Here is a 110470-nt window from a genome sequence, read left to right as displayed (position 1 = left end):
GTAAAACGAAGGATGGGGTGTGGCTCAACCATCACTTACACGTCTTGCTGCGCGCCGCCGAGCACGGCTGGCATGCTTGTCGTTGATCCGCGAAGCCACAGTCTCGTCCTCACCACTCGTTCCGTAATTGCTACGAATTGCCCAAATCCCATAGATAAGACCGAACCCAACGCCAATTCCGCCAGCAAGTAACGGAACAAAGAACAGCATCACAATTAATGCCGCTCCAATTATTCCGACAAGGAGACGAGCCCAGGCTGGCATCGCTACCACCATTTCCCCGGCTTGTGATTAAAGGCCGCGGCATCTTCCAGAGCCGCGCCGACCGAAAACATCGTCTCTTCATCCAGCGCCGGCGTAATCACCTGCAGCCCCAGCGGCAGGCCGGACGCATCGAGCCCCGCCGGAACCGACAGGGCCGGAACACCGGCGATATTGGCCGTCACCGTGAAAATGTCATTGAGATACATGGAAATCGGATCACCCGATTTTGATCCCAGTTCGAACGCGCCGGACGGGGTCGACGGTGTCAGCAGCGCATCGCAGCTTTCAAAGACCTTGTCGAAGTCTTCCAGAATGCGGCGGCGGACTTTCAGGGCCTTGAGATAGTAAGCGTCATAATAGCCCGCTGACAGCACATAAGTGCCCATCAGGATACGGCGCTGGACTTCATGCCCGAACCCTTCGCCGCGCGTTTTCTCGTAAGTCTCGGTCAGGTCCTGCCCTTCCACCCGCAAGCCATAGCGCATGCCGTCATAGCGGGCGAGGTTGGACGAGGCTTCCGCCGGATTGATAATGTAATAGGTCGGCAGCGCATATTTCGTGTGCGGCAGGGAGACATCGACGATGTCGCAACCGGCCGCCTTCAGCCAGTCCACGCCCTGCTGCCACAGCGTCTCGATCTCTGCCGGCATACCGTCCATGCGGTATTCCTTCGGCACACCGATGCGCTTGCCTTTGACCGACGCGGACGCGGCGGCGATGAAGTCTGGGACATCCAGCGGCAGAGAGGTCGATTCCTTCGGGTCATGCCCGGACATGACCTGCATCAGAATGGCCGCATCCTTGACAGTTTTCGCAAAGGGGCCCGGATGGTCCAGCGATGAGGCAAAGGCCACCGCGCCCCAGCGCGAAGCCCGACCATAGGTCGCTTTTACCCCCACCGTGCCCGTAAAAGCAGCCGGTTGGCGGATGGAGCCACCGGTATCCGTACCGGTTGCGCCAAAGCAGAGGTCGGCAGCTACCGCCGCGGCGGAACCACCGGAGGAGCCGCCCGGCGTCAGTTTCGCGTCAGACCCCTTGGCGCGCCATGGATTGATGACATTGCCATAATAGGAGGTCTCGTTCGACGACCCCATGGCAAACTCGTCCATATTCGTCTTGCCGAGAAAGACACCGCCCGCTTCCCACAGCTTGGTCGTGACCGTGGATTCATAAGGCGGCTTGAACCCGTCCAGAATGTGCGAGCAGGCCGTCGTCGACACGCCTTCCACCGCGAACAGGTCCTTAACCGCTATAGGCGCACCTTCGATCAATCCGCCCTCGCCCTTTGCCAGGCGCTCATCAGAGGCTTTGGCCATGGCCAGCGTCTTGTCGCGGTCAAATGCCGTGAAGGCATTCAGCGCGCCTTGCGAGGCTTCAGCCGCATCCAGCGAAGCAGTCGCGACGTCGGTTGCAGACAATTCGCGGGCTTTCAGTTTTGCGGTGATATCCGCAAGCGAAAGGGTGAGGAAATCTGTCATTTTTTGATCTCGTTTGGATCGGCTCGGAGTACTACGTGCGACTCAGAATAGGTGCGTTGTATAGGCGGCCTTCGGTCAGTTTTGATCGCTGCTTCCAAAGCGCGGTAAGCCTTTTCAGGGAAAGGCAAATCCCATTTAATTTCGTAGAGCTCGTCGGGCTGTTTTGCATAAGGCGCAACTGCCCGATAGACCGCTCTTGGGAAAGAATCCACCATTAGCGTTGCGTCAAATCGCAATTCGCGTGGTTCGCTTGCAGTCTCGAACCCAGGGCTTGAACGAAGTTCGTCCACAGTTAGCCGCAGATATCGAGTGCTTGTCGGGTGGTGATATTCTGGCTTCAACGTCATTTGAAACTGCCCGGGTTCCAATTCGAACTGAACGATTTGTGGCCGCCACGCGCCGCTCTCAATATTTATCGCTGCACAGATCAGGTCATGGACGCTGTCCCAACAATACGAGCCATCAAGCTCGAAACGGCGGCCTCCTGACTTGAGATCAAGGAACACATCTCCGAAGCCCTCGAAGCGGATATCAATCTCGAGCTCTTCCAATGTGGGGAGTGGCGCCGCTTTGGTCATAACCCTGCGGCCTCTTCAACTCGGAGTGTGTATTCGAAATAAATGTTCTGGTCGCTTTCCGGCGGATATTCGCCAAAGGCGGGGCAACGCACATATCCGGCAGATTCATACAGCGCGATAGCGGCATGCTGCAGCGATCCGGTTTCAAGCCGCACACGGTCATAGCCCTTGGCGCGAGCGCACGCGTGCGCGGTCTCCAGCAATTGCCGGGCAATGCCCTGCCCGCGCGCTGACGGCGTCACGAACATGCGCTTGATCTCGGCATAATCCGGATAGCGGCGCAGCGCGATCGTGCCGACCTTTTCCCCGGAACCGGTTTCGGCCATGAAGAAATCAATGTCATCACTGACAAGTTCTTCCGGCAGCAGCGGGAAATTATTCTCCGCATCATAATGGCCCGACAAGCCGGAATCGAGCGCAGCGATAAGCGCGCGCGCTTCGGTGCTGAGCGGATCAGCCGGCTTGACGGTAATGGCCACTATTCCACGCTCTTGGGGACGACGAAGAAACCTTCTTCGGAGCTCGGCGCGTTCGCCAATACCTTGTCGCGAATACCGCCGTCAGAGACGACGTCCTCGCGCTGGGGCAGCGGAAACTTGACCGGTGTCGTCATTGGCTCGACGCCCTCGACATCAACCTCGTTGAGTTGCTCGATCCAGTCGAGAATCCCGTTCAGCTCGCCGGTCAGGGTCGCAAGACGGTCGCTGGGTTCGGCAATGCGGGCCAGCCGCGCAATGCGGCGGACATCGTCTTCTGTGACGGACATGAAAATCGCCCTCTTTCGTGGAGTTCATCCAGACAGGTTTCTGACTAGCAACGCCTATGCTGCAGCGCAAGAAAGCTTGACTGAAAACCGCCACAAGCGCACCCAAGAAAAATGACTGACACGCCCGAATTGCCGTCAACCGGCCCCCTGCTCGCCCTTGACCCGGGCGAGAAGACCATCGGCGTGGCCGTCTGCAATGGCGACCGCACGGTCATAACACCGGTCGAAACCATTCGCCGGACAAAATTTACTGCCGATGCCACGCGCGTCTTCGAGCTTTATGACGAATTCTCCTGTGTCGGTCTGGTCATCGGCCTGCCGATCAATATGGATGGCTCCATCGGTCCGCGTGCCCAGTCCGCGCGCGCGCTCGGCAACAATTTCAAACGTCTTCGTGATTTGCCGATCCGCTTTCAGGATGAACGATTATCCTCCGACAAGGCCGAGGACCGCTTGCGCGCAGCCGGCAAACGCCGCGAGGAGATAGACAGAGTGATCGACGCCCACGCCGCTGCCGTGATTCTCGAGGACGCCATCGAGGCGCTGTCCGCATGACCGCAATTCTGGGCGCCCTTTTGCCGATCTTCGCTGTGATCGGCGTAGGCTGGGGTCTGCGCCGGTCCAATCTGATGCCCGCGGAAATGTGGCCAGCTGTTTCGCGTCTCGCCTATGTCGGTCTCTCACCCGCCCTGCTCTTCTCGGTGATTTCCCGCGCCGACTTCCAGAATATCACCGTCGCACCGGCCGTTCTGGCGGCGGCGCTCGGCTTCCTGTCCATGGGCGCGCTCGTGATCGCCCTGAAGCCGCTGATCAGGACCGATGGCCCGGCCTTTACCAGCGTCTTCCAGGGATCGGTGCGCTGGAACGGTCTGGTGATTCTGGCGCTGGCCACCCTGTCCTATGGCCTCGATGGCGAAGTTCTCGTCTCGCTCATCATGGTCGCCACCATCCCCATCGTGAACGTCATGGCCGTTTCAGTGCTGACGATCTGGGGGGCGCATGACAAGACGCCCGACATCAAGGCCGTCCTCTGGCGGATTGTTTCCAACCCGCTGATCCTCGGCTGCATCGCGGGCGGCATCGTCAATCTGCTGGGCCTGTTTCAGTCAGGCCCGATCGCCGATGTGCTCGCACTCATGGGGCGGGCCGCTCTGCCGCTCATTCTGCTGGCGGTCGGCGCAGCGCTGGACTTCACCGCGCTCAATGGCCGCCGCGGCCTTCTCGCGCTGACCGCCTTCAACAAGCTGATCATCGCCCCACTGGTCTTTGGCGGGATTGCGTGGGCATTGGGCGTGCGCGGGGAGGCATTGGCGATTGTTGTGCTCGTCGGGGCCTCGCCGGGTGCCGCTTCGGCCTATGTGCTGGCCCAGCAGCTGGGCGGAGATCGCCGCCTCTCCGCCGGAGATGTCACCGCGACAACGCTCTTATCCTTCGTGACGCTACCGATTGCCGTCTGGATTGCCACGCAGATCGGTTAGGAACGACGAACATACTCCATTCTCACCGACGGTTCCCAGGCTTGATCATCTACTGATCCGTCAATGACACTTGAACCATCCAGAGACCACCATTCCAGGACAAAACTATTTTCGTCGATATCCCTGATTCTGATCAACGCCTTCTGAGGCCCGCCATCTCGTCCCATAAGGATGTTGGTACCCGTACGAAGATTACTCACCGATCCGCCATCTTCAGTGAAATCGCCTTCATAAATATCGGCGAGTCCCCAAAGATTATCAATGACGACAACGCGATGGGTCTGTTGGACCAAATCGTACGAAAAGTGCGTGTCATACGACCAGAACTCAAAACCTTCCACGCCGACGGATGATGGGCCAAGTGGAAATCCCTGATTTTGCTCAAAAAGCGCAACGCCACCCATTCGCGACGAGATAACCGCATGAGATTCGGCCCATTCTTGCCACGCCCAACCAGCATCAACCGTATCGTCGCGCGCCGGATAGTAGAGCTGAATGTCCCACTCGCCTACCAGATGCTCCAGTGGAGCCATCTCCTCTTGAGGGCCAGCATCAAACCCTGGCGTATAATCTGTTTGGGCAAAACTTACGCCACCAGGCACCAGCAAACCACACACCACCACGCCCGCACGCATGAAATCCATTAATTTACTCATATCTGCCCACTTGTTTAATTTACGTTTCGCTATTTATCCATATTTTGATATTTTATATTTTCAATTCACATAATAGTGATATATATTGCCTTATAATAGAATTGGTGATTAGCGGCTCATACAAGATAGTAAAATTGATTGACGGTAGCCCTATAAGCAAACCCGCTCGCCCTCTTCCGCAATGCGAAAACCACGTTCCCGGACTTCTTGGGCCTGCTCGCTTTCGGGATAACGGATCGGGTTGGTGTGATTGTAGTGGATAAAGCGAACGCGCTGGCGAATTTCCGCCGGATAATCCTGAAACATATCCATCGTTTCGCTGACGCGAGGGTGCGGGATGGCGCTCATATCCCGGCCAGGCAGTTCGTTGTCATCAAAAAAGGTCGCATCGACATAGACGATGTCATTTTCCATGACGATGTCTTCAATGGGCGTGCCCCACTCCGCCCATTCCTCCCAGCTGTCGATATCGGGAATGAAGACCACGGATAATTCAGGCCCCTGAATTCGATAACCTACTGTGGCCGCAAACTCCCTTCGATGGGGCACCAGGAATGCTTCAATTCTGAGGCCTTCTGAACTGAACCCGGTATACCAGCCGCCCCAAGGACTCGGATTACCATTTTCATCCGGCACAATCTGATGACTGAGAAGTTCGGTCAGCTGAATATTCCCGTAGTCCACCAATTGGCTCCACGGACCTGATTCAGTCAGGAAGGCCTCCATCATCGGCGGCACTGAGACCGGCACATTTTCCGCGCTCATCGACTCGAATCCCAGGAACATCAGGCCGGTATAATGACCAATGTGGGCGTGCGTTATGAAGATTCTGTCCGGCGCGCCTTCAGTCCCCGCGATCTCATTCAGATCATGCAATTGTTCGCGAAAGTCCGGCGTTGCCTCGAACATGTAGCGCGTGCCCGCTTCGTGATCGACGATACCCAGCGACACCACGCGCCGCCGCAGGCTTTCATCCTCCCAGGCCGGGTCGTCTTGAACATTGACCTGCGGAATGCCGCCATCCTGCGCCACGCCCAGCACGATCAGTTCAACCGGGCATTGAGCAGGCGAAGCGGCCTGTATCGCTGCAGCCAGTATTGTCAGCATCAATCCACTCCCACCGTCTGGCTGCGATATTCCATCAGCGCCACATCGCGCCACTGTCCGGCCATCGGGCCAAACGTCATCTTGCCCAGCGCCTTGCGCGTTCCGACCATGCGATAGCCGCACGCCTCGTGCAAACGAATGGAGGCCGTGTTCTCGACAAATATACCCGCATTCAGCGTCCAGATGCCTGTCGCCTCGGCTGCTTCTATGAACGCCAACAGCAAGGCCTTGCCGACACCCTGACCGCGTGCCGAAGCGCTGACATAGACCGTGCCTTCGGCAACCCCGCCATAGACGCAACGGTCCGATACGCTTGACGCCGCTGCCCAGCCCACAATGCTGCCGTCGATTTCCGACACGAGCCGGGGCGACTTGAGCCGCTTGGCATCAAATCCGGCCCAATCGGGTGGTTCTGTTTCAAACGTCGCATGTCCGGTCGCGATTCCTTCGCGGTAAATCGTCAGAACCGAGTCCGCATCGCCCGCCCGCATCTCCTGAATATTCATGACCTTCTCCACACCCGCCTGAGGCTCGCGACTTGCTGTAAAGCGAGTCTCACCCTATACCGCCCGAAATCAGCTGGGAATTCACATGGGTCGCGCTGACTTTACTTATGATTTTCCTCACGACCGTCTGATCACGGTCGATGATCTCAATCCTCTGGATATCCAGATCCTGTTTGACCGGGCCGAACACTGGCTCGCCATCAATCAATCCGCCGATAAAAAGCATGATGCGCTCAAGGGTCTGACCCAGATCAATCTCTTTTTCGAGCCGTCAACGCGCACACTGGGCTCCTTTGAACTCGCTGGAAAACGGCTGGGTGCGGATGTCGTCAATTTTTCGGCCGCCAATTCCTCTACCAAAAAAGGCGAAACGCTCGCCGACACGGCCCGCACACTGGCCGCCATGCACCCGGATCTGATCGTGGTACGCCATAATGCATCAGGCGCAGCCGATTTCATCCACCGCGAAACCGGCATCGCCACGATCAATGCCGGCGACGGCATGCATTCCCACCCGACGCAGGGCCTTTTGGATATCTTCGCCCTGTCACAGCGCATTGGCGATATCGGCGGCAAGCGGGTTCTGATTGTCGGCGATATCCTGCACAGCCGCGTCGCGCGGTCAGATGTCGGTATGCTGAACCTCCTCGGCGCGGAGATACGTCTGTGCGCTCCGCCGACGCTTCTGCCGACAGATGTCGATCGATGGGGGGCCGAGATTTTCCATGATCTCGATGATGCACTCGATGGCTGCGATGCCGTCATCACGCTGCGTCTGCAAAAGGAGCGCATGTCCGGCGCCCTGATCCCGTCATCGCGCGAATACTTCCATTTCTGGGGAGTCACCGGTCGGCGTCTGGAATTTGCCAATCCCGACTGCGTCGTCATGCACCCCGGTCCGATGAACCGGAATGTCGAGATCGAGAGCACGCTGGCCGACGACACAGATCGCAGCCTGATCCTCGATCAGGTCGAGGCCGGTGTCGCCATTCGCATGGCCGTACTCGAACAACTGGGACAGCGCGCCCGCAAGAATGCGAGGCCCGGACAATGACCGCGATCACCATCCGCAATGCCCGCATCGTGGATCCCGCAACCGGTCGTGACGAGTTGGCCAGCCTGCGCGTTGAAAACGGCCTGATCGCAGATATCGGCGACGGCATCGCAAAGGACGACGATCACATCATTGACGCCAACGGGGCTATTCTCTCCCCGGCGCTGATTGATCTGCGGGCCGCCATCGAACCGGCCTTCACGCCGGGCGGCGAAACGCTCGACAGCCTCGCGCGGGCTGCCATCGCCAGCGGCGTTGGCACGTTGGTGATTTCGCCGACACAGCAAATGCCGATCGATCACCCGGAAACCGTCATGGGCCTCCGCTCTGCAGCCCTTCCCCTTCCGGTGCGCACGCTGATCTGTGCCGGCGCGACGCTGGGCCTGCTGGGCGATCAGCTGTCGGAAATCGGCCTCATGGCGTCCAGCGGCGCGGCCATGGTGTCCCAGGGCGACCTGCCCGTTTCCGACACAGCGACTTTGCGGAATGTCCTGAGCTACGCGTCCGGTTTCGAACTCTGGGTGGCGAGCCCGCCGCGCGACGCAGGTCTGTCCCGGCAAACGGTCGCGACAGAAAGCGAAGCCGCAGCCCGCTTTGGTCTGAATGTCGAACCCACCGTTTCCGAACGCATGGCGATAGATCGCGACGCTTCACTGGCAGAGCTGACCGGTGCCCGCCTGATGATTGATCGTGTCTCCACCCGCGATGGCGTCGAAGCCATCTCCCGCGCCCGCAAGCGCGGTATTGAAATCTCCGCGACGGTCGCGATTGCCAATCTCACGCTCAACGCCGTGGATGCTGACGGGCTCGATCCGGCTTACCGCCTGACACCGCCACTTCGCGGCGAAGACGACCGCCGGGCGCTGGTCGCGGCGATTGAAGCTGGCCTCATCGATGCTGTGGTCTCCGATCATCGCCCTATGGATCTCGACCAGAAGGCCCAGCCTTTTGCCGACGCAGCGCCCGGCTCCATTTCGATCGAAACGCTGCTCGCGGCCATGCTCGGACTGGTTCATGAGGAAGAGCTGGATCTTGTGTCCGCCTTACGGCCCCTGACCAGCGGTCCGGCAGAATTGCTTGGCCTGCCGCAGGGCCGCCTCGAAGAAGGCGCGCCGGCAGACCTTGTCCTGATCGATGGCGATGCGCCCTGGGTCTTCGGCACGAAAAACAATGTGTCCGCGCGGCGCAATTCAGCCTGGCAGAACAGGCGCTTTCAGGGCCGGGTCTTGATGACCATGGTCGATGGGGGCATTGTATACAACCTGAAGGGGTGATGCGAGATGTCAGGCTGGGAAATCATTTCAACACTGATGGCCGCCACTGGCGGTTATCTTCTGGGCTCCATCCCCTTTGGTCTGGTGCTGACCCGCCTCGCCGGGCTCGGAGATATCCGCGAGATCGGCTCGAAAAATATCGGCGCCACCAATGTCTTGCGCACTGGCAGGAAGGATCTGGCCGCCGCCACACTGGTTCTGGATGCGGGCAAGGCCGGTATGGCCGCCCTCCTCTTCACCTTCCTGTTTGGCACGACAGCGGGCCTCGTCGCCGGTGGTGCCGCCTTTCTGGGCCATTGCTATCCGGTCTGGCTTCGTTTCAAGGGCGGCAAGGGTGTCGCCACATTCCTCGGCATTCTGATCGCCTTCGCGTGGCCGGTCGGCATTCTCGCCGCGCTGACATGGATCGGAATGGCCCTGATGCTGCGCATCTCCTCGCTCAGCGCTCTTGTCGCCGCTGCGGCTGCCCCGCTCATCGCCTATGCCTTTGGCCGGCCCGGCGTTGCGGTGCTCTGTCTCTTTCTCGCCGCGCTGATCTACTGGCGGCACCGCGCCAATATTTCCAGATTGCTGGCCGGTGAAGAGCCGATGATCGGCGCAAAGAAGGCGTGAACCGGCAGGAATTGACCCACGCCGAGCGCGTCGACTGGCTGCGGCTGGCGCGCACGCCGCAGGTCGGACCCGTCACATTTGCAAGATTGATCGCCCGCTACGGCAATGCCGCCGACGCGCTCGAAGCCCTTCCGGACCTTGCCGCAAAAGGCGGCCGCATCAACGCCCTGAAAATCGTCAGCCGCGAACATGCCGAAGCCGAGCTGGCGGCGACTGATGACTTTGGCGCACGCATCCTGATGGCGTGTGAGCCGGATTACCCGGACTTGTTGGCGGTTCTGGATCCGCCGCCTCCCGTGATCAGTGTGCAAGGCAGGCTCGATCCGGATGCGGCCCCGTGCTGCGCCATTGTCGGCTCCCGCAATTCCTCAGCGATCGGCATCCGCTTTGCGCGCGATGTGGCAAGAGAGCTCGGACAGGCCGGAATCACCATCGTTTCCGGTCTCGCCCGCGGTATTGACGGGGCCGCCCACACCGGTTCGCTGGACACGGGCACAATCGCCGTCCTCGCCAGCGGGCTGGATCACATCTATCCGCCCGAACACGCCGACCATCATCAAGCCATTGCGCGGCAGGGCCTGCTGGTAACCGAATCTCCGCTGGGCGCGGTTCCGACCGCGCGCGACTTTCCACGCCGGAACCGGCTGATATCCGGCCTGTCGCTTGGAACGGTCGTGATCGAGGCGGCGATGCGCTCCGGATCATTGATTACGGCGCGGCTGGCCGCCGAACAGGGCCGAGAAGTCATGGCGACGCCGGGCTCCCCGCTCGATCCGCGGGCCAAGGGCACCAACAAGATGATCCGCGATGGCGCGGCGTTGATCGAAAGCGCAGACGATGTGCTCGACATCCTGCGGCAAGCCAAACGGCCCGTTGCCGCGGAATCGGAAACACCGGACTATCTGGCGGACGTCAGTGAGGAGGCCGATGGCGCGGTCCGGGCTCGCATCGCGGAACTCCTCTCGCCGTCACCGGTCTCGATAGACGAACTTGTCCGTCAGTCGGGGGCCAGCGCCGGCGAAGTCCACAGCGTCCTGATCGAGCTGGAACTTGCCGGCCGGGCCAGCGTGCTGCCCGGTGGTCTCGTCCAGATGGCGTATCAGGATGACCCGGATTGATGCCGTTCGGATTCCAGGGCCAGCAGAGGTATGGCGGACTTTATGAGGTCGCTTGATCGCTCAAGGCCCGCCTGCCGGGACAGCGCCGCCAGCTCTGCCAGCATTTCGGCAACAAAGTCAGCGGCCTGTTGCGGCGGCACGGCCTCGGCCTTTCCCGATGTCTGAATATCCATGAACTCCCCCAACTCGCGCATAAGGCGAGCACTTTACGTAAACGACTTATAATTGCAAGCAGGAGTGGTGTGTTGACACGCCTGTTAGGCTACATCAGTTTCCGCCGCCATTTACCGGGCTTTTTTCCCGGCCAGAATTATCCGGAAGTCATTGAATGAACGTCGTTGTCGTCGAATCGCCTGCCAAAGCCAAAACCATCGAAAAGTATCTGGGAAAGGACTTTCAGGTCTTTGCCAGCTTCGGCCATGTGCGCGATTTGCCGCCCAAGGATGGATCGGTAAAACCCGACGCCGACTTCGAGATGACCTGGGAAGTCGACGCCCAGTCACAAAAGCGCGTCAAGGCGATCGCCGATGCGGTCAAAGGCGCGGACCGTCTTGTTCTCGCCACTGACCCGGATCGCGAAGGCGAAGCCATTTCCTGGCACTTGCTGGAAGCGCTGACCAAGCGCCGCGTCCTGAAAGACGTCGAGGTCCAGCGCGTGGCATTCAACGCCATTACCAAGACCGCCATTGTAGAGGCCATGAAGCATCCGCGCGCAGTGGATATGGAATTGGTCGAAGCCTATCTCGCACGGCGGGCGCTGGACTATCTGGTGGGTTTCACGCTGTCGCCCGTCCTCTGGCGCAAACTGCCCGGCGCGCGCTCTGCTGGCCGCGTTCAGTCGGTTGCCCTGCGCATAGTCTGTGATCGCGAGCTGGAAATCGAGAAATTCCGCTCGGAAGAATACTGGACCGTGGACGCCGATATCGTCTCCGGCGGCAGCCAGCCTTTCCGTGCAAAGATGGTGCAGTTCGACGGCAAGAAACTGTCGAAACTCTCGATCAAGGATCGGGCCATGGCAACGGCGGCAGCCGAAGCCATCAAGGCCGCCGATCTGACCATCGGAGCGGTGGAAGCCAAGCCGGCCAAACGCAATCCCGGACCGCCCTTCACGACATCGACCCTGCAGCAGGAAGCCTCGCGCAAGCTCGGCTTCAATGCCCAGCGCACCATGCGAACGGCGCAGAAACTCTATGAAGGCGTCAATATTGGCGGCGAGACAGTCGGTCTCATCACCTATATGCGGACGGATGGCGTCGATATGGCACCGGAAGCCATTTCGCAGGTCCGCGATGTAATCAGCAGCCGCTATGGAAAGCTGTATTCGCCGTCCTCGCCGCGCATCTACAAATCCAAGCAGCGCAATGCGCAGGAAGCGCACGAGGCGATCCGCCCGACGAGTTTCTCGCGGGCACCGGAGGATCTGCATCTCGATGACGATCAGCGCCGGCTGTATGAGCTGATCTGGAAGCGCGCGGTCGCCAGTCAGATGGAAAGCGCCCGTTTCGAGCGCACGACCATTGATATTCAGGACGCCGACAAGACATTGGCCTTGAGAGCGACCGGCTCGGTTCTGCTGTTTGATGGCTTCCTGACCCTGTATCAGGAAGGCCGCGATGATGAAGACGAGGAAGGCGAAACCCGGCTTCCCAAAGTCTCCAGCGGTGCCGCTGCGGAAGCGAAAAAGACCCACGCGGACCAGCACTTCACCCAGCCGCCACCGCGCTATACCGAAGCGTCTCTGGTCAAACGGCTGGAAGAGCTCGGCATTGGCCGCCCGTCGACCTATGCCTCCACCCTGTCTGTTCTGCGCGAGCGCGAATATGTCCGCATGGACAAGAACCGCTTCATTCCGGAAGACAAGGGCCGCGTGGTCACCGCCTTCCTCGAAAAATTCTTCGAGCGCTATGTCGAATATGATTTCACGGCCGGTCTCGAAGATCAGCTCGACCGCGTGTCGCGCGGCGATCTCGACTGGAAGGCTTTGCTCCGCGATTTCTGGACGAGCTTTTCCGGCGATGTCGAGAAAATCGGCGATCTGCGCATCGGTGAGGTGCTGGAAGCCCTCAACGAAGCTCTGGCTCCCCACATCTTCCCGGAAAAGGAAGACGGATCCGACCCGCGCCTTTGCCCGTCCTGCAACAAGGGCCGGCTGTCGATCCGCCTCGGCAAGTTCGGCGCCTTCCTGGGCTGCGACAACTATCCGGATTGCAAGTTCACACGCCCGCTCGGCGCGACCGAAGACAATGGCATGGCCGAAGGTGATGGCGCGCTTGGCGAGGATCCGGACAGTGGCGAAACCGTCTATCTGAAGGATGGCCGCTTTGGCCCCTATGTCGAGATTGCTGTGCCGGGCGAGGAAAAACCCAAGCGCTCCTCCATCCCCAAAGGCTGGTCCAAGGACGAGTTGAACCTCGAGAACGCGCTGAAACTGTTGTCACTGCCGCGCACTGTGGGTGCCCACCCGGAAGATGGTGAAATCATCGAGGCCGGACTGGGGCGTTATGGCCCGTTTGTGAAGCATGGACGCCTCTATGCGAACCTGCCCAATATCGAGGAAGTCTTCGAAATCGGCCTCAATCGCGCGGTGACGGTGCTGGCCGAGAAGAAGGCGACACGCGGCGCACCGCAAGCCCTGAAAGAACTGGGCGAGCACGAAGGCGAACCGGTGCGCGTGATGAGTGGCCGTTATGGTCCCTACATCAAATACAAGAAAATCAACGCCACCCTGCCCAAGGATGCCGATCCGGAGACCATTGATTTGGAAACGGCGATGAAACTGGTGGCGGAAAAAGAAGCCAAGGGCGGCAAGAAGCCCGCCCGCAAGAAGGCCCCGGCCAAGAAAAAGCCAGCGGCTAAGAAGAAGGCTCCGGCAAAGAAAAAGGCGGCACCGAAGAAAGCGTGAGTGGCAAAAACAAATCCGACCCATCCGGATTCACGCGCGAAGCGCTGATTGAGGCCATTCGGCTGGGCCGCGGCGAGTTCGGCAAACGCGAAATAGCCCGGGCCCTGCGCCTGAAGGGCGACGACAAGATCGCCCTCAAATTTGCGCTCCGGGAGATGCTGGATGAAGGCCTGATCCGGAAGGAAGGCCGCAGCGGCTTTGCCCTGACCGAAGCCCTGCCCAGCGTCATGGTTGTCGTCATCCACGACCGCGACACCGATGGTGAACTTCTGGCGCGTCCGGAAAAATCAAACGGCGAACCGCCTCTTATCCGCCTCGCACCGGGGGAAGGCGCCGGTGGGGCCGGCAGCAGCGCCCTTGGGGTCGGTGACCGGGCGCTGGTTCGCCTCGAACCTGAGGAAGACGGCAGCTATGAAGCGCGCCTGATCCGCAAACTCGGCCAGAGCGCGCACAAGATTCTGTGCGTTTTATCCAAGGGCAAGGGCGCGCCGCGCCTCAAGCCGGTCGATCGCCGCAGCCGCCATGAACTGGTTCCGGCCAAGGGTGAAGCCGCCAAGGCAAAGGATGGCGATCTCGTCATTTGCCGGATTGGCCGCGACCGCAGTCATGGCCTGAAAAGCGGCATTATTGAAGAGGTGGTCGGCGATGTGAATTCGCCCGGCGCCGGCAGTCTGATTGCCCTGCATTCGCACGGCATCGAGACCGGCTTCAAGGATGAAGAGCTCGCCGAAGTCGAAAAGCTGAAACCTGTGACGATGGGTGATCGCACCGACCTTCGCGATACGCCCCTGATTACCATTGATCCGGAAGATGCCCGCGACCATGACGATGCGGTCTGGGCGGCGCCCGACACCGACCCGAAGAATGACGGCGGCTGGATTGTTCTGGTCGCGATTGCGGATGTATCCGCCTATGTCACCTCCGGATCCGCGCTGGACAAGGGCGCGCTACGCCGCGGTAATTCCACCTATTTGCCGGACCGTGTTGTTCCCATGTTGCCCGAACGCCTGTCGAATGATCTGTGTTCGCTGCGGGAGCACGAAGATCGCCCCTGCCTCGCGGTGCGGATGATCTTCGACAAGGACGGGAACAAGCGCCGACACACATTCATTCGCGGTTGGATGCGCTCTGCTGCCAAGCTGGCCTATGGCGAGGCACAGGACGCCATTGACGGTCGCAGCAGCCCGAAGGCCGAGCCCCTGCTCGAGGAGATCCTGAAGCCGCTCTGGGGCGCGTACAGAGCCCTCGCAGCGGCGCGCAAACGCCGGGGGGCGCTGGAAATCGATGCGCCCGAACGCCGCGTCCGGGTCGGCGAAGACGGCAAGGTCAAGGAGATCGAGACGCGCGAGCGCTTTGATGCCCACAAGCTGATCGAAGAATGCATGATCCAGGCGAATGTCTGCGCCGCCGAAACACTGGAACAAAAAGGCCGCCCCCTGATCTACCGGGCGCACGAACCACCCAGCCTCGAGAAGATGGATGCACTCGCCGACTTCCTGCAAACCATTGATATGAAATGGTCCCGCGGCGAGCCCCCTCGCCCGGACCGTTTCAACCGTCTGCTGGAACAGGCCAAAGGTGGCGACCACTATGAGACCGTCAATGAGGTCGTGCTGCGCTCGCAATCGCAAGCCGTCTATTCCACGGAAAATCCGGGACATTACGGCCTGAATCTCCGGAAATACGCGCACTTCACCTCGCCCATCCGGCGCTATGCCGACCTGACGGTGCACCGCGCGCTGATCCGGGCCTGCAAGCTCGGCAAGGACGGCCAGACAGATGCCGAGGCCAGTCAGCTGGACGCCATCGCCGAAGACATTACCGCACTCGAGCGCCGGTCCATGGCCGCAGAGCGCGATGCGACGGATCGCTATATCGCGCTTTATCTGGCCGAACGCGTCGGTAGCGAATTTGAGGGCCGGATCACCGGCGTCACCCGCTTTGGCCTGTTCGTGCGCCTGCATGAAACCGGCGCGGACGGGCTCGTCCCGATCAGCCGCCTGGGTGATGAACGCTTCCATCATGATGAAGCTCTTCATGCTCTGATCGGGCAGTATTCCCGCGACATGTACCGGCTGGGCCGCTCTGTCACAGTGCGGCTGGACGAAGCCACGCCGGTCACAGGCGGACTATTGTTCGACATGCTGACACCGCCGGAAAAGGGCCCGCGCCATTCGCCGCGCGGCCGTGGCAAGCCTCAAGGGGGACGGCCGCAATCCTCCTTCAAACGCCAGCCCCGAAAAAAGGGTCGCCGCAGATGACGGCGCCAAAAGGCAAAGCCCTGCGGCCAAAACTGGCAGGCACCCTGATCCTGACCCGGCAGTCCGCGCGCGGTCAGGAAATTCTGATGGGCAAGCGCTCGACCCGCCATGTTTTCATGCCGGAACAATATGTCTTCCCGGGCGGGCGCGTGGATCGTGCTGACAGCTATGCGCCGCTGGCCGGCATGTTTGAAGGCGAGGATCTGGACTGCATGTGCCGGGTCCTGACCGAACGGCGCGCGCGGGCAGCGGCCGCTGCCGCCATCAGAGAAACGGCTGAGGAAGTCGGCTATCTCGTCGGAAGCGAGGGCAAGGTCGCATCGCGGCACCGCAACTGGGCGCCTTTTAGAAAGTCCAACATCCAGCCGGACGCCTCTTCGCTGCGCGTGATTGCCCGCGCGATCACACCGCCGGGCCGGGTGCGCCGGTTCGATGCCTGGTTCTTCCAGGCCGATGCCGAGAGCGCCGTCGCAGGCAGGGTCAAGCGTGAGACCGATGAGCTGATCGATATCCGCTGGGTCACGCGCGAAGAAGCCGAAACCCTGCCACTGCCCCATGTCACACGCTTTGTGCTGGGCGAACTGGACCGCCGCCAGGCCGACCCTGCAAAACGCCCGCGCCACATCAGAGAATTGGCAAGACGGATGCAGATCGATCCGCTATAGCGCGCCCATGCTTGCCCGCCTTTTCCATGTTCACGACGCCGGACGTCAACGATCCCTGATCGCGGCCATTTTGTGCGCGACCCTGTGCGGATGCGGGTTTTCCCTTCTGATGCCGGTCATGTCGCTCAATCTGGAAGCCATGACGGGGTCTGGAAAGCTGATTGGCCTGTTCGGTGCCGCTGCCGCCCTGTCGACTGTTCTTGCCAGCCCGTTCGCCCCCCGGCTGATGTCGATGATATCCGGCCGCAAGCTGATCATTATCGCCCTGCTGCTGACCGCCATTTCGCACCCCATCTTCCCGCTCGTGCCCGATGTCGGCGTCTGGTTCGCCGTCCGCTTCCTGTCGGGGATGGCAATCACGATCGTCTTCGTGGCATCGGAGACCTGGATCAACCAGATTGCGCCGCCCGAACGACGGGCGACCATCCTCGGCCTTTATGCCACGGCGCTGGCCGCCGGATTCGGAACCGGCGGGCTCTTGCTGGCCGCTGTAGGCTCCGAAGGCTGGTCCCCCTGGGTGGCGGGCAGCCTGCTTTTTGCCATTGGCGCTCTGCCAATTGCCTTTCTGCAGGGTCCGGATATCGCGCCGCCGGATATGGAGCATACCACCGCCCGATCGATGTTGCGGGCCGCATGGATGGCACCGGCCGCCATTGGCGCGGGCCTTCTGTTCGGCGCAACCGAGCAGAGCTTCTTTGCAGTATTTCCGGTTTACGCTGAACGCGTCGGACTGATGGATGCCCAAATCGGCTTCATGATGGCCGCCGGTGCCATGGGCGGCATTGCCCTGCAAGCCTTGCTGGGACGTATTGCCGATCGCGTCGGCCGGCTGCGTGTGGCCTTTTTCGCCACCATGGTGTGCCTGACCGGCCCGCTCTTCATCTATTTTGCCGGCGACTTTGCCTTGGCGCTTTATGCCGTGATGTTCTTCTATGTCGGGGTCGCAACCGGCCTCTATACGCTGGGTCTGGCATTGATCGGCGAACGGTTTGACGGCGGCTCACTGGCCGCTGCCAACGCCACCTTTATCATGGCATATGGCCTCGGTTCACTGGCGGGACCGGCACTGGGCGGAGCGGCCATGGACATCATTGATCCGCATGGCCTGTTGATCGTGACCAGTGGATTTGCGCTCGTCTATCTGGTGTTTCTGGCCTACCGCCATTTCACGCGCACAACCAGTTGACAGCGGCGTTCCTGTGCGTATGTTCCGCGCCTCTTGCGACCGGAATAATCCGGCGTGATCGTCATGTGCATCAGGGAATTTCGTCATGGCTAAGCCGACAACCATCAAAATCCGTCTGAACTCCACGGCGGGGACCGGCTATTTCTACGTGACCAAGAAAAACGCCCGTACCATGACCGAGAAAATGGTCGTCCGGAAATATGACCCGGTCGTCAAAAAGCACGTCGAATTCAAAGAAGGCAAAATCAAGTAGTCTGACGACTCTTGGGCTTTCAGGCCGCCCGGCTGGCCTTTTGATCTGACATCACACAATTCCGGCCTGCCGCCTTGGCGCGGTAGAGTGCTTCATCTGCGCGCCGCATAACCGTGTCCATATCGTCGCCCGGGCGGATTTCCGCGACGCCGATCGAAACCGTCACGTCCAGCATACCTGCCTCCCCCGGAAGGCGGAAAGGCGCTTCGGCAACACCGGAACGCAGGCGCTCTGCACCGGCCTGCGCTTCTGACAAGGGCGCATCCGGCATCAGAACCACAAATTCCTCGCCGCCATAGCGGGCCGCAAGATCTACGGCGCGCAAGCGTGACCTCAACCGGGCCGCAAATTCGGTCAGAACCGCATCGCCCGCCTCGTGACCGTAAGTGTCGTTCACGCGCTTGAAATGGTCGAGATCGGCAATCACGACAGATGCCGACGTCTCGCCAGATGCCACCATTTCGGCGACCTGCTGCAGACGCGACGAGATATAGCGCCGGTTATGAAGCTGGGTCAGCGGATCGGTAATCGCCATTTCCAGACTGTCTTCCAGACGCTCCCGGAGCGTGTCGGCATAACGCTTCCGCCGCAGCTGCGTCCAGATCCGCGCATTCAGCTCGCCGCGATCGACCGGACGATGCACGATATCATTCACGCCCAGATCAAGGGCGCGAACAGACCGGCTGACCTCGTCCGGGTCAACAATCGCCAGAATCGGCATCTGCCGCGTTTCCGAATTGGCCCGGATGCGCGCACAAACGCGCAAGGCATCATATGCTTTTGTCGTAAGATCGATCAGCGCCAGGTCATAGCCATTGGCCGATCGGATAATGGCCTCTGCCGGATCGATTTCGGTATCGACAAACGCCTGCGTCGGCAGTTTGCTGCTCAGATGTGTGGCGATGCGCTCTTCGCCGGCGATCAGCAGGATGCGGGCATCCTGCAAGGCGTCCGGCTCGCTATCGACCGGCGAGAGGCCGCGTTCCTCGACCTTCTCTTCCCGCAGACGCAATTCATCCAGCAGCACCTTCAATCGCAGAAGCGAGCGGATGCGCGCAAAGAGCGGCAGATTATCAACCGGCTTGGTCAGAAAGTCGTCCGCCCCCGCCTCGAGACCGCGAACGCGATCCTCGGGCTGATCCAGCGCCGTCACCATCACAACCGGAATATGGCGTGTCCGGCGATCGGCTTTAAGGCGGCGGCAGGCTTCAAAGCCATCCATGCCCGGCATCATGACATCCAGCAGGATAACATCCGGCTGTTCCGCGATGGCGCCGTCAATGGCAGCCTGACCGCTGGTCGCCGTCACGACGTCGAAATACTCGGCTCTCAGTTTGGCTTCAAGTAGTCGAACATTGGCTTCCTGGTCGTCAACAACAAGGACGCGCGCACTCATGCCGCCTCCTCACCGAGAAAGCCCCGGATCGTCTCGATGAAGACCGAAATACTGATGGGCTTGGACATATAGGCTTCGCATCCACCTTCGCGGATGCGTTCTTCATCGCCCTTCATGGCGAAGGCGGTAACGGCAATCACCGGAATGGACGACAGATCGTCATCATCCTTCAGCCACTTCGTGACTTCCAGACCGGAGACTTCCGGCAATTGAATGTCCATGAGAATGAGATCGGGAGCATGTTCGCGCGCCAGATCCAGCGCGTTCAGACCGTTATTCGTACCGACAGTCTCGTAGCCATGAGCTTCGAGCAAGTCGGAAAAGAGCTTCATATTGAGCTCGTTGTCCTCGACTATGAGAACCTTTTTGGGCATGACCTGAAGCATGACACCGCCGCATTCCCGTTGCTTGGGCACGTCATTGCGCACCCCGTTTCACCCCGTCAGCAGTAAAGCAGACGATCCTTAATCAAGGATGAGTCGGTGTCGAACTTTTCTCCTTTCCCGGAACAAGATAAGAACGGCAATATTAATCATAACCCGGGCAAGGGCGAAAGCATGATTCGAATCGGTGTGGATCTGGGCGGCACGAAAACCGAAGTCGCCGCAATCGATTCGGACGGCCACACACGCTATTCGGTACGCGACGCGACGCCGGAACAATATGAATCCAAAATCCGTCTGATCGCGGCCCTGGTGCAGCGGACTGAAGAAACCCTGCAAAGTGATTCGCTTCCGGTCGGCATCGGCCATCCCGGCTCCCTCAGTCCGGTGACCGGTCTGATCCGGAATTCCAACTCTGCGTCGCTCAATGGCCGCGCGCTCGACAAAGACCTGGCCGCGGCTCTGAACCGTCCGGTCCGATGTGCCAATGATGCCAATTGCTTTGCCCTGTCAGAAGCCATCGACGGAGCCGGACAAGGCGCGACCTCCGTCTTCGGCGCGATACTCGGCACCGGCGTCGGCGGCGGTCTGGTTTTGAACAACAGCCTGCACGAAGGCCATGGCCTTCTGGGCGGGGAATGGGGGCACACCTCCCTGCCCTGGCCAACGGCCGAAGAAGTGCCGGGACCGCTTTGCAAATGCGGCCTGACGAGCTGTATCGAAAGCTGGATATCCGGCCCCGCCCTGAGTGCCGATCATCAACGGCACAGCGGCGAATCTCTCACCGGCGCAGACATCCATGAAAGAGCCCGCGAAGGTGATGCCGTTGCGGCAGCCTCGCTTGATCGCTTTCAGGACCGGCTCGCACGCGGCCTCGCCACCATTATCAACATCGTCGATCCCGAGGTGTTCGTTCTGGGCGGCGGCTTGTCCAACATGCCGAATCTCGCCGAGGAGACACGCCAGCGCCTGCCGCAATATGTCTTCAGCGATCAGGTCACGACGCGCATTCTCCGGAACACTCACGGAGACAGTTCTGGCGTCCGGGGCGCAGCCTGGCTCTGGCCCCTGACATGAGCCGCGCACCCGGATATTGCCGTGCCTGCCTGGCGCCGCTGGGCGAAAGCGACACCTGCGCATCATGCGGCCGGCAGAAAGCCCTGCGCCACCCCGAACTGAATGAATTGTCCATCGCGCACATTGATTGCGATGCCTTCTATGCCGCGATCGAAAAGCGGGATGACCCGTCGCTGGAGGACAAGCCGGTGATCATTGGCGGCGGCAAGCGGGGCGTCGTCTCGACGGCGTGCTATGTCGCGCGGCTTTATGGCGTGAAATCCGCCATGCCCATGTTCAAGGCGCTCAAAGCCTGTCCGGACGCGGTCGTCATCCGCCCCCGAATGGACGTCTATGCCGAGGAAGGCCGCCGTATCCGCAAGATGATGCAGGACGTGACACCCATCGTGGAACCGCTCTCGATTGACGAGGCGTTTCTGGATCTGACGGGCACACAGCGCCTGCACCACGCCCCGCCAGCCCTCACCCTCCTGCGCCTTCAAAAACAGATCCATGAAGAGGTCGGCATTTCGGTTTCGGTGGGCCTCGCTTACAATAAATTCCTCGCCAAGACGGCCTCCGATTTGGACAAGCCAAACGGCTTTTTTGTCCTCGGCCGGGCCGATGCGCCAGACTTCCTGAAAGCGCAGTCCACGCGCGCCGTTTATGGCGTCGGCCCGGTTTTCGCCGCCCGGCTGGAACGCGACGGAATCCGGACGCTGGCGGATGTCATCCGTGTTGGGGAGAAGACGATGGCGGCGCGTTATGGCGATGGCGGTTATCGCCTGGCCAAACTGGCCACAGGTGAAGATTACCGCACGGTCGCACCCGACCGCGAACGCAAGAGCGTGTCCTCTGAAACCACCTTCTTCGACGATATCGGCGAACTTCCGGAGCTAGAAACGAAGCTCTGGAAGCAATGCGTGCGGGTCGCCGACATGGCCAAGGCAAAGAATGTATCCGGTTATGTGGTGACGTTGAAACTGCGCACGCAGGACTTCAAGATCATCACGCGCCGGCGCACCCTGTCTGACGCCACACAGCTGGCCGACACCCTGTTCCGGGTCGGGCAGGAACTCCTGAAGCCGGAGGCCGATGGCCGGAAATTCCGCCTGATCGGAATCGGGATTTCAAATCTCGTGGACGGCAGTATGGATGCAATGGACCTTCTGGACCCCGGTGCCACCCGCCGCGCCGCCGCAGAACGCGCCATGGACAAGGCCCGCGCGAAATTCGGCGAGTCGGCCGTCATGAAAGGCCGCGGTTTCAAACCGGGATGACGTCCCGCTTGCGGGGCCGCGCGCGGCGCGCTAGGCGATGATACAGAACAGGAGACCGACATGTCCGATGCCGAGAAACGCTTGTCCGATCTGGGGCTGACCCTCCCGGAAGCCGCTGCACCCGTGGCCAATTACGTGCCCTTCGTTCGCACCGGAAATCACCTTTACGTCTCCGGCCAGATATCCTTCGGGCCCGACGGCCTGGTGAAGGGCCGGCTGGGCGAAACCATGAATGTCGAACAGGGCCAGTCGGCCGCCCGGCTCTGCGCCCTCAATCTGATGGCTCAGCTGAAAGCCGCGCTCGATGGCGACCTGTCACGCCTCGTCCGGGTCGTGAAACTCGGCGGCTTTGTGTGTGCCACGCCGGAATTTGAAGCCATCCCGAAAGTCATCAATGGCGCCTCTGACCTGATGGTCGAGGCCTTTGGAGACGCCGGCCGGCATGCCCGCTCCGCCGTCTCCTGCCCGGTATTGCCGCTCGGCGCCGCGGTGGAAATCGATGCCGTTTTCGAGATTGCCTAGCGCATCAGGCGGACCTGCAGCTTTCCAATGCCGACAAATACCGCGCTGGTGATCACGAATGTAACGATCAGCCCGACCAGCTGTATGGCCACCCCGCTGTATCCGAGTTCATTCACGTCGAGGAAGGGGTAGGGATAAAACCCCGTAATCGCGCCCTTGATCAGCGTGTAGGCGGTATAAACCACCGGGTAGACCTGCCAGGAGATGATGTGCCCGAAACGGGCCGTGCGCGTCCCTGACAGGAAGAGCCATTCGAGAAAGACCGCCAGCGGCACGATTGTGTGCAGGAGGTGATTGGCAAACCATTCAATCCCTTGCGGATCATGGATCGACGCCAGAAGCGCATGATAGATCACGCCGACCAGAACGATATAACCCGTCACGGCGGTACGGATCGTATCCCTCAGGAAGAACTGCCCCAGCTTTGTCTGCGAAGCAAAGGCCGCCGCGCCCCAACCCACTGCCACAAGACAATTCGTGGTGATGGTAAAATAGCTGAAATAACGCAGTGTCGCGATCGCGAAGCCGTCATTGGTGCCGGTTATGAAGGTTGAATACTGGACCAGGACGGCGGCCAGCGCCGTCAGGGCGATGCCGCCGCGAACCAGCCGACTCATGCTGTCATCCCGCCACAGACCTTCAGCGTCGTGCCATTGATGTAGGACGCCTCATCGCTGGCAAGGAAAGCCACCGCATTCGCCACTTCCTCAGCCTCGCCATAGCGGCCCAGCGGCACCATCATTTTCTGAAGCTCGGCCGTCTGGCCATCGGCCGGATTCATATCCGTATCAATCGGCCCCGGCTGGATGACATTGGCACGAATCCCCTTGCGGCCGAATTCGCGGCCGGCGGCGCGGGTAATCAGTTCGGCGGCCGCCTTGGAGGATGAATAGACGCCAACCCCGGCCATTTGCGCCGAATCTCCGGCCACTGAGCCGATTGTCACGATGGACGAGCCCGGCTTCATCACCTTGTACGCCGCGCGCAGGCCCTCGAATACGGCGGTCACATTGATCGCCAGCATGTCGTCCCACACCTCGTCAGAACATTTGGAAAGCGAGGTCAAAGGATATACGCCGGAATTGTTGACCAGCACGTCCAGCCTGCCATGACGTTCCGCTACATCCGCGATCAGCTTGGCGGTCTCGCCGCGCTTGGACGCATCGCAATGCACGGCCTCCGCCTTGCGGTCCATACCGCGGATCTCTTCGGCCACCGCCTCGGCCTTGTCCTTCGAGCCGCCATAGGTCAGTACGATGTCCGCGCCTTCCGATGCCAGGCGCTTCGCGATCGCTGCACCAATGCCGCGTGATCCGCCGGTAATCAGCGCGATCTTTCCTTCAAAACGTGATGTCATGTCTGTTGTCCTCCCGATTTTGAACAGACATAGCGCGGGCTGCGCCTTTCCCCAATGGCAAAACGCGCCTATCTCATGACCCGATGACCGGTATCCGATTTCGCACGCTGTCCAGCCTGTCCGATGTGGAGACATCTGCCTGGGATGCAGTCGCAAATCCGCCCGGCGCGGAATACGACCCCTTCCTGTCCTGGAACTTCCTGCAGGCGCTGGAAGAAAGCGGCAGCGCCACGACGCAGACGGGCTGGCAGAGTGTCCACCTGATCGCCAAGGATGAGGCTGGCGCACTTGTCGGAGCCCTGCCCGCCTATGCCAAATCCCATTCCTATGGCGAATATGTCTTCGACCATGCCTGGGCCGATGCCTTTGAGCGCGCCGGCGGGCGGTATTATCCCAAACTGCTCAGCGCCATACCCTTTACCCCCGCCACGGGCCAGCGACTGTTATCCCCGGATGCCGACATCCGCGAGGGGCTGGCCAAGGCCGCCATGTCGATCGCGGAGCAAAACGGGCTTTCGGTCTGGTCGATGAATTTCCCGGCCAAACAGGACCGCGTCATTACGGACAGGCTAGGCCTTCTGCAACGCGTGGATCGTCAATACATCTGGGAAAATGATGGCTATCAGACCTATGAAGACTTCCTCGGTGACCTGTCTTCCAGAAAGCGCAAGGCGCTGAAGAAAGAACGCGCCGCCGCCAATGCCGATATCGAAATCGTGGGTCTGACCGGCGGGGATCTCCGGCCCGAGCACTGGGACGTGTTCTTTGCCTGCTATCAGGACACGGGCGCCCGCAAATGGGGCACGCCGTATCTCAACCGCGCATTCTTCGATCTGATCCATCAGCGCATGGCCGACAAGGTCTGGATGGTGATGGCCAAGCAGGACGGCCGCTATATCGCCTCGGCGCTCAACTTCATCGGCTCGGACGCGCTTTATGGCCGATATTGGGGGTGTCTGGCGAACGCGCCCTTCCTGCATTTCGAGCTCTGCTATCACCGCGCGATCGATTTTGCGATTGAACGCGGTTTGGCCCGCGTGGAGGCGGGCGCGCAAGGCGAGCACAAGCTGGCGCGCGGCTATCTGCGTTTTTGAGTTCCTTTTTCATAGCGGGCGCGGCAGGCGGCGCGGTTTTTGCGGCACTCGCGCAAAGATCGACGCGGTTGCATTGTCCGGCCTGCGATAAAGCCTTCCGTGTAAATCCGCCTGCACCGTTCACGGAATCGGAGCTCGGCTATGATCCACAGGGCCCAGCTCTTGGTGAGTGGCTGCGAAACGGCTATCAAAAGCTGATATCTCTCAGAAAAGTTTAGACGTCAGGGAATTCAATCATGAGCCTTTCCGGCACATACGACGACGAAAACATTTTTGCGAAAATCATCGCAGGCGACGCCCCGGCGATAAAGATTTTCGAGGATGACGTCGCCGTGGCCTTCATGGACATCTTCCCGCAATCGCCGGGGCATTGCCTGGTCGTGCCCAAAGAGAAGGCGCGCAACCTGCTCGACCTGTCAGACGATATGGCAGCGGCCGCCATCCGGCGCGTGAAGGCGCTGGCCAAGGCGGTCGAAACCGCCCTTGAGCCGGATGGCATTGTGGTGACGCAATTCAATGGCGCGCCCGCCGGCCAGACCGTCTTCCACATTCATTTCCATATCATTCCGCGCTGGGAAGGCGAGCCGCTTGGCCGCCATGGCGGCGGACAAGCGGATATGGACGAGTTGAAAGCCCAGGCCGAGAAGATCAAGGCCGCCCTCGCCTGAGATCAGACATGCGGGCTCCACATCACCGACCAGGCGCCGAACACGCCGAGCGCTGTCGCTGCGGTTGCCGCGAGCATCACGCCGGACATGGCCAGCTTGACGCCACCTGACCGGCTGTCGCTGGCGAGGAAATAGAGCTCAAGCACGGCCAGAGGCAAAAGATAACTGGCAAAAGCGATAAACATATCAAACGGCCCGTCGAGAGAGCGACTCATGCCCAGCCCGCCGGTTGCAATCGCCCACGACATATACCCCAGCCGCGTGAACCACACGCCGCTGAGCAATATGAAGGTCCGCATCGCCCAACGGCGGTGCTGTTCGATCTTGCGCCGCTTGGCGAAGTAGAAAGCCACAGCAATCGTCACCAGGGCCATAAGCCCGTTGATCGTCGTGCCCCATCCGCCGAGATCCGTCAGGCGCGACCCGCGGCCCCAGATCATCCAGATGCCGCCAATGGCCATAAAGGCGCCGACGGTCAGATAGGTGCGGCCGGTCCATCGGTGCAGGGCCGGGAAACGCTTCCGCACCGGTGGCATCAATTGCATTGTCCCGCCAATGCAGATGACCGCCGTCAGCAAGGTGTGCGAGATAAAGGCAAGATTGCCGATCAGATCATCGACGGTGAAACCCTGTATCAGCCCGGTTTCATCCCAACGCTCCCAGGCACCCGACAGCGTTTCGGGCGCATAGGCGGCGATGACATAATAGGCAAACAGCCATTGCCCGATAACGGCCGCGAGAAACCAGAGCAACCCGGTAGTTTTGAGAATGGTATGCGCATTCAGTGCGCGGCGCGCAGGCGGCGCGAGTGTATCGACCATGACACATATTCCTTCTTGTCTTGCCAGCCTTGGTTGGCGGGTCATGCAGAAGGAATGAACGAAGACGCTGCTCCCGGCTCGCCGATTTGGAAATCGGCGAAAGAAAACTCGCAAACTTGCATATCGACCGCTATCCGGCGCATCATGGCAGGCAAATGGAGGATGCCGTGATTGCACTGGGCGCGGGATTGAAACTGTTGGCGATATCTGCTGCCGCGGTCTGGCTCGGATGGATCGCTATTCAGCGTGCCTTTTCGCAACTTCACCTGATCTGGGCCGGCTTTTGCGTCGGGTTGATCGCCATCATGCTGATCGAGGTCTTGGGTCGCGAAACCATCGGCGCCGCCTACCCCGTCATGGCGATTGCCAGTTGCGCCTCCTGTTCCTTTTTCTGGCTTACATCCCGTGCCCTGTTTCGTCACGACGCCGCGATTGGCTGGCCCGAAATGGCCATAGTTGCGGGGATTTTCCTTCCCACCATATTTGACCAGCTGGCACTCGGCCTGAATTTTGGTGCCTGGATGGGCGAAGCCAATCTGGCGCAATGGATGGAGCGGCTGGATGGCATGCAGGTCTTTTTCAGCTCTGCCGCGCTGCTTCTGGCCTTTGGCGAAGGCCTGAATGGCTGGTCGGGCATTTCCGATAGCGAAAAACGTCTTCGCTACCTTTTCCTGTCCAGCTTCGGGGCCGGCGTCGTTATCTGTGTCATGCTGTTTGATCATGGACGACTGACATTTGTGTCCCCCGGATTGACCGTCCTCATTCAGGGCCTTTGTGCCGTAATGATCGTTTCCACCGTCAGCCTCGCCATCCTCTTTCGCCAGAAGAACCCCCTGCCCTCAGGCGCGGCGCGAAAAACACCGCCCGCGACCGAGGACGAAAGGGTATTGGCCCGGCGCATCCAGGCACTCGTGGCCGAAGGCGCCTATCTGGATCCGGAGCTCAAAGTGTCAACGCTCGCCCACCGGCTGCACGAGAAGGACTACAAGGTCTCGCGCGCCATCGTCGCGGCCCTTGGGCATCGCAATTTCAACCGTTTCATCAATGGATACCGGCTTCGCCATGCCGAAGATTTATTGTCCGACACATCCTCGAACGCCAGCATTCTCGATATCGCTCTGGATAGCGGCTTTGCCTCGCTGGGTCCGTTCAACCGGGCCTTCAAGGAAGCCAACGGCCTGACGCCGCGTGAATATCGCCGCGAAAAGGAAAAGGCCGCCACCGGTAGAGGTGACGGCCTTTCAGCATCTGAAGTTTTCGCCGAGTAGTCGCTTTAGCGAACCGGCTCTTTGGCTTTTTTCTTGCCGCTGCCCTTGGGCTTTTTCGGCTTCAGGCGGTCACCCGGCGTGATGTCGAAATCGAGACGGTCCTTGTCCGCCGCATCGACATCCACCTTCACCAGACCACCGGATTTCAGCTGTCCAAACAGGATTTCATCCGCCAGCGGCTTCTTGATGTGCTCCTGGATGACGCGGGACAAGGGCCGCGCACCGAACTTTTCATCATAGCCGCGCTTTGACAGCCATTCCGTCGCCGCATCGCTCAATTCAAACGTAATCCCGCGATCCGCAAGCTGGGCTTCAAGCTGCAACACGAATTTTTCCACGACCCGGCTGACAATCGGCTGCGAAAGGCCGGCGAATGGAATGATCGCATCCAGACGATTGCGGAACTCCGGCGTGAACAGTTTTTCAATCGCCGCCACATCATCGCCTTCTCGCTTGTCGCGGCCAAAGCCTATGGCTTCTTTCGCGGCATCCGACGCCCCGGCATTCGTGGTCATGATCAGAACCACATTGCGGAAATCGACCTTCTTGCCATTGGCATCCGTCAGGCTGCCATGATCCATGACCTGCAGAAGAATATTGAACAGGTCCGGGTGGGCCTTCTCGATTTCATCGAGCAGCAGAACGGCATGTCGATGCTGATCAACCGCATCGGTCAGAAGACCGCCCTGATCGTGACCGACATAGCCCGGCGGCGCACCGATCAGGCGCGACACCGTATGGCGCTCCATGTATTCGGACATGTCGAAGCGCAGGAGCTCGACACCGAGGATGGACGCCAGCTGCTTGGCCACTTCGGTCTTGCCGACACCGGTCGGACCGGAGAACAGGTAATTGCCGATCGGCTTTTCCGGCTCGCGCAGTCCGGCGCGGGACAGTTTTATCGCCGAAGACAGCTTGTCGATCGCTTCGTCCTGACCAAACACCACATGGCGCAGATCAGACGGCAGGGATTTCAGCGCCACCTCGTCATCCTTGGAGACAGATTTTTCCGGGATGCGGGCAATCTTGGCGACAACGGATTCGACCTCTTTCACGCCAATCGTTTTCTTGCGCTTTGAGGGCGGCAGAAGCCGCATGCGGGCCCCGGCCTCGTCGATCACATCGATAGCCTTGTCCGGCAGTTTCCGGTCCGTGATATAGCGGGAGGCCAGATCGACGGCTGTCTTCACCGCTTCATTCGTGAAGCGCACATCGTGGAAGTCCTCGAAATAGGGCTTCAGCCCCTGAAGGATTTTCACCGTATCGTCCCGGCTTGGCTCGGTCACATCGATCTTCTGGAATCGCCGGGCCAGCGCACGATCCTTTTCAAAGTGCTGGCGGAATTCCTTGTAGGTCGTCGACCCCATGCAACGCAAACCGCCGGACTGAAGCGCCGGCTTGAGGAGGTTGGAGGCATCCATCGCCCCGCCAGACGTCGCACCGGCACCAATGACGGTGTGAATTTCGTCAATGAAGAGAATGGCGCCATCGCGCGCTTCCAATTCCTTGACCACCTGCTTGAGGCGCTCTTCAAAGTCACCGCGATAGCGCGTTCCCGCCAGCAGCGTGCCCATATCAAGGGAATAGATCGTCGCATCCTGAAGCACTTCAGGAACGTCTTTCTCGACAATCATGCGGGCCAGACCTTCGGCGATGGCCGTTTTGCCGACGCCGGATTCACCGACCAGCAACGGGTTGTTCTTGCGGCGGCGGCACAGCACCTGCACGCAGCGTTCGACCTCGGATTCGCGGCCGATCAGCGGATCCACGCCGCCTTCGCGCGCCTTGGCGTTCAGGTCGACGCAATAGGCCGACAGCGCATCGCCGTCCTTTTCGTCATCCTCATCCAGCTCGTCTTCCATGGCGCCACGAACCGGCCGGGCTTCGCTTTCGCCCGGTCGCTTGGCAATGCCATGGGAAATGTAATTCACCGCGTCATAGCGCGTCATATCGCGCTCGGCGAGGAAGTGTGCGGCATGGCTTTCGCGCTCGGCAAAGATCGCCACCAACACATTGGCGCCCGTCACCTCTTCGCGACCGGAATTCTGGACGTGGATGACCGCGCGCTGGATGACGCGCTGGAAGCCGGCGGTGGGCTTGGCATCTTCATTATCATCGACGGCCAGATCCCCCAGTTCGGCGTCTACAAAGGCCGTCAGCGTCGATTTCAACTCCCCCAGATCGACATCGCACGCCTTCATGACACCGGCGGCATCCTCGTCATCAACGAGGGCCAGCAGCAGGTGTTCCAGCGTGGCGTATTCATGACCACGTTCATTCGCAAACCCGAGGGCGCGGTGAAGCGTGTCTTCGAGAGAGGTTGAAAATGAGGGCAACGTCTATTCCTTTTCCATCGTGCATTGCAGCGGATGCTGCGCTCGCCGGGCCAGATCCATCACTTGCGCCACCTTCGTTTCGGCGATTTCGAAGGTGAACACGCCGCATACGCCGACGCCATTCTGATGGACATGAAGCATGATCTGCGTCGCTTCTTCCGGCGACTTGTTGAAGATCCGCATCAGGACCTCGATGACGAATTCCATCGGCGTGAAATCGTCATTCAGCATGACCACCCGGTACAAAGACGGCTTTTTCGTCTTTGGGCGGGTGCGTGTGGCAACGCCCGTCTGGCGGTCGGGGTTACCGGGTTTATCGCGGCGCTCAGTCATCGATTCGGCTCGTCGCTGTCTGCCTATTAGATAAGCAAGCTTTGCGCCCTGGGAAGGCCTGAAGCGCGATCGTCAACAGCTTCTGTTCAATCTGGAGCCAAATTGTGACACCGGATCGTTCAAAATCTGGCACGATTCACATTACCAAAGGGCAAAAGAAAAAGGCCCGGCGGAAAAGACCGCCGGGCCAGTTAGGGAGAATGTGTCGGGCAGTTCGGGGGAGAACGACCTGCCCGAAATCAGCTCTAGCGAGCCGACTGAACCATTTCGACCGATGCCGCGACGCGGTCATTGATCGGCTTGGTTACTTCCTTGACCGCACCGGCATACAGCTCGGAGGTCTTGGTCATTTCGGCCATGAACATGTCCATGGAGGATTTCACGAAATCGGTTTGAACTTCGATCATGTCCTGAACGGATTTGGCTGTGGTCAGCGCCTTGGTGGCGGCAACAGCGGATTCCATCGACGTCTTGGCATAGGCCACGGCGTTGGTGTTCAGAACTTCGGCATTCTTGCCAGCTGCGGTGGCAGACGCGATCACAGCTTCAACATTTTCCTTCTGGAAAGCGTTCAGCTCGTTGACCGACTTCAGCGACTTTTCAAAACCTTCCTTGAAGGCCTGATTGCCGGCAGTGGTCATTTGTTCGATCGTCTCGTTGGCAGCAGTTTGAGCGTTTTTCATAACTTTGGTGTCCTTTTTCGGGGAGGATTTGGTTTTTGCCTTGGCGGGCTTGCGAGCTACGGTCTTTTTTGCCGTCGCTTTCTTGGCCGATGCCTTCGGGGCAGCTTTCCTGGCGACGCGCTCGGTCCGGGCCTTTTTGGCAGCCGGTGCTTTCACCGTCTCCGTCTTGGCTTCGGTTTGCGCCGTCTCGGCAGCAGGTTGTGCGGTCGTGTCTGTCATTTTCAATCTCTTCAGCGACTCATTTGTTCGCGGTTGCAGCATTTGTATGCCAAACCTTCGCAGGCGCGTCAACAAAATTGTTGCGCTGCACAATAAATAATTTGTGTTGGCTTTAACGACCCGGAAACGGGTGTGAGGTTGGATATCGCCCTATGTATGTATGGCGCTGCCTCTTCCTCTCACTAATTCTCCTCCTGTCGTTCGGACTGGCACCCGAAGGTCAGGCCGACACACGCCGCTATGCGGCTTTTGTTGCGGATGCGAATACGGGCGATGTGCTGCACAGCCGCCTGGCGGACGCCCAACGCTATCCCGCCTCGCTGACCAAGATGATGACGCTTTACCTGCTGTTCGAGGCCATCGAGGCCGGTGAGCTCTCCCTGTCCGACACCCTCACCGTCTCCCGCATTGCGGCCAGCCAGCAACCATCCAATCTCAATCTCTCCCAGGGCGATACGATTACCGTCGAAACGGCCATCCGGGCTCTGGTGATCAAGAGCGCCAATGATGTCGCGGTCGTTGTGGCCGAACAACTGGCCACGACCGAACGCGCCTTCGCCGTTGAGATGACGGCTCGGGCCCGCGAGCTGGGCCTGTCCAACACGACATTCCGGAATGCGTCCGGCCTTCCCAATTCGCGGCAGGTTACCACCGCACGGGACATGGCGCGGCTGACCGTTGCCCTGCGCCGCGACTTTCCGCAATACATGCCGTATTTTTCAGAGCGCAGCTTCACCTATAACGGCCGCACCTATCGCTCCCACAATAATCTGATTGGCCGCGTTGAAGGCGTGGACGGCATGAAGACCGGTTATATCCGGGCGTCGGGCTTCAATATCGCGACCACGGCCGAGCGCGATGGCCGCCGTCTGGTAGCCGTTGTGATGGGCGGCCCGACCGCCGCCTATCGGGATGCCCATGCCGAGCAATTGATCAATGCCGCGTATCGCTCGCTGGAAAACCGCGAAGCCCTGATCGTCGCCGCACGGGATCTCACGCCCCGTTTGAATCCCATTCGCGAGCAGGACATCATCGCTACCCAGATTGCCGCCCTTGACCTGTCACCGCCGGTTGCGCAGGGCGATGGCGACAGCCTGCCGCCCCTGCGTATCGAGATGACCGATGATATGGGCGCAGCGCCGACAAGTGCTCATGCTTCAACGGACGTCGAGCCTACGCTCATAGCCCTATCGGATGATCCGGCAACGCGCCCATCCGGCTGGGCCATTCAGGTTGGGGCTTATGCCGATGAGGCCGCCGCCCGGGCGCGTCTCGAAACGGTGCAAAGCCTGGCGGACGAATTGGGCACTGCCGAAATGTACACGCCGCGCTTTGAAGCCAATGGCCGCACCCTCTTCCGTGCACGGTTCACAGGCATAAACGCTACGACCGCCCGCGCGGCCTGCGCCCGGCTCGCCGCCCGCGACGAGCCCTGCTTCGCCGTCGCCCCCGGTAGCTAGTCTTTCAAGAGAAGATCGCGCGCCTCGGTCAGACGCCGCGACAGACCATCTGTTCCACCGGAATCGGGATGCACGCGCTTCATCAGGGTGCGGTACGCTGTCCGGATTTCCTCATCGGATGGCTGGCCCTCCAGCCCCAGTATATCGAGCGCGTCTTCGCGGCTGATCGTCGGCGCGGTGGGCGTTGTGGATTGCTGACCATTCCGGCCGGGCTTGGGGCGAAACCCCGCTCCAACAGCCATCATGCCAATGCCGAACGTCGCCAGCGGCGCGCCCAGAATGGCCAGACCCCGAAGCGTAAGAAGGCCACCGAAAATGGCCGCCGCCAGGCCGAGCGTGATCCGTGACCAGCGCGCGGCCTCTGCCGTCTCCATACGGGCAAAGGCGCGGGAGACCAGCACCAGAATGACAAGGGCCGCAAAGCCCAGAAGCAGAAATGGCATCAGAAGGGAATCTTTGTGTCCGCCAGTTCGGGCAACTTAAGGACCGTCAGCAGATCGCGCAATTCCTGACGCGCGGCGACATGGCTCATCGAGAAGGCGACCGCCGATCCGTCTTCGGTCAGGTCCAGCAAGGTCAGGCCCAGTGGAAACAATTCGCGATAGATCACCCGTTCGGCAAAGCCCGGCGCCATGCGGAAACCGATCCGCTCCGACAATTTCTTCAAGCCATCCCCGACGCGCCGCTTGTTGCGCGCATCAAGCTGGGACATGCGATTGCGCATCACCACCCAGTCAATCGAGGTCTTGTCGCGCCCCGCGCGCTTCTTGCGGCAGTCCCAGACCATTTCCGAATAGACGCTCGGCCGGCCGACTTCAAAAGTCTGCGCATCAATTTCCGCCAAAAGGTCGAAATCGATGAAGCTGTCATTCACCGGCGTTATGATGGTATCCGCCACCGCATGCGCCAACCGGGAGTAATACGTGTCCGACCCCGGTGCATCGACGAGGATAAAGTCGTGCTCGGCCTTCAGCTCGCTGAAAACCGCCTGAAAGCGGGCATCTTCTTCGGCTTCGGCTTCATCCAGATTCCGCAGCGCACTGGCCTCAAGGCGGACTTCCTTGGGAATAGGCAGTTCAACGCCATAGCGCTCGGCCCAGTCGCGCCGGTTTTGAAGATAGCGGCCAAACGTGCGCTGTCTCAAATCGAGATCGATGACGCCAACCGATTTTCCCATCCGCATCAGGGCGATCGACAAATGCATGGCGACGGTCGATTTGCCGGCCCCGCCCTTTTCGTTGCCCACAATGATGACATGCGCGCCCTTATTCCGTCGGATCAGACGAAAGCGGCCCGGACGGTCTGTTTGCGTCGAAAAATTCATGGAAACACCGGATGTAAGGACGAACTCTTACCCCTTATAGAGCAAGTCCGGTGCCATGCCTAACAACTGATTCGATTTGTGAGAATTATTACCGGCCCAGAGCCCGGCCCGTAAAATCAGTCACGGCGCACCATCCACCCGCCGCTTCAACCTCGCGGCATGCCGCACGGGCCTCGGCATCGGTATCATACGGACCGGCCTTGAGGCGCAGGAAGATGCCGCGCGAACCCAGATCGGCCTCCTCCACCCGCGCGGTCCGAGTCCCCAGAAGGTCCGGGAAAAGCACTTGCAGCGATTGCCAGCCTGCGACCGCATTTTCCTCAACGCGGTAGGACGCCAGATGAATGGCATGAAACAGGCTCTGACCGCCTTCGGGGTCAGGTGCAACGGGGTCGGGCTCGGGCAAGGGTTCCGGCGGAGCCGCCAGCCGCAAGGCCAATGTCCGCATCTCGTCCTCGACCGCATCCAGCGCTGCGGGATCGTATCGCGCGCGGCGGTCGAGATCGGCAGCAAGCCGCGCCGCCATCTGCGCGCTGGGTGTTTGCGCAACCGGCGTGGCCGACGGCAAAGGCGCGCTGTCCCGCGTTGTCATGCAGGCGCTGAGCGAAAATCCCAACAGAAGGATGAGGCCATGTCGGTTCATGTTTCGTGTGTAGCGCGAGTCGCATGGCTTGCGTCCAGAGCCAAGCCGCATTATCCGCCCATTATGAGTGATTTATCCGCCCTGCCCCTGCCCGCGACCGCTGAACTCGGCGTTTTGCGTCAAACCGTTGCCGATTGGCGGCGGCAGGAATTGAAAATCGGCTTTGTGCCGACCATGGGCGCGCTCCATGAAGGCCATTTGTCCCTGATCCGGCAGGCCCGCGAAAACGCTGACCGGGTCGTGGCCAGCATTTTCGTCAATCCGACGCAATTTGCGCCCGGCGAGGACTTTGACGCCTACCCCCGCACACTGGAAACCGACGCCGCGAAGCTGGCGCATGCGGGATGTGATCTGCTCTATGCCCCCGTAGCGTCCGACATGTATCCGGAGGGGTTTTCTGCGAGCCTCACCATCGGCGGCCCCTCGCAGGGTCTGGAAACAGATTTTCGCCCGCACTTCTTCCAGGGCGTCGCCATCGTGGTGGCCAAGCTCTTCAATCGGGTCCAGCCCGACATCGCTGTCTTTGGCGAGAAGGATTATCAGCAATTGCTGGTGATCCGGCACATGGTCCGGGATCTGGACCTGCCGATCGAGATCATTCCGGGCGCAACGCTGCGCGAACGCGATGGCCTCGCCCTCTCCTCGCGTAATGCCTATCTGTCGACTGACGAGCGGCGCGTGGCCGCCAGCCTCAGCGAAATCCTCGCCGCCTTCGCGCATGATCTCTCGACCGGATTTGACTGGGAAACTGCGCAGGGCAAGGCGCTCGCCAAAGCCGCCAATGCCTTTGAGCGGGTCGATTATATTGAAGCGCGTTGCGCCGAAACGCTCGCCCCGCTGCCGCCCGGCCCGGCGCATCAGCCCGCGCGCGTCCTCGCGGCGGTCTGGCTCGGCAAAACACGGCTCATCGACAATATGCCGGCGGTCTAGCCTACCAGGCGCCGATCTCGATCAGCTTGCGGCGTAAATCGGGCGGCAGGCTTTCACCCCCCGCCGCCGGATCGCTGATATCCATGGGCGCTTCCTCGGCCTTGAGATAACGCCAGCCCTGGAAGGGCCGCCGCGCGGCTGGCGCCGTCCGGATGATTTCCGGGTCCATGACAATCGCGCAGCGGCGGATACCATCCTCGCCCATCACCTCATCCAGCGACACAATGCGCTGGCGGCACTGGATGACCCGTTTGATCACCCAGTAAAGCGACCCGCCATTCAGCAATTTCTCAGCCTGTTTGGGAAACATTCGCGTGACATGCACCGAGTGCAGGGGCTCGCCCCGCGCCGCCTGCTCTTTCGAGCGGCGGGCGCGGTACGCCTCGAGGTCCTCGACACTGTCGACACCCACGCAGAGTTTGAGGAGATGCAAGGTCATGACGTCAGAGCTAGGACGTTTCTCCTAGCCCGCCAAGTCACGGCTCGACATATTCCACATCGGAAAAATCGAAACGCACACTTTGCTGCTGCCGCTGGAACAGGGCACTGACATCCACCACCGTTGACATCGAGGTCATGACGGGGGCCGGAAGCCCTTCAAAGCGTTGAAAGTCCATGACCATTTCAAACTCATGGACGCGCGCGGCCGGATTGGGCTTGAAACTGGACGGAGCGAAAATCCGGATACGATCGACATGGCCCGCACTCGCCAGCGACAATTCGCCCGACAAATGCTCTGCCATGGCATCAGCCTCGTCTGATTCCGGATCCAGATCAGGACTGAAAGTATAACCGCCGCCGGATGTCCGCTCGACATTCCCGGCAATCATGCGCGCGGTTTCGGAGGTGAAAAACAGGCCCCCGCCACTGCCAACCGAAATCGACCGGCCTTCATCGCCGTCATCGTCATCATCCGGCGTATTCATATCGACCCACATATCGGCCAGCTCTCCGGAAAGGGAATCCGGGCTGGCAGGCGAGATCAGCGTCCATTCCTCACCATCGGCCTGCGCGCCATCGAACCGCAATTCCATGGCGTCGTCATTCATCGACACGCGCATGGTAAACCGCCAGACGGCATCATCTGGGGCGTCATACCCCAGTGTCAGCGCGTCGGCCAAAGGCTGTGGATAGGTGGAAGTGTCGGAATATGAAGCGGCTGAAACGATCAGCGCAGCCGCAGCGGCAGCAATAATTCTCATGCAAAAATCCCTTTGCCCGTCAGATGCCCCGCCGCGCAAAGGGATAGCCTTGCCAGATTTATTTCGCCAGAGCTTTATGCCGCGCGGTCGCGGAAGCCGGTGGGCGAATCCGCATCAATATCGAATGTGGTTTCACTCTTCGGCATCGGCTTGGTGTGCCGCCACAGCTTCTTGGCCATCTTGGAGAAGACCAGCTTCATATAGGCGCCGGGACCGGCTGCTTCGGTCGATTTCGGGTCCATGCCGAACCGGCGGCGCAATACGCCATTGGCATGAAGCACACCGTTCTTCAGCATGGATTCCGGGGTCACGATCTCCATCGTCACCGAGACATTCATGCCCGAAAGATTCTGAACCCGGTGCGGCCCGTGCAGCGGCCAGGAGGTGAACATGCCCGGCTCCAGATCGACCGCTTCGCACTCATCATCCCAGCTGGGTTCGAACGGAAGGTCTTCCGTTTGCTCCAGATGCAGGATCGCTTCCATGCGCTCATCGGTCAGGAAGGGCGCCGTCGCCGGATAGATGCGAATGCGCTTCTTGCCGCGTACATGCCAGAGAATGGTTTCCGAAACATCGGAATGGATAAACACCTGAGCGGTGGGCGATGAAATCAGGATTCCGCTTTCCGCATTCAGCGCGCGATAGCCGGGATTAAGGCGTTTCATATCGGCCATCATCTGGTCGAAGAGCGGCCGGTAGACCGGGTCAACGCACATCGCTTCGCGCAGATTGATCCACAGCTTGCCGGCGCGAACCGCTTCCAGCATCTCCATGCCGGACAGATCGCCCGGATCGCCCGCACGCCAGCTATCGGCGCCCTCGTCCAGATCGCCCATCGTGCAGAAATCGGTCAGATCGCGCGGATGCCGTTCGATCAGCGCCGCCAGCGCTTCATCGGAAAACTCCGGGCGCTGATGCAAATCGTGCTGCCCGACCACCACCTTTTTGCGGAAGCCGGATTGGGCGTCACTGCCCCAATCCGTGACAACACGTTGTGTATTCTGGGTTTCGCCTGTCCCGTTCATGGCCATCTCCATCATTCCCCTCTCAGGAGAGCAAGGATCGGGCCAATTCCGGCTATACTATACGCCGTCACCCTCCGACTTGCCTGCCCTCGCGAAAGCGGGGGATCGGAGGGCCTCTTTGACATCGAGGTCGTCCGGTCAAGCCGGACGATGACGCAATTTATTGAAATCAGGCCGCCGCCTCGTCCTCATCGGCCAGGGTGACAAGCGCATCGCCCTCCCCTACCTGATCCCCGGCAGCAATCGAGACCGAGGCAATCACGCCATCGCGCGGGGCGGCCAGGGCGTGCTCCATCTTCATGGCTTCCAGCACGAGCAGTTTCTGACCCTTGGTGACGGTATCGCCTTCGGCAACATTCAGCGACAACACCTTGCCGGGCATGGGCGCTTTCACGAGGCCACCGGCCTCAGCACCGTCGGCGGCGGCATCGGGGCGCGGCAGGTTGAACCGGCTCGCGCGGCCATCGGAGAAAACGATGACGCTTTCCGCCTCCGAAACGATCCGGCCGGACGTGGCCATCCCGTCCAGAATGAAGGTGTCGTCACCGACGCTCGCGCTGATGGTTTTCCCTTTGACCGGGGCCGCATTCAAGGCGACATCAAGGGCATCGCCTTCATATTCCAGACGTAGCCGGATCTTTGCGTCTGCATTGGCGCGAAATCCGTCTTTCAAAGCCCAGGGATCATTGGAATTTGCCACCTGATCGCGCTCCAGAAAGGCGCGCGCCGCAAGCGCAGCGTCACGTTTCGGCGCGCCGGTCGGAATCAGCGTATCGGCTTTCTCTGCGATCAGGCCGGTTGAGAGCCGCGCGGCCTGAAAATCATCATCGCGCAGGCAATTTCCCAGAAATCCGCCATTGGTCTTGACCGGATACACCCGCGTATTGGCCAATGCGGACAGAGAGCGCTCGATGGCGGCATCCCTGTTGGCACCAAAAGCGATGATCTTCGAGATCATCGGATCATAGTGCATCGAGACTTCGCCGCCCCGCTCCACCCCGCTGTCCACCCGCACACCGTCTATGCCGCGCGGAAAGTCGAGTATGTCCAGCCGCCCGATACTCGGCAGAAACCCGTTCGCCGGGTCCTCGGCATAAAGCCGCGCTTCAATGGCATGGCCCTTCAGGCGGATTTCATCCTGCTCTGGCACGGAGCCGCCAGCAGCAACCCGCAGCTGGAGCTCGACCAGGTCCAGCCCGGTCACCATCTCGGTCACCGGGTGTTCCACCTGAAGGCGGGTGTTCATTTCCATGAAGAAGAAGCCGTCCTCGCGCAGTGCGCCCGAGCCATCGACGATGAATTCGACCGTGCCCGCGCCTTCATAATTCACGGCCTTGGCGGCCTGAACCGCGGCTGAACACATGGCCGCACGCACATTCGGCGTCATGCCCGGCGCGGGGGCCTCTTCGATGACTTTCTGATGGCGACGCTGCAGCGAGCAATCACGCTCAAACAAATGGATCACGCGGCCCCGGCTATCCCCGAAGACCTGCACCTCGATATGGCGCGGATTCTCGATGAATTTCTCGATCAGCACTTCGTCATTGGAAAACGAGGACTTGGCTTCGCGCTTGCAGCTATCCAGCGCATCAAGGAAATCGCCGGACGCCTCGACCTTGCGCATGCCCTTGCCGCCACCGCCCGCGACCGCCTTGATCAGCACGGGATAGCCGATGGCATCGGCGGCATTCTTCAGATGATCAGGATCCTGATTGTCGCCGTGATAGCCGGGCGTCACCGGCACGCCGGCGTCTTCCATCAGCTTCTTGGCGCGATCCTTCAGCCCCATCGCCTCGATTGATTCCGGTGACGGGCCGACAAATTTGATACCCGCTTCCGCGCAGGCGCGCGCAAATCCGGCATTCTCCGACAGGAAGCCATAGCCGGGATGAATGGCGTCTGCCCCGGTCTGCTTGGCCGCCTCAAGGATCTTGTCCGCCCGCAGATAGCTTTCCGAGCTGGGGGCCGGCCCCAGCAGAACCCCCTCGTCGGCTTCCTTGACGTGCGGCGCCTCGGCATCGGCTTCCGAATAGACAGCCACCGTGCGGATACCCATCCGCTTGGCCGTGCGCATCACCCGGCGGGCAATCTCACCACGATTGGCGATCAGGAGGGTTTTGAACATGTCAGGCCTTTCCCGCTTTTGGCGGTCCCGCGCGGTGCACTGCCGCGACGAGCACAAAACTGATGATCATCAGGAGATACCACGATCCGAGCTTTTGAATAGACACCGGGCTCCAGTTGACGCCGTCCTGATGCGGATAGGACCAGGCGCGTGCATAGGTCCCGATATTCTCGGCAAACCAGATAAAGAGCGCGACCAGCAGCAGGCCAACGACCATCGGCATGAAGCGGTGCTTTTCATCCGGCCGGAACCAGATGACGCACGGGCCATAAATCGCCAGCGTCGCCGCATAGAGCGTCAACCGGATATCGATGGTGAAATGATGGGTGAAGAAATTGATGTAGATGGCCAGCGCCAGAAGACCCTGCAGCCAGAGCGGTGGAAACCGGTCGAAGCGGAATTCGAAAATCCGCCAGACCCGCGCGATATAGCTACCGACAGACGCATACATGAAGCCGGAAAACAGCGGCACGCCCAGAATCCGCAAGTAAGCCTCCTCCGGATAGATCCAGGACCCGGCCGACGTCTTGAAGATTTCCATCACGGTGCCAACGATGTGAAAGACGAGGATCACCCGCGCCTCCTCCCATGTTTCCAGTTTGGTGATCAGGAAACCGGCCTGAATGGCGATGGCGGACAGGGTCAGGAAATCATAGCGCGGCAGAAGGGCTCCATCCGGATAGAACAGGAAGGTGCCGAGCAGGAGCGCCACCATCGCCCCGCCAAACAGGCAGGCCCATGCCTGCTTGATGCCGAAGGAAATGAATTCAAACAGGAATTGCGTGACCGGTCCGCGCACATAGGCCGTCCGCCACGCCTCCCGGCGCGCATGCAGCCATGAACGGGGATTTCGGAAAACCTCCAGCGCGGATTACTCCATCCAGCTCGGCTTGCGCTTTTCAAGGAAAGCGGTGAGGCCCTCCTGCCCCTCTTCGCTGGCCCGACGGTGCGCAATCCGCTTGGCGAGATCATGCATCAGGCCGTGATCAATCTTGTGACCGGCAACATCATCAACCAGCGTCTTGGCATCCGCGATGGCACCGGGTGCCGCACCAAAGCCGAGCTTGGCGACATATTCGCCCATATCATCGAGCTCATCGGCGGTATCGACGACATATTGAACCAGTCCGATCATATGGGCGAATTGCGCATCAAAGCCTTCTGCCGTGGCAAACAGCGCCTTTGCCCATTTCGGGCCGATGGCGCGCACAACAAAGGGCGAGATTGTGGCCGGCGTCAGGCCCAGCTTCACTTCCGAAAAGCGGAATTTCGTATCCTTGACCGCAATGGCGACGTCACACGCAGCCACAAGGCCGGAGCCGCCGCCCATCGCCGCCCCCTTGACCAGAGCGATGGTGAGTTGCGGCAGATGGAACAGCTTGTAGAGCATGCCGGCCAGCGCTTCGGCATCCTCGATATTCTGCTCGCGCGTATAGGTCGCGGCATCCTTCATCCAGTTGAGGTCACCACCGGCACAGAACGTATCGCCCGCCCCTCGCAACATGACGACGCGCACTTCATCCGTATTCCTGGCCAGAAGATCGAATGTCTCGCTCAGCGCGTTGATCGTTTCGCGATCAAAGGCGTTCTTCTTGTCCGGGCGATTGATCGTGATGACCGCCAGCTCACCGGGGGTGACATCAAGAAGGACGGGTTGTGGGTCGGACATGGGCAAACTCCTGTTCAGATTTGTCTCTCGTCTAACGCGTCTCGCGATAAAAGAAAAACGGCGTATTGTCTGGATCATAGAAGCCGAATTCATAATTGCCCCACGGTTTTTCCGCGAGCGGCGAAGTGATGAACCCCATATCCTTCCATTCGGCATAGAGTGTCTCGACCGCATCGGTCTCCAGCCGCAAGGCCATGGTCTGGGTGTAGCCGCGCTGTTCTTCGGTGAAGGTCTGCAGATGCAGCGTCTGGTCACCGCGTGACACACCCGCATAACTGGCGGATTCCGGCGGAGCCTCATCAGCGAAGGCGATCTGAAAACCCAGGCTTTGCCAGAAAGCCAGCGAGCGTTTCATGTCCGTGACCGGTAAAACCGGGTGAACCGAAAACCGTTCTGTCATGGGACCTCCGCAAAGAAAAAGCCGCCGACCCGAGGGCCAGCGGCTTTCTAGTCAGATTGTCCGCGATGTCAGTCGCCGCGGAAAATCATGCCCTTGATCCCACCCAGGATCAGGATGCCGAAGAAATAGGCAATCGCGAGCGCGCCCGCATACAGCCAGTAATTCATCTCGGTTGCGTTGGAGGCCACGACACCGAAGTCAAAACCGTCCATGCCGCCACCGCGCACCATCGGCATGACAATGTCCACAATCAGGTGGATGATGGTGGCAACGATGGTGAAAATCAGAATTGCACCGGCGGACCGGAGCAGAATCGCCATGACAAGGGCAATAACGCCGAACTGGATCGCCAGCGGCATCCAGTTCACCACTTCACCATTGCCGGCATAGGTCAGAAGGCCAGGCTCGAAAAACGCGTAACCCTGGTCAAACCAGCCGCGTGCAGTATCCAAAAATTCCATGGCGTTATTCCCCTCGGTTTCGCCCACGCGCCCTCATACTACCCCAGAAAGGGCGCTTTGTTAAAACATTCTTAGGAAAAGACACCGCTGGCAAGCCCACTCGCGTCTCAGGGGAAGGAAATTTTTCCAACCACTTGTCCGCCCATGCCGCCTTTATTGCGAGACAATCGGAATCTGGACCTCGTGCCGGCGAAGCGGAAGCGGCGTCCAGGGCGGGCTGTAGGAGGCATAGACGGGCGCGCCCGCCGCTTCATAGCCATTGGCGGCCATCCATGATGTCAGTTCGGCCTCGTGCTGGCCAATTGTCTCGCTGGTGCGGCGCCCGCGGAACTTGATCACCGCCATTTGATGAGCCGCCACTTCGCGGATATTCACCGCCGGATTGTTGGGGCGCGGCAAGGTCTCCATCGTCCAGTCTTCCGGCATGATGAATGCCACCGTCCAGCGATCATCGCCGGAGGGGGTGGAGGTGACAGGTGCGGTCATATCAATCGACTGGCCCCTGCTGGTCGTCACCGGAGCGGTCATTTCGATGGACTGCCGGGGCGCATTATTGCCGAAGATATAGTCGGCCAGCGGCCTGAAACCGCGGCTTCCGGCCTCTTCGCGCGACCCGCTGACCTCGACTTCAGCAACAATCATCGGCGCATATTCGCGGACCTCGATATCGCCCTCACTACGCAGGACGGTGTGGCTCGGCTCATCAGCGGCCATGGCCTGGCCTCCCGAGAGGGAAAATATGGCAGACAAGAAAGCAAGAATGCGCATGGCGGCCTCGTATCGTTTTCATACAAGGTCATACGCTCGCGCACGCGAATTGGATGACTACATCCTGAAAACGCCGAACCTGGTGTCCGGGAAGGGCGCATTCATCGCGGCGGAAAGCGATAGCGCCAGAACGCGCCGCGTATCCGCCGGAGCAATGATGCCATCATCCCAGAGCCGCGCCGTCGAGAAATAGGGAGAGCCTTCCTTTTCATAGAGATCGCGGATCGGCTGTTTGAAGCTGTCCTCCTCTTCGGAAGACCAGTCTTCTCCCCTCGCCTCCATGCCGTCGCGCTTGACGGTGGCGAGCACGCTGGCGGCCTGTTCGCCGCCCATCACCGAGATGCGGGCATTGGGCCACATGAACAGGAAGCGCGGAGAATACGCCCGGCCACACATGCCGTAATTGCCCGCGCCATAGGACCCGCCAATGATGATCGTCACTTTCGGCCCGGCAAAACAGGACACCGCCGTCACCAGTTTGGCACCGTCTTTGGCAATGCCGCCCGCTTCGTATTTCGAGCCGACCATGAAACCGGTGATATTCTGCAAGAACAGCAGCGGGATTTTCCGTTGCGCGCACAATTCGATGAAATGCGCGCCTTTCTGGGCGCTTTCGGAAAACAGGATGCCATTATTGGCAATGATGCCAACGGGCATGCCGTGCAGGCGCGCAAAACCGCAGACCAGCGTCTCGCCATAAAGTTTCTTGAACTCGTCGAACTCCGACCCATCGACGATGCGGGCGATGACTTCGCGCACATCATAGGGGGTTCTGAGATCCATCGGCACCACGCCGTTCAACTCGTCCGGATCATAGGCCGGCTCGACCGGCTCGGACACATCCTGAGTCGAGGTCTTGGTCGTATTCAGCGTGCCGACAATTCGCCGCGCCAGAAAGAGCGCATGCTCGTCATCCATGGCGTAATGATCGGCGACGCCGGACTGGCGCGCATGCACATCCGCACCGCCGAGATCCTCGGCCGAGATCACCTCGCCCGTGGCCGCTTTCACCAGAGGCGGTCCGCCGAGAAAGATCGTGCCCTGCTTGCGCACAATTATGGTCTCGTCCGACATGGCCGGCACATAGGCACCGCCCGCCGTGCACGACCCCATCACCGAAGCGATCTGCGGAATACCCGCCGCCGACATCTGCGCCTGATTAAAGAAAATCCGGCCAAAATGCTCGCGATCGGGAAATACTTCTGACTGGTGCGGCAGGTTCGCACCGCCGCTATCGACCAGATAGACACAAGGCAGACGGTTCTGCATGGCGATTTCTTGCGCCCGCAAATGCTTCTTCACCGTCATCGGATAATAGGCACCGCCCTTGATAGTCGGATCATTGCAGACAATCATCACTTCGCGGCCAGAGACGCGGCCGATGCCGGCAATCATCCCCGCGCCATGGACATTGCCTTCATACATGCCATTGGCCGCCAACGCGCCAACTTCCAGAAACGGTGAGCCCGGATCCAGCAGACGCTCCACGCGGTCACGCGGAAGCAGCTTGCCACGCGACAAATGCTTTTCGCGGGAACGCTCGGATCCACCTTCCGCAGCCTCGGCGGTTTTCCCGCGCAATTGATCGACAAGGCCGAGCATGGCCTCCCGATTGGCCTTGAAAGCTTCGGAATTCGGATCGGCTGCAGATGTCAGTCGGCTCATGAAAACGCCCCGCATTGATTGGAGCCAATTAAGCCGGGTGCGGCCTCCGGCGCAATGCCATGCGTGCATCCAGTTCAAGGGCGGCATGCATCACACGATCGAACCAAACGGGAGAATGATGATGAAACGCCTTCTTGCCGCTGTCCTGCTGGCCGCTGCTACACCGCTCACCGCCTTTGCGCAGGATGAGCGCCCGCAAGTCATGGTACTGGGTACGTTCCACTTCACCGGTGGGGGCAGTGACTATGTCCAGGGCCAGGTGGATGACTATCTTGCGCCCGCGCGCCAGGCCGAAATCGAAGCGCTTGTGGAAAGCCTCGCCACTTTCGAACCAACGCGCATTGTCGTCGAACTGGTTCCGGAAGCGGAAGATCGCTTCAACGCCGCCTATCAGCGATATCTGGCGGGCGAACACGAACTGACCGTGAATGAGCGTCAGCAGATCGGCATGCGGCTGGCCGCTCGGCTCGGCCATGACCGGCTATATGCCGCTGACTATCAGAATGGAATGGATTTTCAGGCCATGATGGGCGCTGCGGAAGAAAACGGTCAGACCGGACTTCTAGGCCGCCTGCCGCGCTTGCGCACGGATATCGAAGCGCTGGAAGCGGAACTCAATCGCCCGGACGTGCTCATTGCCCAGCGCTTGCGCGTGTACAACACGCCGGAATTTCTGGCGGAGCATAACGTCTATCTGACGCTTGCGCAGATGGGATCGGTCGAAAACCCGGCTGGCGCCGATGAAATGGCGGGCTGGTGGGGCCGCAACCTCCACATCTTCGCGCAGATCGCGCAGATATCGGAGCCGGGCGACCGGATTCTGGTCATCTACGGTTCCGGCCACAAATTCCTGCTGGATCAGTTCTTCCAGGACGCCGCCGAATTCGAATGGGTCGACACGCTGGATTACCTGCCGACGGAATAAGTCGCACTCCGGGCTTGCGCCCGGCGCCGCTTGAAGGAAGGCTCTCCGGGACATACCGGGGAGCCTTTTTCATGACCTATTCCAGTTTTGCCGTCACACAGGACGGGCCGATTGCACGGATCACGCTGAACCGTCCGGACAAGCGCAATTCCATGACACCGGAATTCTGGGCAGAATTGCCCGATGCGGTGGGCAAACTCTCCGATGAGGGTCAGACCCGCGTTCTGATCCTTGAGGCCGAGGGACCGGTCTTTACCGCCGGTATGGACATTTCGGTCTTCACCAACCCGAACGCGCTGGCGACGGACACATCCTCGCATCGCGAAGCCTTCATGACGGCGGCGCTGGCCCTGCAGGACAGCTTCACCGCCTTCGAGACCGCGCGCTTTCCGGTCATCGCCAGCATCCAGGGGCCCTGCGTGGGTGGCGGCGTCGACATGATCTGCGCTTGCGACCTGCGCTTTGGCACGCAGGATGCCTGGCTCAGGATCGAGGAAACCAATATCGGCATGTTCGCCGATGTCGGCACCTTGCAGCGTCTGCCCAAGCTGATCCCCGACGGCGTCGCGCGCGAACTGGCATATACCGGCGAAAATCTGACGCCCGAGCGCGCCGAAAAACTTGGCCTTTACAATGCGGTGCTGGACGATGCGGACTCGCTTCGCGAATATGTGGACCGCATCGCTTCAACAATCGCATCAAAAGCGCCGCTCACCATTTCCGGCACAAAGAGATCCTTCCTCTATGCCCGCGATCATTCCGTTGCGGACAGCCTGCAACATGCCATGACGCTGCAAGCTGCCTTGTGGACCACGGAAGACATTGGCGAAGCCATGACGGCCCGGGCCGAAAAGCGCGCCGGCCATTTCACGCCCCTGACGCCGGTCAAACGCATGGGCCGTTCGTGAGTGTTCGCGGCAGTTGCCATTGCGGGAATATCGGATGGGAAACGGCGGCCCTGCCCGAATGGCTGACAAAATGCAATTGCAGCTATTGCCGGAAGAGCGCGGCACTTTGGGGGCGCACCAACCTGGAAACAACACAGATTGACTACCAGACAGACAAGGTGATCCGCTATGTCCATGGCGACAGGACCCAAGCCTTTGTCTCCTGCGGAGTTTGCGGCTGCACCACGCATTGGGAAAGCCTGGATCACATCACGCCACGGCAGATGAAGCTGAATTTCGCAACAACAAATGACCCGATCCCTGAATCAATTCCGGTGCGCCTGTTCGACGGTGCCGATAGCTGGACCTATCTGGACGCATAGTCACATGACCCGAAAACGGGGGCGACTATGCAACGCAGATGCGAACCCCGTTGGCCGGTGGCATACAACATGCTAGGGGCCCGCTCTCAGCGAAATTTGTTCGGGAAGCTTCATGATGAGAACATTCTGCGCCCTGTTGGTCACCGGTCTGCTCGCAACCACCGCCCACGCCCAGCTCTTCACCTCCATCGCGCCAGAAGCTCGTACGAGCGTTACCAATGGTCCGGCCGTCACCTATTTCGCCTCCGCGATCAATTCGGGCAGCGAAACGCTGACCAATTGCCGGCCCATTCCGGGTAATTTCCCGGCTGCAAATTTTGGCTATCAGACCGTCGATGCCAACAACCAGCTGACGGGCAGTCCGAATACACCGGTCAATATCCAGCCGGGCGCCACGCAAGGCTTCCTCTTGAGCTATACACCCGGGTTCGATCCCTATGCCGGTCTGGTCGACGGGCGCATCAGCTGTGATGAGCGCGAGTCTCAATACACACCCTATCTGAGTGGCACTCTGGCCATCGAAAGCGGTGTTCAAATCCCTGATATCGTCGCCATCAGCGCGACGCCATCCGGCGACGGCGTCATTCGTCTCAACCGTATGGGCGGCGCTGGCGTCATGGCTGTGGCCGCCGTCAATATCGGTGTTGCCGGGCAGGTTTTGATCACGCCCCAATCACTGGGAACATTCCCAGGCTTGGCCACATTCGAAGTCTGCGAAACAGATGCGTCCGCTCAATGTATCGGCGCGCGCGCCAGTTCGCTGACAGTCAACTTCGGTGCCAATCAGGTCCGAACATTTGCGGTATTCGCACGGGGCAATAGCCGGACCAATATCCCCTTCTATCCCGACATTATCCGCGTCCGCCTTGTGCTTTCCGCGACGTCAACGGGCCGGCCGGTCGGATTGACGAGCGCCGCACTTACCAGCCCTGCGCCAGAAAATCCCACTCAGGCCGCCGGGATTTACGGGACCTTCTATCAGGAGCCTCAGGGCGTTCGCGGTGGAGCCGAGGAGCGGCTGGACTCAGGTATTGCCGCCATCTTTCCGGACGGCCGCACTTTCCTCTGGGGCAGAGGCGGTATTTTTGGTGGCGGGCACACCGAATGGCTCTCAGGCACCCGGAACACGCCCATCGAGAACAACCGGATCGTCAGCGATGCGTCGCTCCTCCATTTGAGCGTTGGATCCAGCGTCAGAACCGTTGACTGGACCCTCAATCTCAATCCCGAACTCGGAATGACCGGCCGGTATAATGGGAGCAACCTGCCCAATGACAGCGAATTCACCACGATTGACCAATCCGGGCGCGTCCGCGGCGTCTGGCTGGGTAATCTGAACCGGCGTCAGACCGCCTTGGCGGACCTGGCAGGCAATTGGCTGGTGGTTTCCGGCAATCAGGTGGTGGGTGATATGACGATGGATGCATCCGGAAATGTCGCCAACGGCCGCTTCAGAATATCCGGATTTACTGGATGCCAGTATTCTGGCGGCCTGACTCAACCCGACGAGACACTCAACCTTTTTGCGCTGAATTTGACATTTGCGAACCGTACCAATTGCGGTGTTCCGTTTAATGGCAACGCTTTTGGAGGCTTTACCGCCATTGACGTGGCCGCAGACGGGCCCATTCCGTCCGGCGGGCAAATGATCATGTTCGTTCAGGATGACGTTCCGGCAGAACGATCAGGCTTCAGCCTGTTGCTCGTGAAGGCCTGATCAGCGCTTCTGGCTTGTGCGGAAGGCAGGCTCCGCGCAATAAGGAGCGATGGATCTGAATCTGTCCTTTCTCGGGTTTTTTGACGACGTCGGCAAAGCCGCGCTGAAGGCGGTTGAGCACGAGGTCGAATGGTTCTGCCTGCCGGCCGGGCACATGCTTTTTGCCGAAGGCGAGCCTTCGGATGCTTTCTATCTCTTGCGGTCCGGCGCGCTTGCCGCTTTCCGCGACGGCGCGATGGGCCGTCCGAATTTGCTGGGTTATATTCGCGCGGGCGAGCCCGTCGGCGAAATGTCCATGTTGGAAGAACGCCCGCATTCGGCCAGCGTTTATGCCATGCGCGACAGTGAAATCGTCCGCCTGCCAACAGCATCATTCGAGCGGCTGGCTGACAAGCACCCGTCACTGATGCGGGAATTGTCGAAGATGATGCTGCGGCGGCTCAGATCCGGACCGCAACGGGATGGATCGGAACCCAAAGTCTTCGCGCTGGTGTCTTGCTCTCCAACCATCGATCTCGATTTCCGGGCAAAGGAACTCCAGACCGCCCTCGCCCGCATCGGCGTCACTTGCGCCATCATAGGGGATGAGGCGGCAGACTGGCAGGGCCCGAAGCTGGATGCGTTCGAGCGCGACCACCACGTTGTTCTGCTGACCGCCAAACTGGGCGACAGCAATTGGGCTCGCCGGGCCATGGGCCGCGCGGACCGGGTCTGGCTGCTCGCCAGGGGCGATGCGCGGCCGTCAACGCCGCTCTTGCCCGATGATCCCTCACCCGCAGCCCGCCTGAAACTGCTCGACATTGTGCTGGTGCATGATGGCGGCAACAGCCCCGCCTCCCGGCCGCAGGAATGGGCGGATGCCGCAGAAGCCGCCCGTGTCTTCCACTGGCGGCAGGAACGCCATGATGATCTCGCTCGTCTGGCCCGCACGCTCGCGGGCAAGTCCGTCGGTCTGGTTCTGTCCGGCGGCGGCGCGCGCGCCTATGCCCACATCGGCGCCGTCGATGCCTTCCGTAAAGCCGGAATGCAATTTGATTTCATTGGCGGGGCCTCCATGGGAGCCGTCATAGCCGCAGGTGTGGCGCTGGAATGGAGCCAGGAGGAGCTGGTTGAACGCGTACGCGAAGCCTTTGTCGCTTCCAATCCGCTGGGCGATTGGCAATTACCGGTGATTTCGTTGTCGCGCGGACACCGGGTCGACGAAAGGCTGGAAGAGCATTTCGGCGATGTCGAGATCTCCGACATGTCCCGGCCTTTCTTCTGTGTTTCTTCAAACCTGTCCAACGGTCGGCCCTTCATTCATCGGCGCGGGCGCTTGCGCGATGCTCTGCGCGCCTCCATTGCCATTCCTGGCATTTTGCCGCCGGTCATTGACGGCGAGAACGTGCTGGTCGACGGGGCGGTTTTCACAAACTTCCCGTCCGAGCAGATGAAAGCCTTTCATCGCGGCGTCAGCGCCGGCAGCGACGTCACCCGCGCGAAAGGCGTCAATCCCTCCGATTTCGAGGACCCACCCGGGTTTTTCGGATGGGTCCGCCGGCATGGTCTGAATGAATTGCCGCCGATTGCATCTTTGCTGATGCGTTCAGCGACGGCGGGCGTCATGGTCGGCCAGCATCAGGCTTTCCGCGAAGCGGTCGACTTGCTGGTCCTGCCCGACACCGACACGGATTTGCGGCAATGGAAGCTGTTTGAGGAAACCATCGACTCCGGCCGCCGCGCCGTCGAATTTGCGATGTCGGAACTCAGCCGCGATGAACTCGACGCCTTCGGCCTCTAGCTAACGGTATTCCGGATTGGGGTGATCAAAGCGTGCGCCGTCATCCCAGGCCGTGCGCGAATTGCCGGTCGCCGGAAGGCCGCCCGCCTGTTTCAGCATGGCTGCCATGTGCATCAGATTCCAGGCCATGACGGTGGTGTTGCGCTTTGTGAATTCGTTCTCAAAGCCGACATAGCCTTCGCCATCGTCCTTTTCATCGCCATAGCTCGGCCCCGGTCCGGCCTCGCCAATCCAGCCGCAATCGGCCTGTGGCGGAATGGTGTAGCCGATATGCTGGAGCGCATAGAGCACACTCATGGAGACGTGCTTGATACCGTCTTCATTGCCGGTCACGACACAGCCCCCGGCCTTGCCGTAGAAGACATATTGCCCCTTGTCATTGGTCTGACCCGACTGGGCATAAAGGCGCTCGATCAGCATCCGGCAGACCGAACTTTCCTCCCCCAGCCAGATCGGCGTGCCGACCACCAGGATGTCCGCAGCCCTCACGCGCTCCCAGAGCGCCGGCCAGTCATCCTGTCTCCAGCCCTTCTGTGTCATGTCGGGATAGACACCAAAGGCGACATCATGATCGACGAGGCGAATGAGGTCCGTCGAAACGCCCTGCTTGTCCATGATCGCGCGGGCATTCGCCATCAACAATTCGGTGTGGGACGTTTCAGGCGACTTTTTCAGCGTGCAGCCGATGAAGAGGGCTTTCAGCCCGGAATAATCGGTCAATCCATGCCTCCGTCACCGCAAATCACATAGTCCTCAACCCGGTCAAACTCGCGATTATCCCAGCGCAGAACGCCGTCCTGCGGCGTCGAAAAATGGAAGGTCTGCTCATAAGCGCCATCCATGCCCTCGCACATGCCATTGATCTGATAGACGCCGTCCGTCTCTGTCACACCGGCAATGGAACACGCATCCATGCCCATGATGATGTCATAGCGCGAAATCACAATCACGCCGTCGCCGGAGACATTGTCCTCGCTACAGGCTTCATACTGAATGCCCCAGCGGCCATCGATGGAGCGGCCATCCATGGCCTCTTCATCCATCGTCTCATTCGCCATTTCACTCTGGTCGGCTGCCATGGCGGAATCCGCCTCGGCCGGTTCGACATTACCACCGGGATCATCGCCCGCTGAACACGCCACCAGCAGTGTCGATGCGCCAGCCAATAGGATCGCTTTCATGATTTGCCTCCCTGAATAGACTCCCAGTCTAACAGACAGGATCAAATCGGCCAGTTTGACCGAAGGCGGCGGCAGATCAAGGCGCGTCGACCTGTTGCCACAGCTCCAGCTTCACCCCGTCGCAATCCATGATCCAGGCAAACTTGCCATAGCCTTCATCCGAATAGCCAAGGATTTCGAGTCCCCTGGCCTTGAGCGTCTCGATAAATCCATCAAGGTCATCGACCCGGAAATTGATCATGTAGGGCTTGTCGCTCGGCTCAAGATATTTGGCGTCGGTGAAATGGCTGACCAGACTGTAGGGCGCATCGCCCGTCTCCTCAGACCAGCGCAGCATGGGCCCGTATTCGCCCTCCAGGCCAAGATATTCCTTGTACCAGGCGCGTGTCGCCGCCGGATCTTTGACCACATGAAATACGCCGCCCAACCCTGTAATTTTCGCCATGATCGTCCTCCCTCTTGCGAGGACGTTATCAGAAGATCAGGGCATTGGGCAGTTTCTAACTATACGCTTTCGTCAAACAGCTCGCGGCCAATCAGCCAGCGCCGGATCTCGCTGGTGCCGGCGCCGATCTCGTAGAGCTTGGCGTCGCGCAGCAGGCGGCCCGTCGGATATTCGTTGATATAGCCATTGCCGCCGAGCAGCTGAATCGCATCAAGCGCGGTCTGAGTGGCGGCCTCTGCTGCAAAGAGGATGGCACCGGCGGCATCCTTGCGCGCCTTCTCGCCGCGATCGCAGATCTTCGCGACTTCATAGACATAGGCGCGCGAAGCATTCATGCGCACATACATGTCGGCCAGCTTGCCCTGCACCAGCTGGAAGGAGCCGATTTCGCGATTGAACTGCTTGCGTTCGTGCACATAGGGCAGAACCACATCCATACAGGCCTGCATGATGCCGATAGGCCCGGCCGCCAGCACAGCGCGCTCATAGTCCAGACCACTCATCAGAACAGTCACGCCGCCATTCAGCGGACCCATGATGTTTTCTTCCGGCACTTCGCAGTCTTCAAAGACCAGCTCGCCGGTTTCCGAACCGCGCATGCCGAGCTTGTCGAGCTTCTGCGCAATGGAGAAACCCTTCATGCCCTTTTCAATCAGGAAGGCGGTGATGCCCCGCGAATTCGCACCCGGATCCGTCTTGGCATAGACCACGATAAGGTCGGCAGACGGCCCGTTGGTGATCCACATCTTCGACCCGTTGAGGACATAGTGATCGCCCTTCTTCTCGGCCTTGAGCCGCATGCCGACAACGTCCGATCCGGCACCCGGCTCCGACATGGCCAACGCACCGACATGTTCGCCGGAAATCAGCTTGGGCAGATACTTTGCCTTCTGTTCGTCATTCGCCCAGCGCCGCACCTGGTTCACGCAAAGATTGGAGTGCGCGCCATAGGACAGGCCCACAGATGCCGAGGCGCGGGAGATTTCTTCCATCGCGATACAATGCTCGACATAGCCCAGCCCGCTGCCGCCCCACTCTTCCTCGACGGTTATGCCAAGAAGGCCCAGATCGCCCATCTTCTTCCACATGTCTGCGGGGAAGGTGTCAGTGGCATCAATCTCGGCGGCGCGCGGCGCCAGCTCATCCGAAGCAAAGCTGCGGACGGTATCGCGGATCATTTCGGCCGTGTCGCCAAGGTCGAAATTCATGGAAGGATATTGGTTCGGGATCATGAACGGGGATTTGGATCAAACCCCCGCGAAGGTCAAGCAAAGGTGGTGCGCTATTTTTTCCGCGAACCCAGCAACCATATGCCGGCACCAACGGCGAAAATGAATCCGACCACAAGCGCCACAAGGCCAATGAAGAGATTGGGTTCAGATTCGCCAGAGCCCAATTGCGAGACCAGCTCCCAGCTCCCGCCAACCAGCAAGGCCAGACCGAGGAATAGTAGGATCATCTCGCCGAGATGACCGCCATTCTTGCCCGGCGCCGGGGCCGCATCGCCATTGGACCAGCCATTCATGGCCGGGCTGTCCTCGCCGTCTTCTGCAAATTCGGCATCAATGTCGGACGGCACCATCGGGTCATCGTCCTCATCCTCGGAACCGGTTTCATCCGAGACCTCACCGGCCCCCGAAACCTCTCCCGTCACACCATCGGTGGAGGCCGTTGCCACGCCGACGATGGGAGGCAAATCTCCGGCATCTGTCTCTTCAGGTGCTGCTTCGTCGTCCTCGTCAATCGATACAGATTGGGTGAAGGCAAAGCCGAGCACGCCTGGCATCGGCTCCGCCGCCGATTCAGGCTCAGTTACCGCCTCTTCCGGCTCGGCAGGCGTGTGCTCGGCCGTTTGCGGCGCGGCATAGCCGCTTTCGCGAACCGGTCCGGACAATTGTGCGCGCATGCGCAAGATCACACGCTCCGCCAGCTCCGACCGCCCCGGCATCATCCGGACCGGTGCCGGCTGGGCCGGTTCGGCCGGCTCATCTTCGACGGCTTCCGGCTCAGGCTCGGCGTCGGGCTCTTCCGGGCTGGCGGCTTCCGGCTCCGTGTCCGGCGCGTTATCCACCTCCACAGCGGCCGGAATCGCCGCGTCGTCATCGGACGGATGATCAAATTCGATCACCAGCTCGACCGGTGCCCGATCGGTGTCTGCGGGAATATCTTTCAGGAAAAGCGCGCGCTCGGCTTCGTGTCGAGCCACGCCGCCACCATTCCAGGCCGCTATCGCCTCGGCGGCGTCCTGCCAGCGTTCCTTCCGGATGAGGCGGACAACCGCGCTCCGGCGGAAGGACGCAAGACCAACCCCCAGCGCAAACGAGACCAGCGCATCGCGTTGCGGATCCCCCAGATCCCCACCCAGCGTTTCATCAATCGCCTGTTCGGCCTGCAGCACGTCATAAACCAGCAAGAGCTCGGCTTCGTCAGCTGTCACCGACGCGCCTGCTTTGGCAGCCGCACGATGGCCATAGCCAATCACCCAGCTGCCATCGCTCTGTTGTTGCGCATTTGCAGCAAAGGGCTCGTGAGCCTTGATCAGTTCACGCGCAGCAGGCGTGGATTTCAAACGCGGCTTCATGATTGTTCCATTCCGAGACGGTCCGCCAATGTTTCAGCGAACGCTCTGCAAATGCAGCGCCGAACGGATTAATTGTTTTCCGGTGTGAAGATGTCCGTCGCGCCAATGGCCGTGAAAGGCGCAAAGAATCCGCCACCGGCACCGCCGCCCATAATCATCAATTCGCCATTGATCGACACCATGGCGGCATCCGTGCGCGGCGATTCCAACGCCGGTTCTTCTACCCAGCTGCCTGTCGCCGCATCCAGCCGGACATGGCTGGACAGCGTGGTGGAGAGGCTTTCACTGCGCCCGCCCGCTACATGGATGGCCCCGTCAAGCACGGCGGCGGCATGTCCGGCACGGGGTTCCGGCAAAGCCGGTCCGATCGTCCAGCTTTCGGTGGCCGGGTCGAAAATGTCCACGCGCCCCGTAACCACGCCTTCATCCACGCCGCCAATGAAATAGATTCGGTCGTTCAGGGCGACCGCTGCGGCGCCGCGGCGTGTGATTTCCGATGGAGCGGCCAGAACCGACCAGCTGCGGGCCTCGGGATCAAACACGAAAACGCCATCCGTGCCGTCCTCTCCACCAATGGCATAGAGCAGGCCATTCAGCGCGATGAGCTGGAAGGACGCCTTCGGCCCCGGCATGCTCGTTTCGCGTTGCCAGATACCTTCCAGCGGATCGAGCGACCACACATCCGCGCTCGGACGCAGGGGCTCAAACTCGGGCCGGCGGAAATCGCCAAAATCACTCAGGTCGCTGCGCGCCCGGTCCGATGCCGCATAGCCGCCCGCGGCATAGAGGCGGCCATTCACGGCGGCAAAGCCAAAGCGCTCCAGACCGCGTGGCAAGGCGGTATCGTCAATCCATTGCAGCGTGGAAGGGTCGAAGACTTCCACCGTGCTGTTCGGCTCGGTCAGACCTGAGCCGCCCGCCGCATAGACGCGGCCATTCATTTCGACAGCCGCCAGACCGGCCCGCGCATCCGGCAATTCCGGGGCGCGGCGCCAATATCCGTCCGCGAGGGCAGACCCCGCTGTCGCAAGGCTCAGGGAAAGCACAGCCAGAACACGCAAAGCACTCATTTCAATATCGCTCCTTCCCCCGCAACACTTGATGAACCCGATTTACAACAGGATGATGGCAGCCAATCCGAGAAACGCAAAGAAGCCGATCACATCCGTTACAGTTGTGACAAAGACCGACGAGGCCACAGCCGGGTCGGCGCCGAACTGGCGCAGAACCAATGGCACCGCGATTCCGGCAAGCCCGGCAAAGGCCAGATTGATGACCATCGCCATCGCAATCACCCCGGCCAGCGGCACATTCTGGAACCAGACGGCCGCGACCAGCCCCATGACAATGGCGAACAGTATGCCGTTGACGATTCCGGTCACCAGTTCGCGGATAATGACCCGTCGGGCATTCGCCGAGGTCAGGTCGCGTGAGGCAATGGCCCGCACCGCCACGGCCAGAGACTGGGTGCCGGCATTGCCGCCCATCGAGGCCACAATCGGCATCAGCACGGCCAGCGCCACGATGGTGGCCAGCGCATCCTCGAACAGCGCGATCACGCCGGATGCCAGGATTGCCGTGGCCAGATTGACCAGCAGCCAGGGCGCGCGCGACCGAACCGAATCGAACACGCTGTCCGACAGGCCGGCTTCATTCACCCCGGCCAGCGCCAGAAGGTCTTCCTTGTTCTCTTCCTGGATGACGTCGACCATGTCGTCGACCGTCAGCATACCGGTCAGGCGGCCGTCTTCATCGACCACCGGGGCCGAGAAGAGGTGATATTTCTCGAACAGATAGGCCGCCTCTTCCTGATCAACGTCCGGCGCGATGCGGATCCGGAGTTCATCCATCAGCTCCGTCAGCTTCTTTTCGCGCGGTGAGCGCATGATCTGACTGACCGGCACAGCGCCCATCGGATGGAAGGCCGCGTCAACGATGTAGACGTCAAAGAAAATGTCCGGCAGGTCTTCACCGGCCTGCCGCATATGATCAATGGCATCGCCCACCGACCAGAATTCCGGAGCCGCGACGAAGTCGCGCTGCATGAGCCGACCGGCCGTCTCTTCCTCGTGCTCGAAATGGGATTCGAGCATTGTCCGGTCTTCGTCCGAGACTTCCAGCAGCACCTGTTCGCGGACATCATCGTCCAGTTCTTCCAGAACAAGCGCCGCATCATCCGAATCAAGATCCCGGATCGCTTCCGCGATCTGGCCGGGCTCCAGCAATTCGGTGACATCGTCACGCAAATCCCATTGCAGTTCGGACAGCAATTCACCGGTAAAGGCGTCCGGCGCAAGACGGGCCGCATGGCGCACCTGATCGGCCGATAGCTGTTCGAGCACGTCGGCGGCATCAGCCGGGTGCAATTCGGACAGGATATCGCGGATGGCGCCGCCATCGCGCTCGCCAATCGCGGCAGCCAGCCGAGCAACAATGGCGATATCGGTATCGGCCGCCGTCTGGGCTTCGTCTTCCGCCTCGATTTCAGGTGCTAGTTCACTCATATCGGCCCCGACAGTCTGGTCCGCACAGCATAGACACTGCCTTGGCGGAAGCCACCCGTATTAGCCGGTAAATTCAGACACTTTTATGGCGGATGCACATGCTTTTGCGCGACTGCGCGCTTCGTCTACATCGGCGCCATGGGCAATCGCGACGCCCATGCGGCGCTTTTCATACGACACCGGCTTGCCGAAAAGGCGCAACTGGCTGCCCGGCCCTTTCAGGGCATCATCCACGCCGGAAAAAGTCACGCCCTCGGCATCAACGCCGCCGTAGACAACCGCACTGGCACCGGGGCGCAACAGGCTGGCATCCACCGGCAGGCCAAGGATGGCGCGGGCATGCAGCGCAAACTCGCTCTGATCCTGCGTGGAAAGCGTGACCAGACCGGTATCATGCGGACGCGGGCTGACTTCGGAAAACCAGACCTCATCGCCCTTGATGAAAAGCTCGACGCCGAACACGCCTCGCCCGCCCAGCGCGTCGGTGACTTTTCGCGCCATATCCTGCGAAGTGGCGAGCGCCGCATCGCTCATCTTCTGCGGCTGCCAGCTTTCAACATAATCACCGCTCTCCTGACGATGGCCGATGGGTGCGCAGAAATCCGTGCCGCCGGCATGTCGCACGGTCAGCAGGGTGATTTCATAATCGAAATCAACCGCGCCCTCGACGATTACCCGGATCTGCTTGCCCCGCCCGGCGCTCAGGGCGTGTTCCCAGGCCGCCGCGATATCATCGGCAGATTTCACAAAGCTTTGCCCCTTGCCGGAGGACGACATGACCGGCTTCACAAAGACCGGATAGCCAATGCGTTCGGCTTCGCGCGCCAGTGTTTCGCCATTACTGGCAAAGGCAAATGGACTGGTTTGCAGGCCCAGCTCGTCGGCGGCGAGACAGCGAATGCCCTCGCGATCCATGGTCAGCTGTGTCGCCCGCGCGGTCGGAATAACAATTGCCAATCCGTCCGCCTCGATCCGGGCCAGTTCTTCCGTCGCAATGGCTTCGATCTCCGGCACGATCAGGTCGGGCTTTTCCTGCTCGACAAGGGCGCGAATGGCCGCAGCATCGGTCATGTCGACGACATGGCTACGATGCGCGACCTGCATGCCCGGCGCATTCGCATAGCGGTCACAGGCAATCACTTCGACGCCCAGCCGCTGGAGCTCGATCACGACCTCCTTGCCCAGTTCGCCGGCGCCCAGAAACATGACTTTAGTCGCGGATGGGGAAAGCGGGGTTCCGAGTGTGGTCATGACGATATTTCCATTCAGCCCTGATGACGCATAACGCCGCCGGGATTGTCTTATCTGCAAATCCCGCCACTATCCCGGGATGAGTCCCGTCTGGTTCGAGATAATGGCGCTATTCATTCCGATCAGCGTGATCGCATTGGCGCTTCGTTTTCTCGCACGTCAAAATCTGAAAAGCCATTCGCCCATCGGCATCGGGACCATACTTTCCACAACTCTGTCCATGCTGGGCAAACGGTGGTGGTTACTGGTCGCCGGCATTCCGGCTCTGGCGGGGCTTCAGATCGGATATATCCTGTTGCGGCAGCAGGTTTACGCAAATGGGTATTCTGCGGTGGACGAGTGGCAGCACTGGGCCCTCAATGCCATGTTCTGGCTGCCACCGGCTCTATGGGTGGTCCTGGCCTTTTTCTGGTTGCGATCTCTGGCCATTGCGCCCGGCCGATCCCGCCTGATGGGCTTTCTCAACGTCTTCTGGCGCATAGCGGCCATTGTCGCGATATGCGGAATAACGATGGGTCTGGCCCTCTATTCAACGCTGGAATTGCTCCGGGGTTGAACTACGAATTTTTTCTGCGGGTTCCGTACGAAACATTGGGCCGGGCAACCATGACTTTGCAGTACTCGATTGTGCTGACGATCATAGCGCCATTTTTTCTGTCACTTCCCGCCGCCAACGAGGCTGACCCCAATGCCGAGCTTAGGCAAAAGCGTCCCCTGACTTATCGTGGACTATTGCTGCCGGGGCTTCTAGCGGGAATTCTTGTCTTCATGCTGGCCGATATGGTGCTGCAGCAGACGGTCTTTGGATCGAACGGCGCGCTGTCTTATGCCACAACGGCGCAAAGGCCACAGGATCTGGGCCTGATGAGGGAAATTGCCGGCCGGGGAATCATATCCAGCATCTACGCATCCTGCGCGATTGCCTGGACGTGCACTTATGCCACCGCCGTTTATCAGGCATTGGTTGATCAACGCGCCAGGGTCGATCCGAAAGTCTTTTCCTGAAATCTCCTCCAGGGATGGTGCGGCCGAGAAGACTCGAACTTCCACGGGTTTTACCCCACAGCGACCTCAACGCTGCGCGTCTACCAATTCCGCCACGGCCGCATCCCCAGAAGGCGCGCGGGATAGCAGGCCCGGATCGAATTGTGAAGCGTCATTATGCGCAAATATCAGGCGGCTACCGGCTGGAAGTCATTTGCGTCTGCCGGGCCGAGGATTTGCACGGTAACCCGGTCGCCCTGGATGATGATTTCGCCGCGCGCAATCGGGTGGCCATTCGCCAGAATCCAGACCGGCTCGTCCTCATTGCAGTCCATGGGAATCACCGCGCCGCGGCCCATGCGCAGAAATTGCGCGATCGGCATCGCCGATTGTCCAAGGACAACCGATATCTCGACTTTGACGGACCCCAACTGACTCAAGGCGTTACTCCTCTTCGCGCTTGAAATATCCAAGCTGCATCGCGATGTTGAGTCATGCGCCTTTCCGACGGGTTAAGGAAAACCGGATCCATGAGCGAAAATCACACAGAATGGGCAGTTTCCACAGGCCATGTCCCCTATCCGGAGGCGGTGGCCTTCATGGAAGCGCGCGCCGCTGCCATCGCCGCCGGTGACGCGCCCGAACTGGTGTGGATGCTGGAACATCCTCCGATCTATACCGGGGGCACCAGCGCCAAGATCGAGGATCTGAAAGATCCGGACAAATTCCCCGTCTTCGAGACCGGACGCGGCGGGGAATACACCTATCACGGGCCGGGGCAGCGCATTGCCTATGTCATGCTCGACCTGACGAAGCGCGGGCGCGATGCGCGCAAATTCGTTCAGGGGCTGGAAGACTGGATTATCGGCACGCTGGCCCAGTTTGATGTCGAGGCTGACCGGCGCTGTGGCCGGGTGGGTGTCTGGGTCAATCGCCCGGACAAGGGCGATGGGTATGAAGACAAGATCGCCGCCATCGGCGTGCGCCTGCGCCGCTGGGTGTCCTTCCACGGCATTGCCTTCAACGTCGCGCCCGACCTTTCCCATTTCGACGGAATTACGCCCTGCGGCATTGCCGATCCGCGCTATGGCGTCACCAGTCTGGCCGATCTCGGCATCGAAAAAAGCTTCGCCGAAACCGACGAGGCTTTCCTCACATCATTCGAGACCGTGTTCGGGCCCGTCAGAAAGGTTGAGGCACCCGCGCTTTAAGGCTTGGGTGTCTCATCCGGCTCGGACGGTTGCACCGTCGGCTCGGGAGCGGCCGGAGCAGCAGCAGGTGCCGCAGGTGCAGCCGCAGCGGCTGCGGCGGCACCGGGTGCGGGCCCATAACGGTTTTCACCGGGATCACCGGCGGAAATGCCGACCCAGATCGTGTAAATAATCCAGATCAGAAATCCGAGGCCGCCGACGAGGAACAGGCTGCCAGACGCGCCCATAATGGCGGCAAACGTGGCTTCGTCGCTGCCATTGCCATTGGCCAGAGCGGCCATGATCGCGCCGCCCGCCAGGGCGAAGCCGACAATGCCGAGCACGATTTGCACCGCCCAGACGCCACCGTGAATCCAGGCCGTTTTGCCCGCGTCATGAAGGCGTTTGCCGTAAACGCAGACGCCGACATAGATCAGGAACAGCCCGATAAAGAAACCAAGGAACGGGATCATGCCGCCGACAATGTTTGCGGCAATCAGGATCAGAATCCCGATCCAGTATTCCTGTTGGCTGATACGCCCGTTCGGGCTGAACAATACGTGAGACAAATTCATCTGCCAAAGTCCTCGTAATCAGATTAACCCAAGGGATTCATGGACGTCGCATCAACCGGCGGCTCCCCATAGGCATTGGCACCGGCATCTGCTTTGACGAACTGGTTCACAATGAAAGCTGCGCCGAAATAGGTCAGCCCGCTGATCAGCACGCCAAGAATGAAGCTTTTCAGGCGCCAGCCCATCCCGGTCAGGTCTTCGCCGCGCATGGCGGCCGCAAACATGTCACCCACAAAAATCGGAGTCAGAATGGCGGACAGAATCATACCGCCAATGAACACCCCGGCCAGAACCGCCAGCGGCCAGATCGCGGGTTTGCCGCCATCATGGAACCGCTTCGCATAGAGACAAAAGAGAGGATAAAGAAGCGCAAGACCAAGGATGGTGATGAAGGGCGCGACGATACCCAGTAGATTGATGGCAATCGCAATCACGAAGACCGCAACCGTTCCCTGCATCAGTGAATTGGGACCGATTCGTCCTTCGAACGACAACAGCAATGATTGTAATCTGGCGGTATCCATAGGCTTGGCCTCCCCTGCCGGCTGCTAAAGTCCCTACCCTGCGAGGGGAGACCTCGCCTTGTCAATCGCGTTTCAGGCGATGTTTTGCCTTATCCACGCTTCATCGACATGAACCAGAGGCCGAAGAGGAAGGTGATGCCCCAGAAGGCTGCAAATCCGCCCCATGCGGCCGGCTTCACCATTTCAACCGCCAATTCAGGGCGCTCTTCAATCCAGGCCTGGAATTCAGCCTGGAAGGCCGGGTCTTGCGCGACCGTCATGACATCGCGCCCGACGCTGTCCGCATACTGCCCCATCATATCAAACGACGCGATGCCGATCATGACGACAGATCCGATCATGCTGACCACTGCCGCGAGGATCACCGGCAGCAGGAACAGCATGATGCCTTCACCCGCGTCACGCCGGCGATTAATGAACAGAAACGAGACAAAAACCAGTAGCAGGGCAAAGAGCCCCATCGAAATATTTCCAAAGCCGCCGCCGCTGCCTTCAGCGGATACGAGCGACAAACCATACCAGGTTTTGACACCATCCAGCACGGCCAGAATGATCAGCCCGATCAGAAACGCCATCGGCGCTGCGCGTTGGGTCGGTGTTACAATTGCAAGGGGATTCATGATGAGTTTCCCTGTCTGACGTGTTTAATCCCGAAGCTGAAATAGCCGCCCACCCGGTACATTTGTAGCGGGACGCGTATTCCGACGGTCCCGCTATTCAAATTCCACCAGCAATTCATCCGCCGATACGGACTGACCGGCCTCAACCTCGATGGACTTGATAACCCCGTCCATTTCGGCGCGGATCACATTTTCCATCTTCATGGCTTCAACGACCAGAAGCGGTTCGCCTACCTTCACATCCTGCCCCACTTCCGCTTCCAGCTTCACCACGAGGCCGGGCATCGGGCTGGTAATCTGTTTGGCGGATGCGCCCACATCCTTCATCGGCAACAAGGCGTGCAGGTCTGCCGAGCGGTGCGTCGCCACAATCGCCGTCGTCGAATAGCCGCGATGCCGTAGGCGAAGGCCTTCGGTCAGATTCTTGAACTCGACCGCGAAATGCTCGCCATCCAGCGTGCCGTCAAAGACGTGCTCGCCCGGCAGCCACGCGCTTTCAAACTCGATCGGCTTTCCGCCCAGTTCGGGCAGCCAGACCTTGGCCGGCGTGCCGCCGCCAATGGCCTCATCCGGCAGATCAATTTCCACCAGAATGCGCTCGCCATCGACCAGCACTTCCCATTCTTCCGCGTGAATGCGCGGCGGCGGTGACATGCGGCCCGATGTCCGGGCGGCGCGGCGCGAATAGACGGTGTGGATGAAGGCGGCCGTCCCGGCAATCATGCGGGTCTGCAGCTCGGAAGGCTCTGTCCCGGCAAAACCGTCCGGGAATTTCTGCGCGATATAGCCGGTATGGATATCACCGGCGCGGAAATCCTCTTCCTCAAGGCAAGCCGCGAGGAAAGGCGCATTCGATTGCAGGCCTTCCACATGATAGCGATCCAGCCCCTCCAGCAAGGTATCAATCGCGATCTCGCGGGTTTTCCCGTGGGCCACGACCTTGGCGATCATCGGATCGTAGAACATCGAGATTTCATCGCCCTCGCGAACGCCGGAATCAATGCGCAGCGTGCCCTCGCCCAGCGCCCCTTCGGCCGGCTCGGAATAGCGCTTCAGACGACCGATCGAGGGCAGGAAGCCGCGATAGGGATCTTCGGCGTACAGGCGCGCTTCCACCGCCCAGCCCTTGATCTTGACGTCCTTCTGGCGCAACTCCAGCTTTCCACCAGCGGCCACGCGGATCATCTGCTCAACGAGGTCGATCCCGTGGGTCATTTCGGTGACCGGGTGTTCCACCTGCAGCCGTGTATTCATTTCCAGAAAATAGAAATTCCGGTCCTGATCGACGATGAATTCCACCGTCCCGGCGCTGTCATAATTGACGGCTTTCGACAGGGCGATGGCTTGCACGCCCATGGCTTCGCGCGTGGCCTTGTCGAGGAAGGGCGATGGCGCCTCTTCCAGAACTTTCTGGTTACGGCGTTGCACCGAACATTCGCGCTCGTCCAGATGAATCACATTGCCATGACGATCGCCCAGCACCTGGATTTCGATATGACGCGGGCGCTCGATGAATTTCTCGATAAAAATCCGCTCATCGCCGAAGGAGGATTTCGCCTCATTGCGCGCCGACTGGAAGCCTTCGCGCGCTTCGCTGTCGGAATAGGCAATGCGCATGCCCTTGCCGCCGCCGCCGGCTGACGCCTTGATCATCACCGGATAGCCGATTTCCGCGGAGATACGCGCGGCTTCTTCGGCATCCTCGATCAGGCCCATATGGCCCGGCACCGTGCTGACATCGGCCTCGGCCGCGAATTTCTTGGACGTGATCTTGTCGCCCATCGCTTCGATGGCGTGCACATTCGGACCGATCCACTCAATCCCGGCCTCTTTCAGCGCAATGGGGAATTTGGGATTCTCTGACAGGAAGCCGAAACCGGGATGCACCGCCTCTGCCCCGGTCTGTTTTGCGACCTCGATGATCTTGTCGATCAACAGATAGCTCTCGCCGGGCGCGGGCGGGCCGATGAAGACGGCCTCATCAGCCATGTCCACCGCTTTGGAGCCCACATCGGCCTCCGAATAGACGGCCACGGTCTGGATCCCCAGACGCTGACAGGTCTTGATAACGCGCACAGCAATTTCGCCGCGATTGGCGATCAGAATTTTCTCGAACATGAAAGCCCTTTTGTGTCGCCCCGAAAGAAGGGTTTGAAATGGTTTACCGTGCTTGTCGCATGAGGGGCAAGTAAGGAGGCTAGTCCGGGCTGTTGCGCAACCGGTCCAGCCAGTCCATTTCCATGGACCGGATCCGGCTGATCACTGACACCATGAAGGCCGTGGACCAGCCGATCAGAAGGAAGCCGTTCAACCCTTCCAGCGCGCCCAGCAAGCGCCATTCGCTATTGATCGCCACATCGCCGAAACCGACCGTGGTGAAAGCCGATGTCGAGTAATAAAGCGCCGCTTCGAGCGTCTCGAACACGTCCAGAAACATATAGGCCCCGGCATAGACCAGAATTTCGATGAAATGGATAAAGACCAGGCCCATGACGATGAGCACAATGAACACGCCCTGCCGCAACGGTGACTTGAACGGTCGGATACGCCGCGACCGCGCTTGCAGAAATCCCATGAGCGCAACCAGCCCGACCATGTGAATGACAACGGTCAGGGTGACGAGCGCGGTGGCAATAATCAGTGAAGACAACATGGATCGCAGCTTACCCCGCTTCCCATTATGACCGATAGCGATAAGTTGACGCGCCAGTCAGGGAAGACACATGAGCCATCCGATTCACAAATACTCCGCCCTCGCCCGCCCGATCGAGCCACAATATCCGACCAATCTGGCGGTCATCATTCTTCTGCCGCTGATCGCCATTGGCCTGTTTGCCTGGCTCGCATTCAATGGCGCCGGCATGGGCGATGCCGGCAAAGCGGGTCTGTTCGGCGCGCTGGCCGCTTTCCTCGCCTGGGCGCTCGGCCGCGAAATGGACCCGGACCACAATGCGACGGCGTTCATCGCCATGGCGCTCACGGTCGGGCTGGCGGGTCTGGGCTATGGATTTGATCTGCTGACACTGGGCGCTTTGATGTTTGCGGTGCGGCTGGTCAACCGGACGGTCGGCCCGCAAGCCAGAATGGGCGATCTCATCACACTGGTCCTTTTGAATCTGGGCGCCGTCTTCGTGGAAGGCGCCTGGTGGATGCCCTTCCTCTCCGTCATTGCGCTGGCCGTTGACGAGTTTTTCGAGCGAAGCAATCTGACCCAGAGACTGGCCATTCCGGCGCTTCTGGTGATGGGCTTGTCGGCTTTCTTCGTCGGCGATGGCGTTGATGTTTCGGTGATGGAGACTCTGGTGCGCGGCTGGGTCGTGACGGTTGTGGTCATCACCCTTCTGGTCGCTGGGACGATTTTCAACACCCAAGAAGTCTTTGCCCCCATGGATGTGCTCGGCAGCCCCTGCGATTGCCGCCGTGTTCAGGCCGGCATGACGCTGATCCTGCTGGCCGCGATTTGCAGCCTCCTGGGCGGACAGGACAGTCTTTCGGCCAACCTCGCCATTCTCGCTGTCCTCGCCGCCAGCCTTGTGGGCCGGAATATCGAGTTCAGCAAGAAAGACGAAGACGCCGCCTAGCGCACCACCCAGGCCAGACCATCCGGCTCGTCGCCGGTCGGAATCTGATCCGTGACTTCGCGGGTTTCCGTGTCGATCACGGTGACGAAATCATCCTGCGTATTGGCGACAAAGACGCGCTCACCATCCGGCGACATCAACAGGCCGATCGGCACCGCGCCGACATCAATCGTCGCCAGCAATTCCCGGCTCTCGGCATGGAAAACCGCCACCTGATTGGATGTGCCGTTGGAAATCCAGACCTCTGATCCGTCCGGCGTGAATTTGGCGCGGATTGGCAAGGTGCCACCCGAGGAAAAGCTTTCCAGCACGGTGTCCGTCGCGACATCGATTACAGAAATGGTATTCGCCGCGCGATTGGTCACCCACACCTCCGTGCCATCGGGAGAGACATCTATACCCTCCGCCCCGGCGCCGGTGGGCACCGTCGTCACCTCGCCAGAGGCCCGGTCGATCACCGTGACAGAGCCCGACCCGATATTGGCAATATAGAGCTTCGACCCGTCAGGCGTCGGCACCAGCTGGTGCGAGACGCGCTGCCCGGTCTCCCAGACATTGGTCAGTTCGCCCGTTGCAGAGGACAATTCGATGACCGTGCCGCTGGTTTCCGTTGTTGCCCAGACATAGGCGCCATCAGGCGAGACCCAGATGCCGTGAGGACCGCGATTACCACCGAGATCCCAGACATCGGTCCGCATGGCGGTGTCGAGATCAACGACGGAAATGGTCGTGCCCTGCGCGCCGCCATAATCCGACACATAGGCCGTCCGGCCATCGGGAGAGACATAGACTTCGTGGGGATTGGCGCCGACGCTGACCTGTCCATCGGACTCATAGCTGCCCGCATCGAGAATGGAGATCGTGTCCTCGCCCTTGTTGACGACGACAATCTGGTCAGCGGCCATCGCGCCGGTGGCGGAAAGAATGGCGGCAAGTCCGGCATAGGTCAGTTTCATATCAATACTCCCCGTAAATCGTCTTCGTCCGAAATGTTGATCGGTCAGCTGAATTGCAAGAGGCACCGTGATCACGGCTTTGCGATCTCGCTGCGCCGGTGTAATTTGGCCACATGAACACCCTGTCGCTCTCCGATGCCCTGTCCCGCGAGGAATTGCGGTACATGTCCCGTGCCTCCGACTGGCGCGGCGCGCTGATGCTGGCCGGGGATTTTGCGCTGGTCGCGATCGCCTTTGCGCTCTCCATCCTGTCGCTCTGGCTGATCCCGGTCTCGATTGCCCTGCTCGCCGGACGGCAGCTGGCGTTTGCGATTGTCATGCATGATTGCGCGCACCGCTCCCTCTTCCGCACGAAATGGCTGAACGAGGTGGTCGGCAAATGGATTGGCGGCGCGTCGATTGACGCACCTTTCCTCGCCTATCGCGACTATCACATGAAGCATCACAGATTTGCAGGAACGCCGGACGATCCCGACCATGTCCTGGTCGAAGGCTATCCGGTGACGAAAGACAGCCTGCGCCGCAAATTCATTCGCGATTTTACCGGCCAGACCTTCATAAAAGAGCTCATCTTTTCCTGGAAGGATGCGACCTTTGCCGGGAAATTGCCCTTCCTGGTCTTTCAGGCGGTGATGATCGGCGCGCTTTGGCTGGCCGGTGCCATCTGGGCGATATCGCTCTGGTGGGCTGCGCGGATCTTTGTCTTCCCGGCCATCATGCGCCTGCGCAATATCGGCGAACATGGCGTGGCGCTGGATCGATATGATCCCGAGCCCCGCCGCAACACGCACACGACGAGTGCCAATTGGATCGAGCGGCTGACCGTCGCGCCCAACCACGTTCACTATCACCTCGAACACCACATGTTCGCCGCCGTCCCGCCCTATCACCTGCCCCGCCTGCACCGCACACTGGCGAGCCGCGGCTATTTTGACGGCTTCGACTGCGTCAGCCCGGGCTATGTCACGGTGATCCGCAAGGCGGTGCGGGGGTAGCCACTGCTATTTACTGCAATCATCAACGTCATCCCCGCGAAAGCGGGGACCCAGTTGCGTCGCCAGAAATTGCAGGTCCCGAGCCAGCCAGCCGCCGCGTTCACGCAGCGCATATTGCGCGCCCGAATCCTGCGTCTCACCGCTGTTCTGGGTCCCCGCTTTCGCGGGGATGACGGGAGAGGAGCGTGATTTTTCTGGACCTGTGTCCCTGATTTCCTCTATCCGGGCCGACTGCTTTTTCCCCGGAGGACGAATCCATGGCCCATCACAAACGCAAGGGACCGAAATCCACCCGCGCCGGATGCCTCATGTGCAAGTCGCACAAGCGGCAGGGCTGGCCCTACAAGGAACGCGAACCGCTGAGCGTGCAGCGCAAAGATATCGAGATGGCGGAAGAGCGCCCCTAAAGCGGAATATTATCGTGCTTCTTCCAGGGGTTTTCGCACTTCTTGTTCTTCAGCGTCCGTAGCGCCTTGATCAGGCGGCGGCGCGTATTGCGCGGCTGAATGACGTCATCGATATAGCCCCGGCCGGCGGCCACGAACGGATTGGCGAAGCGGTCCTCATATTCCTTCGTATGCTCCGCCATCTTTTCCGCATCGCCCAGATCGACGCGGTGGATGATTTCGGCGGCGCCCTTGGCGCCCATCACGGCGATCTCGGCGGTCGGCCAGGCATAGTTCACATCGCCGCGCAAATGCTTGGACGCCATCACGTCATAGGCGCCGCCATAGGCCTTGCGGGTGATGACGGTGAGCTTGGGCACGGTGGCCTCGGCATAGGCGAACAGCAGTTTCGCGCCATGCTTGATCAGCCCGCCATATTCCTGCTTCGTCCCCGGCAGGAAGCCCGGCACGTCCACAAAGGTGACGATCGGGATATTGAAGGCATCACAGAAGCGCACAAAACGCGCCGCCTTGCGGCTGGCATCAATGTCCAGAACGCCGGCGAGCGACATCGGCTGATTGGCGACAAAGCCCACGGGCTGGCCATCCAGACGGCCAAAGCCGACAATGATATTCTTGGCATAGTCCGGCGCGATCTCGAAGAAATCGCCTTCGTCCGCCGTCTTCTCGATCAGTTCGACAATGTCATAGGGCTTGTTCGGATTGGGCGGCACCAGCGTATCGAGGCTGGGCTCTGACCGGTCGGCGCGATCATAGGACGGACGCGTCGGCGGTGTCTCGCGATTGGAGAGCGGCAGGAAATCGATCAGGCGGCGCATCTGGACGAGCGCTTCCAGATCATTGTTGAACGCCCCGTCTGCCACGCCGGATTTTTTCGCATGGACCGAGGCTCCGCCCAGATCCTCGTGGCTGACTTCCTCATTGGTGACAGTCTTCACCACGTCCGGCCCGGTCACATACATGTAGGAGGTATCACGCACCATGAAGATGAAATCGGTGATGGCGGGGGAATAGACATCCCCGCCCGCGCACGGCCCCATGATGACGGAGATTTGCGGCACCACGCCAGAGGCGAGCGTGTTCTGCAGGAAGATATCGGCATAACCGGCCAGCGACGCCACGCCTTCCTGGATGCGCGCGCCACCGGCATCGAAAATCCCGATCACCGGCGCGCCATTCTGGATGGCGGCCTTTTGAATCTTGACGATTTTCTCGGCATGGGTGGAGGAGAGTGACCCGCCAAACACCGTGAAGTCTTTCGAGAACAGATAGACCAGACGGCCATTGATCGTGCCATGGCCGGTGACGACGCCATCGCCCGGAATTTTCTTCTCCGCCATGCCGAAATCGGTGCAGCGATGCTCGACGAACATGTCCCATTCTTCAAAAGAGCCTTCGTCCAGCAAGAGTTCGATCCGCTCGCGGGCGGATAATTTGCCCTTTTCATGCTGCTTGGCGATGCGCTCCGCGCCGCCGCCCTGACGGGCGCGTTCGCGCCGGTTTTCCAGCTCTTCAAGAATGTCCTGCATGGATGCCCCTCTTGGCGTGTTTCGTTTGACCGTCAGTTAGCACTGTCCGCACACGAAGGGCAATTTCGGGAGGGAGTTGAACTGAGCCAAATCGACGTCGCATGAATTTACGATTATTGCGGTGGTGACAATTCGATCTGCACTTGTTCAAGCACTTCGATAGATCGTCTTAGCGGCGCTTGATATTGAACAAAATTATCGACGATGCGGTGGTCCTCGGTGCAGCGAATAGTGACAATACCGTTTGCGCCGCCGATAAAATATTCAATGATAATATTGTCATAGCTACGCAAGAAATAGATTCTTCTCAACACACGATAAGGTGCGAGCGTCTGAACAGTCTGAACGTCAATCACGTGATGCACGGTTTGATCGAGCTGTTCCATTTCGCGGCGCAAGCTGGCTTCATTCGCTCCACCATAAAGCCTATCGAGTGCAGCGCGGCTGTAGGCCTGTCTTGTCGCATGAATCACGCAACGTGCATTGGTGGGATTTGACGGATACGGAACCACCGCCGCATGCCCCGTCTCGATCCAGTATTCGCTGTCGTAATCCCAGCCATCGATGCCGCTTGCGACAAAATACCCGTCCTCGCGCAACTGCGCCTCGGCAGGTGCGGCAAGTGCACACAACAAGAATCCCAGAAATAGATATTTTTTCATGACACGCTTTCTATTGTTTGATGGCGACATCCAAGGCTCACCACTTCCGGATGAGACGCTATCACATGCTGGCCTCAATTCGAATTCAGACGGATATGCCAATCCTAACAGAGACTTGGAATGCTGTGGACTAAAGCGCCCCCAGCATGGCGCCAATGGCGAGGCATTCGCCTTTGAGATGATCGGCGCGCTTTCTCGCCTCGAAATCCTCACCCCAATGCTCGGTCTGGAAGTCTTCATCAATCCGGCTGTGCGCGAATAATTCATCCGCCGTAATCCGGCCTTCCACCAGGGCGAAAGCCAACACGGCCGAGGTCGACAATGCTGTGGCCTGCATCAACCCCGTCAATTGCCAGTCATCATATGACGCCGCACGGTCGCGGAGCGCAGCGAGCACCTGCGGGGCGGTTTCCGCCGGCATGATACCCGTCACCACCGGCAGGCGCGCGCCCAGCGTCTCTTCCGCCCAGCGCAGATGATCATCCCACACGTCGGCCTGACGGCGCGCCAGTGCCGATTCCTCGGCGCGATGCCGCAACAGATCGGTTCCGGCATATTTCACGACTTCGGCCAGCACGGCCTCGCGATTGTGGGCGGTCGCATCGATTGCGCCATGCGCCAGGCGGGTCACCGGCATGGTCGAAGGGTCAATCCGCTCGCCCTGCGCGGCCCACTCATCCGCCATCAGGCGCGCCAGAGCTTCGGTCGGCACGGCCAGCGCGGATTTCATCGGTGTGCGGATGCTGCGCCCGTCCAGCTGCACCGCCCAGCCATCGGGTCCGTGGATGACGCCCACCGCCTTGTAGAATCGCTTGGGCAGGCTGTCTTCGCGGCTGGGAAGCCGGACACCGTCTTTCATTTCGCCCTTCATGCCGCGCTCCGCCCCTCGCCGAAGGCCGTCAGCCCGCGTTGCAGGCAGGCAAAATCCTCATGCACGGAATGTGCCCCTGCCGCGCTCAACTCGTCGGCGGTGTGAAAGCCCCAGGTCACTCCGGCGGCGCGGACATCGGCATTGCGCGCCATCAGAATATCGTGAGAGCTATCGCCGATCATGATGGTGCGCGCCGCCTCCACACCGGTCGCGTTGATCGCTTCGAGCACCATGCGCGGATTGGGCTTGCCCGGCCCGGTGCAGGAGGTGTGCAGCGTCACAAACAGCCCTGACAGATCATGGGCCTGCAGAATGTGGTCCAGCCCGCGGCGCGGCTTGCCCGTGGCGACGCCCAGTAGCCAGCCTTCGCCATCCAGCGTTTCCAGAATCTCGCGCGCGCCTGCATAAAGCCCCTCGGCATGGGTGCCGTCGGAGCGATTGCGGACAAAGATTTCACGAAAATCATTGCCAATCTTCACCGCACCTTCGGCGGGATAATCCTCCGGCAGCAGCATCGGAATGGCTTCAAACAATTCAATGCCGACAATCTGGCGCACCTGGTCATAGGAACACCCGGCGAGACCATTCTTGCGGAACGCCTCGTCCATCGATTCCGCGATCAGCGCGCGGGAATCGACCAGCGTGCCATCGAGATCAAACAGGGCGAGTTTCAACTCCGTCATGCCAGCAATTCCGCGATCGCGTCCTCATCTACATGCGACAGCTCGAAGCCCAACGCCTTGAAGGTCTTGGCCATGTGCGGCGGCAGATCGGCTTCCAGCACCAGACGTTTGCCACCCAGATTGAGGACCAGACGCCGCGCGTGCAGATGCAGTCCCTTGCCGATATTCTCCGGATCCTCGCGGTGGGATTTGTATTTGTGATCCCCGACAATGGCATGCCCCATCATCGAGGCATGAACGCGCAACTGGTGGGTCCGCCCGGTGACGGGCCGCATCACCACCCAGCTGGCCGTATGCCCGGCTTCGGCGGCAACGGTATAGCGGGTGAGCGAATGCTGGGCCCCCTCCTCGCCATGCTCGGCCGACATCATCATCTCGCGCCCATGGGCGCCGCCCGTATCTTTCTTCAGAAAGCCCTTGATCTCGCCCGTCTTGGGCTTGGGCACGCCGGGCACCACGGCCCAATAGGTCTTTTCCGATTCACGCGCCTGAAACGCCTTGGCCAGCTTTGCGGCTGCGCCTACCGTCTTGGCTGTCACCAGCACGCCGGACGTATCCCGGTCGAGACGGTGCACCAGGCGCGGCTTCTGATCATCCTTGCCGAACGCATTCAGCAGGCCATCGATATGGCGCGTGGTTTTCGAGCCGCCCTGCACGGCCAGCCCGGCCGGCTTGTTGAAGACTAGAATCTCCTTGTCCTCATAGATCACCAGAGAGCGGATATAGGCCGCATCCTCGCGGCTGATCTTCACTTCCGGTGCCTGATACATCGGGTCGGCATCCGGCAGCGGCGGAATGCGCACCGACTGGCCGGCCTCTACGCGCGTATCCGCTTTTACCCGGCCGCCATCGACACGGATCTCGCCCTTGCGCAGCGCCTTTTGAAGGCGGCCTTGCGGAATATGCGGAAAGCGCCGCCGGAACCAGCGGTCCAGCCGCGCCCCGGCTTCGGCCTGCTCGACCACAATTGTCTGAACACCGCTCATGCAAATACCCGCCGCGCAATCAACAGCCCCACAAACAGGGCCAGAATGGAAAGAACAACCGAACCCGCGACATAGCCGATCGCATCGCCATAGGCACGGCGCTCGATCATCACCACCACATCCAGCGAGAATGCGGAAAACGTCGTGAACCCGCCCAGCACACCGACGGCAAAGAAGGCGCGCAGCTCATTGGCATCGGCGCGGCCCGCTTGCGCCAGCCAGCCGATAAATCCGCCCATGATCAGCCCGCCGATCACATTCACCGCAAATGTGCCATAGGGCCAGTCCGGCCCGATGGCGCGCAGGAACCATTGCCCGGTCAGATGCCGGCTGACCGCGCCCAGCGCGCCCCCTGCAGCAATGAGAAGAATGTTGGTCATGGGCCCGGGAGATATGGGAGATGACGCGCCGGTGCAAGCGGCAGGAAATCAACTTGGCCGCACTCACGATCTTGAGTAGTGTTTTCTGATGATGGTATCCGGCAAAATCCGCAAACAGACCTGGTGGCCCAGATCATGGCTTCCGCTCGGCCGTATCGGCCCTTTGCAGGAAGACGACAGCGCGAATCCGTCATGGTTGGTTCCTGACGGGCGCAATATCCTTTTACCGCTCACTCTGTTTTTTCTTGTGGCATTCTTGACCATACCACCAATGGCCGCCGCAATTGAGCCGACTACTTTATACATGTCGTTCGTGATCTTTTGGCTGGCTTCCTACGGGCTAGACGAATTCAGGATTGTATGCTGGTCGATCCGACGGGCGCGCGACATCGGAGAAAACCCCTTGCATATCATCACGCGGCGGCTGCCGGTTTCGTTGGCGATTATCTTTATTGCGGTTTGCATAATCTCAGCGCGACAGCTGCTACCGTTCGCGGATTTCGACTTCGGCGAACCGGTTACCTTCACCCTCTTTATCGCTTCGCTTATCGGTCTTGGCTTGATCTGGTTTTTCGTCAGCCGGATATACTGGCGGCGCGTGCTGCGGCCATTGAATTGCCGGCTTCTGTCCACACTAGGCAGGCCCGGCCCGAACAGATACGGGCCGGCTCCGGTCAGCGCATCAGATGCTTGAGAAAATCCGCAATCATTTCCGGCGCGTTGATCCGAGGATTGCCCTCACCACCTTCGGGCGGACAGGGATTCCCAGAAAACTCCCCAATCCGTTTCTGGCAGAGATGCTGATACCGCTACAAATGATTGTGCTTGGCATGATGGTCTCGCAACTCATCACCCATCTGATGAGGCCAACTTACGACTTTGTCGAACAACCCAGCTTCGACTGGCTATATGTGTTTTATATCTTCGTGATTGCCTTCTTGTTGGCGGTCAATTTTCTCATGGCCTTCTGGCAAATCCGCCGTCACCATGATCTGGGCTTGTCAGGCTGGCATGTGCTGAAGCCCTATGGCGTCAGCTTGTTGATCGCAGTGGCCTTTCCGGTTGCCGCCTATTTCTCCAGTTTTAACGGCCCGCTTGCGAGCTATATGGGCACCCTCTGGGCGTTTCCGGCAATATATGGCGCCATGCTTGCCTATATCGGCATTGCCGGATTTGTGCTGCGCAAAGTCTATTTCCTGAAATATCACAACTGGATCGAGACCACGCACGGCGATCCGAAAACCAACCGCTACGGCCCGCCACCGCCGGGCTCACTCCCATGCATTTTTGCATAGCGGGCATGGCGCGCACGCAATTGTGCATCCAAACAAAGGGCTTATGTCATCTCCTGTCTGACGGACACAATGTCCGGACAATAAAAACAAGGAAAAAGACAATGGATCGATTGAGCACAACCCTCGCCGCAGTCCTGCAAGTCGGCTTCGTGATCGCCGTTTTCGGTGGCGTTTTCGTCGCGATTGTACCGACACTCGCATGATCATTATGTGAAACGGGGAGCCATGGCTCCCCGTTTTGATATCGACTAGGCGCTATCCGGTCTGGCGCGGATCGCCAGAAACAGCATCAACACCGTCGCCAGCATGACCAGCAGCGCGCTGACGCCCAGAACCGGCCCCAGCGTTTCGCCATTGCCGCCGCCATAGAGCTTGTAGAGGCCGACGATCATGATCGCCGCCCCGGCATGGTGCAGAACCAGCTGCGCCCAGGCCAGCAGTCCCGACCCCATTTTCCAGACCCGGTTGAGGATCGCCCACAAGACGGGCAGGACGCCGCCCACCAGCATGATATGCGCATGTGTGGGCATTTGCCCGTGATCCTGCGTGCGGCCCATATGCTCGCCCAGCGCCATGCCGGCGATCAGCCACAGCAAGCCCAATACCAGATGTATCCGGTCAACTTTCATGGAAATCTCCCCTGTTCCCGCGGCGAGACTAGCCGCGCAGGAAGCATTCCCAAAACAGATTCTAGGGTTCGATGATCCGCACGGCGTAATATTCCTGCGTCCACAACTGGTAGAGCAGCCAGTCCGGCACCCCCGTCGTTTCCCTCAAATAGTCCGCCTGAGAGGCGTGTATCCGCCAGGCGCGGGTCTTGAGCGACGCGTCAACATCCAGCGCGAAGGTCGGATCGGGCTGCAGATCGGCCACGCGCGCATAGCGCTCGCCGCCAAAGCGCCGCGTGCCGGGGCGCGAGACCAGTGTATAGGCCAATGTCACCGCCTCGCCGCGCTGGCGGGCATAACGCTGGGTGGCGGCCAGTGCCGCCCGCCCCATCGCCATATGATCGGGATGCAGTGAGACACCGCTGGGCGGATGGAAGGTCACCACCGCATCGGCTTCCAGCCGCACCAGTTCCTCCAGCACGCGATCCGCCAGCTGCGCCTCGCTCATCGCCTCCGGCACACCGCCATCGGGCAGGCCCAGAACGATCTGCTCGTTCAGACCGAGCGCAAAGCCGTGACGCCGCAACTCGCCCTCGCGGACCACGCCCAGATGCTCCTGCGCCACGATGGGCGGGAATTGCGTGCCCGCTTCGCCGCGCGTGGCGGTGATAGTGGCCACAAACGCGCCCTCCTCCACCGCCCGGCTGATCAGCTCGGTCGCGGTGATCTCGTCATCGGGATGGGCAAAGACCAACACAATCCGCTGCGCGTTCAGCGCCTCCGTGACGCTTTGCGCCACCTCCACACCCGGCTCGGCAAAGATGGACCGCCCATACCAGAGCGCGGCCTGAACCAGCACCAGGCCAATCAGGCCGGCCAAAGCAAATCCGATCAAAAGGCGTCGCATCAGCGCCCTCCCTGCTTCTTCGCCCGTATCTCCCGCCAGCGGGCCAGACGCTCGCCAATGGCGGCTTCGCGGCCCCGATCCGTCGGTTCATAGAAGGTGGGGCGGTCTTTCATCTCGTCCGGGAAATAGTCCTGACCGGAAAAACCGCTCTCGGCATTATGGTCATACTCATAGCCCGAACCATAGCCCTCGGCTTTCATAAGCTTCGTAGGCGCGTTGAGGATGTGTTTCGGCGGCGGGAGTGAGCCGGTTGCGCTCGCAGCGCGTCTGGCGGCCTTGTAGGCGTTATAAACGGCATTTGACTTCGGCGCGCAGGCGAGATGGACGACAGCCTGCGCCAGCGCCAGCTCGCCTTCCGGCGATCCCAGGAAATCATAGGTCTCTTTCGCCGCCAGTGCCGCATGGATGGCGGTCGGATCGGCCAGCCCGATATCCTCATTCGCCATGCGCACCAGACGCCGCGCCAGAAAAAGCGGGTCCTCGCCGCCCTCCAGCATTCGCGCCAGCCAGTAGAGCGCCGCATCCGGATGGGAGCCGCGAATGGATTTGTGCAGGGCGGAGATGAGATTGTAGTGCTCGTCGCGATCACGGTCATAGACCGGCGCGCGCCGCTGCAGATAGGTCGAGAGATCTTCCGGCCCCAGAGGCTCGGTCCGGTCGAGCGAGAATAATTCCTCGACCAGATTCAGAAGATAGCGGCCATCCCCGTTCGCCAGCTCCAGCACCGCCCGCCTTGCCTCCAGCGTCACCGGCAGCGGACGGCCGATATCGGCCTCCGCGCGTTTGACGAGCAATTCCAGACTGTCCGCTTCAAGACGCTTCAGAACCAGCACCTGGGCGCGCGACAACAGGGCCGCATTCAGTTCGAAACTGGGATTTTCGGTGGTCGCCCCGACCAGCGTGATAATGCCTTCCTCGACCACGGGCAGAAACCCGTCCTGCTGGGCGCGGTTGAAGCGGTGGATCTCGTCGACAAACAGCAAGGTGCCGCGTCCGCTCTGCCGCCGGGCCCGCGCCCGGTCAAATGCCTTCTTGAGGTCCGCCACGCCGGAGAAGACCGCCGACAGCGGTTCAAATTCCAGCCCGGACTCATCGGCGAGCAAGCGCGCAATCGTGGTTTTGCCAACACCGGGCGGGCCCCAGAGAATGATCGATGCAAAGCGCTTCTGCGCGCGCATCCGGGCAATCGGCCCCTCGCCTTTCAGCAAGTGATCCTGGCCGACCACCTCATCCAGATTGCGGGGACGCAAGCGATCCGCGAGCGGGCGCGGCGCATCCTCATTCATTCCGGCGGCTTCAAAGAGTGAACTCATGGGCGTAGTCTAGACCGCAACAGGGAGGGACGCACCATGAAGAAAGCGGTCGCGCCGTATTTGAGTGTCCGCGATGGCGCAGCCGCCATCGCCTTCTACAAGAAAGCTTTTGACGCCGAAGAGCTCGAGCGCTTTGAGTATGAAGGCAAGCTGGGCCACGCCACCTTGCGCATCAATGATCATGTCCTGATGCTCGCCGATGAATTCCCGGAAATGGAGGAGATGACGGGCAATGTCGCTCCGCCTACGTTGGGTGGCCGGACTACGTTCACGATCAATCTCACCGTCGATGATGCCGATCAATGGTTCGAACGCGCCATCGCGGCGGGCGCCACCGCCATCCGGCCCGTGACAGCGGAATTTTTCGGGCGGCATGGCAAGCTGCGCGATCCCTTCGGGCATGTCTGGAGCGTGGTGACGCTCAATGAAGAGCGCCAGGCCTAGAGCTGCAGATTGGCATCCTGACGGCGGCCCCGGCGCTCGATCGCAATCGGCCAGGATTTGAGATCGTCCTGCCCGTCCAGAAGGCTTTCAATGTCGTCGATCTCTTCAACCCGCGCGCCGAGCAATTCCAGTACACGGTCACCGGGACGGAAGCCGAAATAATCGGCAGCCGATCCGCGCTGGATCGACAGGACGACCACACCGCGCGCGAACGGATCAAAGCCGACCTCCTGATTGAAAGCGGGTGACAGCTCCACCAGTTCCAGCCCGGCCAGCGGATTGCGGCCCTCGATCAGACGGCGCGCCGGCTCGGTCTCACCGGGCGCCACTTCGACCGGAACCTCGACAACAATGCGCTCGCCATCGCGCAGCACGGCAAAGCGCGAAGCATCGCCAATCGCGCGCGTGGCATAGCGGAACCGCGCGCCCGGCTCGTCATTCACATCCACATCATCAATCGCCAGCACGATATCGCCCTGCCGCAGACCGGCATCATCGGCCGCCGCACCGGGATAGATATCCGCGACCAGCGCACCGCGCGGCCGGTCTAGGCCCAGGGATTGCGCAATATCGCCCGTCACCGTCTGCAGGCGCGCACCCAGCCAGGGCTGGACCAACTCGCCTTCGGTCAGGGCGGCATCGACAACGCGGCGCACCATTTCGACCGGAATCGCAAAGCCGATCCCGTTGGAACCGCCCGAGCGCGAATAGATGGCGGAATTCACGCCAATCAGCGACCCGTCCATATTGATCAGCGCGCCGCCGGAATTGCCCGGATTGATGGCGGCATCGGTCTGGATGAAGAAGGCAAAGTCGGAGACGCCGACCTCGGTCCGCGCCAGCGCCGAAACGATGCCCGATGTCACCGTCTGGCCGACCCCGAACGGATTGCCGATGGCCAGTACCAGATCACCGATCTCGGCGGTGCCCGGTTGCGCGAGCGCCAGCGCGGGCAGCGGTTCATCGGTAATGATGCGGAGCACGGCCAGATCAGTCTGCTCGTCGGCGATCAGGATTTCGGCTTCAAATTCGCGCCGGTCATTCAACACCACGCGCAATTCATCCGCGCCTTCGACGACGTGATTATTGGTGACAACAACGCCCGTCGAATCGACAATCACGCCGGAACCCAGAGATCCCTGTTGTTGAGGGCCCTGACGCCGCATGAAGCGGTTGAAGAACGGATCCATCTGGCGCTGGACGTTGCGGGTGGAATAGACATTGACGACCGCTGGCGCGGCCTCCCGCACAATCGGCGCGAAAGACAATTGCATCTGGGCCTGGCTGACCGGCACTTCGCGGAAGCTGTCATCCGCCAGCGTCTCACTGATCTCCGGCGCATCGGCCTCGGTCAGCTCAACCGGGTCGTCCTGAGCCTGGCAGGCCGATGTGAACAGGGCAGCGGTTGCCAGAAGCGAAAGCGCAAATCGTGTCATCCCGTCTCTCCGATCATTCCCATGGCCACTAGATAGGAAAAAGGCGGCTTCCGTAAAGAAGCCGCCTTCATCTGAATTGCGCATGAAGTGAAGATTACTCTTCAGAAAAGTCTTCCATGGCAGCCACGCGGGCGCGGTCACCGGCGCCGCGGGCGGACGTATCGCGATCCACCAGCTCGATGACGGCCATCGGCGCATTGTCGCCATGGCGGAAACCGGCTTTCAGGACGCGCGTATAGCCGCCATTGCGGTCCGTATAGCGCGGCCCGAGCGTGGCAAACAGCTTGCCGACCTGCTCGACATTGCGAACCTTGGAGATAGCCTGACGACGGGCGTGCAGATCGCCGCGCTTCGCAAGTGTGATCAGCTTGTCCATGAACGGCTTCATCTCTTTCGCCTTGGGCAGAGTCGTGACGATCTGCTCATGCTCGATCAGAGATGCCGCCATATTGGCAAACATCGCCTTCCGGTGCGAAGTGGTGCGACCGAGTTTGCGATGAGCGATGCCGTGACGCATGGCGGTTTCTCCAAAAGTGTCAGATCAGGGGATTTCACAATCGCCGTGACTAGACGTTTTCCTCATATTTTTTGGCGAGATCTTCGATGTTCTCCGGCGGCCAGTTCGGCGCGTCCATGCCCAGATGCAGACCCATCTGTGCGAGAACTTCCTTGATCTCGTTGAGCGACTTGCGACCGAAGTTCGGGGTGCGGAGCATTTCCGCCTCGGACTTCTGAATGAGGTCGCCGATATAGACGATGTTGTCGTTCTTCAGGCAATTCGCCGAACGCACGGACAGTTCCAGCTCGTCCACCTTTTTGAGGAGGGCCGGGTTGAAGTCCAGCTCGGGACGATCGTCCTCTGCCGGGCGGGCCTCAACGGCTTCCTCGAAGTTGATGAAGATCTGGAACTGGTCCTGAAGGATGCGGGCTGCAAATGCGACCGCATCTTCCGGTGTGACCGTGCCATCTGTTTCAATGTCCAGGATCAGCTTGTCATAGTCGAGCACCTGACCTTCACGCGTGTTCTCCACGCGATAGGCCACGCGCTTGACCGGGCTGTACAGCGCATCCACGCCGATGAGGCCGATCGGGGCGTCTTCGGGACGGTTGCGGTCAGCCGGGACATAGCCTTTGCCGCTGTCGACGGTCAGCGTGAAACGGATTTCAGCGCCTTCGTCCAGCGTACAGATGACGTGGTCCTTGTTGACGATCTCGACGTCAGCGGTTTCCTCGATGTCGGCGGCCGTGACTTCACCCGGTCCGGACTTGCGAAGAATGACGCGCTTCTCACCCTCATTGTGAACCCGAAGCGCAACGCCCTTCAGGTTCAGAACGATATCGGTGACGTCTTCACGCACACCCGGAATGGAAGAGAACTCGTGCACAACGCCATCGATCTGCAGCGAGGTGATCGCGGCACCTTGCAGCGAAGACAAGAGGACACGGCGAAGCGCATTGCCCAGAGTCATGCCAAAGCCGCGTTCCAGCGGCTCGGCGATGATGGAGGCACTGCGTTCCGGATTGTGACCCGGCTTCACCTCGGGCTTCATCGGACGAATGAGTTCTTGCCAGTTCTTCTCGATCACGGGTTAAACCCCTTCTTTCGCGCGCCAGACCGGACATCCGGTGGCGCGAATTCTCAAATGCTCTGATACTCCCGGCGGGAGATCAGACCCGACGGCGTTTCGGCGGACGGCAGCCGTTGTGCGGAATGGACGTCACATCACGGATGGACGTGATGGTCAGACCCGCCGCTTGCAGCGCGCGAAGCGCCGATTCGCGGCCCGAACCCGGACCAGAGACTTTCACTTCCAGCGTCTTCACGCCGTGATCCATCGCCTTCTTGGCCGCTTCTTCGGCGGCGATCTGCGCAGCGTAAGGGGTCGATTTGCGCGAACCCTTGAAGCCGTTAGCGCCAGCCGTGGACCAGGAAATGGTGTTGCCCTGGGCGTCGGTGATGGTGATCTTCGTATTGTTGAAGCTCGCATTGACGTGAGCGACACCCGAAGTGATGTTCTTACGCTCGCGGCGTTTAATGCGTTCTGGTGCTTTAGCCATAACTTAGCCGCCCTATTTCTTCTTGCCGGCAATCGGCTTGGCTGGGCCCTTACGGGTCCGAGCATTGGTGTGCGTGCGCTGGCCGCGAACCGGCAGGCCACGGCGATGCCGCAGGCCCCGGTAATTACCAAGGTCCATGAGACGCTTGATATTCACAGCCACTTCACGGCGAAGGTCACCCTCCACCGTATAGTCGCGGTCAATGGTTTCACGGATCTGGATGACTTCCGCGTCCGAGAGTTCGTTGACACGCCGTTCGGAGGCAATGCCGACTTTCTCGCAAATTTCTTTCGCCATCGCGGGACCTATCCCGTGAATATAGCGAAGCGCGATTTCAACGCGCTTGTTCGTCGGAATGTTGACGCCGGCTATACGGGCCACAATGCTCTCCTTAACCAAAAATCGCGCCAATCACAGACGGTGAAACCACTCCGGCAGATCGCCGGACGAGGCAACGCCGCCCTTTTCGCGAAGGGCGCTATCTATATTGTCCGCATACCCTCCGTCAACCGGAGAGATTGCGGGATTTCATCAATCGTCGAGGGCCGTTGCAATCGCTGCGGAAACCGCCTCGATTGATCCCATTCCATCGACTTCCACAACCTTGCCCGATGCCGTGTAATACGGAATCAGCGGCGCAGTCTGCGTTTCATAGGCTTCAAGGCGGACCTTGAACGCCTCAACCGTATCGTCAGCGCGGCCTTCTTCCGCGGCGCGCTTTGCCATACGGCGTACCAGTTCGTCATTGTCGACCACCAGGCGGATCACCCGGTCGACCTGCGCCCCGCGTGCGGCGAGCGCCTTGTCCAGCGCTTCAGCCTGCGCAACGGTGCGCGGAAATCCGTCAAAAATCGCCCCACCGGCCTTTTCAGCTTCCGGCAGGCGCTCTTCGATCAACTCGATAACAATCTCGTCGGAGACCAGATTGCCGCCATCCATGACCGCCGCCACGCGATTGCCCAGCTCGGTGCCGGCAGACCGCGCCGCGCGCAGCATGTCGCCGGTCGACAGCTGCACCCAGCCGCGCTGTTCAACCAGACGCTTGGCTTGGGTGCCCTTGCCGCATCCGGGAGGTCCGAACAGAACCAGATTCATCGGTTACGGCCCCGGAGCTTCTGCTTCTTGATCAGGCCTTCATACTGGTGAGCCAGCAGATGGGACTGGATCTGCGTCACGGTATCCATGGCGACAGACACGATAATCAGAATGGACGTACCACCCAGAGCGAAGGTCACCGCACCGGCGGCACCGGCCGTCATCACTTCGGGGATCAGGACGACGATCGCCAGGTAAATGGCACCGATCATCGTCAGGCGCGTCAGGACGTAATCCAGATATTCAGCCGTCCGCTTGCCGGGACGGATACCCGGCAGGAAGCCGCCATACTTGCGGAGATTTTCGGACACTTCCTCCGGATTGAAGACAATCGAGGTGTAGAAGAAAGCGAAGAACATCACCATCGCGCCGTAAAGGACGATGAAGAGCGGCTGCCCGCGGCCCAGCTGGGCGGCAATCATCTGCAGCCATTCCGGACCGGTGGTCGCCCACATATTGGCCACCGTCGTCGGCAGGAGCAGAAGCGAGGTTGCGAAAATCGCCGGAATCACACCCGCCGTATTCAGCTTCAGCGGCAGGAAGGAGGTATCACCACCGACCATGCGCTGGCCTTGCTGACGCTTCGGATACTGAACCAGAAGACGGCGCTGCGAGCGTTCGATGAAGACCACAAAGGCGAAGGTGGCCAGCATCAGGGCAATGATGCCCAGAAGCGCGCCGCCGGAGATCTGGCCCTGGCGGCCCTGCTCGAACAGGCTGAAAATCAGACCCGGAACGACCGCAATAATACCGGTGAAAATGATCAGCGAAATACCGTTGCCGACCCCGCGTGAGGTGATTTGTTCACCCATCCACATCAGCAGCATCGTGCCGCCGACAAAGGTGAGCGTCGTCGAAATCAGGAAGAAAGGCCCCGGATTCAGCGCCACCGTTTGCCCGTTCACACCCGGCGTCATCATCGACATCGCGATGGCGCCGCCCTGAACCGCCGCCAGAAGCACGGTTAGATAACGCGAATACTGGTTGATCTGCTGACGGCCCTGCTCGCCGCCTTCCTTCTTCAACTTCTCCAGCGATGGCACGGTTGCGGCCATCAGCTGCATGATAATCGAAGCGGAAATGTAGGGCATCACGTTCAGCGCAAAGATCGCCATCCGCTCGACGGCACCGCCGGAGAAGATGTTGAGGACGCCGATAACACCGCCAGCCTGGCTGTCGAACAGAGCCTGATACTGAATCGGATCAATTCCCGGCACCGGAATATAGGTGCCCAGCCGGTAGGCCACGAGGACCGCCAGGGTAAAGAATATCCGTTGCTGCAGCTCTTTAGCCTTCGCGAAGGACGCGAAGTTGATATTCGATGCAAGCTGTTCAGCAGCAGAAGCCATGGCTAATCCTCGTTTTCCCCTGATTACTCAGCGGCTTTGTCAGAAACCTTGGCCTTCGGCGCAACGACGGTGACTTTGCCACCGGCCTTCTCGACGGCGTCAATCGCCGCCTTGGTCGCGCCTGCAACCGTGATCTCTACTTTGGACTTCAGCTCGCCTTTCGCAAGAAGGCGCACGCCATTCTTTGCACGGCGAACGAGGCCGGCCGCGATCAATGCGTCGGCATCGATCGGCTTCTTGGCATCGATCTTCTTCTCGGCAATCGCCTTTTCGAGACGGCCGATATTGACTTCAGCGAAGGCCAGGCGGTTCGGCTTGTTGAAGCCCCGCTTCGGCAAGCGCCTGTGAAGGGGCATCTGACCGCCTTCAAAGCCCTTGATCGCCACGCCCGAGCGCGACTTCTGACCCTTGACGCCACGGCCGCCGGTCTTGCCTTTGCCGGAACCGATACCGCGACCAACACGGGTGCGGGTCTTGGTCGAGCCGGCATTATCGCGCAATTCATTGAGACGCATGTCTAACTCTCCTGCGATGGAGCGGCCAAAGGCCTACTCCTCGACGATTTCCACCATGTGGGCCACTTTGCGGATCATGCCGCGGACCGATGGCGTATCTTCCAGTTCGCGCACGCGGCCGATCTTGTTCAGACCCAGGCCAACGAGCGTTTTTTGTTGATCCTGCGGGCGGCGGATTGCGCTACCCGTCTGCCGGACCTTGAGGGTTTTCTTGGCAGCCATGAGACGCCCCTATCCTTCCAGAGATTCCGGAGCCGAAGCGCCATCATTCCGGCGGTTGACCAGGTCAGCCACCTTCATGCCACGCTTGGCCGCAATCGAACGCGGGCTTTTCTGATGCTTGAGGGCATCAAAGGTCGCGCGGATCATGTTGTACGGGTTCGATGTGCCCGTGGACTTGGCCACGACGTCCTGAACACCGAGCGTTTCCAGCACAGCGCGCATCGGACCACCGGCAATCACACCGGTTCCCGGAGGCGCAGCACGCAGGATCACCTTGCCGGCGCCATGGCGTCCCGGCGAATCGTGGTGCAGCGTGCGGCCTTCGCGCAGCGGAATGCGAACCATGGTCTTCTTGGCTTCTTCCGTTGCTTTCCGGATCGCTTCGGGAACTTCGCGGGCTTTACCCTGACCGAAACCGACGCGGCCCTTCTGGTCACCGACAACGACGAGTGCGGCAAACTGGAAATTCCGGCCACCCTTCACCGTCTTGGCGACGCGGTTGATGTGGACCAGCTTGTCGACGATTTCGTCCTGCTGCTCTTCATCCCGGTCGCGGCGGCGACCGCGGCCGCGGTTTTCTTCATTACGAGCCATCAGCCGCTCCCTTAAAAGTTCAATCCACCTTCACGAGCCGCTTCGGCCAAGGCCTTGATGCGTCCGTGAAAGATGAAACCGCCGCGATCAAAGACGACGTCCTTGATTCCGGCTTTGGTGGCGCGTTCCGCCAGGCGCTTGCCAACGCTGGCAGCGGCTTCGACATTCGCACCGGACTCTTTTGAATCCGCTTCGGCCGTGGAGGCCGCTGCGAGCGTGACGCCCTGCTGATCGTCGATCAGTTGCGCATAGATATGCTTCGACGAGCGGAAAACCGACAGACGCGGCCGACCGTTCGAGACTTTCTTGCGCAGCTTGCTGCGATTGCGCAGCGCGCGGCGCTTCATTTTTTCGCGTGAGCTCAACATGGTTCTTGCGCCTACTTCTTCTTGCCTTCTTTGCGGCGGATGTATTCGCCCTGATAGCGAACGCCCTTGCCCTTGTAGGGCTCCGGCGGACGGTATCCGCGAATTTCCGCTGCAACCTGGCCAACTTGCTGCCGGTCAGCACCGGTGATGATGACTTCCGTCGGCTTCGGGGCCTGGATCTGAATGCCTTGCGGCGGCTCGTAAACCACGTCGTGGCTGAAACCGAGCGCCAGCTTCAGGCTGGAACCTTGCATTTGCGCACGATAACCAACGCCTTCCAGCTCCAACGTCTTGTTGAAGCCTTCCGTAACGCCCGTCATCATGTTGGCGATCAAGGCGCGGGTCATGCCCCACATGGAGCGCGAACGCTTGCTTTGATCGACCGGCTTGACTTCGATACCCTCATCGCCTTGCGACAGGGTAACGTCTTCAACCGCGGTGAGGCACAGCTCGCCCTTGGGGCCCTTCAGCGTCAGATCGCGGCCATTGAGACGAACCTCAACACCGGATGCGACGGCGATTGGGAGTTTTCCGATACGTGACATGAATCGTTCTCCCTAGCTGACTTTGCAGAGGATTTCGCCACCGACATTCTGCTCGCGAGCGGACGCATCGGACATCACACCCATCGGGGTGGAGACAATCGCGATACCAAGACCGTTCGAGATCAGCGGGAGATCCTTCACTTTGGAATACACACGGCGGCCCGGCGTCGAGATCCGGCGGATCTCGGCGATGACAGGCTCGCCATCGAAATACTTCAGTTCAATTTCGAACTCGCGCTTGCCGTCGGCATGCTCGATTTCGGAATAGCCCCGAATAAAGCCTTCCGACTGGAGCACATCCAGCACGCGCTTGCGAAGATTTGAAGCCGGCGTTGCGACAGTCGTCCGGCCACGCATCAACGCGTTCCGGATACGTGTCAGCATATCACCGAGGGGATCGTTCATAGACATTGTTCAATCTCTCCCGATCACCAGCTCGACTTGACCATGCCGGGGATGAACCCGTTCGAGGCCAGGTCGCGCAGTGCGATCCGTGACATTTTGAGCTTGCGGTAAAAACCACGCGGACGGCCCGAAATCTCGCAACGATTGCGATAACGGGTCGGCGCGGAATTCCGCGGCAATTCGGCCAGCTTCAGCTGAGCAGCAAAACGCTCCTCAACCGGCTTGGACTTATCACGGGCAACCGCCTTGAGCTCGGCGCGTTTGGCCGCATACCGTTGCGCCAGTTTCTGACGCTTCAGGTTACGCTCGACAGCACTTGTCTTCGCCATTTACTTCCTCCTGCGTGCGAGACCCTGACGGTCCCGCCCTCCTGATGCGTCAGTTCGAAAACGGGAAATCGAACTCGGCCAACAGGGCTTTCGCTTCTTCATTGGTTTGCGCGGTCGTGCAGACCACAATGTCCATTCCCCGGATCTTCTCGACCTTGTCATAGTCGATCTCGGGAAACACGATGTGCTCTTTCAGGCCCATGGCGTAATTGCCACGGCCGTCAAAGCTCTTTCCGTTCAGGCCGCGGAAGTCGCGAACGCGCGGCAGCGCGATCGTGATCAGGCGGTCCAGAAATTCATACATGCGGTCCTGGCGCAGCGTGACTTTCACGCCCACATCCTGGCCTTCGCGCAGCTTGAAGCCGGCGATCGACAGGCGGGACTTCGTCTTGACCGGCTTCTGACCGGCAATCCGCTCCAGATCCTCATAGGCGCCGTTGATCTTCTTGGAGTCCTGAGCGGCTTCGCCCACACCCATATTGATCACGACCTTCTCGATCCGCGGGATCTGCATCGGATTCGTGTAGCCGAACTTTTCTTTCAGCCGGTCACGAATCTCTTCGCGATACTTCGCGCGCAGACGCGGTTGGTATTCTTTTACATCAGCCATCGATGACCTCACCGGATTTCTTGGCCACGCGGACCTTGCGGTCGCCTTCCATCTTGAAACCGACGCGGGTGGCTTCACCCGTTTTCGGATCGGCCAGGGCAACGTTCGATACGTGGATCGGCGCTTCCTTGGTCTCGATACCGCCAGCCGACGATTGCGTGGGGCGCTGGTGGCGCTTCACGATATTGACGCCGCGAACGAAAAGACGGTCTTCGGACGGAACGACGCGAATGACTTCGCCCGTCTTGCCCTTGTCCCGGCCCGCGAGGACAACAACCTTGTCGCCCTTTTTAATCTTGGCAGCCATAACTACAGCACCTCCGGAGCCAGCGACACGATCTTCATGTGGTTCTTGGCGCGGAGTTCGCGCGGAACCGGTCCGAAGATACGGGTGCCGATCGGCTCTTCATTATTGTTCACGAGGACAGCCGCATTGGTGTCGAAGCGGATAACCGATCCGTCCTTGCGTTTGATGTCCTTGGCCACACGCACCACGACGGCGCGGCGGACTTCACCTTTTTTGACGCGGCCGCGCGGGATCGCTTCCTTGACCGACACCACGATGATGTCGCCCACATGAGCGTAACGCCGCTTGGCACCGCCGAGTACCTTGATGCACTGCACACGGCGGGCACCGGAATTATCGGCAACGTCCAGATTAGTTTGCATCTGGATCATAACGATCCTCCTTCAGGGTCATCCCCCGAACGCTTATGCGTCCGTGGTCACGACCTCCCACCGTTTCAGTTTCGACTTGGGTGCACATTCCTGAATGAAGGTCTGTTCACCCACTTTGAGGCTGTTGGCCTCATCGTGTGCGTGGTAACGCTTGGAGCGACGAACCGTCTTCCGGAGCAGTGGGTGCAGGAAAGTCCGCTCCACCTTCACGACGACAGTCTTGTCACCCTTGTCGCTCACCACGACGCCTTGCAATACGCGCTTGGGCATCGCCTAGCTCCCTTGTCCGGCCTGAGCCACCCGCTGGGCCTGGATCGTCTTGAGACGCGCAATCGTGCGGCGTACCTGACGAACACGGGCCGTGTTTTGCAACTGACCCGAGGCCTGCTGGAAGCGCAGGTTGAATTGTTCTTTTTTCAGCTTCAGGAGCTCATCCTTCAGCTGATCGTCGCTCAATGCGCGAACATCAACAGCGTCCATGACACTCACTCCTATTCACCAATCCGGGCGACGATTTTCGTCTTCACCGGCAGTTTGGCTGCGCCCAGAGACAGCGCTTCACGCGCAACATTCTCCGGCACACCGTCAATCTCGAACATGATCCGGCCAGGCTTGACTTTGGCGGCCCAGAATTCTGGCGACCCCTTACCCTTACCCATCCGGACTTCCGTCGGTTTCTTCGACACAGGCACATCCGGGAAAATCCGGATCCAGACCCGGCCGGCCCGCTTCATGTGGCGAGTAATCGCCCGGCGGGTGGCTTCGATCTGGCGTGCCGTGACGCGCTCGGGTTCCATCGCCTTGAGGCCATAGGAACCGAAATTCAGCGAGAAGCCGCCTTTAGCCGCGCCTTTGATGCGGCCTTTGTGCGCCTTCCGGAACTTGGTGCGTTTTGGTTGAAGCATCTGTTTCTCGCTCCGTCGTCCCTACTGCCTAAGCCGCCCGGTTGCCGCTGCCCTGACGGGCACGCTGCTCACCGGATTCCTGAAGACGGCGCTCGGCTGCCATCGGATCGTGTTCCAGGATCTCACCCTTGTAGATCCAGACCTTGATGCCGATAATGCCCATAGCCGTCGAAGCTTCAGCGGTTCCATAATCAATGTCGGCGCGCAGCGTATGCAGCGGCACAGACCCTTCCTGATACTGCTCGACGCGCGCAATCTCGGCACCGCCGAGACGGCCGCCGCAGATCACCTTGCAGCCCTTGGCGCCCATTCGCATCGCCGTTTGCAGCGAGCGTTTCATGGCGCGGCGGAAAGCCACACGGCGTTCCAGCTGCTGGGCAATCGACTCTGCGACCAGCGTTGCGTCGATCTCCGGCTTGCGCACCTCGACCAGGTTGAGGAAGACCTCACCCTTGACGATCTGCTGCAAGGCGCGGCGCAGAACTTCGATATCGGCACCCTTCTTACCGATCACCACACCCGGACGCGCGGTATACACGGTCACGGTGCACTTCTTGTGCGGGCGCTCGATCACGATCTTGGAAACGCTGGCATTCTTCAAACGCTTGCGCAGCATGTCGCGGATCTTGATGTCCTCATGGAGGAGCTGGGCATACTCACCGGTATTGGCATACCAGCGGGATTCCCAGGTGCGATTAATACCGAGCCGGAGCCCGATCGGATTGACCTTCTGACCCATCAGGCGGCCTCCTCAACTTCACGAACAATGATCGTCAGCTCGGAAAACGGCTTCATCACTTTTGCGGCACGGCCACGGGCACGAGCGCGGAAGCGTTTCATCACCAGATTCTTTCCGACATAGGCTTCCGATACGATCAGGCTGTCGATATCGAGGCCATGATTGTTCTCGGCGTTTGCAATCGCACTGTCGAGGACCTTCAAGACGTCCTTGGCAATACGCTTGCGCGAAAATTCGAGCGTCGCCCGAGCGCTTTCAACCTTCTTGCCGCGGATCGACTGGGCAACCAGGTTCAGCTTCTGACCGCTGATACGGATCATCGTCTGCTTGGCGCGCGCTTCATTGTCAGCGACGCGGCGCAGATTCTTTCCGTCTTCATCTCTTTGACGTGTCTGGGTCATGATTAGCCCCTCTTCGCCTTCTTGTCCGCTGCGTGACCGTAATAGGTCCGAGACGGAGAGAACTCACCGAGCTTGTGGCCCACCATGTCCTCGGTCACGAGCACCGGGATGAACTTGCTGCCATTGTGCACCTGAAAGGTCAGGCCCACGAATTGCGGCATGATCGTCGAACGGCGCGACCAGGTCTTGATCGGCTTCTTGCGGCCTTCAGCGTGGGACGCATCGGCCTTCTTGAGGAGGTATCCGTCTACGAACGGACCTTTCCAGACTGAACGCGGCATATCTAACGCGCTCCCTTAGCGTGACTTGCGCTGGTGGCGCGAGCGAATGATGAATTTATCGGTAGCCTTGTTTTTGCGGGTCTTGCGGCCTTTGGTAGGCTTACCCCAAGGAGTTACCGGGTGACGACCGCCCGAGGTGCGACCTTCGCCGCCGCCATGGGGGTGATCAACCGGGTTCATGGCCACACCGCGAACCGCCGGACGCTTGCCCATATGGCGCTTGCGGCCGGCTTTACCCAGATTCTGGTTCATGTGGTCCGGGTTGGAAACGGCTCCAACCGTGGCCACACACATTTCAGGAATGGCACGAAGCTCTCCCGAATTGAGACGAACCTGAGCGTAGCCACCATCGCGGCCAACCAGCTGGGCATAGCCCCCGGCCGAACGCGCAATCTGTCCACCCTTGCCCGGCTTCATCTCCACATTGTGGATGATGGTGCCGACCGGCATGTTCTTCAGCGGCATCGCATTGCCAGGCTTCACATCAACGCGGACGCCGGAGACGATGACATCGCCCACCGACAGACGCTGCGGCGCCAGGATGTAGGACTTCTCGCCATCGACATATTTGATCAGCGCGATGAAAGCGGTCCGGTTTGGATCATACTCCAGACGCACAACCGTGGCTTCGACATCCAGCTTGTTCCGCTTGAAGTCGACTTTACGATACAGCGTCTTGGCACCACCGCCCTGACGGCGGGCCGTGATACGACCGGTATTGTTGCGGCCACCCTTTTTGGTCTTGCCTTCAACCAGGCTTTTTTCCGGACGGCCCTTGTGGAGGCCTTCGCGGTCAACCAGCACCAGAGCGCGACGGCCCGGCGAGGTGGGATTGTATGTTTTAAGCGCCATGGTCCTAGAGCCCCGTGGTCACGTCAATCGAGTCGCCTTCGGCGAGCGTCACGATTGCTTTTTTCATGTCCGAGCGCCGGCCGACTTGACCGCGAAAACGCTTCGTTTTGCCTTTCAGGCGCAGCGTGTTCACCGCCGTCACCTTCACTTTGAACAGAGCTTCCACCGCTTCAGCGATTTCCGTCTTGGTCGCGGTCAGCGGAACGCGGAACACCACCTTGCCGTCTTCCGACAACAGCGTGGACTTCTCCGTGATCACCGGACCCAGGATCGCGTCATAGTGGCGGGCTTCAACTGCAACCTTGGCCATTATGCTGTCTCCTTGGCGGCAAAGCGCGCATGGATTTTTTCAACGGCTGCCTTGGTCAGAACCAGCTGGTCATGACGCAAAACGTCATAAACATTCAGGCCCTGTGCCGGCAGAACGTCGATGTGCGGGATGTTGCCGGCAGCTTTCGCGAAATTCGCGTCAACCGCGTCACCATCAATGATCAGCGCATTGCTGAGGTTCAGCTTGGTGAAAGCGTCGCGAACCTTTTTCGTCTTGGCATCCTTCATCACTGCTTCATCAACGATGATCAGCGAGTCGGAACCGGCCTTCGACGACAGCGCATGCTTCAGCGCGAGAGCGCGAACCTTCTTCGGCAGGTCGTGCGCATGGCTGCGGACACGCGGTCCGTGAGCCTTGCCACCACCGACAAAGATCGGTGCACGACGATTGCCGTGACGGGCGCCGCCGCCACCTTTTTGCTTGCCGTATTTCTTGCCCGTGCGCGACACTTCGTTGCGCTCCTGGGCCTTGTGCGTACCAGCCTGGCGAGCCGCCAGCTGCCACTTCACAACACGCTGCAAAAGGTCGGCACGGATCTCGCCAATGCCGAAAACGGCATCGTCCAGATCAACTGCGCCCGCATCCTTCGCGGCGAGGGTTTTTACCTCAACCTTCATGATTGGGACTCCTCATCGCCTGCAGCACCCTCAGCCGGGGCACCTTCAGCGGTCATCTCTGCTTCGGCAGACGCGGGCTCTTCATTGGCAGGCGCCGCTTCTTCCATCGCCTTGCGGATCGCACCCGGCATCGGCAGGTCGGCATCGCCCGCGCCTTTGACGGCATCGCGAATTTCAACCCAGGAACCGGCGGAACCCGGAACCGCACCGCGCACCAGGATGAAACCATCCTCGGCATCGACACGGACAATATCGAGATTCTGGACGGTGATGCGCGCATCACCAAGATGGCCAGCCATCTTCTTGCCTTTGAAAACCTTACCCGGATCCTGACACTGGCCGGTAGAACCGTGCGAACGGTGCGAAATCGACACGCCGTGCGTGGCCCGCAGACCGCCGAAATTCCAGCGCTTCATGGCACCGGCAAAACCCTTACCGATGCTCTTGCCGGCGACATCGACCTTCTGGCCCGGCACAAAGTGCTCGGCCGTCAGCTCGGAACCCGGCTCGATCAGATTTTCTTCGGAAACGCGGAATTCAATCAGCCGCTTCTTCGGTTCGACTTCTGCCTTGGCAAAATGGCCGCGCATGGCTTTGGTCGTGCGCTTGGCTTTCGCCTTGCCCGCACCCAGCTGCAGCGCCACATAGCCGTCACGCTCAACAGTGCGTTGAGCCACGACCTGGCAGTTTTCGAGTTGCAGAACGGTCACCGGAACGTGCGCGCCATCCTCGGCGAACACCCGGGTCATCCCGACCTTTTTGGCAATCAGCCCCGTGCGCATCACCTAGGCTCCCAGTTTAATCTCAACGTCCACACCGGCCGAGAGGTCGAGCTTCATCAGCGCGTCAACCGTCTGCGGGGTGGGATCAACAATGTCGAGGAGGCGTTTGTGAGTCCGGATTTCGAACTGTTCACGCGATTTCTTGTCGATGTGCGGACCACGCAGAACCGTAAAACGCTCCATGCGCGTCGGCAGAGGGATCGGTCCGCGCACATTGGCGCCGGTACGTTTCGCCGTCGATACGATCTCGCGCGCGGACGTGTCCAGGACGCGGTGATCGAATGCCTTGAGGCGAATGCGGATATTCTGCTGTGCCATCGTAGTTCGTCCACACAATTAAAGGCGCACAGAAAGGTGACTCAACCCGGTCACCCGTCGGCGCGCTAAAAACCAATTTGTTCGCTTCATGGGACTGCGTCTGCTGCGAAGCACCGCCAGTCCATTCACGAAGGGCGGGGTCTACCGACATGAGTCGCTTCCGTCAACACCTCTAAGCGCTTTTCGATCACGAATTCACGCTTTTGATGACAGTTTCTGCAACCGCCTCGGAGAAACCCCCTCCCGCATGAAAAAGGGGCGCTGCCGGTGTGGCAACGCCCCTGATCGGGTTTGACTTTGGCTGAGGCCCTAGTCGGTGATTTTGGACACCACGCCGGCGCCGACCGTGCGGCCACCTTCGCGGATAGCAAAACGCAGACCCTGATCCATCGCGATCGGCGTGATCAGTTCAACGCTCAGCTCGGCATTATCGCCCGGCATCACCATTTCCGTACCCTCTTTCAGGGTCACAACACCCGTCACATCCGTCGTCCGGAAGTAGAATTGCGGGCGGTAATTGGTGAAGAACGGAGTGTGACGTCCACCCTCTTCCTTCGTCAGGATATAGGCTTCCGCCTCGAACTTCGCGTGCGGCGTGATCGAACCCGGCTTGGCCAGAACCTGACCGCGCTCCACACCTTCACGGTCGATACCGCGCAGGAGAACGCCGACATTGTCGCCCGCCTGGCCCTGATCGAGCAGCTTGCGGAACATCTCAACGCCCGTGCAGGTCGTCGTCTTCGTGTCACGCACGCCGACGATGGCAATCTCTTCGCCCACCTTCACAACACCGCGCTCGATACGGCCGGTCACAACCGTACCCCGGCCGGAAATCGAGAACACGTCCTCGATCGGCATCAGGAAAGGCAGGTCCACCGGACGTTCCGGCGTCGGGATGTATTCATCCACAGCCGCCATCAGTTCACGGATCTTGTCTTCGCCAATGGCATTGTCGCGGCCTTCAAGAGCGGCCAGAGCCGAACCGGCAATGATCGGAATATCGTCACCCGGGAAGTCATAAGAGGACAGAAGTTCGCGAACTTCCATCTCAACAAGCTCCAGAAGCTCTTCGTCGTCGACCTGGTCAACCTTGTTCAGGAACACCACCAGAGCCGGAACGCCGACCTGGCGCGCCAGAAGGATGTGCTCGCGCGTCTGCGGCATCGGGCCGTCAGCCGCGTTCACAACCAGGATGCCGCCGTCCATCTGCGCCGCGCCCGTGATCATGTTCTTCACGTAGTCGGCGTGGCCTGGGCAATCAACGTGCGCATAGTGACGCGCTTCCGTTTCATACTCAACGTGAGCCGTGGAAATCGTAATGCCACGGGCCTTTTCTTCTGGTGCGCCATCAATCTCATCATAAGCCTTGAAGTCACCAAAATATTTCGTAATCGCTGCCGTCAACGTTGTTTTGCCGTGGTCAACGTGACCAATCGTGCCAATGTTCGCATGCGGCTTATTGCGTTCAAACTTTTCCTTGGCCATATCTCTGCTCCAAGTCCTGATTTAATTCCAAACGAAAACCGCCTTAGGCGATCTTCGCAATGACTTCGTCGGCCACAGCCTGCGGAACAGGCTCATAGTGGTCGAATTGCATGGTGAACTGCGCACGTCCCTGTGTGGAGGACCGCAGCGCGTTGATGTAGCCGAACATATTTGCCAGCGGCACCATTGCGTTCACGACAGTTGCGTTTCCGCGCATCTCCTGGTCGCGGATCTGACCGCGGCGGGAGTTGAGGTCGCCAATGACCGAACCGGTATACTCGTCCGGGGTCACAACCTCGACCTTCATCATCGGTTCCAGCAGCTTCATCTTCGCCGGGCCCTTGATTTCACGGAACGCTGCGCGCGCCGCAATTTCAAACGCCAGGACGCTGGAGTCGACGTCGTGATACTTACCGTCAAGCAGCGTGGCCTTGAAGTCGATAACTGGGAAACCGGCCAGCAGACCGCCGTCCATCACGGAACGGATGCCCTTTTCGACGCCCGGAATGTATTCCTTGGGCACGTTACCGCCGACGATTTTCGATTCAAACTCGAAGCCTTCACCCGGCTCGCGCGGTTCGAACATGATCTTCACTTCAGCGAACTGACCCGAACCACCCGACTGCTTCTTGTGGGTGTAGGTGATTTCAGCAGCCTGGCCGAGCGTTTCACGATAAGCCACCTGCGGCGCACCGATATTGGCCTCCACCTTGAATTCACGCTTCAGGCGGTCCACCAGAATATCGAGGTGCAATTCGCCCATGCCCGCCATACGGGTCTGGCCGGATTCCTCATCCGTGGACACGCGGAAGGACGGATCCTCGGCGGCCAGCTTCTGCAGGCCAATGCCCAGCTTCTCCTGGTCGGCTTTCGACTTCGGCTCAACCGCAATCTCGATCACCGGATCCGGGAATTCCATCCGCTCCAGAATGACCGGATTCATCGGATCACACAGCGTGTCACCCGTCGTCGTGTCTTTCAGGCCCGCAATGGCAACGATGTCGCCGGCAAAGGCTTCCTTGATGTCTTCACGGGAATTGGAGTGCATCTGCAGCATGCGGCCGATACGCTCTTTCTTTTCCTTCACCGTGTTCTGCAGGGAAACGCCGGTTTCCAGCTTGCCGGAATAGATGCGGCAGAAGGTCAGCGTGCCCACAAACGGGTCGTTCATGATCTTGAAGGCCAGCATGGAGACAGGCTCATCATCGGACGACTTGCGCACGACTTCGGCTTCCGTCTTGGCATCGATGCCTTTGATCGACGGCACTTCAACCGGGCTCGGCAGGAAGTCGACGACCGCGTCGAGAAGCGGCTGAACGCCCTTGTTCTTGAACGCCGTGCCACACAGGACCGGGTGGAAGTCGAGATTGATCGTGCCCTTGCGGATCAGCTTCTTCAGCGTCTCGACCGAAGGCTCCTCGCCTTCGAGATACGCTTCCAGAGCCGTCTCGTCGAGCTCGACCGCCGTCTCGATCATTTTCTCACGCCATTCGGCGGCCTTGTCAGCCAGATCAGCCGGAATATCGACTTCATCGAAAGACGCGCCGAGGCTTTCATCATTCCAGATGATCGCCTTCATCTTGATCAGATCGACCACACCGGCAAAGTCATTCTCTGCGCCGATCGGCAGCTGGATGACCAGCGGCACGCAGCCCAGACGCTCGACCATCATCTCGACGGAGCGGTAGAAATCGGCACCGATCTTGTCCATCTTGTTGACGAAGAACATCCGCGGCACTTTGTACTTTTCAGCTTGGCGCCAGACGGTTTCGGTTTGCGGTTCGACACCGGCATTTGCATCCAGCAGAGCCACAGCACCATCCAGCACGCGCAGCGAACGCTCGACTTCAATCGTGAAGTCCACGTGTCCGGGCGTGTCGATGATGTTCAGGCGCTTGTCTTTCCAGAAAGCGGTCGTGGCAGCCGACGTAATCGTGATACCGCGTTCCTGCTCCTGCTCCATCCAGTCCATCGTGGCCGCGCCATCATGAACTTCACCGATCTTGTGGCTCTTGCCGGTGTAAAAGAGGATACGCTCGGTCGTCGTCGTCTTGCCGGCGTCGATGTGCGCCATGATACCGAAGTTACGATAGTCTTCGATCTTGTGGGTGCGGGCCATTGTGGTCGTCCTTGGGGAGGTCGGCGTTTAGAGGGGTTACCAGCGATAGTGCGAGAAGGCGCGGTTGGCCTCAGCCATCCGGTGCGTGTCTTCCCGCTTCTTCACAGCAGTGCCGCGATTGGACGAAGCGTCCATCAGCTCTGCCGCGAGGCGCTCGCGCATTGTGTTTTCGTTGCGGCCACGCGCAGCAGCCACCAGCCAACGGATAGCCAGAGCCTTTTTGCGATCGGCACGCACTTCAACCGGGACCTGGTAGGTCGCACCACCGACACGGCGGGAACGGACCTCGACGTCCGGCGAAACATTTTCCAGCGCTTCGTGGAAGATCGAGACGGGTTGGCGCTTGGCCTTTTCCTCGATCATTTCGAATGCGCCATAAACGATTGACTCGGCGACAGACTTCTTGCCGTCGAGCATCAGGTAATTCATGAACTTGGTCAGATCGCGATCGCCGAATTTCGGGTCGGGTAGAATCTCGCGCTTTTCAGCGCGGTGACGACGAGACATGAACGCCTCTCCTTATTTCGGACGCTTGGCGCCGTATTTCGAACGACGCTGACGACGGTCTTTAACGCCCTGGGTATCCAGAACACCGCGCAGGATGTGATAACGAACACCCGGAAGGTCTTTCACCCGGCCACCCCGGATCAGGACCACGGAGTGCTCCTGCAGGTTATGGCCTTCGCCCGGGATGTAGCTCACAACCTCATGACCATTGGTCAGACGCACCTTCGCCACTTTCCGCAAAGCCGAGTTCGGCTTCTTCGGTGTGGTGGTATAAACGCGCGTGCAAACGCCACGGCGCTGCGGGCAGGCCTGAAGGGCCGGCACCTTGTTGCGTTTCGGTTTGTCTTTCCGCGGCTTGCGGATAAGCTGGTTAATCGTCGGCATACGCCTCTGTCCGTTATCTGCGCGTTCGTCCAAAAGCCGGTGAACGCATAAAAGCCGACGTGCCAAGCGCTAGCGCTTCGCCCGTCGATCCGTTGAACTAATTCCGTATTTCCGGACGACGTATAGGCCGGTAAATGCCTACGGCTCGCCCCCGAAAATCAGGCGCGGAACCTATGCGCGGTATTTGCAAAGGTCAAGCGCCTGTTACGGATTTTTGCGGGACTGCATTTTCGCAGTAAAAGGGGCTGCCACAAAGCGCGGCAGCCCCCGGTATTCAGGCCCGGAATCCGGCCCTAGTCTTCAGTATTTTCGGCCACATCTTCCGCCTTTTCCGCTTCCGCGGCTTCAGCGATTTCCGTTGGCAGAGCTTCAGCCGCAGCAGCTGCTGCTTTCTTGCGCTCTTCCAGCATGTCCGAATCAAGATCGTCAGCGACAGCCTGATAGCGGCGCATGCCACCCCCGGACCCGGCCGGGATCAGACGACCCACGATGACGTTCTCTTTCAGGCCTTCAAGCGTATCGGCCTTGCCCTGAACAGCCGCTTCGGTCAGCACACGCGTCGTCTCCTGGAACGACGCCGCGGAGATGAAGGAGCGCGTCTGCAGCGACGCCTTGGTGATCCCGAGAAGAACCGGTTTGCCTTCGGCGACCTTTTTCTTCTTCTTGGCCAGAGCGTCATTGGTTTCGAGGAACTCGATCTTGTCGACCTGCTCACCCGCCAGCCAGGACGTATCGCCCGGATCCGAGATCTCGATCTTCTGCAGCATCTGACGGACAATCGTCTCGATGTGCTTGTCGTTGATCGGCACGCCCTGCAGGCGATAGACCTCCTGGATTTCCGTCACCAGATATTTCGCCAGCGCCTCGGTCCCGAGGGTGGCCAGAATATCGTGCGGCGCCGGGTGACCATCGAGCAGGTATTCGCCCTTCTGGATCACATCGCCTTCCTGAACCGTCAGGTGTTTGCCTTTCGGGACGAGGTAATCGACCTTCTCTTCCGGATTTTCCTCCGACACGATCGAGATACGGCGCTTGTTCTTGTAGTCACGGCCGAATTCGACACGTCCGGTGATGTCTGCAATGACCGCATGATCCTTCGGACGGCGGGCTTCGAAGAGCTCCGCAACCCGCGGCAGACCACCGGTAATATCGCGGGTCTTGGCCCCTTCCGTCGGGATACGCGCAATCACGTCACCCGGCTTCACCGTGTCACCGTCCTGAACCGAGAGGATGGCGCCGACGGCCAGCATGTAGCTGGCGGTTGAACCATTCTCGAACTTGACCGGCTCGCCATTCTTGTCCTGAACAACCACCATCGGCTGGAGGCCGGCACCTTTCGGAGCCGAGCGCCAGTCAATGATGACGCGCGAGGAGATACCCGTGGCTTCGTCGGCTTCATCCTTGACCGAGACACCGTCGATGATGTCGATCAGCTTGGCCGTACCACCGGTTTCGGTCACGATCGGCGTGGTATACGGGTCCCATTCCGCCATGCGCTCGCCGCGCTTGATGGCCTTGCCTTCGTCGAAATGGACCTTGGCGCCGTAGGTCAGCTTGTGCGACTCGAGCACCTTGCCGTCCTTGTCGACGATTTTCATGATCATGTTGCGGGCCATGACAATGAAGAAGCCATCGGCATTCTTCACGGTCGCGCGGTTGTCGAACGACACCTTGCCTTCGTGCGTCGCTTCGATGAAGGACTGCTCCGACACCTGGGCCGTACCACCAATGTGGAAGGTCCGCATGGTCAGCTGGGTACCCGGTTCACCAATGGACTGGGCCGCGATCACACCGACCGCTTCGCCCATATTCACCGGCGTGCCGCGCGCCAGGTCGCGGCCATAACACGTGGCACAGATGCCGACGCGGGTTTCGCAGGTCAGCGGCGACCGGACCCGGATGGACTGAACGCCAGCCGCTTCCAGTTCCAGCACTTTTTCCTCGTCGAAGAACTCGCCGGCCTTGATGGCCACCTTGCCGTCTTCGCCCTTGGCGTCTTCCGCCGCATAACGGCCGAGCACGCGCTCGCCGAGCGACACAACAATATCACCGCCGTCAACGACAGCTTCCATATTGATGCCTTCGCTGGTACCACAATCCTGCTCGGACACGATGCAGTCCTGCGCCACGTCAACCAGACGGCGGGTCAGATAACCCGAGTTGGCCGTTTTCAGCGCGGTATCTGCCAGACCCTTACGGGCACCGTGGGTCGAGTTGAAGTATTCAAGAACGGTCAGGCCTTCCTTGAAGTTCGACACGATCGGCGTTTCGATGATCTCGCCGGACGGCTTGGCCATGAGGCCGCGCATACCTGCCAGCTGTTTCATCTGGTTCTTCGAGCCCCGCGCGCCGGAGTGCGCCATCATGTAGACGGAGTTCACTTCCTTGCCGCCTTCAAAATCGTAAGGCTGGGCAATCTCGTCCATCATGGCGTCGGCGACGCGGTCGGTACATTTCGCCCAAGCGTCCACGACCTTGTTGTACTTCTCACCACGGGTGATGAGACCATCAACATATTGCTGCTCGTATTCGCCCACCAGCGTGCGGGTCTCATTGACCAGCGTTGCTTTGGCAGCCGGGATCAGCATGTCGTCCTTGCCGAAGGAAATACCGGCCTTGCAGGCTTCACGGAAACCGAGGCCCATGATCTGGTCCGCAAAGATGACCGTCGCCTTCTGGCCGCAGTGACGATAGACCTCGTCGATCATCGTGCCGATCGCCTTCTTGGTCATCAGCTCGTCGGCAATTTTCCACGACACGCGGGCGTGCTTGGGCAGACGGTCAATGATCATCATCCGGCCCGGCGTGGTGTCCACGCGCAGACGGACAGGCTCGTTATTCTCGTCGACCGTGTCGTACCGCATCTTGATTTTCGAGTGCAGCGACACGACGCCGGCTTCGAGCGCGGCTTCCATCTCGGCCATCGTGGCGAAGGTTGTGCCCTCGCCCGGCTCGCCATCCTTGTCGACGGACAGATAGTAGAGACCCAGCACGATATCCTGCGACGGCACGATGATCGGCTTGCCATTGGCCGGCGAGAGGATGTTGTTGGTCGACATCATCAACACGCGTGCTTCCAACTGGGCTTCCAGCGAAAGCGGAACGTGAACGGCCATCTGATCACCATCAAAGTCAGCGTTGAAAGCGGAGCAGACCAGCGGGTGCAACTGGATGGCTTTCCCTTCGATCAGCGTGGGTTCGAAGGCCTGGATGCCCAGACGGTGAAGCGTCGGTGCGCGGTTCAGGAGCACCGGGTGCTCGCGGATGACCTCGTCCAGCACGTCCCAGACTTCCGGCCGTTCTTTCTCGACCAGCTTCTTGGATTGCTTGACGGTACCCGAAAGGCCCTTGGCGTCCAGCCGCGCATAGATAAACGGCTTGAACAGCTCCAGCGCCATCTTTTTCGGCAGACCGCACTCGTGCAGTTTGAGTTCCGGACCCACCACGATCACGGAACGACCGGAGTAGTCGACCCGCTTGCCGAGCAGGTTCTGACGGAAGCGGCCCTGCTTGCCCTTCAGCATGTCTGAAAGGGATTTCAGCGGACGCTTATTGGTGCCGGTAATGGTCCGGCCACGACGGCCATTGTCGAACAGTGCGTCGACAGATTCTTGCAACATCCGCTTCTCGTTACGGATGATGATGTCCGGTGCGCGCAGTTCGATCAGGCGCTTCAGGCGGTTATTCCGGTTGATGACCCGGCGATAGAGATCGTTGAGGTCGGAGGTCGCAAAGCGGCCACCATCCAGCGGTACCAGCGGGCGCAGTTCCGGCGGAATGACCGGCACGATGGTCAGGATCATCCACTCCGGGCGATTGCCCGATGCGATGAAGTTTTCCAGAAGCTTCAGGCGCTTTGCATACTTCTTCAGCTTCAGCTCGGAACCGGTTTCCTTGATGTCTTCACGGACCTGCTGGGCCACCGCTTCCATATCCATATTCATCAGGACATCGCGAATGGCTTCCGCACCGATGCCGGCGCTGAATGCGTCTTCGCCATACTCGTCCTGCGCATCCATGTATTCTTCTTCGGTGAGAAGCTGGAAAGGCTGGAGCGGGGTCAGGCCGGGTTCGGTGACGAGGAATTGCTCGAAATAGAGCACGCGCTCGACATCCTTGAGGGCCATGTCCAGGAACAGCGAGATCCGGGACGGCAGTGATTTCAGGAACCAGATGTGAGCCACCGGCGCAGCGAGCTCGATATGGCCCATGCGCTCACGGCGCACACGCGCCAGGGTGACTTCAACGCCGCATTTCTCGCAGGTAATCCCCTTGAACTTGATGCGCTTGTATTTGCCGCAAAGGCATTCGTAATCCTTGGTCGGGCCAAAGATACGGGCACAGAACAGACCATCCCGCTCGGGCTTGAAAGTCCGGTAATTGATCGTCTCGGGCTTCTTCACCTCGCCGAACGACCAGGACCGGATTTTCTCCGGGCTGGCAAGCGAAATCCGGATGCGGTCGAAGGACGGGCCTTCGGCAGCCGGGTTGAAGATGTTCATGACCTCATGGTTCATGTTGCCGTCTCCTAAAAGGGAGTGACGGCGGAGCCAGGCAAGCTCCGCCGGAATTTAAAAACTACTCGTTCTTCAGCTCGACATTCAGGCCCAGCGAACGCATCTCTTTGACCAGCACGTTGAAGCTTTCGGGAACCCCCGCTTCAAACGTGTCGTCACCGCGAACAATCGCTTCATAGACCTTGGTGCGGCCCGCAACGTCATCCGACTTCACGGTCAGCAGTTCCTGGAGGATGTAGGCGGCGCCGTAGGCCTGCAAGGCCCACACTTCCATCTCGCCGAAGCGCTGACCGCCGAACTGCGCCTTGCCGCCCAACGGCTGCTGGGTGACAAGGCTGTAAGGCCCGATCGCACGGGCGTGGATCTTGTCGTCGACCAGGTGGTGCAGCTTCAGAAGGTGCTTGATGCCAACCGTCACGCGGCGGTGGAACATCTCGCCGGTCCGTCCGTCATAAAGCTTGGACTGACCCGATTCTTCCAGACCCGCCATTTTCAGATGATCGACAATGTCCGGCTCGCGGGCACCGTCAAAGACCGGCGTCGCAATCGGCACACCATTGGCGAGGTTCCGGCCCAGCTCGGCCAGCTCTTCGTCCGACTTCGGCAGTTCCTGGTCCTTGCCATAGACTTCAGCCAGCTTGGCTTTCAGGTCCTGGCTCTTGCCATCGCGCTTATAGCCTTCATAGAGCTCGCCAATCTGACGGCCGAGACCCTTACAGGCAAAGCCCAGATGGGTTTCGAGAATCTGACCGACATTCATCCGCGAAGGCACGCCCAGCGGGTTCAGCACGAGGTCAACCGGCGTACCGTCTTCCAGATACGGCATGTCTTCCAGCGGCGCGATCTTGGAGATCACACCCTTGTTACCGTGACGCCCGGCCATCTTGTCGCCCGGCTGCAGCTTGCGCTTCACAGCCACGAAGACCTTGACCATTTTCATCACACCCGGTGGCAACTCATCACCGCGCTGAAGCTTGTCGACCTTGTCCTCGAAACGGCGATCCAGCCGCGCCTTGGAGTCGTCATACTGCTTCTTCAGCGCTTCGACTTCGCCCATCGCCTTTTCGTCGTCGATGGCAATCTTCCACCACTGGCTGCGCGGCTCGTTGTCGAGGGCTTCCTGGGTGACTTCACCCTTTTTGAAGCCCTTCGGACCCGAAGTCGCTTTCTTGCCGAGCAGCAGATCACCCAGACGCGAATAGATGTTGCGTTCCAGAATGGTCAGCTCGTCATCGCGGTCCTTGCCGAGGCGTTCGATTTCCTCACGCTCGATGGCAATGGCGCGTTGGTCCTTGTCGACACCGTGACGGTTGAAGACGCGGACCTCGACGACCGTGCCGGTCGTGCCCGGCGGCAGACGCAGCGAGGTGTCCCGCACATCGGAGGCTTTTTCACCGAAGATGGCGCGCAGAAGCTTTTCTTCCGGCGTCATCGGGCTTTCACCCTTCGGCGTCACCTTGCCAACGAGAATATCGCCGGATTCAAGCTCGGCGCCGACCGATACGATACCGGCTTCGTCGAGATTGCGGAGGGCTTCCTCGCCGACATTCGGGATGTCGCGCGTGATTTCTTCCGGTCCCAGCTTGGTATCGCGGGCCATGACCTCGAACTCTTCAAGGTGGATCGACGTGAAGACGTCGTCCCGCACGATGCGTTCGGAGATGAGGATGGAGTCCTCGAAGTTATAGCCATTCCACGGCATGAAGGCGACGAGCACATTCTTGCCGAGCGCGAGCTCACCGAGATCGGTCGACGGGCCATCAGCAATGATATCCCCTGCCCGCACCTCATCGCCGACCTTCACGATCGGGCGCTGATTGATACAGGTCGACTGGTTCGACCGCTGGAATTTGGCGAGACGATAAATGTCCACGCCCGATTGTGCCGCATCGACGTCGCCCGTCGCCCGGACAACGATACGCGTGGCATCCACCTGCTCAATCACACCATCTCGGCGCGCGGCAATCGCCGCACCGGAATCGCGCGCCACAACCTCTTCCAGGCCGGTGCCGACCAGCGGCGCCTCGGCTTGCAGAAGCGGAACGGCCTGACGCTGCATGTTCGAACCCATGAGGGCGCGGTTGGCGTCATCGTTTTCAAGGAAGGGGATCAACGCTGCCGCAACCGAAACAACCTGTTTCGGCGAAACGTCGATATAATCCACATCCTCACGCGGGGTCAGGGTCGCATCGCGGCCCGGTCCAACGCGGCAATTGACGAATTCATTGTCCAGCAAGCCCTTGTCGCTCACCGTCGCATTCGCCTGAGCGATGTTATAGCGCGCCTCTTCCATGGCGGAGAGATAATGCACTTCATCGGTCAGCTTGCCGTTTTCAACCTTGCGGTACGGGCTTTCGATGAAGCCGTACTTGTTGACGCGGGCATAGGTCGACAGCGAGTTGATCAGGCCGATATTCGGGCCTTCCGGCGTTTCAATAGGGCAGATCCGGCCATAGTGGGTCGGGTGCACGTCGCGGACTTCGAAACCGGCGCGCTCACGTGTCAGACCACCCGGCCCAAGCGCCGAAAGACGGCGCTTGTGGGTGACTTCCGACAGCGGATTGGTCTGGTCCATGAATTGCGACAGCTGCGAGGAGCCAAAGAATTCGCGAACCGCCGCAGCGGCCGGCTTTGCATTGACCAGATCGTGCGGCATGACGGTTTCGATATCGACAGAGCTCATCCGCTCCTTGATGGCGCGCTCCATCCGCAGCAGACCGATGCGATACTGATTTTCCATCAGCTCGCCGACCGACCGCAGACGGCGATTGCCGAGATTGTCGATGTCGTCGATTTCGCCACGGCCATCCCGCAGACCCACCAGGGTCTGAAGCACGGCCAGAATGTCTTCCTTGCGCAGGACGCGCATATCATCCGGCGCATCGAGATCGAGGCGCATATTCATTTTCACACGGCCCACCGCGGAAAGGTCATAGCGCTCGGAATCGAAGAACAGACCCTGGAACATGGCTTCCGCCGTCTCCGGGGTCGGCGGCTCGCCGGGGCGCATGACGCGGTAGATGTCGACCAGAGCCTGGTCGCGCGTGTCATTCTTGTCGGCCGCCAGGGTCTGCTGCATGTACGGGCCGCGGGACTGGTTATCGATGTCCAGAATATCTAGCGACTTGAACTTCTGCTCGCGCAGCGCCTCGATCACCTCTTCAGTGATCTCGTCGCCGGCTTCGGCATAAATCTCGCCGGTCTTGGTGTTCACCAGATCCTCGGCGACAAAACGGCCCATCAGGCCTTCATCGCTGAGCAGGATGTCCTTCAGACCGTCTTCGGCCAGCTTGTTGGCGGCACGGGCGGCAATCTTCTTGCCGGCCGGCGCCACAACTTCACCGGATTTCGCGTCGATCAGGTCGAAGGACGGCTTCATGCCGCGCCAGCGTTCCTTGACGAAAGGAACCGCCCATCCGCCCTTGACCAGCTTCACAGTGATGCGCTCGTAGAAGGTCGCGAGGATTTCCTCGCGGTCCATGCCGAGCGCATACATCAGTGTCGTCGCCGGCAGTTTCCGACGGCGGTCCAGACGCATGTGAACCACGTCCTTGGCATCGAACTCGAAGTCCAGCCAGGAGCCGCGATAGGGAATGATCCGCGCGGCGAACAGGAACTTGCCCGATGCGTGCGTCTTGCCGCGGTCGTGGTCAAAGAACACGCCCGGGCTGCGGTGCATCTGAGAGACGATCACGCGTTCGGTGCCGTTGACGACAAAGGTGCCCTTGTCGGTCATCAGCGGGATATCGCCCATGTAGACGTCCTGCTCCTTGATGTCCTTGACGGACTTGGAGCCGGTTTCTTCGTCCACATCAAAGACGATCAGGCGCATCTTGACCTTCAGCGGCGCGGCGTATGTCAGATCGCGCTGCTCGCATTCATCAACGTCAAACTTCGGCGGCTCGAATTCATAGGACACAAAGTCCAGAACCGACTTTTCCGAAAAATCCTTGATCGGAAAGACGGATTTGAAAACGGCCTGAAGACCTTCATCGCCGCGCTCCGCAGCGGGAACATCTTTCATCAGGAACTGATCATAGGAGCTTTTCTGCACCTCGATCAGATTTGGCATCGGGACGGTTTCGGGAATGACTCCGAAAGATTTGCGAATGCGCTTTTTGCCGGTGAACGACAGACCCATGTCGGCTCCCTTTGCAGCCTTGGCTGCACCTTTGTGTTCCAGTTCCGCACCGGAATGATGCGGCTGCCTGCTATGCCGGCCACCCGGATCGCCGGGCGGAAAGCGTCAGACCCATCCCGGCGCAGGCTGGCGGGGATCGGCGAATTCCGTTTCAGAGACGGGTCGACGGACGCATGGAAAACCCCATGCGTCCGTCAATGTCCCTGTCGATTCTGCAAGCAGAACCTATTTCAGCTCGACAGTAGCGCCTGCTTCTTCGAGCTTCTTCTTGATCTCTTCAGCTTCAGCTTTCGGAGCGGCTTCCTTGACGGCTTTGCCGCCGGCTTCCACCAGTTCCTTGGCTTCTTTGAGGCCCAGGCCGGTGATGGCGCGGACTTCTTTGATCACGTTGATTTTCTTGTCGCCGGCTTCCATCAGGACGACGTCGAACTCGTCTTTCTCTTCAGCAGCAGCTTCGCCACCGGCGGCCGGGCCAGCAACAGCCACAGCAGCGGCGGCCGGCTTGATGCCTTTTTCTTCGAGAAGGTCGTTGAGTTCTTTGGCTTCCAGAATGGTGAGGCCCAGGAGTTCGTCTGCGAGTTTAGCTACATCAGCCATTTGTTTTCAGTCCTTGATAAGTCGAGTTGGTTCGAAAGCGGAGAATGACGCACCTCAGGCTTCGGCTTTTTCGCCGATAACCTGTATCTGTCCGGCCAGTGTCTGGCCCGGAGAGGTGATACGCGAGACAACTTCGCCAGCCTGACCCAGAAGACGGGCCGCAACCATTCCGATGAGTTCTTCACGCGACGGCATTTTCGACAGAGCCGCAACGCCATTGGCGTCGAAGACTTCTGCTTCCATGAAACCGCCGAGAATTTCGAACTTGTCGTTATTCTTGGCATAGGCGACTGCAGCCTTGGGCGCGGCGGTGAAGTCTTCAGAGAAAGCGATCCCGACGGGACCGTTGAAATACTCTGAAGCACCCTCAGCGCTGTTACCCTGAAGTGCAATCTTGGCGAGACGATTGCGCACCACTTTGAACGTGCCACCGGTTTCCCGGAGCTTGGTACGCAAGTCCGTCATTTCCGCAACGGTCATGCCCGAATAGTGGGCAATGACCACGGAGCCGCTCGAGAAGATACCCTTGAGCTCTTCGACGGAGGCTTCCTTGGTCAAACGATCCATTTGCGGTCTCCCTGTTAGGACACTTCCCCATGAAGTGCCCGGTGAAGACGCCCCGAATGCGCCTGTAGCCGTGAGGCCCAGAACGCGCCCAAAGCGCATTCCTGTCCCAGGGCTCGAACCAACACCCCCGCCTCAGCGGGACCGTCAAATTCTTGCTCTGTCTCACCCAGGGCCCTTGCGGAATTAAGACAGACCGGATGGTCTGCCCCCTGCGATCTCGGACAGGTTGGCCGGAATCGGCACTATGCCGCTTCCGACCGGACCGGCGGTGTTAACCACCAGATTACCTTCTTGACAAGCCCTATGCGGACGGCGCTGCAGCCGCGGCTTCGGAAATGTCAACTTTCACGCCCGGCCCCATGGTGGAGCTGAGTGCGATTTTCTTCAGATACGTGCCTTTGGCGCCCGACGGCTTGGCTTTCACAATCGCGTCGAGGAAGGCTTTGACATTCTCGTTCAGAGCCGCCTCGGTGAAGCTGGCTTTGCCGACACCGGCGTGAATGACACCGGCCTTTTCAGCGCGGAATTCAACAGCACCGCCCTTCGACGCTTCAATCGCCTTGGTGACATCCATGGTCACCGTACCGACTTTCGGGTTCGGCATCAGGCCGCGCGGGCCCAGCACCTTACCGAGACGGCCGACGAGCGGCATCATGTCCGGCGTGGCGATGACCTTGTCGAAATCAGAGCGGCCGCCCTGGATTTCTTCCATTAGGTCTTCAGCACCCACGATTTCGGCACCGGCCTTCTTGGCTTCCTCGGCCTTTTCACCTTTGGCGAAAACCGCAACGCGGACCGAACGGCCCGTGCCATTCGGCAGGCTGCACACGCCGCGGACCATCTGGTCAGCGTGGCGCGGATCGACATTCAGATTGATGGCGACCTCGATGGTCTCGTCAAACTTTGCAGTGGCATTGACCTTCACGATGGAAACGGCTTCGGCAACCGTATGCATCTTTTCGCGGTCAATCCCGGCGCGCGCAGCGCCAATTCTTTTTGCTACTTTTGCCATGGGACTTACTCCACCACATCCAGGCCCATCGAACGGGCGGAACCCGCGATGATTTTCGTTGCCTGATCAAGATCATTTGCGTTCAAATCCGCCATTTTCGCTTCGGCGATCTCGCGGCATTGCGACATCGTCACCTTGGCAATCGGCGCTGTGGAACCCGGCGCGCCGGATCCCTTTTGAACCTTGGCCGCCTTCTTCAGATAGAAGCTGGCCGGCGGTGTCTTGGTCACGAATGTGAAGGATTTGTCCTGGAAGACGGTGATGATGGTCGGGATTGGCATCCCTTTTTCCATCTCTTGCGTCTTGGCGTTGAACGCCTTGCAGAATTCCATGATGTTGACACCGTGCTGACCCAGCGCAGGACCGACCGGCGGGGACGGATTGGCCGCCCCGGCCGGAACTTGCAGCTTGATATAGCCGCTAATCTTCTTCGCCATTTCCCTCTACTCCAGTCAGGGAGAGCGCGGTGCGGTCACGGCATGGTCTTGCCCGTCACCTCCCGCACTCAATGTGATAATCAGGCCGCTTTTTCGACCTGACCGTAGTCCAGCTCGACCGGCGTGGCCCGGCCAAAGATATTGATTGCCACTTTCAGGCGGGCATTCTCCTCGTCCACTTCCTCCACGACGCCGTTAAAGCTCTGGAAGTGGCCATCGGTGACACGCACCGTCTCACCAACATCATAATGGACCGTCGGCATCGGACGCTCGGCGTCCTCTTCCATCTGACCCAGAATGCGTTTCACCTCGGTCTCGGAGACGGGCATCGGCTTGGTGCCGGACCCGAGAAAGCCCGTGACTTTCGGTGTGTTCTTCACGAGGTGATAGGCAGCATCCGTCATGTCCATCTTCACCAGCACATAGCCGGGGAAGTATTTGCGTTCGGATTGGACCTTGCGCCCCTTGCGCACCTCGACGACCTCTTCGGTCGGAACAAGAATCTCTTCAAAGCAGTCTTCCAGCCCTTTCTGGACCGCATCTGCCCTGATCGCCTCTGCCACCTTCTTTTCGAAGTTGGAATAGGCCTGAACGATATACCATCTGGAAGCCATGTGTTCCGGACTCCCTTAAGAACCAAGACGAAGAATGGCGGTGACCGCAGCGGAAATGCCGGAATCAACCGCGAAGAAAAACAGGGCCGCCAGCCCGGCCATGATCAGGACCATGATCGTCGAGACCAGAGTCTCCTGACGCGTCGTCCAGGTCACCTTGCGGGCTTCCTGCCGGACCTGCTGGAAGAACTGGAAGGGATTCACACCCTTCTTCTTCGGCGCAGGCGCGTCGTCTTTCTTGACAGGCGTA

Annotated in this window: 127 protein-coding genes and 1 tRNA gene (2 of these 128 cut by a window edge); 33 read left to right on the top strand and 95 right to left on the bottom strand. The window is 60.0% G+C overall.

All coding sequences use genetic code 11. The features are described 5' to 3' along the window. The 5 genes from P0D52_RS05655 to gatC all read right to left on the bottom strand — a co-directional run. On the bottom strand, positions 1–32 hold the 5' end (the start) of the coding sequence (locus P0D52_RS05655; RefSeq protein ID WP_394694452.1) for a hypothetical protein. Its footprint begins 217 nt before the window's first position; only the first 32 of its 249 coding nucleotides appear in the window; the start codon lies at positions 30–32; the stop codon falls past the left edge of the window. Between the two features lie 234 nt (positions 33–266). Further along, positions 267–1742: an Asp-tRNA(Asn)/Glu-tRNA(Gln) amidotransferase subunit GatA gene (gatA, locus tag P0D52_RS05650; RefSeq protein WP_394694451.1), complete on the bottom strand. Its 1476-nt coding sequence runs from the start codon at positions 1740–1742 to the stop codon at positions 267–269. After that, entirely contained in the window at positions 1739–2320 is a 582-nt protein-coding gene (locus P0D52_RS05645; protein WP_394694450.1) for a hypothetical protein, read from the bottom strand. The genes gatA and P0D52_RS05645 overlap by 4 nt, the downstream gene beginning before the upstream one ends. Further along, positions 2317–2799, bottom strand: a complete 483-nt coding sequence (locus P0D52_RS05640) for a GNAT family N-acetyltransferase (protein WP_394694449.1) — start codon at positions 2797–2799, stop codon at positions 2317–2319. The genes P0D52_RS05645 and P0D52_RS05640 overlap by 4 nt, the downstream gene beginning before the upstream one ends. Further along, positions 2799–3086, bottom strand: a complete 288-nt coding sequence (gatC, locus tag P0D52_RS05635) for an Asp-tRNA(Asn)/Glu-tRNA(Gln) amidotransferase subunit GatC (RefSeq protein WP_394694448.1) — start codon at positions 3084–3086, stop codon at positions 2799–2801. Before gatC ends, P0D52_RS05640 begins: the two co-directional genes overlap by 1 nt. A 111-nt stretch (positions 3087–3197) precedes the next feature. On the opposite strand from gatC, the gene ruvX reads away from it, so the two are divergent. Together ruvX and P0D52_RS05625 are read left to right on the top strand one after the other, a co-directional pair. After that, positions 3198–3641, top strand: coding sequence for a Holliday junction resolvase RuvX (gene ruvX / locus P0D52_RS05630; protein WP_394694447.1), 444 nt, complete (start codon positions 3198–3200; stop codon positions 3639–3641). Continuing rightward, on the top strand, positions 3638–4564 hold the full coding sequence (locus tag P0D52_RS05625) for an AEC family transporter (protein WP_394694446.1): 927 nt from the start codon (positions 3638–3640) through the stop codon (positions 4562–4564). Before ruvX ends, P0D52_RS05625 begins: the two co-directional genes overlap by 4 nt. Here P0D52_RS05625 and P0D52_RS05620 read toward each other — a convergent pair. The 3 genes from P0D52_RS05620 to P0D52_RS05610 all read right to left on the bottom strand — a co-directional run bounded on the left by P0D52_RS05620 (position 4561) and on the right by P0D52_RS05610 (position 6833). Next, positions 4561–5220 (bottom strand): hypothetical protein, encoded by a 660-nt coding sequence (locus P0D52_RS05620; protein ID WP_394694445.1) that lies wholly within the window; start codon positions 5218–5220, stop codon positions 4561–4563. The genes P0D52_RS05625 and P0D52_RS05620 overlap by 4 nt on opposite strands. A gap of 150 nt (positions 5221–5370) precedes the next feature. Continuing rightward, positions 5371–6261, bottom strand: a complete 891-nt coding sequence (locus tag P0D52_RS05615) for an MBL fold metallo-hydrolase (RefSeq protein ID WP_394694444.1) — start codon at positions 6259–6261, stop codon at positions 5371–5373. Between the two features lie 65 nt (positions 6262–6326). Further along, on the bottom strand, positions 6327–6833 hold the full coding sequence (locus P0D52_RS05610; RefSeq protein WP_394694443.1) for a GNAT family N-acetyltransferase: 507 nt from the start codon (positions 6831–6833) through the stop codon (positions 6327–6329). Positions 6834–6918: 85 nt separating this feature from the next. Between P0D52_RS05610 and P0D52_RS05605 the strand changes: the two genes are divergently transcribed. From P0D52_RS05605 to dprA, 4 genes are read left to right on the top strand one after another with little or no spacing between them, the layout of a single operon-like run. Next, positions 6919–7887: an aspartate carbamoyltransferase catalytic subunit gene (locus P0D52_RS05605; protein ID WP_394694442.1), complete on the top strand. Its 969-nt coding sequence runs from the start codon at positions 6919–6921 to the stop codon at positions 7885–7887. Further along, positions 7884–9161, top strand: coding sequence for a dihydroorotase family protein (locus P0D52_RS05600; protein WP_394694441.1), 1278 nt, complete (start codon positions 7884–7886; stop codon positions 9159–9161). Before P0D52_RS05605 ends, P0D52_RS05600 begins: the two co-directional genes overlap by 4 nt. A gap of 6 nt (positions 9162–9167) precedes the next feature. Then, positions 9168–9773: a glycerol-3-phosphate 1-O-acyltransferase PlsY gene (gene plsY / locus P0D52_RS05595; protein ID WP_394694440.1), complete on the top strand. Its 606-nt coding sequence runs from the start codon at positions 9168–9170 to the stop codon at positions 9771–9773. Next, entirely contained in the window at positions 9770–10891 is a 1122-nt protein-coding gene (gene dprA, locus P0D52_RS05590) for a DNA-processing protein DprA (protein ID WP_394694439.1), read from the top strand. The genes plsY and dprA overlap by 4 nt, the downstream gene beginning before the upstream one ends. Here dprA and P0D52_RS05585 read toward each other — a convergent pair. After that, a complete protein-coding gene (locus P0D52_RS05585) occupies positions 10873–11064 on the bottom strand; it encodes a hypothetical protein (protein WP_394694438.1) in 192 nt (63 codons plus the stop codon). The two genes, dprA and P0D52_RS05585, sit on opposite strands and share 19 nt — an antisense overlap. A gap of 155 nt (positions 11065–11219) precedes the next feature. On the opposite strand from P0D52_RS05585, the gene topA reads away from it, so the two are divergent. The 5 genes from topA to rpmG all read left to right on the top strand — a co-directional run bounded on the left by topA (position 11220) and on the right by rpmG (position 18158). Beyond that, complete coding sequence (gene topA, locus P0D52_RS05580; protein ID WP_394694437.1) at positions 11220–13793, top strand: type I DNA topoisomerase; 2574 nt, start codon at positions 11220–11222, stop codon at positions 13791–13793. Continuing rightward, a complete protein-coding gene (gene rnr / locus P0D52_RS05575) occupies positions 13790–16054 on the top strand; it encodes a ribonuclease R (protein WP_394694436.1) in 2265 nt (754 codons plus the stop codon). Before topA ends, rnr begins: the two co-directional genes overlap by 4 nt. Continuing rightward, complete coding sequence (locus P0D52_RS05570) at positions 16051–16719, top strand: NUDIX domain-containing protein (protein ID WP_394694435.1); 669 nt, start codon at positions 16051–16053, stop codon at positions 16717–16719. Before rnr ends, P0D52_RS05570 begins: the two co-directional genes overlap by 4 nt. 7 nt (positions 16720–16726) lie before the next feature. Then, entirely contained in the window at positions 16727–17905 is a 1179-nt protein-coding gene (locus tag P0D52_RS05565) for an MFS transporter (protein WP_394694434.1), read from the top strand. 85 nt (positions 17906–17990) lie between these two features. Beyond that, a complete protein-coding gene (gene rpmG, locus P0D52_RS05560) occupies positions 17991–18158 on the top strand; it encodes a 50S ribosomal protein L33 (RefSeq protein ID WP_109260505.1) in 168 nt (55 codons plus the stop codon). Positions 18159–18177: 19 nt separating this feature from the next. Here the strand turns inward: rpmG and P0D52_RS05555 are convergent, their stop codons facing one another. Together P0D52_RS05555 and P0D52_RS05550 are read right to left on the bottom strand one after the other, a co-directional pair. Further along, positions 18178–19554, bottom strand: a complete 1377-nt coding sequence (locus P0D52_RS05555; protein ID WP_394694433.1) for a PleD family two-component system response regulator — start codon at positions 19552–19554, stop codon at positions 18178–18180. Then, positions 19551–19928: a response regulator gene (locus tag P0D52_RS05550; protein WP_394694764.1), complete on the bottom strand. Its 378-nt coding sequence runs from the start codon at positions 19926–19928 to the stop codon at positions 19551–19553. Before P0D52_RS05550 ends, P0D52_RS05555 begins: the two co-directional genes overlap by 4 nt. A 183-nt stretch (positions 19929–20111) precedes the next feature. On the opposite strand from P0D52_RS05550, the gene P0D52_RS05545 reads away from it, so the two are divergent. The 3 genes from P0D52_RS05545 to P0D52_RS05535 are packed head-to-tail and all read left to right on the top strand — an operon-like array spanning position 20112 to position 22795. Further along, positions 20112–21014, top strand: coding sequence for an ROK family protein (locus tag P0D52_RS05545; protein ID WP_394694432.1), 903 nt, complete (start codon positions 20112–20114; stop codon positions 21012–21014). Continuing rightward, positions 21011–22273: a DNA polymerase IV gene (locus tag P0D52_RS05540; protein WP_394694431.1), complete on the top strand. Its 1263-nt coding sequence runs from the start codon at positions 21011–21013 to the stop codon at positions 22271–22273. Before P0D52_RS05545 ends, P0D52_RS05540 begins: the two co-directional genes overlap by 4 nt. Before the next feature lie 60 nt (positions 22274–22333). Continuing rightward, positions 22334–22795 (top strand): RidA family protein, encoded by a 462-nt coding sequence (locus P0D52_RS05535; RefSeq protein ID WP_394694430.1) that lies wholly within the window; start codon positions 22334–22336, stop codon positions 22793–22795. On the opposite strand, the gene P0D52_RS05530 is transcribed toward P0D52_RS05535, so the two are convergent. After that, positions 22792–23412 (bottom strand): Pr6Pr family membrane protein, encoded by a 621-nt coding sequence (locus P0D52_RS05530; RefSeq protein WP_394694429.1) that lies wholly within the window; start codon positions 23410–23412, stop codon positions 22792–22794. The genes P0D52_RS05535 and P0D52_RS05530 overlap by 4 nt on opposite strands. Beyond that, positions 23409–24152: an SDR family NAD(P)-dependent oxidoreductase gene (locus P0D52_RS05525; RefSeq protein WP_394694428.1), complete on the bottom strand. Its 744-nt coding sequence runs from the start codon at positions 24150–24152 to the stop codon at positions 23409–23411. The genes P0D52_RS05530 and P0D52_RS05525 overlap by 4 nt, the downstream gene beginning before the upstream one ends. A gap of 83 nt (positions 24153–24235) precedes the next feature. Here P0D52_RS05525 and P0D52_RS05520 point away from each other — a divergent pair, with 83 nt between their 5' ends. Together P0D52_RS05520 and P0D52_RS05515 are read left to right on the top strand one after the other, a co-directional pair. Next, positions 24236–25246, top strand: a complete 1011-nt coding sequence (locus tag P0D52_RS05520; RefSeq protein ID WP_394694427.1) for a GNAT family N-acetyltransferase — start codon at positions 24236–24238, stop codon at positions 25244–25246. Between the two features lie 236 nt (positions 25247–25482). Further along, a complete protein-coding gene (locus tag P0D52_RS05515) occupies positions 25483–25914 on the top strand; it encodes an HIT family protein (protein ID WP_394694426.1) in 432 nt (143 codons plus the stop codon). Between the two features lie 2 nt (positions 25915–25916). Here P0D52_RS05515 and P0D52_RS05510 read toward each other — a convergent pair whose 3' ends face one another. Then, on the bottom strand, positions 25917–26735 hold the full coding sequence (locus P0D52_RS05510; RefSeq protein ID WP_394694425.1) for a DUF2306 domain-containing protein: 819 nt from the start codon (positions 26733–26735) through the stop codon (positions 25917–25919). Positions 26736–26851: 116 nt separating this feature from the next. Here P0D52_RS05510 and P0D52_RS05505 point away from each other — a divergent pair, with 116 nt between their 5' ends. Further along, a complete protein-coding gene (locus P0D52_RS05505; RefSeq protein WP_394694424.1) occupies positions 26852–28003 on the top strand; it encodes a helix-turn-helix domain-containing protein in 1152 nt (383 codons plus the stop codon). Positions 28004–28008: 5 nt separating this feature from the next. Here P0D52_RS05505 and clpA read toward each other — a convergent pair whose 3' ends face one another. The 3 genes from clpA to P0D52_RS05490 form a co-directional block, all read right to left on the bottom strand. After that, complete coding sequence (clpA, locus tag P0D52_RS05500; RefSeq protein WP_394694423.1) at positions 28009–30339, bottom strand: ATP-dependent Clp protease ATP-binding subunit ClpA; 2331 nt, start codon at positions 30337–30339, stop codon at positions 28009–28011. Positions 30340–30342: 3 nt separating this feature from the next. Continuing rightward, positions 30343–30672, bottom strand: a complete 330-nt coding sequence (gene clpS / locus P0D52_RS05495) for an ATP-dependent Clp protease adapter ClpS (RefSeq protein ID WP_187167563.1) — start codon at positions 30670–30672, stop codon at positions 30343–30345. Positions 30673–30917: 245 nt separating this feature from the next. Then, positions 30918–31574, bottom strand: a complete 657-nt coding sequence (locus P0D52_RS05490; protein WP_394694422.1) for a phasin family protein — start codon at positions 31572–31574, stop codon at positions 30918–30920. A 152-nt stretch (positions 31575–31726) separates the two neighbouring features. Between P0D52_RS05490 and P0D52_RS05485 the strand changes: the two genes are divergently transcribed. After that, on the top strand, positions 31727–33034 hold the full coding sequence (locus tag P0D52_RS05485; RefSeq protein WP_394694421.1) for a D-alanyl-D-alanine carboxypeptidase family protein: 1308 nt from the start codon (positions 31727–31729) through the stop codon (positions 33032–33034). Here the strand turns inward: P0D52_RS05485 and P0D52_RS05480 are convergent. From P0D52_RS05480 to P0D52_RS05470, 3 genes are all read right to left on the bottom strand, one after another. Next, positions 33031–33477, bottom strand: a complete 447-nt coding sequence (locus P0D52_RS05480; protein WP_394694420.1) for a J domain-containing protein — start codon at positions 33475–33477, stop codon at positions 33031–33033. The two genes, P0D52_RS05485 and P0D52_RS05480, sit on opposite strands and share 4 nt — an antisense overlap. After that, on the bottom strand, positions 33477–34358 hold the full coding sequence (locus P0D52_RS05475) for a division plane positioning ATPase MipZ (RefSeq protein WP_394694419.1): 882 nt from the start codon (positions 34356–34358) through the stop codon (positions 33477–33479). Before P0D52_RS05475 ends, P0D52_RS05480 begins: the two co-directional genes overlap by 1 nt. Before the next feature lie 88 nt (positions 34359–34446). Then, a complete protein-coding gene (locus P0D52_RS05470; RefSeq protein WP_394694418.1) occupies positions 34447–34950 on the bottom strand; it encodes an SPOR domain-containing protein in 504 nt (167 codons plus the stop codon). A 114-nt stretch (positions 34951–35064) separates the two neighbouring features. Between P0D52_RS05470 and panC the strand changes: the two genes are divergently transcribed. Beyond that, positions 35065–35931 (top strand): pantoate--beta-alanine ligase, encoded by an 867-nt coding sequence (gene panC / locus P0D52_RS05465; protein WP_394694417.1) that lies wholly within the window; start codon positions 35065–35067, stop codon positions 35929–35931. Between the two features lies 1 nt (position 35932). Here the strand turns inward: panC and P0D52_RS05460 are convergent, their stop codons facing one another. The 10 genes from P0D52_RS05460 to P0D52_RS05415 form a co-directional block, all read right to left on the bottom strand. Next, the gene (locus P0D52_RS05460; RefSeq protein ID WP_394694416.1) at positions 35933–36370 is read right to left on the bottom strand and encodes a DUF1489 family protein; all 438 of its coding nucleotides are present in this window, start codon (positions 36368–36370) and stop codon (positions 35933–35935) included. A gap of 37 nt (positions 36371–36407) precedes the next feature. Beyond that, positions 36408–37133 carry a hypothetical protein gene (locus P0D52_RS05455; RefSeq protein ID WP_394694415.1) on the bottom strand — a complete coding sequence of 242 codons (726 nt, stop codon included), beginning with the start codon at positions 37131–37133 and terminating at the stop codon, positions 36408–36410. 74 nt (positions 37134–37207) lie between these two features. Beyond that, a complete protein-coding gene (locus P0D52_RS05450; protein WP_394694414.1) occupies positions 37208–38158 on the bottom strand; it encodes a hypothetical protein in 951 nt (316 codons plus the stop codon). Positions 38159–38327: 169 nt separating this feature from the next. Further along, the gene (locus P0D52_RS05445; RefSeq protein ID WP_394694413.1) at positions 38328–40283 is read right to left on the bottom strand and encodes a biotin carboxylase N-terminal domain-containing protein; all 1956 of its coding nucleotides are present in this window, start codon (positions 40281–40283) and stop codon (positions 38328–38330) included. 1 nt (position 40284) lies between these two features. Further along, positions 40285–41082, bottom strand: coding sequence for a DUF817 domain-containing protein (locus tag P0D52_RS05440; RefSeq protein WP_394694412.1), 798 nt, complete (start codon positions 41080–41082; stop codon positions 40285–40287). Positions 41083–41154: 72 nt separating this feature from the next. Then, positions 41155–41952: an enoyl-CoA hydratase-related protein gene (locus P0D52_RS05435; protein ID WP_394694411.1), complete on the bottom strand. Its 798-nt coding sequence runs from the start codon at positions 41950–41952 to the stop codon at positions 41155–41157. A gap of 31 nt (positions 41953–41983) precedes the next feature. Continuing rightward, positions 41984–42352 carry a VOC family protein gene (locus P0D52_RS05430; protein WP_394694410.1) on the bottom strand — a complete coding sequence of 123 codons (369 nt, stop codon included), beginning with the start codon at positions 42350–42352 and terminating at the stop codon, positions 41984–41986. Positions 42353–42420: 68 nt separating this feature from the next. Next, positions 42421–42813 carry a hypothetical protein gene (locus P0D52_RS05425; RefSeq protein WP_394694409.1) on the bottom strand — a complete coding sequence of 131 codons (393 nt, stop codon included), beginning with the start codon at positions 42811–42813 and terminating at the stop codon, positions 42421–42423. Positions 42814–42966: 153 nt separating this feature from the next. Continuing rightward, positions 42967–43527, bottom strand: coding sequence for an SOUL family heme-binding protein (locus P0D52_RS05420; RefSeq protein ID WP_394694408.1), 561 nt, complete (start codon positions 43525–43527; stop codon positions 42967–42969). Between the two features lie 111 nt (positions 43528–43638). After that, positions 43639–45246, bottom strand: coding sequence for a carboxyl transferase domain-containing protein (locus P0D52_RS05415; RefSeq protein ID WP_394694407.1), 1608 nt, complete (start codon positions 45244–45246; stop codon positions 43639–43641). A 121-nt stretch (positions 45247–45367) separates the two neighbouring features. On the opposite strand from P0D52_RS05415, the gene P0D52_RS05410 reads away from it, so the two are divergent. The 5 genes from P0D52_RS05410 to P0D52_RS05390 all read left to right on the top strand — a co-directional run bounded on the left by P0D52_RS05410 (position 45368) and on the right by P0D52_RS05390 (position 50938). After that, a complete protein-coding gene (locus tag P0D52_RS05410; protein WP_394694406.1) occupies positions 45368–46171 on the top strand; it encodes a DUF5694 domain-containing protein in 804 nt (267 codons plus the stop codon). Positions 46172–46242: 71 nt separating this feature from the next. Further along, entirely contained in the window at positions 46243–47079 is an 837-nt protein-coding gene (locus tag P0D52_RS05405; protein WP_394694405.1) for an enoyl-CoA hydratase-related protein, read from the top strand. Beyond that, complete coding sequence (locus P0D52_RS05400) at positions 47076–47441, top strand: GFA family protein (RefSeq protein WP_394694404.1); 366 nt, start codon at positions 47076–47078, stop codon at positions 47439–47441. The genes P0D52_RS05405 and P0D52_RS05400 overlap by 4 nt, the downstream gene beginning before the upstream one ends. Positions 47442–47553: 112 nt before the next feature. Beyond that, on the top strand, positions 47554–49158 hold the full coding sequence (locus P0D52_RS05395) for a hypothetical protein (protein WP_394694403.1): 1605 nt from the start codon (positions 47554–47556) through the stop codon (positions 49156–49158). Between the two features lie 49 nt (positions 49159–49207). Further along, positions 49208–50938 carry a patatin-like phospholipase family protein gene (locus P0D52_RS05390; protein ID WP_394694402.1) on the top strand — a complete coding sequence of 577 codons (1731 nt, stop codon included), beginning with the start codon at positions 49208–49210 and terminating at the stop codon, positions 50936–50938. On the opposite strand, the gene P0D52_RS05385 is transcribed toward P0D52_RS05390, so the two are convergent. The 8 genes from P0D52_RS05385 to purT form a co-directional block, all read right to left on the bottom strand. Then, positions 50939–51658 carry a flavodoxin family protein gene (locus P0D52_RS05385; RefSeq protein ID WP_394694401.1) on the bottom strand — a complete coding sequence of 240 codons (720 nt, stop codon included), beginning with the start codon at positions 51656–51658 and terminating at the stop codon, positions 50939–50941. Next, complete coding sequence (locus tag P0D52_RS05380; RefSeq protein WP_394694400.1) at positions 51655–52119, bottom strand: hypothetical protein; 465 nt, start codon at positions 52117–52119, stop codon at positions 51655–51657. The genes P0D52_RS05385 and P0D52_RS05380 overlap by 4 nt, the downstream gene beginning before the upstream one ends. Positions 52120–52195: 76 nt before the next feature. Next, on the bottom strand, positions 52196–52564 hold the full coding sequence (locus P0D52_RS05375; RefSeq protein ID WP_394694399.1) for a VOC family protein: 369 nt from the start codon (positions 52562–52564) through the stop codon (positions 52196–52198). A 59-nt stretch (positions 52565–52623) separates the two neighbouring features. Next, positions 52624–53796, bottom strand: coding sequence for an isovaleryl-CoA dehydrogenase (locus P0D52_RS05370; RefSeq protein ID WP_394694398.1), 1173 nt, complete (start codon positions 53794–53796; stop codon positions 52624–52626). A 50-nt stretch (positions 53797–53846) separates the two neighbouring features. Further along, on the bottom strand, positions 53847–55145 hold the full coding sequence (locus tag P0D52_RS05365) for a glycoside hydrolase family protein (protein ID WP_394694397.1): 1299 nt from the start codon (positions 55143–55145) through the stop codon (positions 53847–53849). A 68-nt stretch (positions 55146–55213) separates the two neighbouring features. Continuing rightward, positions 55214–56215, bottom strand: coding sequence for a Kelch repeat-containing protein (locus P0D52_RS05360; protein WP_394694396.1), 1002 nt, complete (start codon positions 56213–56215; stop codon positions 55214–55216). A gap of 42 nt (positions 56216–56257) precedes the next feature. Then, the gene (mgtE, locus tag P0D52_RS05355) at positions 56258–57649 is read right to left on the bottom strand and encodes a magnesium transporter (RefSeq protein ID WP_394694395.1); all 1392 of its coding nucleotides are present in this window, start codon (positions 57647–57649) and stop codon (positions 56258–56260) included. Positions 57650–57709: 60 nt separating this feature from the next. Next, a complete protein-coding gene (gene purT / locus P0D52_RS05350) occupies positions 57710–58900 on the bottom strand; it encodes a formate-dependent phosphoribosylglycinamide formyltransferase (RefSeq protein ID WP_394694394.1) in 1191 nt (396 codons plus the stop codon). Between the two features lie 103 nt (positions 58901–59003). Between purT and P0D52_RS05345 the strand changes: the two genes are divergently transcribed. Further along, the gene (locus P0D52_RS05345) at positions 59004–59456 is read left to right on the top strand and encodes a hypothetical protein (RefSeq protein ID WP_394694393.1); all 453 of its coding nucleotides are present in this window, start codon (positions 59004–59006) and stop codon (positions 59454–59456) included. Continuing rightward, positions 59453–59905, top strand: coding sequence for a hypothetical protein (locus P0D52_RS05340; RefSeq protein ID WP_394694392.1), 453 nt, complete (start codon positions 59453–59455; stop codon positions 59903–59905). Before P0D52_RS05345 ends, P0D52_RS05340 begins: the two co-directional genes overlap by 4 nt. Positions 59906–59920: 15 nt before the next feature. On the opposite strand, the gene P0D52_RS05335 is transcribed toward P0D52_RS05340, so the two are convergent. Beyond that, positions 59921–60007: transfer RNA gene (locus tag P0D52_RS05335), tRNA-Leu, on the bottom strand. A gap of 65 nt (positions 60008–60072) precedes the next feature. Then, on the bottom strand, positions 60073–60324 hold the full coding sequence (locus P0D52_RS05330; RefSeq protein WP_394694391.1) for a FliM/FliN family flagellar motor switch protein: 252 nt from the start codon (positions 60322–60324) through the stop codon (positions 60073–60075). A 90-nt stretch (positions 60325–60414) separates the two neighbouring features. On the opposite strand from P0D52_RS05330, the gene lipB reads away from it, so the two are divergent. Next, entirely contained in the window at positions 60415–61095 is a 681-nt protein-coding gene (lipB, locus tag P0D52_RS05325) for a lipoyl(octanoyl) transferase LipB (RefSeq protein WP_394694390.1), read from the top strand. Here the strand turns inward: lipB and P0D52_RS05320 are convergent. The 5 genes from P0D52_RS05320 to P0D52_RS05300 form a co-directional block, all read right to left on the bottom strand. Next, positions 61092–61649: a DUF805 domain-containing protein gene (locus P0D52_RS05320; protein ID WP_394694389.1), complete on the bottom strand. Its 558-nt coding sequence runs from the start codon at positions 61647–61649 to the stop codon at positions 61092–61094. The genes lipB and P0D52_RS05320 overlap by 4 nt on opposite strands. Before the next feature lie 23 nt (positions 61650–61672). Beyond that, complete coding sequence (locus tag P0D52_RS05315) at positions 61673–62173, bottom strand: DUF805 domain-containing protein (protein WP_394694388.1); 501 nt, start codon at positions 62171–62173, stop codon at positions 61673–61675. Between the two features lie 89 nt (positions 62174–62262). Continuing rightward, positions 62263–62793, bottom strand: a complete 531-nt coding sequence (locus tag P0D52_RS05310; RefSeq protein WP_394694387.1) for a hypothetical protein — start codon at positions 62791–62793, stop codon at positions 62263–62265. A gap of 93 nt (positions 62794–62886) precedes the next feature. Further along, the gene (locus tag P0D52_RS05305; RefSeq protein WP_394694386.1) at positions 62887–64911 is read right to left on the bottom strand and encodes an acetyl-CoA carboxylase biotin carboxylase subunit; all 2025 of its coding nucleotides are present in this window, start codon (positions 64909–64911) and stop codon (positions 62887–62889) included. Positions 64912–64990: 79 nt separating this feature from the next. Beyond that, on the bottom strand, positions 64991–65446 hold the full coding sequence (locus tag P0D52_RS05300; RefSeq protein ID WP_394694385.1) for an ion channel: 456 nt from the start codon (positions 65444–65446) through the stop codon (positions 64991–64993). Positions 65447–65516: 70 nt separating this feature from the next. Here P0D52_RS05300 and P0D52_RS05295 point away from each other — a divergent pair, with 70 nt between their 5' ends. Continuing rightward, positions 65517–66374: a hypothetical protein gene (locus tag P0D52_RS05295; RefSeq protein WP_394694384.1), complete on the top strand. Its 858-nt coding sequence runs from the start codon at positions 65517–65519 to the stop codon at positions 66372–66374. Here P0D52_RS05295 and P0D52_RS05290 read toward each other — a convergent pair. Beyond that, entirely contained in the window at positions 66371–67330 is a 960-nt protein-coding gene (locus P0D52_RS05290; protein ID WP_394694383.1) for a beta-propeller fold lactonase family protein, read from the bottom strand. The two genes, P0D52_RS05295 and P0D52_RS05290, sit on opposite strands and share 4 nt — an antisense overlap. Positions 67331–67443: 113 nt before the next feature. Between P0D52_RS05290 and P0D52_RS05285 the strand changes: the two genes are divergently transcribed. Both P0D52_RS05285 and P0D52_RS05280 read left to right on the top strand, forming a co-directional pair. Beyond that, positions 67444–68325 (top strand): fatty acid desaturase family protein, encoded by an 882-nt coding sequence (locus P0D52_RS05285; protein WP_394694382.1) that lies wholly within the window; start codon positions 67444–67446, stop codon positions 68323–68325. Positions 68326–68582: 257 nt separating this feature from the next. Then, positions 68583–68732, top strand: coding sequence for a hypothetical protein (locus tag P0D52_RS05280; RefSeq protein ID WP_394694381.1), 150 nt, complete (start codon positions 68583–68585; stop codon positions 68730–68732). On the opposite strand, the gene P0D52_RS05275 is transcribed toward P0D52_RS05280, so the two are convergent. The 6 genes from P0D52_RS05275 to crcB all read right to left on the bottom strand — a co-directional run bounded on the left by P0D52_RS05275 (position 68729) and on the right by crcB (position 73843). Further along, positions 68729–70261 (bottom strand): acyl-CoA carboxylase subunit beta, encoded by a 1533-nt coding sequence (locus P0D52_RS05275; protein WP_394694380.1) that lies wholly within the window; start codon positions 70259–70261, stop codon positions 68729–68731. The two genes, P0D52_RS05280 and P0D52_RS05275, sit on opposite strands and share 4 nt — an antisense overlap. Positions 70262–70374: 113 nt before the next feature. Continuing rightward, on the bottom strand, positions 70375–70923 hold the full coding sequence (locus P0D52_RS05270; RefSeq protein WP_394694379.1) for a hypothetical protein: 549 nt from the start codon (positions 70921–70923) through the stop codon (positions 70375–70377). 130 nt (positions 70924–71053) lie between these two features. Further along, a complete protein-coding gene (locus P0D52_RS05265) occupies positions 71054–71794 on the bottom strand; it encodes an ATP12 family chaperone protein (RefSeq protein WP_394694378.1) in 741 nt (246 codons plus the stop codon). Then, a complete protein-coding gene (locus P0D52_RS05260) occupies positions 71791–72477 on the bottom strand; it encodes an HAD family hydrolase (protein WP_394694377.1) in 687 nt (228 codons plus the stop codon). The genes P0D52_RS05265 and P0D52_RS05260 overlap by 4 nt, the downstream gene beginning before the upstream one ends. Next, positions 72474–73463: an RluA family pseudouridine synthase gene (locus P0D52_RS05255; protein ID WP_394694376.1), complete on the bottom strand. Its 990-nt coding sequence runs from the start codon at positions 73461–73463 to the stop codon at positions 72474–72476. The genes P0D52_RS05260 and P0D52_RS05255 overlap by 4 nt, the downstream gene beginning before the upstream one ends. Then, complete coding sequence (crcB, locus tag P0D52_RS05250; RefSeq protein ID WP_394694375.1) at positions 73460–73843, bottom strand: fluoride efflux transporter CrcB; 384 nt, start codon at positions 73841–73843, stop codon at positions 73460–73462. Before crcB ends, P0D52_RS05255 begins: the two co-directional genes overlap by 4 nt. Positions 73844–73931: 88 nt before the next feature. Here crcB and P0D52_RS05245 point away from each other — a divergent pair, with 88 nt between their 5' ends. Then, positions 73932–74537: a hypothetical protein gene (locus P0D52_RS05245; protein ID WP_394694374.1), complete on the top strand. Its 606-nt coding sequence runs from the start codon at positions 73932–73934 to the stop codon at positions 74535–74537. Next, entirely contained in the window at positions 74530–75138 is a 609-nt protein-coding gene (locus P0D52_RS05240) for a hypothetical protein (RefSeq protein WP_394694373.1), read from the top strand. Before P0D52_RS05245 ends, P0D52_RS05240 begins: the two co-directional genes overlap by 8 nt. 248 nt (positions 75139–75386) lie before the next feature. Here the strand turns inward: P0D52_RS05240 and P0D52_RS05235 are convergent, their stop codons facing one another. The 3 genes from P0D52_RS05235 to P0D52_RS05225 all read right to left on the bottom strand — a co-directional run bounded on the left by P0D52_RS05235 (position 75387) and on the right by P0D52_RS05225 (position 77966). After that, positions 75387–75767 carry a TonB-dependent receptor gene (locus P0D52_RS05235; protein ID WP_394694372.1) on the bottom strand — a complete coding sequence of 127 codons (381 nt, stop codon included), beginning with the start codon at positions 75765–75767 and terminating at the stop codon, positions 75387–75389. A 61-nt stretch (positions 75768–75828) separates the two neighbouring features. Beyond that, entirely contained in the window at positions 75829–76653 is an 825-nt protein-coding gene (locus P0D52_RS05230; RefSeq protein WP_394694371.1) for a PIG-L deacetylase family protein, read from the bottom strand. Beyond that, positions 76653–77966: a replication-associated recombination protein A gene (locus P0D52_RS05225; RefSeq protein WP_394694370.1), complete on the bottom strand. Its 1314-nt coding sequence runs from the start codon at positions 77964–77966 to the stop codon at positions 76653–76655. The genes P0D52_RS05230 and P0D52_RS05225 overlap by 1 nt, the downstream gene beginning before the upstream one ends. A 36-nt stretch (positions 77967–78002) precedes the next feature. Between P0D52_RS05225 and P0D52_RS05220 the strand changes: the two genes are divergently transcribed. Continuing rightward, the gene (locus P0D52_RS05220; RefSeq protein WP_394694369.1) at positions 78003–78410 is read left to right on the top strand and encodes a VOC family protein; all 408 of its coding nucleotides are present in this window, start codon (positions 78003–78005) and stop codon (positions 78408–78410) included. On the opposite strand, the gene P0D52_RS05215 is transcribed toward P0D52_RS05220, so the two are convergent. The 40 genes from P0D52_RS05215 to secE form a co-directional block, all read right to left on the bottom strand. Then, entirely contained in the window at positions 78407–79846 is a 1440-nt protein-coding gene (locus tag P0D52_RS05215; protein ID WP_394694368.1) for a Do family serine endopeptidase, read from the bottom strand. The genes P0D52_RS05220 and P0D52_RS05215 overlap by 4 nt on opposite strands. Positions 79847–79940: 94 nt before the next feature. Further along, positions 79941–80363, bottom strand: coding sequence for a 50S ribosomal protein L17 (gene rplQ / locus P0D52_RS05210; protein WP_394694367.1), 423 nt, complete (start codon positions 80361–80363; stop codon positions 79941–79943). Positions 80364–80412: 49 nt separating this feature from the next. After that, complete coding sequence (locus tag P0D52_RS05205; RefSeq protein WP_394694366.1) at positions 80413–81432, bottom strand: DNA-directed RNA polymerase subunit alpha; 1020 nt, start codon at positions 81430–81432, stop codon at positions 80413–80415. A gap of 82 nt (positions 81433–81514) precedes the next feature. Then, on the bottom strand, positions 81515–81904 hold the full coding sequence (gene rpsK, locus P0D52_RS05200; protein ID WP_394694365.1) for a 30S ribosomal protein S11: 390 nt from the start codon (positions 81902–81904) through the stop codon (positions 81515–81517). Positions 81905–81916: 12 nt separating this feature from the next. Further along, the gene (rpsM, locus tag P0D52_RS05195; RefSeq protein ID WP_394694364.1) at positions 81917–82285 is read right to left on the bottom strand and encodes a 30S ribosomal protein S13; all 369 of its coding nucleotides are present in this window, start codon (positions 82283–82285) and stop codon (positions 81917–81919) included. A 150-nt stretch (positions 82286–82435) separates the two neighbouring features. After that, on the bottom strand, positions 82436–82999 hold the full coding sequence (locus tag P0D52_RS05190) for an adenylate kinase (protein ID WP_394694363.1): 564 nt from the start codon (positions 82997–82999) through the stop codon (positions 82436–82438). Further along, positions 82996–84348, bottom strand: a complete 1353-nt coding sequence (gene secY, locus P0D52_RS05185; RefSeq protein WP_394694362.1) for a preprotein translocase subunit SecY — start codon at positions 84346–84348, stop codon at positions 82996–82998. Before secY ends, P0D52_RS05190 begins: the two co-directional genes overlap by 4 nt. A 23-nt stretch (positions 84349–84371) precedes the next feature. Beyond that, positions 84372–84863 carry a 50S ribosomal protein L15 gene (gene rplO / locus P0D52_RS05180; RefSeq protein WP_394694361.1) on the bottom strand — a complete coding sequence of 164 codons (492 nt, stop codon included), beginning with the start codon at positions 84861–84863 and terminating at the stop codon, positions 84372–84374. Positions 84864–84896: 33 nt separating this feature from the next. Then, on the bottom strand, positions 84897–85085 hold the full coding sequence (rpmD, locus tag P0D52_RS05175; protein WP_394694360.1) for a 50S ribosomal protein L30: 189 nt from the start codon (positions 85083–85085) through the stop codon (positions 84897–84899). A gap of 9 nt (positions 85086–85094) precedes the next feature. After that, positions 85095–85679 carry a 30S ribosomal protein S5 gene (gene rpsE, locus P0D52_RS05170; protein WP_187167616.1) on the bottom strand — a complete coding sequence of 195 codons (585 nt, stop codon included), beginning with the start codon at positions 85677–85679 and terminating at the stop codon, positions 85095–85097. Between the two features lie 11 nt (positions 85680–85690). Beyond that, positions 85691–86047 carry a 50S ribosomal protein L18 gene (rplR, locus tag P0D52_RS05165; RefSeq protein ID WP_187167617.1) on the bottom strand — a complete coding sequence of 119 codons (357 nt, stop codon included), beginning with the start codon at positions 86045–86047 and terminating at the stop codon, positions 85691–85693. Between the two features lie 11 nt (positions 86048–86058). After that, a complete protein-coding gene (rplF, locus tag P0D52_RS05160) occupies positions 86059–86592 on the bottom strand; it encodes a 50S ribosomal protein L6 (protein ID WP_394694359.1) in 534 nt (177 codons plus the stop codon). 12 nt (positions 86593–86604) lie between these two features. Next, positions 86605–87003: a 30S ribosomal protein S8 gene (rpsH, locus tag P0D52_RS05155; protein WP_187167619.1), complete on the bottom strand. Its 399-nt coding sequence runs from the start codon at positions 87001–87003 to the stop codon at positions 86605–86607. A gap of 17 nt (positions 87004–87020) precedes the next feature. Then, positions 87021–87326, bottom strand: a complete 306-nt coding sequence (gene rpsN / locus P0D52_RS05150; RefSeq protein ID WP_187167620.1) for a 30S ribosomal protein S14 — start codon at positions 87324–87326, stop codon at positions 87021–87023. Between the two features lie 49 nt (positions 87327–87375). Continuing rightward, entirely contained in the window at positions 87376–87936 is a 561-nt protein-coding gene (gene rplE, locus P0D52_RS05145; RefSeq protein ID WP_394694358.1) for a 50S ribosomal protein L5, read from the bottom strand. Next, the gene (gene rplX, locus P0D52_RS05140; RefSeq protein WP_187167622.1) at positions 87929–88243 is read right to left on the bottom strand and encodes a 50S ribosomal protein L24; all 315 of its coding nucleotides are present in this window, start codon (positions 88241–88243) and stop codon (positions 87929–87931) included. The genes rplE and rplX overlap by 8 nt, the downstream gene beginning before the upstream one ends. Before the next feature lie 2 nt (positions 88244–88245). Beyond that, positions 88246–88614, bottom strand: a complete 369-nt coding sequence (rplN, locus tag P0D52_RS05135; RefSeq protein WP_394694357.1) for a 50S ribosomal protein L14 — start codon at positions 88612–88614, stop codon at positions 88246–88248. Positions 88615–88647: 33 nt separating this feature from the next. After that, positions 88648–88884: a 30S ribosomal protein S17 gene (rpsQ, locus tag P0D52_RS05130; protein ID WP_394694356.1), complete on the bottom strand. Its 237-nt coding sequence runs from the start codon at positions 88882–88884 to the stop codon at positions 88648–88650. A gap of 3 nt (positions 88885–88887) precedes the next feature. Beyond that, complete coding sequence (gene rpmC / locus P0D52_RS05125; RefSeq protein ID WP_187167624.1) at positions 88888–89094, bottom strand: 50S ribosomal protein L29; 207 nt, start codon at positions 89092–89094, stop codon at positions 88888–88890. An 11-nt stretch (positions 89095–89105) separates the two neighbouring features. Beyond that, on the bottom strand, positions 89106–89519 hold the full coding sequence (gene rplP / locus P0D52_RS05120) for a 50S ribosomal protein L16 (protein WP_187167625.1): 414 nt from the start codon (positions 89517–89519) through the stop codon (positions 89106–89108). 28 nt (positions 89520–89547) lie between these two features. Next, complete coding sequence (rpsC, locus tag P0D52_RS05115; protein ID WP_394694355.1) at positions 89548–90258, bottom strand: 30S ribosomal protein S3; 711 nt, start codon at positions 90256–90258, stop codon at positions 89548–89550. Next, entirely contained in the window at positions 90258–90659 is a 402-nt protein-coding gene (gene rplV, locus P0D52_RS05110; RefSeq protein ID WP_394694354.1) for a 50S ribosomal protein L22, read from the bottom strand. The genes rpsC and rplV overlap by 1 nt, the downstream gene beginning before the upstream one ends. A 2-nt stretch (positions 90660–90661) precedes the next feature. Beyond that, positions 90662–90940 carry a 30S ribosomal protein S19 gene (gene rpsS / locus P0D52_RS05105; RefSeq protein WP_394694353.1) on the bottom strand — a complete coding sequence of 93 codons (279 nt, stop codon included), beginning with the start codon at positions 90938–90940 and terminating at the stop codon, positions 90662–90664. 15 nt (positions 90941–90955) lie between these two features. Continuing rightward, on the bottom strand, positions 90956–91792 hold the full coding sequence (gene rplB / locus P0D52_RS05100; protein WP_394694352.1) for a 50S ribosomal protein L2: 837 nt from the start codon (positions 91790–91792) through the stop codon (positions 90956–90958). 4 nt (positions 91793–91796) lie between these two features. Next, positions 91797–92102: a 50S ribosomal protein L23 gene (locus tag P0D52_RS05095; RefSeq protein WP_187167630.1), complete on the bottom strand. Its 306-nt coding sequence runs from the start codon at positions 92100–92102 to the stop codon at positions 91797–91799. Beyond that, positions 92102–92740 carry a 50S ribosomal protein L4 gene (rplD, locus tag P0D52_RS05090; RefSeq protein WP_394694351.1) on the bottom strand — a complete coding sequence of 213 codons (639 nt, stop codon included), beginning with the start codon at positions 92738–92740 and terminating at the stop codon, positions 92102–92104. The genes P0D52_RS05095 and rplD overlap by 1 nt, the downstream gene beginning before the upstream one ends. Continuing rightward, positions 92737–93522: a 50S ribosomal protein L3 gene (gene rplC, locus P0D52_RS05085; protein WP_394694350.1), complete on the bottom strand. Its 786-nt coding sequence runs from the start codon at positions 93520–93522 to the stop codon at positions 92737–92739. The genes rplD and rplC overlap by 4 nt, the downstream gene beginning before the upstream one ends. Positions 93523–93525: 3 nt before the next feature. Next, positions 93526–93840 (bottom strand): 30S ribosomal protein S10, encoded by a 315-nt coding sequence (gene rpsJ / locus P0D52_RS05080; RefSeq protein WP_109260630.1) that lies wholly within the window; start codon positions 93838–93840, stop codon positions 93526–93528. 309 nt (positions 93841–94149) lie between these two features. After that, positions 94150–95325: an elongation factor Tu gene (tuf, locus tag P0D52_RS05075; protein ID WP_394694349.1), complete on the bottom strand. Its 1176-nt coding sequence runs from the start codon at positions 95323–95325 to the stop codon at positions 94150–94152. A 43-nt stretch (positions 95326–95368) separates the two neighbouring features. Then, entirely contained in the window at positions 95369–97444 is a 2076-nt protein-coding gene (gene fusA / locus P0D52_RS05070) for an elongation factor G (protein WP_394694348.1), read from the bottom strand. Positions 97445–97480: 36 nt separating this feature from the next. Next, positions 97481–97951 (bottom strand): 30S ribosomal protein S7, encoded by a 471-nt coding sequence (gene rpsG / locus P0D52_RS05065; RefSeq protein ID WP_394694347.1) that lies wholly within the window; start codon positions 97949–97951, stop codon positions 97481–97483. Positions 97952–97963: 12 nt separating this feature from the next. Beyond that, positions 97964–98335 (bottom strand): 30S ribosomal protein S12, encoded by a 372-nt coding sequence (rpsL, locus tag P0D52_RS05060; protein ID WP_109260634.1) that lies wholly within the window; start codon positions 98333–98335, stop codon positions 97964–97966. Between the two features lie 293 nt (positions 98336–98628). Continuing rightward, positions 98629–102852, bottom strand: coding sequence for a DNA-directed RNA polymerase subunit beta' (gene rpoC, locus P0D52_RS05055; RefSeq protein ID WP_394694346.1), 4224 nt, complete (start codon positions 102850–102852; stop codon positions 98629–98631). 61 nt (positions 102853–102913) lie between these two features. Continuing rightward, positions 102914–106993 (bottom strand): DNA-directed RNA polymerase subunit beta, encoded by a 4080-nt coding sequence (rpoB, locus tag P0D52_RS05050; protein WP_394694345.1) that lies wholly within the window; start codon positions 106991–106993, stop codon positions 102914–102916. Positions 106994–107218: 225 nt separating this feature from the next. Next, a complete protein-coding gene (gene rplL / locus P0D52_RS05045; RefSeq protein WP_394694344.1) occupies positions 107219–107590 on the bottom strand; it encodes a 50S ribosomal protein L7/L12 in 372 nt (123 codons plus the stop codon). A gap of 54 nt (positions 107591–107644) precedes the next feature. Beyond that, entirely contained in the window at positions 107645–108157 is a 513-nt protein-coding gene (gene rplJ, locus P0D52_RS05040; protein WP_394694343.1) for a 50S ribosomal protein L10, read from the bottom strand. Positions 108158–108458: 301 nt separating this feature from the next. Further along, complete coding sequence (gene rplA / locus P0D52_RS05035) at positions 108459–109169, bottom strand: 50S ribosomal protein L1 (RefSeq protein WP_394694342.1); 711 nt, start codon at positions 109167–109169, stop codon at positions 108459–108461. A gap of 5 nt (positions 109170–109174) precedes the next feature. After that, positions 109175–109606: a 50S ribosomal protein L11 gene (rplK, locus tag P0D52_RS05030; protein ID WP_394694341.1), complete on the bottom strand. Its 432-nt coding sequence runs from the start codon at positions 109604–109606 to the stop codon at positions 109175–109177. 80 nt (positions 109607–109686) lie between these two features. After that, a complete protein-coding gene (nusG, locus tag P0D52_RS05025) occupies positions 109687–110220 on the bottom strand; it encodes a transcription termination/antitermination protein NusG (protein WP_394694340.1) in 534 nt (177 codons plus the stop codon). A gap of 15 nt (positions 110221–110235) precedes the next feature. Then, a protein-coding gene (gene secE, locus P0D52_RS05020; protein WP_394694339.1) for a preprotein translocase subunit SecE crosses the window boundary here: on the bottom strand, positions 110236–110470 show its 3' portion. The gene runs 23 nt beyond the window's last position; 235 of the gene's 258 nt are visible here — the last part of the coding sequence; its start codon lies off the right edge, out of view; the stop codon is at positions 110236–110238.

This window comes from Hyphobacterium sp., from assembly GCF_043584775.1.
Taxonomy (GTDB): Bacteria; Pseudomonadota; Alphaproteobacteria; order Caulobacterales; family Maricaulaceae; genus Hyphobacterium.
Note: the sequence above shows the minus strand (reverse complement) of the source record. Positions and strands in the feature narration are given on the sequence as shown.

Bases quoted from the DNA above. Each gene is read 5' to 3' on its own strand.
- P0D52_RS05285 (WP_394694382.1), top strand. From the start codon at position 67,444: ATGAACACCCTGTCGCTCTCCGATGCCCTGTCCCGCGAGGAATTGCGG.
- P0D52_RS05095 (WP_187167630.1), bottom strand. From the start codon at position 92,102: ATGGCCAAGGTTGCAGTTGAAGCCCGCCACTATGACGCGATCCTGGGT.
- rplB (WP_394694352.1), bottom strand. From the start codon at position 91,792: ATGGCGCTTAAAACATACAATCCCACCTCGCCGGGCCGTCGCGCTCTG.
- P0D52_RS05235 (WP_394694372.1), bottom strand. From the start codon at position 75,767: ATGAAAGTTGACCGGATACATCTGGTATTGGGCTTGCTGTGGCTGATC.
- rpsL (WP_109260634.1), bottom strand. From the start codon at position 98,335: ATGCCGACGATTAACCAGCTTATCCGCAAGCCGCGGAAAGACAAACCG.
- rpsK (WP_394694365.1), bottom strand. From the start codon at position 81,904: ATGGCTAAAGCACCAGAACGCATTAAACGCCGCGAGCGTAAGAACATC.
- P0D52_RS05550 (WP_394694764.1), bottom strand. From the start codon at position 19,928: ATGCCCAAAAAGGTTCTCATAGTCGAGGACAACGAGCTCAATATGAAG.
- rplC (WP_394694350.1), bottom strand. From the start codon at position 93,522: ATGCGCACGGGGCTGATTGCCAAAAAGGTCGGGATGACCCGGGTGTTC.
- rpoB (WP_394694345.1), bottom strand. From the start codon at position 106,993: ATGGGTCTGTCGTTCACCGGCAAAAAGCGCATTCGCAAATCTTTCGGA.
- P0D52_RS05525 (WP_394694428.1), bottom strand. From the start codon at position 24,152: ATGACATCACGTTTTGAAGGAAAGATCGCGCTGATTACCGGCGGATCA.
- rplE (WP_394694358.1), bottom strand. From the start codon at position 87,936: ATGGCTGATGTAAAAGAATACCAACCGCGTCTGCGCGCGAAGTATCGC.
- P0D52_RS05530 (WP_394694429.1), bottom strand. From the start codon at position 23,412: ATGAGTCGGCTGGTTCGCGGCGGCATCGCCCTGACGGCGCTGGCCGCC.
- P0D52_RS05460 (WP_394694416.1), bottom strand. From the start codon at position 36,370: ATGACCTTGCATCTCCTCAAACTCTGCGTGGGTGTCGACAGTGTCGAG.
- P0D52_RS05570 (WP_394694435.1), top strand. From the start codon at position 16,051: ATGACGGCGCCAAAAGGCAAAGCCCTGCGGCCAAAACTGGCAGGCACC.
- plsY (WP_394694440.1), top strand. From the start codon at position 9,168: ATGTCAGGCTGGGAAATCATTTCAACACTGATGGCCGCCACTGGCGGT.
- P0D52_RS05475 (WP_394694419.1), bottom strand. From the start codon at position 34,358: ATGAATTTTTCGACGCAAACAGACCGTCCGGGCCGCTTTCGTCTGATC.
- P0D52_RS05605 (WP_394694442.1), top strand. From the start codon at position 6,919: ATGGGTCGCGCTGACTTTACTTATGATTTTCCTCACGACCGTCTGATC.
- P0D52_RS05260 (WP_394694377.1), bottom strand. From the start codon at position 72,477: ATGACGGAGTTGAAACTCGCCCTGTTTGATCTCGATGGCACGCTGGTC.
- P0D52_RS05545 (WP_394694432.1), top strand. From the start codon at position 20,112: ATGATTCGAATCGGTGTGGATCTGGGCGGCACGAAAACCGAAGTCGCC.
- P0D52_RS05275 (WP_394694380.1), bottom strand. From the start codon at position 70,261: ATGCAGGACATTCTTGAAGAGCTGGAAAACCGGCGCGAACGCGCCCGT.
- P0D52_RS05270 (WP_394694379.1), bottom strand. From the start codon at position 70,923: ATGAAAAAATATCTATTTCTGGGATTCTTGTTGTGTGCACTTGCCGCA.
- P0D52_RS05420 (WP_394694408.1), bottom strand. From the start codon at position 43,527: ATGGCCGCTGATGAGCCGAGCCACACCGTCCTGCGTAGTGAGGGCGAT.
- P0D52_RS05470 (WP_394694418.1), bottom strand. From the start codon at position 34,950: ATGACAACGCGGGACAGCGCGCCTTTGCCGTCGGCCACGCCGGTTGCG.
- rpsN (WP_187167620.1), bottom strand. From the start codon at position 87,326: ATGGCGAAGACAAGTGCTGTCGAGCGTAACCTGAAGCGTCAGAAACTG.
- P0D52_RS05450 (WP_394694414.1), bottom strand. From the start codon at position 38,158: ATGAACGGGACAGGCGAAACCCAGAATACACAACGTGTTGTCACGGAT.
- P0D52_RS05485 (WP_394694421.1), top strand. From the start codon at position 31,727: ATGTATGTATGGCGCTGCCTCTTCCTCTCACTAATTCTCCTCCTGTCG.
- P0D52_RS05255 (WP_394694376.1), bottom strand. From the start codon at position 73,463: ATGAGCGGTGTTCAGACAATTGTGGTCGAGCAGGCCGAAGCCGGGGCG.
- rplK (WP_394694341.1), bottom strand. From the start codon at position 109,606: ATGGCGAAGAAGATTAGCGGCTATATCAAGCTGCAAGTTCCGGCCGGG.
- P0D52_RS05585 (WP_394694438.1), bottom strand. From the start codon at position 11,064: ATGGATATTCAGACATCGGGAAAGGCCGAGGCCGTGCCGCCGCAACAG.
- secY (WP_394694362.1), bottom strand. From the start codon at position 84,348: ATGGCTTCTGCTGCTGAACAGCTTGCATCGAATATCAACTTCGCGTCC.
- rpsJ (WP_109260630.1), bottom strand. From the start codon at position 93,840: ATGGCACAGCAGAATATCCGCATTCGCCTCAAGGCATTCGATCACCGC.
- P0D52_RS05215 (WP_394694368.1), bottom strand. From the start codon at position 79,846: ATGACACGATTTGCGCTTTCGCTTCTGGCAACCGCTGCCCTGTTCACA.
- P0D52_RS05305 (WP_394694386.1), bottom strand. From the start codon at position 64,911: ATGTTCGAGAAAATTCTGATCGCCAATCGCGGCGAAATTGCTGTGCGC.
- gatA (WP_394694451.1), bottom strand. From the start codon at position 1,742: ATGACAGATTTCCTCACCCTTTCGCTTGCGGATATCACCGCAAAACTG.
- P0D52_RS05535 (WP_394694430.1), top strand. From the start codon at position 22,334: ATGTCCGATGCCGAGAAACGCTTGTCCGATCTGGGGCTGACCCTCCCG.
- P0D52_RS05610 (WP_394694443.1), bottom strand. From the start codon at position 6,833: ATGAATATTCAGGAGATGCGGGCGGGCGATGCGGACTCGGTTCTGACG.
- P0D52_RS05480 (WP_394694420.1), bottom strand. From the start codon at position 33,477: ATGCCATTTCTGCTTCTGGGCTTTGCGGCCCTTGTCATTCTGGTGCTG.
- P0D52_RS05220 (WP_394694369.1), top strand. From the start codon at position 78,003: ATGAAGAAAGCGGTCGCGCCGTATTTGAGTGTCCGCGATGGCGCAGCC.
- P0D52_RS05390 (WP_394694402.1), top strand. From the start codon at position 49,208: ATGGATCTGAATCTGTCCTTTCTCGGGTTTTTTGACGACGTCGGCAAA.
- P0D52_RS05310 (WP_394694387.1), bottom strand. From the start codon at position 62,793: ATGAATCCCCTTGCAATTGTAACACCGACCCAACGCGCAGCGCCGATG.
- P0D52_RS05515 (WP_394694426.1), top strand. From the start codon at position 25,483: ATGAGCCTTTCCGGCACATACGACGACGAAAACATTTTTGCGAAAATC.
- P0D52_RS05600 (WP_394694441.1), top strand. From the start codon at position 7,884: ATGACCGCGATCACCATCCGCAATGCCCGCATCGTGGATCCCGCAACC.
- P0D52_RS05445 (WP_394694413.1), bottom strand. From the start codon at position 40,283: ATGTTCAAAACCCTCCTGATCGCCAATCGTGGTGAGATTGCCCGCCGG.
- P0D52_RS05425 (WP_394694409.1), bottom strand. From the start codon at position 42,813: ATGGAATTTTTGGATACTGCACGCGGCTGGTTTGACCAGGGTTACGCG.
- rplO (WP_394694361.1), bottom strand. From the start codon at position 84,863: ATGCGTCTCAATGAATTGCGCGATAATGCCGGCTCGACCAAGACCCGC.
- rplF (WP_394694359.1), bottom strand. From the start codon at position 86,592: ATGTCACGTATCGGAAAACTCCCAATCGCCGTCGCATCCGGTGTTGAG.
- P0D52_RS05290 (WP_394694383.1), bottom strand. From the start codon at position 67,330: ATGAAACTGACCTATGCCGGACTTGCCGCCATTCTTTCCGCCACCGGC.
- crcB (WP_394694375.1), bottom strand. From the start codon at position 73,843: ATGACCAACATTCTTCTCATTGCTGCAGGGGGCGCGCTGGGCGCGGTC.
- P0D52_RS05245 (WP_394694374.1), top strand. From the start codon at position 73,932: ATGATGGTATCCGGCAAAATCCGCAAACAGACCTGGTGGCCCAGATCA.
- P0D52_RS05280 (WP_394694381.1), top strand. From the start codon at position 68,583: ATGGCCCATCACAAACGCAAGGGACCGAAATCCACCCGCGCCGGATGC.
- P0D52_RS05230 (WP_394694371.1), bottom strand. From the start codon at position 76,653: ATGCGACGCCTTTTGATCGGATTTGCTTTGGCCGGCCTGATTGGCCTG.
- P0D52_RS05315 (WP_394694388.1), bottom strand. From the start codon at position 62,173: ATGGATACCGCCAGATTACAATCATTGCTGTTGTCGTTCGAAGGACGA.
- P0D52_RS05540 (WP_394694431.1), top strand. From the start codon at position 21,011: ATGAGCCGCGCACCCGGATATTGCCGTGCCTGCCTGGCGCCGCTGGGC.
- P0D52_RS05645 (WP_394694450.1), bottom strand. From the start codon at position 2,320: ATGACCAAAGCGGCGCCACTCCCCACATTGGAAGAGCTCGAGATTGAT.
- P0D52_RS05320 (WP_394694389.1), bottom strand. From the start codon at position 61,649: ATGAATTTGTCTCACGTATTGTTCAGCCCGAACGGGCGTATCAGCCAA.
- P0D52_RS05370 (WP_394694398.1), bottom strand. From the start codon at position 53,796: ATGATCCCGAACCAATATCCTTCCATGAATTTCGACCTTGGCGACACG.
- P0D52_RS05190 (WP_394694363.1), bottom strand. From the start codon at position 82,999: ATGAATCTGGTTCTGTTCGGACCTCCCGGATGCGGCAAGGGCACCCAA.
- rpsE (WP_187167616.1), bottom strand. From the start codon at position 85,679: ATGGCTCGTAATGAAGAAAACCGCGGCCGCGGTCGCCGCCGCGACCGG.
- gatC (WP_394694448.1), bottom strand. From the start codon at position 3,086: ATGTCCGTCACAGAAGACGATGTCCGCCGCATTGCGCGGCTGGCCCGC.
- P0D52_RS05360 (WP_394694396.1), bottom strand. From the start codon at position 56,215: ATGAGTGCTTTGCGTGTTCTGGCTGTGCTTTCCCTGAGCCTTGCGACA.
- rpsQ (WP_394694356.1), bottom strand. From the start codon at position 88,884: ATGCCCAAGCGCGTATTGCAAGGCGTCGTGGTGAGCGACAAGGGTGAC.
- P0D52_RS05490 (WP_394694422.1), bottom strand. From the start codon at position 31,574: ATGACAGACACGACCGCACAACCTGCTGCCGAGACGGCGCAAACCGAA.
- P0D52_RS05435 (WP_394694411.1), bottom strand. From the start codon at position 41,952: ATGTCCGACCCACAACCCGTCCTTCTTGATGTCACCCCCGGTGAGCTG.
- rpsS (WP_394694353.1), bottom strand. From the start codon at position 90,940: ATGCCGCGTTCAGTCTGGAAAGGTCCGTTCGTAGACGGATACCTCCTC.
- rpsC (WP_394694355.1), bottom strand. From the start codon at position 90,258: ATGGGTCAGAAGGTCAATCCGATCGGGCTCCGGCTCGGTATTAATCGC.
- tuf (WP_394694349.1), bottom strand. From the start codon at position 95,325: ATGGCCAAGGAAAAGTTTGAACGCAATAAGCCGCATGCGAACATTGGC.
- rplA (WP_394694342.1), bottom strand. From the start codon at position 109,169: ATGGCAAAAGTAGCAAAAAGAATTGGCGCTGCGCGCGCCGGGATTGAC.
- rplL (WP_394694344.1), bottom strand. From the start codon at position 107,590: ATGGCTGATGTAGCTAAACTCGCAGACGAACTCCTGGGCCTCACCATT.
- P0D52_RS05520 (WP_394694427.1), top strand. From the start codon at position 24,236: ATGACCGGTATCCGATTTCGCACGCTGTCCAGCCTGTCCGATGTGGAG.
- P0D52_RS05240 (WP_394694373.1), top strand. From the start codon at position 74,530: ATGCTTGAGAAAATCCGCAATCATTTCCGGCGCGTTGATCCGAGGATT.
- rplN (WP_394694357.1), bottom strand. From the start codon at position 88,614: ATGATCCAGATGCAAACTAATCTGGACGTTGCCGATAATTCCGGTGCC.
- P0D52_RS05265 (WP_394694378.1), bottom strand. From the start codon at position 71,794: ATGAAGGGCGAAATGAAAGACGGTGTCCGGCTTCCCAGCCGCGAAGAC.
- clpS (WP_187167563.1), bottom strand. From the start codon at position 30,672: ATGACTGAGCGCCGCGATAAACCCGGTAACCCCGACCGCCAGACGGGC.
- lipB (WP_394694390.1), top strand. From the start codon at position 60,415: ATGAGCGAAAATCACACAGAATGGGCAGTTTCCACAGGCCATGTCCCC.
- nusG (WP_394694340.1), bottom strand. From the start codon at position 110,220: ATGGCTTCCAGATGGTATATCGTTCAGGCCTATTCCAACTTCGAAAAG.
- fusA (WP_394694348.1), bottom strand. From the start codon at position 97,444: ATGGCCCGCACCCACAAGATCGAAGACTATCGTAACTTCGGTATCATG.
- P0D52_RS05625 (WP_394694446.1), top strand. From the start codon at position 3,638: ATGACCGCAATTCTGGGCGCCCTTTTGCCGATCTTCGCTGTGATCGGC.
- P0D52_RS05455 (WP_394694415.1), bottom strand. From the start codon at position 37,133: ATGAGAATTATTGCTGCCGCTGCGGCTGCGCTGATCGTTTCAGCCGCT.
- P0D52_RS05295 (WP_394694384.1), top strand. From the start codon at position 65,517: ATGAGCCATCCGATTCACAAATACTCCGCCCTCGCCCGCCCGATCGAG.
- rplJ (WP_394694343.1), bottom strand. From the start codon at position 108,157: ATGGATCGTTTGACCAAGGAAGCCTCCGTCGAAGAGCTCAAGGGTATC.
- P0D52_RS05395 (WP_394694403.1), top strand. From the start codon at position 47,554: ATGATGAGAACATTCTGCGCCCTGTTGGTCACCGGTCTGCTCGCAACC.
- rpoC (WP_394694346.1), bottom strand. From the start codon at position 102,852: ATGAACCATGAGGTCATGAACATCTTCAACCCGGCTGCCGAAGGCCCG.
- P0D52_RS05620 (WP_394694445.1), bottom strand. From the start codon at position 5,220: ATGAGTAAATTAATGGATTTCATGCGTGCGGGCGTGGTGGTGTGTGGT.
- topA (WP_394694437.1), top strand. From the start codon at position 11,220: ATGAACGTCGTTGTCGTCGAATCGCCTGCCAAAGCCAAAACCATCGAA.
- P0D52_RS05300 (WP_394694385.1), bottom strand. From the start codon at position 65,446: ATGTTGTCTTCACTGATTATTGCCACCGCGCTCGTCACCCTGACCGTT.
- rplQ (WP_394694367.1), bottom strand. From the start codon at position 80,363: ATGCGTCACGGCATCGCTCATCGCAAACTCGGTCGCACCACTTCGCAC.
- rpsH (WP_187167619.1), bottom strand. From the start codon at position 87,003: ATGTCTATGAACGATCCCCTCGGTGATATGCTGACACGTATCCGGAAC.
- rplX (WP_187167622.1), bottom strand. From the start codon at position 88,243: ATGGCTGCCAAGATTAAAAAGGGCGACAAGGTTGTTGTCCTCGCGGGC.
- rpmC (WP_187167624.1), bottom strand. From the start codon at position 89,094: ATGGACGCTGTTGATGTTCGCGCATTGAGCGACGATCAGCTGAAGGAT.
- rplP (WP_187167625.1), bottom strand. From the start codon at position 89,519: ATGCTTCAACCAAAACGCACCAAGTTCCGGAAGGCGCACAAAGGCCGC.
- P0D52_RS05345 (WP_394694393.1), top strand. From the start codon at position 59,004: ATGGCGCTATTCATTCCGATCAGCGTGATCGCATTGGCGCTTCGTTTT.
- P0D52_RS05225 (WP_394694370.1), bottom strand. From the start codon at position 77,966: ATGAGTTCACTCTTTGAAGCCGCCGGAATGAATGAGGATGCGCCGCGC.
- purT (WP_394694394.1), bottom strand. From the start codon at position 58,900: ATGACCACACTCGGAACCCCGCTTTCCCCATCCGCGACTAAAGTCATG.
- panC (WP_394694417.1), top strand. From the start codon at position 35,065: ATGAGTGATTTATCCGCCCTGCCCCTGCCCGCGACCGCTGAACTCGGC.
- P0D52_RS05375 (WP_394694399.1), bottom strand. From the start codon at position 52,564: ATGGCGAAAATTACAGGGTTGGGCGGCGTATTTCATGTGGTCAAAGAT.
- P0D52_RS05565 (WP_394694434.1), top strand. From the start codon at position 16,727: ATGCTTGCCCGCCTTTTCCATGTTCACGACGCCGGACGTCAACGATCC.
- P0D52_RS05410 (WP_394694406.1), top strand. From the start codon at position 45,368: ATGAAACGCCTTCTTGCCGCTGTCCTGCTGGCCGCTGCTACACCGCTC.
- rpmG (WP_109260505.1), top strand. From the start codon at position 17,991: ATGGCTAAGCCGACAACCATCAAAATCCGTCTGAACTCCACGGCGGGG.
- P0D52_RS05510 (WP_394694425.1), bottom strand. From the start codon at position 26,735: ATGGTCGATACACTCGCGCCGCCTGCGCGCCGCGCACTGAATGCGCAT.
- P0D52_RS05555 (WP_394694433.1), bottom strand. From the start codon at position 19,554: ATGAGTGCGCGCGTCCTTGTTGTTGACGACCAGGAAGCCAATGTTCGA.
- P0D52_RS05415 (WP_394694407.1), bottom strand. From the start codon at position 45,246: ATGAGCCGACTGACATCTGCAGCCGATCCGAATTCCGAAGCTTTCAAG.
- rplD (WP_394694351.1), bottom strand. From the start codon at position 92,740: ATGAAGGTTGAGGTAAAAACCCTCGCCGCGAAGGATGCGGGCGCAGTT.
- rpmD (WP_394694360.1), bottom strand. From the start codon at position 85,085: ATGGCTGCCAAGAAAACCCTCAAGGTCCGGCAGACGGGTAGCGCAATC.
- P0D52_RS05430 (WP_394694410.1), bottom strand. From the start codon at position 42,352: ATGACAGAACGGTTTTCGGTTCACCCGGTTTTACCGGTCACGGACATG.
- mgtE (WP_394694395.1), bottom strand. From the start codon at position 57,649: ATGAGTGAACTAGCACCTGAAATCGAGGCGGAAGACGAAGCCCAGACG.
- P0D52_RS05405 (WP_394694405.1), top strand. From the start codon at position 46,243: ATGACCTATTCCAGTTTTGCCGTCACACAGGACGGGCCGATTGCACGG.
- rplR (WP_187167617.1), bottom strand. From the start codon at position 86,047: ATGTTGAGCTCACGCGAAAAAATGAAGCGCCGCGCGCTGCGCAATCGC.
- rplV (WP_394694354.1), bottom strand. From the start codon at position 90,659: ATGACCCAGACACGTCAAAGAGATGAAGACGGAAAGAATCTGCGCCGC.
- P0D52_RS05365 (WP_394694397.1), bottom strand. From the start codon at position 55,145: ATGAAGCCGCGTTTGAAATCCACGCCTGCTGCGCGTGAACTGATCAAG.
- ruvX (WP_394694447.1), top strand. From the start codon at position 3,198: ATGACTGACACGCCCGAATTGCCGTCAACCGGCCCCCTGCTCGCCCTT.
- rpsG (WP_394694347.1), bottom strand. From the start codon at position 97,951: ATGTCTCGTCGTCACCGCGCTGAAAAGCGCGAGATTCTACCCGACCCG.
- P0D52_RS05380 (WP_394694400.1), bottom strand. From the start codon at position 52,119: ATGAAAGCGATCCTATTGGCTGGCGCATCGACACTGCTGGTGGCGTGT.